This is a genomic window from Burkholderia sp. 9120 (assembly GCF_000745015.1).
GTDB lineage: Bacteria > Pseudomonadota > Gammaproteobacteria > Burkholderiales > Burkholderiaceae > Paraburkholderia.
Map to the genome: position 1 here is coordinate 3042099 of NZ_JQNA01000002.1, position 115343 is coordinate 3157441.

The 115343-nt window shown below is 63.3% G+C and carries 94 protein-coding genes, 2 tRNA genes and 3 rRNA genes (2 of these 99 cut by a window edge); 61 read left to right on the forward strand and 38 right to left on the reverse strand.

Translation table 11 applies throughout. The features are described 5' to 3' along the window. The 4 genes from FA94_RS21850 to FA94_RS21865 form a co-directional block, all read left to right on the forward strand. Positions 1-855, forward strand: the 3' portion of a protein-coding gene (locus FA94_RS21850; RefSeq protein ID WP_035555023.1) for a UbiH/UbiF family hydroxylase. Its footprint begins 318 nt before the window's first position; the window shows 855 of its 1173 coding nt (coding positions 319-1173); its start codon lies beyond the left edge, outside the window; its stop codon occupies positions 853-855. 121 nt (positions 856-976) lie between these two features. Continuing rightward, a complete protein-coding gene (locus FA94_RS21855) occupies positions 977-1702 on the forward strand; it encodes a DsbC family protein (protein WP_035562643.1) in 726 nt (241 codons plus the stop codon). A 105-nt stretch (positions 1703-1807) separates the two neighbouring features. After that, positions 1808-3598 (forward strand): M61 family metallopeptidase, encoded by a 1791-nt coding sequence (locus FA94_RS21860; RefSeq protein WP_035555026.1) that lies wholly within the window; start codon positions 1808-1810, stop codon positions 3596-3598. Positions 3599-3754: 156 nt separating this feature from the next. Continuing rightward, the gene (locus tag FA94_RS21865) at positions 3755-4351 is read left to right on the forward strand and encodes an FMN-dependent NADH-azoreductase (RefSeq protein WP_035555030.1); all 597 of its coding nucleotides are present in this window, start codon (positions 3755-3757) and stop codon (positions 4349-4351) included. Positions 4352-4533: 182 nt separating this feature from the next. On the opposite strand, the gene FA94_RS21870 is transcribed toward FA94_RS21865, so the two are convergent. The 8 genes from FA94_RS21870 to rpe form a co-directional block, all read right to left on the reverse strand. Further along, the gene (locus tag FA94_RS21870) at positions 4534-5370 is read right to left on the reverse strand and encodes a uracil-DNA glycosylase (RefSeq protein ID WP_035555033.1); all 837 of its coding nucleotides are present in this window, start codon (positions 5368-5370) and stop codon (positions 4534-4536) included. Positions 5371-5518: 148 nt separating this feature from the next. Continuing rightward, the gene (locus FA94_RS21875) at positions 5519-6145 is read right to left on the reverse strand and encodes a CYTH domain-containing protein (protein ID WP_035555036.1); all 627 of its coding nucleotides are present in this window, start codon (positions 6143-6145) and stop codon (positions 5519-5521) included. A 48-nt stretch (positions 6146-6193) separates the two neighbouring features. Continuing rightward, positions 6194-6979: an indole-3-glycerol phosphate synthase TrpC gene (gene trpC / locus FA94_RS21880; RefSeq protein ID WP_035555039.1), complete on the reverse strand. Its 786-nt coding sequence runs from the start codon at positions 6977-6979 to the stop codon at positions 6194-6196. Between the two features lie 18 nt (positions 6980-6997). Next, a complete protein-coding gene (gene trpD, locus FA94_RS21885) occupies positions 6998-8029 on the reverse strand; it encodes an anthranilate phosphoribosyltransferase (RefSeq protein ID WP_035562646.1) in 1032 nt (343 codons plus the stop codon). Positions 8030-8046: 17 nt separating this feature from the next. Continuing rightward, positions 8047-8637: an aminodeoxychorismate/anthranilate synthase component II gene (locus FA94_RS21890; protein ID WP_035555042.1), complete on the reverse strand. Its 591-nt coding sequence runs from the start codon at positions 8635-8637 to the stop codon at positions 8047-8049. Between the two features lie 13 nt (positions 8638-8650). After that, entirely contained in the window at positions 8651-10144 is a 1494-nt protein-coding gene (trpE, locus tag FA94_RS21895; protein WP_035555045.1) for an anthranilate synthase component I, read from the reverse strand. Between the two features lie 375 nt (positions 10145-10519). Further along, positions 10520-11248, reverse strand: a complete 729-nt coding sequence (locus FA94_RS21900) for a phosphoglycolate phosphatase (protein ID WP_035555047.1) — start codon at positions 11246-11248, stop codon at positions 10520-10522. A gap of 14 nt (positions 11249-11262) precedes the next feature. Next, positions 11263-11946: a ribulose-phosphate 3-epimerase gene (gene rpe, locus FA94_RS21905; RefSeq protein WP_035555050.1), complete on the reverse strand. Its 684-nt coding sequence runs from the start codon at positions 11944-11946 to the stop codon at positions 11263-11265. A 277-nt stretch (positions 11947-12223) separates the two neighbouring features. Here rpe and apaG point away from each other — a divergent pair, with 277 nt between their 5' ends. Then, positions 12224-12598, forward strand: coding sequence for a Co2+/Mg2+ efflux facilitator ApaG/CorD (gene apaG, locus FA94_RS21910; protein WP_035555052.1), 375 nt, complete (start codon positions 12224-12226; stop codon positions 12596-12598). Between the two features lie 78 nt (positions 12599-12676). On the opposite strand, the gene FA94_RS39220 is transcribed toward apaG, so the two are convergent. Next, entirely contained in the window at positions 12677-12838 is a 162-nt protein-coding gene (locus FA94_RS39220) for a hypothetical protein (protein WP_035555055.1), read from the reverse strand. 28 nt (positions 12839-12866) lie between these two features. On the opposite strand from FA94_RS39220, the gene mltA reads away from it, so the two are divergent. Beyond that, on the forward strand, positions 12867-13991 hold the full coding sequence (gene mltA, locus FA94_RS21920; protein ID WP_035555058.1) for a murein transglycosylase A: 1125 nt from the start codon (positions 12867-12869) through the stop codon (positions 13989-13991). Positions 13992-14155: 164 nt separating this feature from the next. Here the strand turns inward: mltA and paaK are convergent, their stop codons facing one another. The 5 genes from paaK to paaN all read right to left on the reverse strand — a co-directional run bounded on the left by paaK (position 14156) and on the right by paaN (position 20004). Continuing rightward, a complete protein-coding gene (gene paaK, locus FA94_RS21925; protein WP_035555061.1) occupies positions 14156-15460 on the reverse strand; it encodes a phenylacetate--CoA ligase PaaK in 1305 nt (434 codons plus the stop codon). Positions 15461-15669: 209 nt separating this feature from the next. Then, complete coding sequence (paaI, locus tag FA94_RS21930) at positions 15670-16131, reverse strand: hydroxyphenylacetyl-CoA thioesterase PaaI (RefSeq protein WP_035555064.1); 462 nt, start codon at positions 16129-16131, stop codon at positions 15670-15672. A 1-nt stretch (position 16132) separates the two neighbouring features. Then, positions 16133-16924, reverse strand: a complete 792-nt coding sequence (paaG, locus tag FA94_RS21935) for a 2-(1,2-epoxy-1,2-dihydrophenyl)acetyl-CoA isomerase PaaG (RefSeq protein ID WP_035555068.1) — start codon at positions 16922-16924, stop codon at positions 16133-16135. A 50-nt stretch (positions 16925-16974) separates the two neighbouring features. Next, the gene (pcaF, locus tag FA94_RS21940; protein ID WP_035555071.1) at positions 16975-18177 is read right to left on the reverse strand and encodes a 3-oxoadipyl-CoA thiolase; all 1203 of its coding nucleotides are present in this window, start codon (positions 18175-18177) and stop codon (positions 16975-16977) included. Positions 18178-18303: 126 nt separating this feature from the next. Further along, a complete protein-coding gene (gene paaN / locus FA94_RS21945; RefSeq protein WP_035555074.1) occupies positions 18304-20004 on the reverse strand; it encodes a phenylacetic acid degradation protein PaaN in 1701 nt (566 codons plus the stop codon). A gap of 132 nt (positions 20005-20136) precedes the next feature. On the opposite strand from paaN, the gene FA94_RS21950 reads away from it, so the two are divergent. From FA94_RS21950 to rrf, 6 genes are all read left to right on the forward strand, one after another. Beyond that, a complete protein-coding gene (locus tag FA94_RS21950; RefSeq protein WP_035555076.1) occupies positions 20137-20913 on the forward strand; it encodes an enoyl-CoA hydratase in 777 nt (258 codons plus the stop codon). A gap of 487 nt (positions 20914-21400) precedes the next feature. After that, positions 21401-22931 (forward strand): 16S ribosomal RNA (locus tag FA94_RS21955). A 65-nt stretch (positions 22932-22996) separates the two neighbouring features. Beyond that, positions 22997-23072: transfer RNA gene (locus tag FA94_RS21960), tRNA-Ile, on the forward strand. 58 nt (positions 23073-23130) lie between these two features. Next, positions 23131-23206: transfer RNA gene (locus FA94_RS21965), tRNA-Ala, on the forward strand. 323 nt (positions 23207-23529) lie between these two features. After that, positions 23530-26410: ribosomal RNA gene (locus FA94_RS21970) — 23S ribosomal RNA — on the forward strand. Between the two features lie 199 nt (positions 26411-26609). Further along, positions 26610-26723, forward strand: a 5S ribosomal RNA gene (gene rrf, locus FA94_RS21975). Together the 16S, 23S and 5S rRNA genes with 2 tRNA genes alongside form the textbook arrangement of a ribosomal RNA operon. 108 nt (positions 26724-26831) lie before the next feature. Here rrf and FA94_RS21980 read toward each other — a convergent pair. Beyond that, positions 26832-28763 carry an SPFH domain-containing protein gene (locus FA94_RS21980; RefSeq protein ID WP_231584997.1) on the reverse strand — a complete coding sequence of 644 codons (1932 nt, stop codon included), beginning with the start codon at positions 28761-28763 and terminating at the stop codon, positions 26832-26834. 1183 nt (positions 28764-29946) lie between these two features. Between FA94_RS21980 and FA94_RS21985 the strand changes: the two genes are divergently transcribed. The 12 genes from FA94_RS21985 (at position 29947) to ugpC (ending at position 43407) form a co-directional block, all read left to right on the forward strand. Then, positions 29947-32199, forward strand: coding sequence for a sigma-54-dependent transcriptional regulator (locus tag FA94_RS21985; RefSeq protein ID WP_231585128.1), 2253 nt, complete (start codon positions 29947-29949; stop codon positions 32197-32199). Then, positions 32189-33427, forward strand: coding sequence for an S-methyl thiohydantoin desulfurase domain-containing protein (locus tag FA94_RS21990; RefSeq protein ID WP_035555083.1), 1239 nt, complete (start codon positions 32189-32191; stop codon positions 33425-33427). The genes FA94_RS21985 and FA94_RS21990 overlap by 11 nt, the downstream gene beginning before the upstream one ends. Beyond that, positions 33424-34149 carry an aspartate/glutamate racemase family protein gene (locus tag FA94_RS21995; RefSeq protein ID WP_035555086.1) on the forward strand — a complete coding sequence of 242 codons (726 nt, stop codon included), beginning with the start codon at positions 33424-33426 and terminating at the stop codon, positions 34147-34149. Before FA94_RS21990 ends, FA94_RS21995 begins: the two co-directional genes overlap by 4 nt. A 321-nt stretch (positions 34150-34470) precedes the next feature. Further along, a complete protein-coding gene (locus FA94_RS22000) occupies positions 34471-34659 on the forward strand; it encodes a DUF1843 domain-containing protein (RefSeq protein WP_035555088.1) in 189 nt (62 codons plus the stop codon). Between the two features lie 58 nt (positions 34660-34717). After that, a complete protein-coding gene (locus FA94_RS22005) occupies positions 34718-35338 on the forward strand; it encodes a DUF1842 domain-containing protein (protein ID WP_035555093.1) in 621 nt (206 codons plus the stop codon). 48 nt (positions 35339-35386) lie between these two features. Continuing rightward, entirely contained in the window at positions 35387-35971 is a 585-nt protein-coding gene (locus FA94_RS22010) for a DUF1842 domain-containing protein (RefSeq protein ID WP_035555096.1), read from the forward strand. Between the two features lie 151 nt (positions 35972-36122). Further along, a complete protein-coding gene (locus FA94_RS22015; RefSeq protein WP_035555099.1) occupies positions 36123-37583 on the forward strand; it encodes a GDL motif peptide-associated radical SAM/SPASM maturase in 1461 nt (486 codons plus the stop codon). 277 nt (positions 37584-37860) lie between these two features. Further along, a complete protein-coding gene (locus tag FA94_RS22020; protein ID WP_035555103.1) occupies positions 37861-39099 on the forward strand; it encodes an ABC transporter substrate-binding protein in 1239 nt (412 codons plus the stop codon). A gap of 25 nt (positions 39100-39124) precedes the next feature. Beyond that, positions 39125-39997 carry a carbohydrate ABC transporter permease gene (locus tag FA94_RS22025; RefSeq protein ID WP_035555106.1) on the forward strand — a complete coding sequence of 291 codons (873 nt, stop codon included), beginning with the start codon at positions 39125-39127 and terminating at the stop codon, positions 39995-39997. Continuing rightward, on the forward strand, positions 39994-40851 hold the full coding sequence (locus FA94_RS22030) for a carbohydrate ABC transporter permease (RefSeq protein WP_035555109.1): 858 nt from the start codon (positions 39994-39996) through the stop codon (positions 40849-40851). Before FA94_RS22025 ends, FA94_RS22030 begins: the two co-directional genes overlap by 4 nt. A gap of 110 nt (positions 40852-40961) precedes the next feature. Then, positions 40962-42167, forward strand: coding sequence for a porin (locus tag FA94_RS22035; protein WP_035555113.1), 1206 nt, complete (start codon positions 40962-40964; stop codon positions 42165-42167). Between the two features lie 160 nt (positions 42168-42327). Continuing rightward, positions 42328-43407, forward strand: a complete 1080-nt coding sequence (gene ugpC, locus FA94_RS22040) for a sn-glycerol-3-phosphate ABC transporter ATP-binding protein UgpC (protein WP_035555116.1) — start codon at positions 42328-42330, stop codon at positions 43405-43407. A 7-nt stretch (positions 43408-43414) separates the two neighbouring features. On the opposite strand, the gene FA94_RS22045 is transcribed toward ugpC, so the two are convergent. Next, the gene (locus tag FA94_RS22045) at positions 43415-44443 is read right to left on the reverse strand and encodes a LacI family DNA-binding transcriptional regulator (protein ID WP_035555119.1); all 1029 of its coding nucleotides are present in this window, start codon (positions 44441-44443) and stop codon (positions 43415-43417) included. A gap of 65 nt (positions 44444-44508) precedes the next feature. Here FA94_RS22045 and FA94_RS22050 point away from each other — a divergent pair, with 65 nt between their 5' ends. Then, positions 44509-45453: a phosphatidylinositol-specific phospholipase C gene (locus FA94_RS22050; RefSeq protein WP_231584998.1), complete on the forward strand. Its 945-nt coding sequence runs from the start codon at positions 44509-44511 to the stop codon at positions 45451-45453. Here the strand turns inward: FA94_RS22050 and FA94_RS22055 are convergent. Beyond that, complete coding sequence (locus FA94_RS22055) at positions 45446-46216, reverse strand: AraC family transcriptional regulator (RefSeq protein WP_035562655.1); 771 nt, start codon at positions 46214-46216, stop codon at positions 45446-45448. The genes FA94_RS22050 and FA94_RS22055 overlap by 8 nt on opposite strands. An 89-nt stretch (positions 46217-46305) precedes the next feature. On the opposite strand from FA94_RS22055, the gene FA94_RS22060 reads away from it, so the two are divergent. From FA94_RS22060 to FA94_RS22070, 3 genes are all read left to right on the forward strand, one after another. Continuing rightward, positions 46306-47757, forward strand: coding sequence for an efflux transporter outer membrane subunit (locus FA94_RS22060; RefSeq protein WP_035555122.1), 1452 nt, complete (start codon positions 46306-46308; stop codon positions 47755-47757). Positions 47758-47873: 116 nt separating this feature from the next. Then, positions 47874-48950, forward strand: coding sequence for an HlyD family secretion protein (locus FA94_RS22065; RefSeq protein WP_231584999.1), 1077 nt, complete (start codon positions 47874-47876; stop codon positions 48948-48950). Then, positions 48947-50533, forward strand: a complete 1587-nt coding sequence (locus tag FA94_RS22070; protein ID WP_035555128.1) for a DHA2 family efflux MFS transporter permease subunit — start codon at positions 48947-48949, stop codon at positions 50531-50533. The genes FA94_RS22065 and FA94_RS22070 overlap by 4 nt, the downstream gene beginning before the upstream one ends. A gap of 49 nt (positions 50534-50582) precedes the next feature. Here the strand turns inward: FA94_RS22070 and FA94_RS22075 are convergent, their stop codons facing one another. Continuing rightward, a complete protein-coding gene (locus FA94_RS22075) occupies positions 50583-50981 on the reverse strand; it encodes a VOC family protein (RefSeq protein WP_035555131.1) in 399 nt (132 codons plus the stop codon). A gap of 29 nt (positions 50982-51010) precedes the next feature. Here FA94_RS22075 and FA94_RS22080 point away from each other — a divergent pair, with 29 nt between their 5' ends. After that, entirely contained in the window at positions 51011-51403 is a 393-nt protein-coding gene (locus FA94_RS22080) for a nuclear transport factor 2 family protein (RefSeq protein WP_035555134.1), read from the forward strand. A 20-nt stretch (positions 51404-51423) separates the two neighbouring features. On the opposite strand, the gene FA94_RS22085 is transcribed toward FA94_RS22080, so the two are convergent. The 3 genes from FA94_RS22085 to FA94_RS22095 all read right to left on the reverse strand — a co-directional run bounded on the left by FA94_RS22085 (position 51424) and on the right by FA94_RS22095 (position 55513). Continuing rightward, entirely contained in the window at positions 51424-53025 is a 1602-nt protein-coding gene (locus tag FA94_RS22085; RefSeq protein WP_231585000.1) for an ABC transporter ATP-binding protein, read from the reverse strand. Between the two features lie 169 nt (positions 53026-53194). Then, positions 53195-54169, reverse strand: a complete 975-nt coding sequence (locus FA94_RS22090) for a CPBP family intramembrane glutamic endopeptidase (RefSeq protein WP_051980655.1) — start codon at positions 54167-54169, stop codon at positions 53195-53197. A 684-nt stretch (positions 54170-54853) separates the two neighbouring features. After that, positions 54854-55513: a TetR/AcrR family transcriptional regulator gene (locus FA94_RS22095; protein WP_231585001.1), complete on the reverse strand. Its 660-nt coding sequence runs from the start codon at positions 55511-55513 to the stop codon at positions 54854-54856. 92 nt (positions 55514-55605) lie between these two features. On the opposite strand from FA94_RS22095, the gene FA94_RS22100 reads away from it, so the two are divergent. Beyond that, positions 55606-56640 (forward strand): MDR family NADP-dependent oxidoreductase, encoded by a 1035-nt coding sequence (locus FA94_RS22100; protein ID WP_035562662.1) that lies wholly within the window; start codon positions 55606-55608, stop codon positions 56638-56640. A gap of 34 nt (positions 56641-56674) precedes the next feature. Here the strand turns inward: FA94_RS22100 and FA94_RS22105 are convergent, their stop codons facing one another. The 4 genes from FA94_RS22105 to FA94_RS39785 form a co-directional block, all read right to left on the reverse strand. Next, a complete protein-coding gene (locus FA94_RS22105) occupies positions 56675-57847 on the reverse strand; it encodes a helix-turn-helix domain-containing protein (protein WP_035555142.1) in 1173 nt (390 codons plus the stop codon). A gap of 98 nt (positions 57848-57945) precedes the next feature. Next, the gene (locus FA94_RS22110) at positions 57946-59085 is read right to left on the reverse strand and encodes an NAD(P)-dependent alcohol dehydrogenase (RefSeq protein WP_035555146.1); all 1140 of its coding nucleotides are present in this window, start codon (positions 59083-59085) and stop codon (positions 57946-57948) included. A 20-nt stretch (positions 59086-59105) separates the two neighbouring features. Beyond that, a complete protein-coding gene (locus FA94_RS22115; RefSeq protein ID WP_035555150.1) occupies positions 59106-60578 on the reverse strand; it encodes a benzaldehyde dehydrogenase in 1473 nt (490 codons plus the stop codon). 80 nt (positions 60579-60658) lie between these two features. Beyond that, positions 60659-60784, reverse strand: a complete 126-nt coding sequence (locus FA94_RS39785) for a hypothetical protein (protein ID WP_279614197.1) — start codon at positions 60782-60784, stop codon at positions 60659-60661. Between the two features lie 138 nt (positions 60785-60922). Between FA94_RS39785 and FA94_RS22120 the strand changes: the two genes are divergently transcribed. Continuing rightward, the gene (locus FA94_RS22120) at positions 60923-62305 is read left to right on the forward strand and encodes an MFS transporter (protein WP_035555153.1); all 1383 of its coding nucleotides are present in this window, start codon (positions 60923-60925) and stop codon (positions 62303-62305) included. Positions 62306-62349: 44 nt separating this feature from the next. Here the strand turns inward: FA94_RS22120 and FA94_RS22125 are convergent, their stop codons facing one another. The 6 genes from FA94_RS22125 to FA94_RS22150 all read right to left on the reverse strand — a co-directional run bounded on the left by FA94_RS22125 (position 62350) and on the right by FA94_RS22150 (position 69700). After that, the gene (locus tag FA94_RS22125; RefSeq protein WP_035555155.1) at positions 62350-64614 is read right to left on the reverse strand and encodes a xanthine dehydrogenase family protein molybdopterin-binding subunit; all 2265 of its coding nucleotides are present in this window, start codon (positions 64612-64614) and stop codon (positions 62350-62352) included. Further along, positions 64611-65129: a (2Fe-2S)-binding protein gene (locus tag FA94_RS22130; protein ID WP_035555158.1), complete on the reverse strand. Its 519-nt coding sequence runs from the start codon at positions 65127-65129 to the stop codon at positions 64611-64613. Before FA94_RS22130 ends, FA94_RS22125 begins: the two co-directional genes overlap by 4 nt. Then, positions 65126-66403, reverse strand: a complete 1278-nt coding sequence (locus FA94_RS22135; protein WP_035555166.1) for a c-type cytochrome — start codon at positions 66401-66403, stop codon at positions 65126-65128. The genes FA94_RS22130 and FA94_RS22135 overlap by 4 nt, the downstream gene beginning before the upstream one ends. Positions 66404-66656: 253 nt before the next feature. Next, complete coding sequence (locus FA94_RS22140) at positions 66657-67871, reverse strand: MFS transporter (protein ID WP_035555169.1); 1215 nt, start codon at positions 67869-67871, stop codon at positions 66657-66659. A gap of 30 nt (positions 67872-67901) precedes the next feature. Then, complete coding sequence (locus FA94_RS22145; protein WP_035555172.1) at positions 67902-69050, reverse strand: FAD binding domain-containing protein; 1149 nt, start codon at positions 69048-69050, stop codon at positions 67902-67904. Beyond that, entirely contained in the window at positions 69047-69700 is a 654-nt protein-coding gene (locus tag FA94_RS22150; RefSeq protein ID WP_035555175.1) for a DsbA family oxidoreductase, read from the reverse strand. The genes FA94_RS22145 and FA94_RS22150 overlap by 4 nt, the downstream gene beginning before the upstream one ends. 140 nt (positions 69701-69840) lie before the next feature. Between FA94_RS22150 and FA94_RS22155 the strand changes: the two genes are divergently transcribed. The 11 genes from FA94_RS22155 to FA94_RS22205 all read left to right on the forward strand — a co-directional run bounded on the left by FA94_RS22155 (position 69841) and on the right by FA94_RS22205 (position 82397). Further along, on the forward strand, positions 69841-70761 hold the full coding sequence (locus tag FA94_RS22155) for a LysR family transcriptional regulator (RefSeq protein WP_035555177.1): 921 nt from the start codon (positions 69841-69843) through the stop codon (positions 70759-70761). Positions 70762-71008: 247 nt separating this feature from the next. Then, positions 71009-71701, forward strand: coding sequence for a hydrolase (locus tag FA94_RS22160; protein ID WP_035555180.1), 693 nt, complete (start codon positions 71009-71011; stop codon positions 71699-71701). 64 nt (positions 71702-71765) lie between these two features. Continuing rightward, complete coding sequence (locus tag FA94_RS22165) at positions 71766-73634, forward strand: amidohydrolase (RefSeq protein ID WP_035555183.1); 1869 nt, start codon at positions 71766-71768, stop codon at positions 73632-73634. Between the two features lie 39 nt (positions 73635-73673). Next, complete coding sequence (locus FA94_RS22170; RefSeq protein ID WP_035555186.1) at positions 73674-75143, forward strand: mechanosensitive ion channel family protein; 1470 nt, start codon at positions 73674-73676, stop codon at positions 75141-75143. A gap of 215 nt (positions 75144-75358) precedes the next feature. After that, positions 75359-76000 carry an HD domain-containing protein gene (locus FA94_RS22175; RefSeq protein WP_035555189.1) on the forward strand — a complete coding sequence of 214 codons (642 nt, stop codon included), beginning with the start codon at positions 75359-75361 and terminating at the stop codon, positions 75998-76000. 32 nt (positions 76001-76032) lie between these two features. After that, the gene (locus FA94_RS22180) at positions 76033-76305 is read left to right on the forward strand and encodes a DUF1427 family protein (protein ID WP_035555192.1); all 273 of its coding nucleotides are present in this window, start codon (positions 76033-76035) and stop codon (positions 76303-76305) included. Positions 76306-76345: 40 nt separating this feature from the next. Beyond that, positions 76346-77020, forward strand: a complete 675-nt coding sequence (locus FA94_RS22185) for a YoaK family protein (RefSeq protein ID WP_035555195.1) — start codon at positions 76346-76348, stop codon at positions 77018-77020. A gap of 106 nt (positions 77021-77126) precedes the next feature. Continuing rightward, the gene (locus FA94_RS22190) at positions 77127-78074 is read left to right on the forward strand and encodes a VOC family protein (RefSeq protein WP_035555199.1); all 948 of its coding nucleotides are present in this window, start codon (positions 77127-77129) and stop codon (positions 78072-78074) included. Positions 78075-78084: 10 nt separating this feature from the next. After that, the gene (locus tag FA94_RS22195) at positions 78085-79599 is read left to right on the forward strand and encodes an alginate export family protein (RefSeq protein WP_051981281.1); all 1515 of its coding nucleotides are present in this window, start codon (positions 78085-78087) and stop codon (positions 79597-79599) included. A 77-nt stretch (positions 79600-79676) separates the two neighbouring features. Then, positions 79677-81431 (forward strand): FAD-dependent oxidoreductase, encoded by a 1755-nt coding sequence (locus FA94_RS22200; protein WP_035555203.1) that lies wholly within the window; start codon positions 79677-79679, stop codon positions 81429-81431. A gap of 144 nt (positions 81432-81575) precedes the next feature. Next, positions 81576-82397: an alpha/beta fold hydrolase gene (locus FA94_RS22205; protein WP_035555206.1), complete on the forward strand. Its 822-nt coding sequence runs from the start codon at positions 81576-81578 to the stop codon at positions 82395-82397. On the opposite strand, the gene FA94_RS22210 is transcribed toward FA94_RS22205, so the two are convergent. The 3 genes from FA94_RS22210 to FA94_RS22220 form a co-directional block, all read right to left on the reverse strand. After that, the gene (locus FA94_RS22210; RefSeq protein ID WP_051980656.1) at positions 82384-85398 is read right to left on the reverse strand and encodes an ATP-binding protein; all 3015 of its coding nucleotides are present in this window, start codon (positions 85396-85398) and stop codon (positions 82384-82386) included. The two genes, FA94_RS22205 and FA94_RS22210, sit on opposite strands and share 14 nt — an antisense overlap. Positions 85399-85646: 248 nt before the next feature. Beyond that, positions 85647-86561 carry a helix-turn-helix domain-containing protein gene (locus FA94_RS22215; protein ID WP_051980657.1) on the reverse strand — a complete coding sequence of 305 codons (915 nt, stop codon included), beginning with the start codon at positions 86559-86561 and terminating at the stop codon, positions 85647-85649. Positions 86562-86812: 251 nt separating this feature from the next. Then, positions 86813-87949, reverse strand: a complete 1137-nt coding sequence (locus tag FA94_RS22220; protein WP_035555209.1) for an FAD binding domain-containing protein — start codon at positions 87947-87949, stop codon at positions 86813-86815. A gap of 242 nt (positions 87950-88191) precedes the next feature. Here FA94_RS22220 and FA94_RS22225 point away from each other — a divergent pair, with 242 nt between their 5' ends. From FA94_RS22225 to FA94_RS22235, 3 genes are all read left to right on the forward strand, one after another. Beyond that, complete coding sequence (locus FA94_RS22225) at positions 88192-89184, forward strand: MBL fold metallo-hydrolase (RefSeq protein WP_035555211.1); 993 nt, start codon at positions 88192-88194, stop codon at positions 89182-89184. Between the two features lie 44 nt (positions 89185-89228). Then, positions 89229-89759 carry a DUF3331 domain-containing protein gene (locus tag FA94_RS22230; protein ID WP_035562672.1) on the forward strand — a complete coding sequence of 177 codons (531 nt, stop codon included), beginning with the start codon at positions 89229-89231 and terminating at the stop codon, positions 89757-89759. A gap of 172 nt (positions 89760-89931) precedes the next feature. Continuing rightward, complete coding sequence (locus FA94_RS22235) at positions 89932-92958, forward strand: ATP-binding protein (RefSeq protein ID WP_081936032.1); 3027 nt, start codon at positions 89932-89934, stop codon at positions 92956-92958. 9 nt (positions 92959-92967) lie between these two features. Here the strand turns inward: FA94_RS22235 and FA94_RS22240 are convergent, their stop codons facing one another. Next, positions 92968-93888, reverse strand: coding sequence for a LysR family transcriptional regulator (locus tag FA94_RS22240; protein ID WP_035562680.1), 921 nt, complete (start codon positions 93886-93888; stop codon positions 92968-92970). Positions 93889-94152: 264 nt separating this feature from the next. Here FA94_RS22240 and FA94_RS22245 point away from each other — a divergent pair, with 264 nt between their 5' ends. From FA94_RS22245 to FA94_RS22260, 4 genes are read left to right on the forward strand one after another with little or no spacing between them, the layout of a single operon-like run. Then, positions 94153-96330 (forward strand): FUSC family protein, encoded by a 2178-nt coding sequence (locus FA94_RS22245; protein ID WP_035555215.1) that lies wholly within the window; start codon positions 94153-94155, stop codon positions 96328-96330. Continuing rightward, on the forward strand, positions 96327-97826 hold the full coding sequence (locus FA94_RS22250) for an efflux transporter outer membrane subunit (protein WP_081936034.1): 1500 nt from the start codon (positions 96327-96329) through the stop codon (positions 97824-97826). The genes FA94_RS22245 and FA94_RS22250 overlap by 4 nt, the downstream gene beginning before the upstream one ends. Beyond that, the gene (locus tag FA94_RS22255) at positions 97810-98010 is read left to right on the forward strand and encodes a DUF1656 domain-containing protein (RefSeq protein ID WP_035555218.1); all 201 of its coding nucleotides are present in this window, start codon (positions 97810-97812) and stop codon (positions 98008-98010) included. Before FA94_RS22250 ends, FA94_RS22255 begins: the two co-directional genes overlap by 17 nt. Positions 98011-98066: 56 nt before the next feature. Then, complete coding sequence (locus tag FA94_RS22260) at positions 98067-99032, forward strand: HlyD family secretion protein (RefSeq protein ID WP_035555221.1); 966 nt, start codon at positions 98067-98069, stop codon at positions 99030-99032. Positions 99033-99199: 167 nt separating this feature from the next. Here the strand turns inward: FA94_RS22260 and FA94_RS22265 are convergent, their stop codons facing one another. Next, a complete protein-coding gene (locus FA94_RS22265) occupies positions 99200-100024 on the reverse strand; it encodes an alpha/beta fold hydrolase (protein WP_035555223.1) in 825 nt (274 codons plus the stop codon). A 349-nt stretch (positions 100025-100373) separates the two neighbouring features. Between FA94_RS22265 and FA94_RS38755 the strand changes: the two genes are divergently transcribed. The 3 genes from FA94_RS38755 (at position 100374) to FA94_RS39790 (ending at position 101629) form a co-directional block, all read left to right on the forward strand. Then, on the forward strand, positions 100374-100811 hold the full coding sequence (locus FA94_RS38755) for an ABC transporter permease family protein (RefSeq protein ID WP_156126687.1): 438 nt from the start codon (positions 100374-100376) through the stop codon (positions 100809-100811). A 104-nt stretch (positions 100812-100915) separates the two neighbouring features. Then, entirely contained in the window at positions 100916-101500 is a 585-nt protein-coding gene (locus FA94_RS22275; protein ID WP_035555230.1) for a hypothetical protein, read from the forward strand. 6 nt (positions 101501-101506) lie between these two features. After that, complete coding sequence (locus FA94_RS39790) at positions 101507-101629, forward strand: hypothetical protein (protein WP_286166024.1); 123 nt, start codon at positions 101507-101509, stop codon at positions 101627-101629. Between the two features lie 92 nt (positions 101630-101721). On the opposite strand, the gene FA94_RS22280 is transcribed toward FA94_RS39790, so the two are convergent. Further along, a complete protein-coding gene (locus FA94_RS22280) occupies positions 101722-103623 on the reverse strand; it encodes a potassium transporter Kup (protein WP_035555233.1) in 1902 nt (633 codons plus the stop codon). Positions 103624-104082: 459 nt separating this feature from the next. On the opposite strand from FA94_RS22280, the gene FA94_RS22285 reads away from it, so the two are divergent. The 4 genes from FA94_RS22285 to FA94_RS22300 all read left to right on the forward strand — a co-directional run bounded on the left by FA94_RS22285 (position 104083) and on the right by FA94_RS22300 (position 106984). Continuing rightward, positions 104083-104466 (forward strand): hypothetical protein, encoded by a 384-nt coding sequence (locus FA94_RS22285; RefSeq protein WP_231585002.1) that lies wholly within the window; start codon positions 104083-104085, stop codon positions 104464-104466. Positions 104467-104580: 114 nt separating this feature from the next. Next, a complete protein-coding gene (locus FA94_RS22290) occupies positions 104581-105120 on the forward strand; it encodes a GNAT family N-acetyltransferase (RefSeq protein WP_231585003.1) in 540 nt (179 codons plus the stop codon). 69 nt (positions 105121-105189) lie between these two features. Next, a complete protein-coding gene (locus FA94_RS22295) occupies positions 105190-106074 on the forward strand; it encodes a helix-turn-helix transcriptional regulator (protein WP_035555239.1) in 885 nt (294 codons plus the stop codon). A gap of 169 nt (positions 106075-106243) precedes the next feature. After that, positions 106244-106984: a YbhB/YbcL family Raf kinase inhibitor-like protein gene (locus FA94_RS22300; protein WP_051980658.1), complete on the forward strand. Its 741-nt coding sequence runs from the start codon at positions 106244-106246 to the stop codon at positions 106982-106984. Positions 106985-107039: 55 nt separating this feature from the next. Here the strand turns inward: FA94_RS22300 and FA94_RS22305 are convergent, their stop codons facing one another. Then, positions 107040-107825, reverse strand: coding sequence for an AraC family transcriptional regulator (locus FA94_RS22305; protein WP_035555242.1), 786 nt, complete (start codon positions 107823-107825; stop codon positions 107040-107042). A gap of 216 nt (positions 107826-108041) precedes the next feature. Between FA94_RS22305 and FA94_RS22310 the strand changes: the two genes are divergently transcribed. The 5 genes in view from FA94_RS22310 to fhuB are tightly spaced (at most 53 nt apart) and all read left to right on the forward strand, a layout consistent with a single transcriptional unit that may run on beyond the window. After that, entirely contained in the window at positions 108042-110189 is a 2148-nt protein-coding gene (locus FA94_RS22310; RefSeq protein WP_063771792.1) for a TonB-dependent siderophore receptor, read from the forward strand. Between the two features lie 19 nt (positions 110190-110208). Next, positions 110209-111891, forward strand: a complete 1683-nt coding sequence (locus FA94_RS22315) for a cyclic peptide export ABC transporter (protein WP_051980659.1) — start codon at positions 110209-110211, stop codon at positions 111889-111891. A 53-nt stretch (positions 111892-111944) separates the two neighbouring features. Further along, entirely contained in the window at positions 111945-112760 is an 816-nt protein-coding gene (locus FA94_RS22320) for an ABC transporter ATP-binding protein (RefSeq protein WP_035562692.1), read from the forward strand. Continuing rightward, the gene (locus FA94_RS22325) at positions 112757-113728 is read left to right on the forward strand and encodes an ABC transporter substrate-binding protein (protein ID WP_063771793.1); all 972 of its coding nucleotides are present in this window, start codon (positions 112757-112759) and stop codon (positions 113726-113728) included. Before FA94_RS22320 ends, FA94_RS22325 begins: the two co-directional genes overlap by 4 nt. 40 nt (positions 113729-113768) lie before the next feature. Beyond that, positions 113769-115343: the 5' portion of a Fe(3+)-hydroxamate ABC transporter permease FhuB gene (gene fhuB, locus FA94_RS22330; RefSeq protein ID WP_081936358.1), read on the forward strand. Its footprint extends 465 nt past the window's final position; 1575 of the gene's 2040 nt are visible here — the first part of the coding sequence; the start codon lies at positions 113769-113771; its stop codon lies off the right edge, out of view.

A 115343-nucleotide genomic window follows, 5' to 3' on the forward strand; every position in this document is an offset into this window, starting at 1 on the left:
GCGTGGATCGTCGAGTCGTCGGTGATCGAACGCGCATTGGATGCGGCGCTGCGCTTCCAGCCTAATCTCACCTGGATCGACACGCGTGCGCAGGCGCTGGACTTTACTGTCGACGGCGCCAGCGTCGGCCTCGCCAACGGCAATGTGCTCGAAGCCGATCTGGTGGTCGGTGCGGACGGCGCGCATTCGTGGGTGCGCGCGCAGATCAACTCGAAGATGGACCGCCGCGACTACAGGCAGACCGGCGTCGTCGCGAACTTCAAGGCCGAAAAGCCGCACAGCGAAACCGCTTACCAATGGTTCAAGGACGGCGAGATCGTCGCGCTGCTGCCCATGCCGGACGGCCATGTGTCGCTGGTCTGGTCGGCGCGCACCGAACACGCTGAAAAGCTGGTCGCGCTCGATCCGGCGCAACTCGCTGCCGAAGTGGAACGCGTGACGGGCGGCCAGTTCGGCGCGCTCGAATGCGTGACGCCCGCGCAAGGTTTCCCGCTCGCGCTGCAAACGGTCGACCGGCTGGTCGCGCCGCGCGTCGCGCTGGTCGGCGACGCCGCGCACCTGATTCATCCGCTGGCGGGCCAGGGCATGAACCTCGGTTTGCGCGACGTCGCGGCGCTCGCCGATACCGTCGCCGGCAAGGAATCGTTCCGCGACCTCGGTGACATGGTGCTGTTGCGCCGCTACGAACGCGCTCGCCGCGAAGACATTCGCGCGCTGATGATCGCCACCGACGGCCTGCAAAAACTCTTTTCCGCGCCCGGCCCGTTCGCCAAGGTGCTGCGTAATACCGGCATGGCGTTCGTCGGCGCGCAACCGTTTATCAAGCGCTGGCTGGTGTCGGCCGCGCTGGGTTAAAGCATCCCACCCGGCACGCCGCGGCTGGCGAGACGGGTATCATGAACGGATGGGCGCCGTTCCGGTCAGACCGGAACCGTCGCAAAACGCGTACACCGCGCGAATGAACCAGGAATTCAGCATGAAAAAGACCTTCCGCGTGGCGGCCGCCGCGCTTGCCATCGCCGCGATCACGCTGGGCTGCTCCGCCCAGGCCGATCAGACCACCGACAAACTCAAAGCCACGCTGCAAACGCGTCTGGCCGACGTGACGATCAAGAGCGTGACGAAGTCGCCGATTGCCGGCATATACGAAATCAACCTTGGCACGCAGATCGTCTATAGCGACGCGAACGGCGACTACCTGTTGCTCGGCGACATGGTCGACGCGAAGACCCGCAAGAACCTGACGGAAGCGCGTCTGTCGGAAACCAACCGCATCGATTTCGCGAGCCTGCCGTTCGCGAACGCGGTGAAGGTCGTGAAGGGCAACGGCTCGCGCAAGATCGCCGTGTTCTCCGATCCGAACTGCCCGTACTGCAAGCAGCTCGAAACCACGCTCAAATCGATCGATAACGTGACCGTGTACACGTTCCTGTACCCGGTGCTGTCGCCGGATTCGACCGCCAAGTCGAAGTCCATCTGGTGCTCGACGGATCGCGCCAAGGCCTGGGAATCGTGGATGCAGGACCATCAGGCGCCCACCGCCGCCGGCACCTGCGACACCGCCGCGATCGACAAGAACCTCGCGCTCGGCCACGCCATGAACGTGGACGGTACGCCGACCGTGTTCCTCGCCGACGGCCGCCGTCTGCCCGGTGCCGTGCCGGCCGACCGGCTCGACAAGGAAATGTCCGCGGTGCATTGAGTCGCACACAGTTCGGACCATATATAGAGAAGCAAGGAGGCGCAGTGCGCCTCCTTTCACATTCAGCCCCAACATCCCCGCCTCACACTCTCCTAATCGCCGCCGATGAAGCCGATCCGCTACACCATCGTTCCCAAGCAACCCGCCGCCCACCTGTTCGAAGTCACCGTGACCGTCGCCGATCCCGATCCGGCCGGCCAGCGTTTCATGCTGCCGGTGTGGATTCCGGGCAGCTACATGGTGCGCGAGTTCGCGCGCAACATCGTCACGCTGCGCGCGGTCAACGACGCTGGCCGCAAGGTGCGTGTCGAGAAGACCGACAAGCACACGTGGCAGGCCGCGCCTGTCAAAGGCGCGTTGACGCTGCGCTACGAGGTGTATGCCTGGGATCTGTCGGTGCGCGCCGCGCATCTGGACGACACGACGGGTTTCTTCAACGGCACCAGCGTGTTTTTGTCGCCGCTCGGTCATGAAGAAGCGCAATGCGTGGTCGACATCCAGAAGCCGGACGGCGCCGCGCATCGCAACTGGCGCGTCGCCACGGCGTTGCCGGAGGCGCGTGGCACGAAGCGCTACGGCTTCGGCGAATATCGCGCGCAGAACTACGACGAGCTGATCGATCACCCGGTCACGCTGGGTGAATTCGCGCTGGCGACGTTCGACGCGCATGGCGTGCCGCACGACATCGTGATCGCCGGCCGCGTGATCGGGCTGGACATGGCGCGACTGTCCGCCGACCTGAAGCGCATCTGCGAAGCGCAGATCGCGTTGTTCGAGCCGAAGTCGAAGAAAGCGCCGATGGATCGCTACGTGTTCATGACCCAGGCCGTCACCGACGGTTACGGCGGCCTGGAGCATCGCGCTTCGACCGCGCTGATCTGCAATCGTGGCGATCTGCCGGTGCAAGGACGCGACGCGCTCAGCGAAGGCTACCGAACCTACCTCGGCTTGTGCAGCCACGAGTATTTCCACACCTGGAACGTGAAGCGCATCAAGCCGGCGGTGTTCGCGCCGTACGACCTGAACGTGGAAAACACCACGTCGTTGCTGTGGCTGTTCGAGGGCTTCACCTCGTACTACGACGACCTGATCCTCGTGCGCAGCGGGCTGATTTCGCCGGACGACTATTTCGGCCTGCTCGGCAAGGTGGTGGGCGGTGTGCTGCGCGGCAGCGGCCGCCTGAAGCAGACCGTCGCCGAAAGCTCGTTCGACGCGTGGGTCAAGTACTACCGTCAGGACGAGAACGCGCCGAACGCGATCGTCAGCTATTACACCAAGGGCTCGCTGGTCGCGCTCGCGTTCGATCTGACGATCCGCGCGCAGACCAACAACCGCAAATCGCTCGACGACGTGATGCGTCTGCTGTGGCAACGTTTCGGCCGCGACTTTTATCGCGGCAAGCCGGTCGGCGTGGAAGAAAGCGAGGTCGAAGCGCTGTTCGCGGAAGCGACCGGCGCGCAACTCGGCGAGCTGTTCGCCGAGGCCGTGCATGGCACGCGCGATTTGCCGCTCGAAACGCTGCTCGCGCCGTTCGGCGTCACGCTTGCGCCTGAATTCGACAAGAACGCCCGGCCGTCGCTCGGCGCGCGCTTGCGCGGCGGCGCGGATTGCACGCTGGCGGCGGTGCATGAAGGCAGCGCCGCGCAGAAAGCAGGGCTCTCGGCCGGCGACGTGCTGATCGCGCTCGACGGCCTGCGCGTGACCGGCTCGAATCTTGACGGCCTGCTGGCACGCTATCAGCCGGGCGCGAAAGTCGAGGTCCACGCGTTCCGCCGCGACGAACTGCGCACCACGCAAGTCAAGCTGGACGGGCCTGAGCCGGCACGCTACAAGCTCGCGGTCAGCGACAAAGGGACCGCCGCGCGCAAGGCCCGCGAGCGCTGGCTTGCAAGCTGATCGTAATCGTCGGCGTTATTAATCGACGGCCGAGGGCGGCGGATTGTTCTACCAGTGCAACAATCCGTCGCTGCCGGATGGCTTTTTCTCGGGGCGGTAAAAAAACACAATGGCTCCACTCGCGCAAAACTGCGCGCCCCTACTGGAGTCACCGACATGACCACGATCCTGCAAATCAACTCGGCAGCCCGTTCGCAAGGCGCGAACTCGACGCTTCTCGTCAACGAACTGACCGCCAAGCTGCAACAATCGAATCCGGGCGCGCAAGTCGTCGTCCGTAATCTGCAAGCTGAGCCGCTGCCGCACCTGGACGACGCCGTCCTCGGCGCGTTCTTCACGCCGGCTGACCAACGCACCGCCGAGCAGGCCGAAATCGCCGCACGCAGCGAAGCGCTGATCGCCGAACTGCAAGCCGCCGACATCGTCGTGATCGGTGCACCGATGTACAACTTCGGTATCTCGTCGCAGCTCAAGACGTACTTCGACTTCATCGCACGCGCCGGCATCACGTTCCAGTACACGGCGAACGGTCCGGAAGGTCTCGTGAAGGGCAAGAAGGTCCACGTCGTGTCGGCACGCGGCGGCAAGTATCTGGGCACGCCGAACGACAGCCAGACGCCGTATCTGAAGGCTTTCCTGGGTTTCCTCGGTATGACCGACGTGAACTTCATCTACGCCGAAGGCCTGAACATGGGCCCGGACGCAGCGACCGCCGCGCTGGTTTCGGCGCGCGAAGCGATTGCCGCTGCGTAAGAAGGTCGATGGAAGGATTGACGCGCTGGTTTGAACCGGCGCGCATCGCAGTGTAGTGCGCGATGTAACGATGCAATGAAAAACGCCACGGGTTTGAAACCCGTGGCGTTTTTGTTTTTTCCGGTTCGCGCGCCGATGCGCTTATGCACTGACTCGCCGATGCGCGCCTGGACGTATTGCCGTTACGCCAACATCTGCGCTTCGTCCGGCAAGCGCCAGTCGATCGTTGCACGGCCGTGCTGCGCGAGATACTCATTCGCCTTCGCAAAATGCCCGCAGCCGAGAAAGCCGCGATGCGCCGACAGCGGCGACGGATGCGGCGCTTCCAGCACATAGTGCGATTTGCCGCCGAGCAGCGCACGCTTCGCTTGCGCGTGCGCGCCCCACAGCATGAACACCAGGCCGTCATGACGCATGGCGAGTTCATGGATCAGCGTGTCCGTACACTTTTCCCAGCCGCGTTTCGCGTGGCTCGCCGCGGCGTCGCGTTCGACCGTCAGCACCGTGTTCAGCAGCAGCACGCCCTGTTTGGCCCACGTGTCGAGACAGCCATGACGCGGCGTGTCGTGACCAAGGCTCGCGGCAATTTCCTTGAAGATGTTGCGTAGCGACGGCGGCGTGCGCACGTTCGGCGCCACCGAAAATGCCAGCCCATGCGCTTGCGGCGTGCCGCGGTCTTCGCCGTGATACGGGTCCTGGCCGAGGATCACGACTTTCACTTCGTCGGGACTGGTCAGGCGCAGCGCACGGAATACGTCGGCGGGATACACGGTCTTGCCGGCCGCGCGTTCACCGTCGACGAAACGGCACAGCGGCGCGTAAGCGTCGCTTTCGATGAACGGCTTGAGATGTGTGCGCCATGCCGGGGGCAGGGCGGCGAATTGGGCTTCGAGGGCCGGCGGCGCGCCAGCCGATGAAGGCGAAACCGGGTTGGTCGGTGCGTCGGCGGGTGAGGGCGCGGCGTCGCCGAAAAGCGAAGCCTGCGACGAATCGGAGCGGGTACGGGAAGCGGAGGTCATGGCGGGGAAGTGTCGCAGCAAACGCGGTGTTGCTCAAGGTGCGGCGGTGAAGCGCGGACGGCGCGCGCCAGGTGCTGAGGTGTGCGCGACGTCGCGCGTTCATCAAGCCGTATGTCGGTGCGTGCCGCGTTGCAGCGCTTGCCGCCGTTCAGCCCGCCCGCAGCTGATACCCGCGCTGTGCTTTGCTGACGTTATCCGGCGCAAGCCCTGCGATCGCTTTGCCAAGTTCCGCCGCCAACGCATGCAAAGCGGCTTCGTCGCCGGATTTCAGTTCGAGTTCGACCTCGGAAATCGGCGCGCGGCGCGTTTCACCATTCACTTCGGTGATCACGTCGCCTTGATCGATCGCGGCTTCGACCGTCGCGCCGTTCAGCTCGACGTTCCACAGCGTGCGCGTGAAGTCCGTGCGGAACAGTTCGACCAGCTCCGGTGCGGCCTGACGCAATGCTTCAGCCGCGCTCGGCTCATCGCACTCGTGCAGTAACGCGTCGATCTCGAGCTTTTCGCCCGCCACCGGCATTTCCCACTCGTGCCGGCTGTGCAAACCGTCTTTCGCTTCGCCGACCGTCTTGAAGGTTTGCAGCCAGCCGTCCGGCGTGTGACGCAAACGCAGCGCGCTTTTCGACTTCGCCAACGTCAGCGCCGGCGTATCGAAGTAAATATTCGCCAGCCTGACATCGCGCCCTTCTGCGCCTGTCCGCGCGACAAACCACTGCGTCGCCGCCTGCACCTGGTCAGCCGGCAGCGCCAGCTTGATTTCGCGTTCCATGCTCATGATCTGCCTTACTCCGTGTGCCGCCGTGCCGCGTGTCGACTGTGGCGCTCAGAAAAACATCCGCGCCAGTTCGACGCCCGGCTCTTCCGCGCGCATGAACGCCTCGCCGACGAGGAACGTATGCACGTCCATCGCGCGTAGCCGTTCGACGTCGACGCGCGACAGAATGCCCGACTCCGTGACGACGATCCGGTCGTCCGGAACCGCTTCGAGCATGCCGATGGTCGTCTCGATCGACGTTTCGAATGTGCGCAGATTGCGGTTGTTGATACCGATCAGCGGCGTTTTCAGCGTGAGCGCTTCCATCAGCTCACGGCTGTCGTGTACTTCGACCAGCACGGCCAGATTCAGCGAATGCGCGAGCGCTTCGAGGTCTTGCATCTGCGGGGTTTCGAGCGCGGCGGCGATCAGCAGGATCGCGTCGGCGCCCATCGCGCGGGCTTCGACGATCTGATACGGATCGACGATGAAGTCTTTGCGCAACACCGGCAGTTTGCAGGCCGCGCGCGCTTCTTCCAGATACGCGACGCTGCCCTTGAAGAACTGCACGTCGGTCAGCACCGACAGGCACGCCGCGCCGTGCTGTTCATACGAACGCGCGATCTCGGCGGGCACGAAGTCTTCGCGCAGCACGCCTTTCGACGGGCTCGCCTTCTTCACTTCGGCGATCACCGCGGCGAGGCCCGCCGTGTGCTTCGCGCGCAACGCGCCGACGAAGTCGCGAATATCGCGCGACGCCGCTTCGAGGCGCAGTTCTTCAAGCGACGCGCTTTGCTGCGCCGCGCGGACTTCTTCGCGTTTGATCGCGATGATCTGGTCGAGAATGTCGCTCATCTGTGTCTCGCTACGTGATTAGTGCTTGAATTGCTGGGTGAAGCGGATCAGATCGTCGACCTTCGCACGAGCCTTGCCGCTCGCGATCGCTTCGCGCGCCAGTTGAATGCCGTCCGCGATCGACGCCGCCACGTTTGCCGCATACAGCGCCGTACCCGCGTTCAGCGTAACGATTTCGCGCGCGACGCCCGGTGTGTTGTCGAGCGCTTCGAGCAGCATCGCTTTCGATTCGGTCGCGTCGGCCACTTTCAGCGAGCGGTTCGACACCATCTGCAGGCCGAAGTCTTCCGGATGAATCTCGTACTCGTGGACCTGGCCGTCGCGCAACTCGCCGACCTGCGTCGCCGCGCCGAGCGAGACCTCGTCCATGCCGTCCATGCCGTACACCACCAGCACATGCTTCGCGCCGAGGCGTTGCATCACGCGCACCTGAATCCCGACCAGGTCGCCGTGAAACACGCCCATCAACTGATTCGGTGCGCCGGCCGGATTGGTCAGCGGCCCGAGAATGTTGAACAGCGTGCGCACGCCGAGTTCACGGCGCACCGGCGCGATGTTCTTCATGGCCGGATGATGGTTCGGCGCGAACATGAAGCCCATGCCGGTTTCCGCGATCGACGCCGCCACCTGTTCCGGCTGCAGATCGATATTCACGCCGAGCGCTTCGAGCACGTCCGCGCTGCCCGACTTGCTCGACACGCCGCGGCCGCCGTGCTTCGCGACTTTCGCGCCGGCCGCGGCCGTGACGAACATGGTGGCCGTGGAAATATTGAAGGTTTGCGAGCCGTCGCCGCCGGTCCCGACGATATCGACGAAGTTCGAGTTGTCCGGCACGTCGACGTGCCGGGCAAATTCACGCATCACCGTGGCGGCCGCGGTGATTTCGCCGATGGTCTCTTTTTTGACGCGCAAGCCGGTAATGATCGCTGCCGACATCACCGGCGACAGTTCGCCGCGCATGATGAGGCGCATCAGATGCAGCATTTCGTCGTGGAAAATCTCGCGGTGCTCGATGGTCCGTTGCAGCGCTTCCTGGGGCGTAATCGACATGATTTCGTCTCTCTTCATCAGGCGCGTTGAGTGGACGCGAGTTTCGACTGCTTCACGAAGTTCTCGAGCAGCGCGTGGCCGTGTTCGGACAGGATCGATTCCGGGTGGAATTGCACGCCTTCCACCGCCAGTTCCTTGTGACGCACGCCCATGATTTCACCGTCTTCGGTCCATGCCGACACTTCGAGACAATCGGGCAGCGATTCGCGTTCGATCGCGAGCGAGTGGTAGCGGGTCACCACGAAGTGCTTCGGCAGGTCGGCGAACACGCCTTTGCAATCGGTTTCGATCGTGCTGACCTTGCCGTGCATGATGGTCTGCGCGCGCACCACGCGGCCGCCGAACGCTTCGCCGATGGCCTGATGGCCGAGGCAGACGCCGAGAATCGGCGTTTTGCCGGCGAATTCGCGCAGCACGTCGAGCGTGATGCCGGCGTGTTGCGGATTGCTCGGGCCGGGCGACAGGCAGATGCGCTCGGGGTTGAGCTTCGCGATCTCGTCCAGCGTGATTTCGTCGTTGCGGTAGGTGCGTACGTCTTCGCCGAGTTCGCCGAAGTACTGCACCAGGTTGTAGGTGAACGAGTCGTAGTTGTCGATCATTAGCAGCATGGTGTGTCTCCGGTCAGAAGTCGCTATCGAGGCCGTCTTGAACCTGTTCGGCGGCGCGCAACACGGCGCGTGCCTTGTTCTCGGTCTCTTGCCATTCGGATTCGGGCACCGAATCGGCGACGACACCCGCTGCCGCTTGCACATACAGATTGCCGTTCGCGATCACGCCGGTGCGGATCGTGATGGCGAGATCCATTTCGCCGGTGAAGGACAGGTAGCCGACCGCTCCGCCGTACAAGCCGCGTTTGACGGGCTCCAGTTCGTCGATCAGTTCCATCGCGCGAACCTTCGGCGCGCCGGACAACGTGCCGGCCGGGAAGGTGGCGCGCAACACGTCGAAATTGGTGGTGCCGGGTTTCAGCTTGCCTTCGACCGAACTCACGATGTGCTGCACGTGCGAGTACTTTTCGATCACCATCTTGTCGGTCACGACCACCGAGCCGATCTGCGCGATGCGGCCCACGTCGTTACGCGCGAGGTCGATCAGCATGACGTGCTCGGCGACTTCCTTCGGGTCGTTCAACAGTTCGGTGGCGAGTTCCGCGTCGCGTTCCGGCGTATTGCCGCGCGGACGCGTGCCGGCGAGCGGCCGGATCGTGACGATCCGGTCTTCGCCGCGCTTTTCCTGGCGCACCAGAATTTCCGGCGATGCACCCACGACGTGGAAGTCGCCGAAGTTGTAGTAATACATATACGGCGACGGATTCAGCGAGCGCAGCGCGCGGTACAGCGAGAGCGGATTGTCGCGGAACGGCTTGGTCAGGCGTTGGCCGACCTGCACTTGCATCAGTTCGCCGGCCGCGATGTATTCCTTCGCCTTGCGCACGGCGGCGAGGTAATCGTCTTTGGCGAATTCGCGGTAAGTCTCGGTGCGCACGCTGGCCGACGTGACCGGCGGCTGCACGGTCGTGCGCAAACGCTGACGCAACTCACGCAGACGTTGCTTGGCCTTCGCATAAGCCTCAGGCTGCGTCGGATCGGCGTAGACCACCAGATAGAGCTTGCCGGCGAGGTTGTCGATCACCGCGACTTCTTCGGTCAGCAGCAGCTGGATATCGGGCAGATTCAGATCGTCAGGCGGCGCGGTGTGCGCGAGCTTCTTCTCGATGTAACGCACCGCGTCATAGCCGAAATAACCGGCCAGACCGCCCGCGAAACGCGGCAGCCCAGGGCGCTGCGCCACTTTGAAGCGGCCCTGGAATTGCTGGATGAATTCGAGCGGATCGCCTTCGTGCGTTTCGACGACCTTTCCGTCGCGCACGACTTCGGAGATGCCGTTGCGGGTACGCAGCAGCGTGCGCGCCGGCAAGCCGATGAACGAATAGCGGCCGAAGCGTTCACCACCCACCACCGATTCGAGCAGAAACGAATTGGCGCCGTTGCGCTCGCTCTGCGCGAGCTTCAGGTAGAGCGACAGCGGCGTTTCGAGGTCGGCGAGCGCTTCGGCGATCAGCGGAATGCGATTGAAACCCTCGTTGGCGAGGGACTGGAATTCGAGTTCGGTCATGTTCCGATCCTGTACGGTGATCCGGCGGCAGCATGCGTCGGACAAAGCGGGGCGTTGCGCGGCCGGTCAGGGCGTTCGTTCGACAGTTTCGACACGATGATGATACCGACCGGCGCGAGTTTCCCATCGACGCGTGCAAGCAGTGTCAGCGCACGACGGTACTTTGTGGGTACACGCAGGCCGATTCAACCGATGCAGCGAAACAGGACGATGGAAAAAACGCGTGAGCGCAGCGAAGCAAAAAACGGTTGCCGAAGACGAGCTTCAGCGTACCTCAGGCGAGGTTAGCGCGACCAGCGACGCCAGGGCCAGGCTCCCCGGTCGATGCTAATCAGACTCCGTTTTTTGTTCAGAAACATGAGAATGGTGGACTTTTCAGGTCGTTGAATGGTGCGCTGCGATCGCCTTGGCGGCGTCGAGCAGCGAGGCAACTATACCATCGGATTTTATTTCTTGTATAGCGCGACCATGGTTGTAGCCATAGGGCACGGTCAGCGTCGCCATGCCCGCTGCACGGCCGGCCAGCGCGTCGTTTTCCGAATCGCCGATCGCCACCGTGGCTTGCGGCTCGACGCCTAACTGCGCCGCAGCGGTCAGCATGGGCAGCGGGTCCGGTTTCTTTTTAGCGAGGCTGTCGCCGCCGAGCACAACGCTGAAATATTGCGCAAGCCCGTATTGCTGCAACAACTCGACCGCGAAGCGGTGCGGCTTGTTGGTCACGCAGGCGAGCTTGATGCCGGCCTCGCGCATGGCGCTCAGGCCGGCTTCCACGTCGGGATAGAGCCGCGTGTGCGTGCCGTTGATTTTTGCGTACTCTTCCTGATAGATCGCGAGCGCTTCGTCGAAACGGTCTTGCGCATGCTCCGCTTCGAAACGCGGCGCCAGCACGCTGCGGATCAGATGCTCCGAACCCTTGCCGACATAGCCGACCACTTCTTCACGCGAGGTTTCCGTCGCGTCGAGTTGCGCGAGCATGCCGTTCAGGCCGGCGGTGAAATCGTCGGCGGTATCGATCATCGTGCCGTCGAGGTCGATGATCGCGGCTTGCAGGCGCGGACCGGTGAAGGTCGGCGCGGGAAACGAGGCGTGAAGCGGAGCGGTCATAGGGCGTGCAGTTTTTAGTGCTGGATGTTGGCGAGCGCCGCGCGCATCTTTTCGATCACGACCTTGTGATCGGGCTGGCCGAAGATTGCCGAGCCGGCCACGAACGTGTCCGCGCCAGCCGCCGCGATTTCGGCGATGTTGTCGACCTTCACGCCGCCGTCCACTTCCAGATGAATCTCGCGGCCGGTGCGCTCCTTGTACGCGTTGATACGCGCGCGCGCTTCGCGCAGCTTGTTGAGCGCTTCAGGAATGAACGACTGACCGCCGAAGCCCGGATTCACCGACATGATCAGCACGAGGTCGACTTTGTCCATGACGTGATCGAGGTGGTTCAGCGACGTAGCCGGGTTGAACACCAGGCCGGCCTTGCAGCCGTGGTCGCGGATTAGCGACAGCGTGCGGTCGATATGGTCCGAGCCTTCAGGATGAAAGCTGATCAGATTCGCGCCGGCCTTGGCGAAATCCGGCACGATCCGGTCGACCGGACGCACCATCAGATGCACGTCGATCGGCACGTCCACGTGCGGGCGGATCGCCTCGCACACGAGCGGCCCGATGGTCAGGTTCGGCACGTAATGGTTGTCCATCACGTCGAAGTGAATCCAGTCGGCGCCGGCGGCGACGACGTTGCGCACTTCCTCACCCAGACGGGCGAAGTCGGCGGACAGAATGCTGGGGGCAATGCGGAATTGCGTCATGGCGGGGAAGGATGCAAGCGGGAAAGCATCATTTTACCGTTTTGTGCGCTCGGAAACCGGCTCGTGGACGGCGCGCGTCACTTTCGCGATGCGCGCCGCGAAGCTGACAAAACGTCTGAATGGCCCTTGGCCAGAGGGATTTGTCCGGTTGCGGGCCTGCCGCGCATCAAGCAGAATGCCAATCCATAAGCACCGCATCGCCAGTGCGCCCGCAAACCATTGGCATACGGGCTTTCCCGCGATTTTTCACAGCCCGTTTCACCAGATTGGAATCAGGATGAGCCAGTACGAATTCAGCGTCTCGGCGCAGGTGCAGTTTCTGCCCGAAGAGTCGGACCCGGAGCGCCGCCAGTATGCGTTCGCATACACGCTGACCATCCGCAACACGGGCCAGGTGCCGGCGCAATTGATTGCGCGGCATTGGGTGATTACTGACAGCGACAATAACGAGCAGGAAGTGAAGGGGCTCGGCGTGGTCGGCCACCAGCCGCTCCTCAAACCGGGCGAGCACTTCGAATATACGAGTTGGGCCGTGATCGGCACGCCGGTCGGCACCATGCGTGGCGAATATTTTTGCGTGGCGGAAGACGGCGAGCGCTTCGAAGCGCCGGTGCCGGAATTCATCCTGCGCATGCCGCGTACTTTGCATTGAACCGAGGCCGCTGACGGCGGTCTCTTAAACACTCCAACGCGCTTGGGCTTTTGCTCCGGGCTTACGCAGCAGGCAGGCTTACTGCGGATTCTGTTTTTTATGCTGTTCGGTCGAGTGGGCGCGCGTTATTTTCTTCTTACCGGACGACGTCCACACCACGATAAAAACCAGCAGGAAAAGCGCGAGGAGCGACTCCAGCGCGAAGATGAGCATTGGGTATTCGTCGAACAGATCAGACATGGCGGTTTCCATCAAGAACGAACATTGTATGCGGTTTGTCCGCACGGCCGGAGCATGGCTCGGCGCGCTTTCGGTTGCGGTGACGCTGGCGTCCTGCGGAGGCGGCGGCGCGGTCCGGCCTTCGGTGTCGCCGCCCACGGGCGCTGCGATCATATCCGGACAGATCGCCTCGACGCGGCTCACGGCGGTTGCGTGGCAACAGGTGCCGGGCTGGCAGGACGACTCGCTGATCGGCGCGACCGCCGCGCTGCGGCAAAACTGCGTGAGACTGGCGCGTCAGCCGAACTGGGCGCGCGCATGTGCCGCGGCCTCACAAATCGACGATCTCGATGTCACCGGCGCACGGGCTTTTTTCGAGGCCTATTTCACGCCGTTCCAGCTAGCGAATAACGACGGCACGCTCGACGGTCTCGTCACCGGTTACTACGAGCCTTTGCTGCGCGGTTCGCGCACGCGTCACGGCGTGTATCAAACCGCGCTGTATCGCTGGCCGTCCGGCTATCGCGCGGGCGCGCCGCTGCCGGTGCGTGCGCAGCTCGAACGCGCGGGTGTGCTCAACGGCAATGAACTGGCCTGGGTCGACGATCCGATCGAAGCGTTCTTCCTGCAGGTTCAAGGTTCCGGCCGGATCGTGATGGAAGACGGCAGCGTGATGCGACTCGGTTTCGGCGGCACGAATAATCAGCCGTACAAGTCGATTGGGCGCTGGCTGCTGGATCGCGGCGAACTCACGCCGGCACAGGCGACCATGCAAGGGATCAAGGCGTGGGCGCGCGCGAATCCGACCCGGGTCGATGCGCTGCTGGATACGAACCCGCGCTTCGTGTTCTTCCGCGAAATGCCTTCCGGCGAAAGCGTGCCGGGGGGTGGGGCGGATGGTCCGATCGGCGCGCTCGGTGTGCCGCTCACGCCGGAGCGTTCGATCGCGGTCGACCCGTCCTCGATTCCGCTCGGCACGCCGGTGTTTTTGCAGACCACGCGCCCATTGACGAACTCGCCGATGAATCGCCTCGTCTTCGCACAGGACACCGGTTCCGCGATCAAGGGCGGCGTACGCGCGGATTACTTCTGGGGGCTCGGCGATGACGCCGGTGACCTGGCCGGGAAGATGAAGCAGGGTGGCCGGATGTGGCTGTTGTTGCCGAATTCGTGAGGGTGGGGTTGGGGCTTTTGCGCTTGAGCTTGAAGGCTTAGGCCTGACGCTGGGCCTCGGCTGTCGCTGAGCTTCGGCTACCGGTGAAGCGGCGGATTTCGTTTCGAAACCCGCCGTCTTCAACCGCCGCCTTTAGTCAGCCGTTGGTCAGAAGCAACCCTTCCTCAAAGCCCCGACTTGCGTTTGTCCACCACGCGCCGTGCTTTACCCACCGAACGTTCAATCCCGTTCACAGCCAGCACATTCACCACGGCACTCACGCCGATCAATGCCTTGATGTCGTAAGTCAGCGCCTGCTTTGCCGTAGACAACGCAGCAATATCCGGCGCGGTCTCCGGACACGGTTCGACATTCAGCGTCAATACGTCGAGCGGCCCTTCCTTGGTCAGCACGATCTGATAATGCGGCGCGAGGGCGTGCTGCTTGAGCAGCAGTTCTTCGATCTGCGTCGGGAAAACGTTCACGCCGCGCACGATCATCATGTCGTCCGAACGACCCGTGATCTTCTCCATGCGACGCATGGTGCGAGCCGTGCCCGGCAAGAGCCGCGTCAGATCGCGTGTCCGGTAGCGGACGATCGGCAGCGCTTCCTTGGTTAGCGACGTGAACACCAGTTCGCCGAGTTCGCCGTCCGGCAGCACTTCGCCGGTTTCGGGATCGATGATCTCGGGATAGAAATAATCTTCCCAGATGGTCGGGCCGTCTTTCGTTTCCACGCATTCCGATGCCACGCCCGGTCCCATCACTTCGGACAGACCGTAAATGTCGACCGCGTCGATGCCCATGCGTTTTTCAATGGCCTGGCGCATGTCATTGGTCCACGGCTCCGCGCCGAAGATGCCGAGGCGCAGCGAGCAGGCGGCCGGGTCGATGCCCTGACGCTCGAGTTCGTCCGCGATCGAGAGCATGTAGCTCGGCGTCACCATGATGATGTCCGGCTTGAAATCCTGAATCAGCTGGACCTGTTTTTCGGTCTGACCGCCGCCGAACGGAATCACGGTGAGCCCCGCGCGTTCCGCGCCGTAGTGAGCGCCGAGGCCGCCGGTAAAGAGACCATAGCCGTAGCTCACGTGAACCTTGTCGCCACGCCGCGCGCCGGCCGCGCGGATGGAACGTGCGACGAGATTCGCCCACGTGTCGATGTCGCGTGCGGTATAGCCCACCACGGTCGGCTTGCCGGTCGTGCCGGACGACGCGTGAATCCGCGAAATCTGGTCCTGCGGCACGGCGAACATGCCGAAGGGGTAGCTGTCGCGCAGATCCTTCTTGGTGGTGAAGGGAAAGCGCGCCAGATCCGCGAGGGTTTTTACTTCGCTCGGATGCACACCGGCTTCGTCGAACTTGCGGCGATAGACCGGCGAATTTTCATAGGCGTGGTTCAACGACCATTTGAGCCGTTCAAGTTGAAGCGCGGCGAGTTCGTCGCGGCTGGCGGTCTCGATGGGATCGAGCGGAAGGGCGGTGGTCATCGAATGTCTCCTTGCTGCCTCAATGCTTGAGTCTGATGGTCGGTGCGCTTGCACGCAAAAACTGGGGCGGCCTGCTGTTTATACGTGTCGTGTCCGCTAGTTCGTCGACTAGTCGCCACGCTGTGCTTCGGAACTTGCCGCCGGATTGCTTTGGTTGCCACTCACGATCCCGCGAGTGGTGTGTCGCGACCTTTCCGTGCGTCCTTCTTTCAATCGCTCACGGGTATCAGGTTGCCTTTAATCTGCGCCGATTTGCCGCGAAACATCGCGACGGTTTCGTCAGCGCGATTCACGACCCGAATGTCGTAGATGCCGGTGCGTCCGCTCAGCGTCTGTTCAACGGCTTCCGCCGTCAGCACGTCGCCGCCATGCACCGGACGCAGAAACTCGATCGAGCAACCGGCTGCGACCGTGTTGATGTTGTATGTATTGCAGGCGAACGCGAACGTGGAATCGGCCAGCGTGAAAATCAGGCCGCCGTGACAAATCTGATGACCGTTCAGAAAGTCTTCGCGCACAGCCATACGCAAACGCGCGTAGCCGGGGCGGACTTCCAGTATTTCGAGGCCGAGCGCCTTGCTGCAGGCGTCGTTTTCGTACATGGCGGCTGCGGTTGCGCGGGCGAGTTCGTCTGGCGTCATCTGGCTGGGTTGGCTGGGTTGTGCGGACATCTCAACGGCCCTCGAAACGTGGTGCACGCTTTTCGACGAAAGCCTGAACGCCTTCCGCGTAATCGTGGGAAGCGCCGAGCTCACGCTGCAGATCACGTTCGAGGTCGAGTTGCTGATCCAGGCTTTGCGTTGCGCCTGCCCGCATGGCCTGTTTGATCGCCGCGATCGCGCGCGTGGGTTGCTGCGCGAGCTGGCTCGCGAGTTTGGCGGCGGTGCCGGCGAGTTCCGCGTCGTCGACCGCTTGCCAGATCAAGCCCCAGTTCTCGGCTTTTTCCGCGCCGAGTTTGTCGCCGGTAATGGCAAGCCCCATGGCGCGCGCCATGCCGATGCGTTGCGGCAGGAACCAGGTGCCGCCTGAATCGGGCACAAGGCCAATCTTCACGAACGCCTGGATGAAGCTCGCGGAGCGGGCGGCGAGCACGATGTCGCAGGCCAGCGCGAGGTTTGCGCCGGCGCCGGCGGCCGTGCCGTTCACTGCCGCGATCACCGGGATTCGCAGCGCTTGCAGACGGCGAATCAGCGGGTTGAAATACGTGTCGATCAGCTCGCCCAGATCGGTCATTGCGCCTGGCGTGAAGTCGAGATCGGCAAGATCCTGGCCGGCGCAGAAGCCACGGCCTGCACCAGTGAGCACGAGGGCGCGGGCAGTGGACGCTTCCACCTCGTCGAGCGCTGCGCTCAATTCCTGATGCATTGCGCGCGTGAAGCTGTTCAGCTTGTCCGGGCGGTTCAGCGTAATGGTCGCTACACGGCTCGATGCATCTATATCCAGGCGAATCGCTTCATACGACATTGGGTGTCTCCTCAAAGTCTCTTTGATCGATGGATGCTTCGGCGTTTGTGTCAGAGCCGCTCGATGACCAACGCGATGCCTTGGCCTACACCGATACACATCGTGCAAAGCGCAAAGCGGCCGTTGATCCGTTCTAACTGGTACAGCGCCGTCGTGATCAGACGCGCGCCCGATGCGCCAAGCGGATGGCCGAGCGCAATGGCGCCGCCGTTCGGATTGACGCGCGGGTCGTCGTCGCGCAAACCGAGCGTGCGCAGCACGGCCAGGCCTTGCGACGCGAAAGCTTCGTTCAACTCGATCACGTCGAATTGCTCGAGCGTCATACCGAGTTGCTTCAACAGTTTCTGGGTGGCCGGCGCCGGGCCGATACCCATGATGCGCGGCTCGACGCCCGCCGTTGCCATGCCTACCACGCGAGCGCGGCGACGCAGGCCGTACTGATCGGCGGCCTCTTGATTCGCAAGCAGCAGCGCGCAGGCTCCGTCGTTCACACCGGATGCATTGCCGGCCGTCACGCTGCCGTCAGGACGAACCACGCCTTTGAGCTTGCCCAGACTTTCGAGCGAGGTTGCGCGCGGATGCTCGTCGAGCATGACGCGCACCGGGTCGCCTTTCTTCTGCGCGATGTCGACGCCCACGATTTCCTGGGCCAGCGTGCCGTCTTCCTGCGCGCGAGCCGCCTTCTGCTGGCTCGCTAGCGCAAACATGTCCTGATCCGCGCGGCTGATACCGAATTCGACCGCGACGTTTTCCGCTGTTTCCGGCATCGAGTCGACGCCGTATTGACGTTTCATCAGCGGGTTGATGAAGCGCCAGCCAATGGTTGTGTCGTAAACGTCGGCTTGCCGTGCGAAGGCGCTAGCGGCCTTACCCATGACGAACGGCGCTCGCGTCATGCTTTCTACGCCGCCGGCAATCATCAAACGCGCTTCGCCTGCCTTGATTGCGCGTGCTGCGGTGCCGACCGCATCCATGCCCGAGCCGCACAAGCGGTTGATGGTCGCGCCGGGCGCATCCGTCGGCAAACCCGCCAGCAGCGCGGACATGCGCGCGACGTTGCGGTTGTCTTCGCCGGCCTGGTTGGCACAGCCATAGATCACGTCGTCGAGCGCGCGCCAGTCGACGCCCGGATTGCGCTCGATCAGCGCCTTGATCGGCACCGCGCCGAGGTCGTCGGCGCGAACGTCCTTGAGGGCGCCGCCGTAGCGGCCGATCGGGGTGCGAATCGCATCGCAAATGAAGGCGTCGTTCATATGAGCTCCTGCAGGGGCGGACCGGCGCGAAATGCCGATCCGATGTCTCATGTTAGTTGGGAGGCACGGCTCGGTCCATTCGGCCAAAAGGCATAGGACGAAAGCCGTGCTTTTGTCTTATGACGTTCAGCCAGCTACCGCCGGCGCCGCTTTCGGTTCAACATGAACGCGGCTTTGAATGATGCGGAAGCGGTTCGCGACGAAGGCTGCATCGGCCAGCGCTGCGTTGGCCGCCGGGTTGGCGCCCGTGCCATGGAAGTCGGAGAACGCCGCCGACTGATTGACGAATACGCCGCCGGTCAGATTGATCGACAGCGCTACGCCGCCGCGGACGGATGCTTCGTGCGCTTCGTCGAGCACGGCTTCGTCGGTGCTGTAGACCGACAGCGTCAGTGCACCGTGCTCGGCGGCGATCGAGCCGGCGAGATCGAGCGACTGGGCAGTCGAGTCCGTCGCGATCACGAACGAGATCGGGCCGAACCATTCCTTGGTGAACTGGGCGTAGTCGGTTGCGGCGTCCAGTTGCAGCATGAGCGGCGTGCGCACGCGGGCGCCGGCAAACGCCGGGTGTTCGAGCGACTGGCTTTCGACCAGTACACGGCCGAGCTTGGCTGCTTCGCCAATGCGCTGGGTCACGCCGTCGTTCTGGATCGCGCCGAGCAGTTCGACGGCGCGGGCCGGATCGGCAACCAGTTTTTGGACTGCGCCGGCAATGGCTTGCGCGACTTCGTCGAAACCGAGCGTGCCGTCGGCGGTGCGAATCCCGCCGCGCGGCACGTAGATGTTCTGCGGCGCCGTGCACATCTGGCCCGAGTAGAGCGCGAGCGAGAAGGCGATGTTGCGGGCAACGGCTTTGATGTCGTCCACCGAGTCGATCACGATCTGGTTGACGCCGGCTTTCTCGGTGTAGACCTGTGCCTGATGCGCATTGCGCTCGAGCCACGTGCCGTTTTGCGTGCTACCCGTGAAGTCGATCAGCTTGATCTCCGGACGCAGTGCGAGGTCCTGCACGAGTGCGCCGTCGTTCGGCTCGGTTGCGAGCAGCGTGACGACGTTCGGGTCGAAACCGGCTTCACGCAAAACGTCGCGGGCAATCCGCACGGTCACTGCCAGCGGCAGAATTGCGCCCGGATGCGGTTTGACGATGACTGTGTTGCCGGTGGCCAGATCGGCGAAGAGGCCCGGGTAGCCGTTCCACGTTGGGAACGTGCAGCAGCCGAGTACCAGGCCGGTACCGCGCGGCGCGACGGTATAGCGCTTGTGCATGGCGAGCGGCGGGTTCTTGCCTTGCGGTTTTTCCCAGTGGGCGTCGGCCGGAATGCGGCGCAACTGGTCCCATGCGTACACCACCGCTTCGAGCGCGCGGTCCTGTGCGTGGGGGCCGCCCGCCTGAAAGGCCATCATGAACGCCTGACCGGTCGTGTGCATCACGCTGTAGCCGATTTCGAAGCTGGCGCGATTCACTCGCGCGAGGATTTCCAGGCACACGCCGATCCACGCTTGCGGGCCCGCTGCGCGCCAGTCACGTTGCGCGACTGCCGCTGCTGCGATCAGCGCCTCAGGATCGGCCTTCGGGTAGCGGACGCCGAGCGGAAAACCGAACGGCGAGACTTCGGCGCCGACGGTGTCTCCCGTCGACGGCTGGTCGAGTTCGAAGGTCGCGTCGAGGTGTGTTTTGAATGCGGCTTCACCGTCCGCGTTCGCTGTTTCCCCGTACACTTTCGGACTGGGCATCTCGACGAAGGGGCTCCAGTAGCCGCGCGTTTCGACCGCGGTGAGCGCCTTTTGCAGCGTGTCTTCGTGCTTGGTGAATAGCGGATGTGTCATGGCAGAGGGGCGTGACTGTACGTTGGGAAAAGCCTGTCGAATAATTGACCGACCGGTTGGTTGGTCAATGTTAGCATTATTAAGATGGCGGCGCGAAGCGTTTTCGCGTGTGATTAATCATTAGGAGGCGGCATGGCTTACGAGAACATTCTGGTTGAGACACGAGGACGGGTCGGTTTGGTCACGCTGAATCGCCCGAAGGCGTTGAACGCCTTGAACGACGCGTTGATGGACGAACTGGGCGCCGCGCTGCGCGAGTTCGATGCCGACGACGCGATCGGCGCGATCGTGATTACGGGTAGCGAGAAGGCGTTCGCGGCAGGTGCAGACATCGGCATGATGGCCACCTATTCCTATATGGATGTCTACAAGGGTGACTACATCACCCGCAATTGGGAGACGGTTCGGTCGATCCGTAAGCCGATCATTGCCGCGGTGGCGGGCTTTGCGCTTGGCGGCGGCTGCGAATTGGCGATGATGTGCGACATCATCTTCGCCGCCGATAGCGCGAAGTTCGGTCAGCCGGAAATCAAACTCGGGGTGATGCCGGGCGCCGGTGGTACGCAGCGACTGCCTCGCGCCGTCTCCAAAGCAAAAGCAATGGACCTGTGTTTGACCGCGCGTTTCATGGATGCCGCCGAAGCCGAGCGTGCCGGACTGGTTTCGCGCGTGATTCCTGCGGCCTCGCTGATCGACGAGGCGATTGCGGCTGCTGCCACCATTTCCGAATTCCCGCTTCCCGCTGTAATGATGGTGAAGGAGTCCGTCAATCGCGCGTACGAAACGACGCTTGCCGAGGGGGTTCATTTCGAGCGCCGTCTGTTCCACTCGCTGTTCGCCACGGAAGACCAGAAAGAGGGGATGGCCGCGTTTGTGGAGAAGCGCAAGCCGGTTTTCAAGCATCGTTAATACTGTTGTCAAAATAACGCTTGCAAGGCCCTGCGTGGGTCGCTAGAATCTCGCTCTTTCGTGCTTCGGACACCGGGGCACGGGAGGCGGGAGAGCCAGCAATGGCAAGGGTTTCAGCGAAGTGAACGGGTTGAGAAAGTTATAAAAACCTGTTGACGACGTAGCGAAAGTTCTTCATAATCTCGTTTCTCTGCTGCAGATGCAGCGACGCAGAACGAAGCGGTGCCGGGTAGTTGTGATGTTGACAACACGCGGTGCTGGTTTGGTGGTGAATGCGTAATCGATCTTTAAAAATTAACAGCCGATAAGTGTGGGCGCTTGATGCGAGACGCGAGGCGGATCTTTCGGGATCTGCCGCAAAGCGAAAGTATCAAGTCTCACACAGTAATGAAAGGAAGGTTTGACTGTCGAAAGACGATCGAACAATTCGTCAGTACGTTGAGTGAGCGACCGGTTCTTAACGGAACCGAAAAACAGTAACAGGTTTGAACTGAAGAGTTTGATCCTGGCTCAGATTGAACGCTGGCGGCATGCCTTACACATGCAAGTCGAACGGCAGCACGGGGGTAACCCTGGTGGCGAGTGGCGAACGGGTGAGTAATACATCGGAACGTGTCCTGTAGTGGGGGATAGCCCGGCGAAAGCCGGATTAATACCGCATACGCTCTACGGAGGAAAGGGGGGGATCTTAGGACCTCTCGCTACAGGGGCGGCCGATGGCAGATTAGCTAGTTGGTGGGGTAAAGGCCTACCAAGGCGACGATCTGTAGCTGGTCTGAGAGGACGACCAGCCACACTGGGACTGAGACACGGCCCAGACTCCTACGGGAGGCAGCAGTGGGGAATTTTGGACAATGGGCGAAAGCCTGATCCAGCAATGCCGCGTGTGTGAAGAAGGCCTTCGGGTTGTAAAGCACTTTTGTCCGGAAAGAAAACTTCTGTCCTAATACGGCGGGAGGATGACGGTACCGGAAGAATAAGCACCGGCTAACTACGTGCCAGCAGCCGCGGTAATACGTAGGGTGCAAGCGTTAATCGGAATTACTGGGCGTAAAGCGTGCGCAGGCGGTTCGCTAAGACAGATGTGAAATCCCCGGGCTTAACCTGGGAACTGCATTTGTGACTGGCGGGCTAGAGTATGGCAGAGGGGGGTAGAATTCCACGTGTAGCAGTGAAATGCGTAGAGATGTGGAGGAATACCGATGGCGAAGGCAGCCCCCTGGGCCAATACTGACGCTCATGCACGAAAGCGTGGGGAGCAAACAGGATTAGATACCCTGGTAGTCCACGCCCTAAACGATGTCAACTAGTTGTTGGGTCTTCATTGACTTAGTAACGTAGCTAACGCGTGAAGTTGACCGCCTGGGGAGTACGGTCGCAAGATTAAAACTCAAAGGAATTGACGGGGACCCGCACAAGCGGTGGATGATGTGGATTAATTCGATGCAACGCGAAAAACCTTACCTACCCTTGACATGTATGGAAGTCTGCCGAGAGGTGGATGTGCCCGAAAGGGAGCCATAACACAGGTGCTGCATGGCTGTCGTCAGCTCGTGTCGTGAGATGTTGGGTTAAGTCCCGCAACGAGCGCAACCCTTGTCCCTAGTTGCTACGCAAGAGCACTCCAGGGAGACTGCCGGTGACAAACCGGAGGAAGGTGGGGATGACGTCAAGTCCTCATGGCCCTTATGGGTAGGGCTTCACACGTCATACAATGGTCGGAACAGAGGGTTGCCAAGCCGCGAGGTGGAGCCAATCCCAGAAAACCGATCGTAGTCCGGATCGCACTCTGCAACTCGAGTGCGTGAAGCTGGAATCGCTAGTAATCGCGGATCAGCATGCCGCGGTGAATACGTTCCCGGGTCTTGTACACACCGCCCGTCACACCATGGGAGTGGGTTTCACCAGAAGTAGGTAGCCTAACCGCAAGGAGGGCGCTTACCACGGTGGGATTCATGACTGGGGTGAAGTCGTAACAAGGTAGCCGTATCGGAAGGTGCGGCTGGATCACCTCCTTTCTAGAGCTGAACGTGTCGAACGTTGAGCGCTCACGCTTATCGGCTGTAAATTCAGACAGACTCAGGGGTCTGTAGCTCAGTCGGTTAGAGCACCGTCTTGATAAGGCGGGGTCGATGGTTCGAATCCATCCAGACCCACCACTGTTTCTGCGGTGGCTGTGCTAACCGGTTGAAGGCACCCTGAAGTTCATGTGTGACTGGGGGATTAGCTCAGCTGGGAGAGCACCTGCTTTGCAAGCAGGGGGTCGTCGGTTCGATCCCGTCATCCTCCACCAATCATCAATGCATAGCGTTCTGCGGCAGGTCGGGCAGAGGGTTGTGCATTGGCGATTGAGCCAGTCAGAGTGATACGTGGTTATAGCAACCGCGATATCGGCTGTCGTTCTTTAACAATCAGGAAGAAGTAGTAAAGAGATTCACGAAAGCATATCTAGAGATGGGTGTGTGAGTAGGTGAATCAGGGTTGTGATTGTATCAATGTATGAAAAGGTAATCGAAAGATTGCCTTGGAATACGGCGCAACACGAATACTCAACCTGTAACGATGTGACCCGCGCTGCGTTCCCAGTGAACGCGGTATGAGACACACCCGTTATAGGGTCAAGCGAACAAGTGCATGTGGTGGATGCCTTGGCGATCACAGGCGATGAAGGACGCGGTAGCCTGCGAAAAGCTACGGGGAGCTGGCAAACGAGCTTTGATCCGTAGATGTCCGAATGGGGAAACCCACTCCGAATGGAGTATCCATGACTGAATACATAGGTCATGCGAAGCGAACGCGGTGAACTGAAACATCTAAGTAACCGCAGGAAAAGAAATCAACCGAGATTCCCAGAGTAGTGGCGAGCGAAATGGGATCAGCCTGTACTCTTTATCTTCATTGTTAGTCGAAGGCTCTGGAAAGTGCCGCCATAGCAGGTGATAGCCCTGTAGACGAAAACAGCGAGGAAGAACTAGGTGTACGACAAGTAGGGCGGGACACGTGAAATCCTGTCTGAAGATGGGGGGACCATCCTCCAAGGCTAAATACTCGTGATCGACCGATAGTGAACCAGTACCGTGAGGGAAAGGCGAAAAGAACCCCGGGAGGGGAGTGAAATAGATCCTGAAACCGCATGCATACAAACAGTAGGAGCCTCCTTGAGGGGTGACTGCGTACCTTTTGTATAATGGGTCAGCGACTTACATTCAGTGGCAAGCTTAACCGATTAGGGCAGGCGTAGCGAAAGCGAGTCCGAACAGGGCGATTCAGTCGCTGGGTGTAGACCCGAAACCAGGTGATCTATCCATGGCCAGGATGAAGGTGCGGTAACACGTACTGGAGGTCCGAACCCACTAACGTTGAAAAGTTAGGGGATGAGCTGTGGATAGGGGTGAAAGGCTAAACAAACCTGGAAATAGCTGGTTCTCTCCGAAAACTATTTAGGTAGTGCCTCGTGTATCACCTTCGGGGGTAGAGCACTGTCATGGTTGTGGGGTCCATTGCGGATTACTACGCCATAGCAAACTCCGAATACCGAAGAGTGCAATCACGGGAGACAGACATCGGGTGCTAACGTCCGGTGTCAAGAGGGAAACAACCCAGACCGCCAGCTAAGGTCCCCAAATATTGCTAAGTGGGAAACGAAGTGGGAAGGCTAAAACAGTCAGGAGGTTGGCTTAGAAGCAGCCATCCTTTAAAGAAAGCGTAATAGCTCACTGATCGAGTCGTCCTGCGCGGAAGATGTAACGGGGCTAAGCAATATACCGAAGCTGCGGATGCACATTTATGTGCATGGTAGGAGAGCGTTCCGTAAGCCTGCGAAGGTGCATTGAAAAGTGCGCTGGAGGTATCGGAAGTGCGAATGCTGACATGAGTAGCGATAAAGGGGGTGAAAAGCCCCCTCGCCGTAAGCCCAAGGTTTCCTACGCAACGTTCATCGGCGTAGGGTGAGTCGGCCCCTAAGGCGAGGCAGAAATGCGTAGCTGATGGGAAGCAGGTTAATATTCCTGCACCATTGTTAAATGCGATGGGGGGACGGATCGCGGAAGGTTGTCCGGGTGTTGGAAGTCCCGGTCCTTGCATTGGAGAAGGCGCTTAGGCAAATCCGGGCGCGGAATTCAAGGGTGCGAGGCCATTCACCTAGGTGAAGAAGCAATCGGAAGTGGTTCCAAGAAAAGCCTCTAAGCTTCAGTTTAACAAGACCGTACCGCAAACCGACACAGGTGGGCGAGATGAGTATTCTAAGGCGCTTGAGAGAACTCGGGAGAAGGAACTCGGCAAATTGGTACCGTAACTTCGGGATAAGGTACGCCCCTGTAGCCTGATGCGCCTGCGCGCGTAGGGTGAAGGGGTTGCAATAAACTGGTGGCTGCGACTGTTTAATAAAAACACAGCACTCTGCAAACACGAAAGTGGACGTATAGGGTGTGACGCCTGCCCGGTGCCGGAAGATTAAATGATGGGGTGCAAGCTCTTGATTGAAGTCCCGGTAAACGGCGGCCGTAACTATAACGGTCCTAAGGTAGCGAAATTCCTTGTCGGGTAAGTTCCGACCTGCACGAATGGCGTAACGATGGCCACACTGTCTCCTCCCGAGACTCAGCGAAGTTGAAGTGTTTGTGATGATGCAATCTCCCCGCGGCTAGACGGAAAGACCCCATGAACCTTTACTGTAGCTTTGCATTGGACTTTGAACCGATCTGTGTAGGATAGGTGGGAGGCTATGAAGCGTGGACGCCAGTCTGCGTGGAGCCATCCTTGAAATACCACCCTGGTTTGTTTGAGGTTCTAACCTTGGTCCGTAATCCGGATCGGGGACAGTGCATGGTAGGCAGTTTGACTGGGGCGGTCTCCTCCCAAAGTGTAACGGAGGAGTACGAAGGTACGCTAGGTACGGTCGGAAATCGTGCTGATAGTGCAATGGCATAAGCGTGCTTAACTGCGAGACCGACAAGTCGAGCAGGTGCGAAAGCAGGTCATAGTGATCCGGTGGTTCTGTATGGAAGGGCCATCGCTCAACGGATAAAAGGTACTCTGGGGATAACAGGCTGATACCGCCCAAGAGTTCATATCGACGGCGGTGTTTGGCACCTCGATGTCGGCTCATCTCATCCTGGGGCTGTAGCCGGTCCCAAGGGTATGGCTGTTCGCCATTTAAAGAGGTACGTGAGCTGGGTTTAAAACGTCGTGAGACAGTTTGGTCCCTATCTGCCGTGGGCGCTGGATATTTGAAGGGGGCTGCTCCTAGTACGAGAGGACCGGAGTGGACGAACCTCTGGTGTACCGGTTGTCACGCCAGTGGCATCGCCGGGTAGCTATGTTCGGAAGAGATAACCGCTGAAAGCATCTAAGCGGGAAACTCGCCTTAAGATGAGATATCCCCGGGGCTTCGAGCCCCTTGAAGGGTCGTTCAAGACCAGGACGTTGATAGGTCAGGTGTGGAAGCGCAGTAATGCGTTAAGCTAACTGATACTAATTGCCCGTAAGGCTTGATCCTATAACAGGTGTGTCTCTCTCTCGACCCGCGTTAGCGCTTTAGCGCTTACACGGGTCCGATCCCCGAAGGGGAAGACACACGGTTGAGATCAGTGTTGTGCAATACAGGCACAACCCAAAGTAACACCGAGAGGCATCCTCTCAACTACTTCTTCCAGATTGGCTGTATTGCCCCAAAGGCAGTGCGGCAACAAGTCATGCCTGATGACCATAGCGAGTCGGTACCACCCCTTCCCATCCCGAACAGGACCGTGAAACGACTCCACGCCGATGATAGTGCGGATTGCCCGTGTGAAAGTAGGTAATCGTCAGGCTCCCTAGCAGAAAGCAGAAACCCCACCCAAAAAGGTGGGGTTTCTGTCGTTTACGGCAGGGAAGAAATCACAACCAAGTACTCAACGTCCACCGCCGTCATCGCCCAACTATTCGTTCTTGCTCGACAACGACTGCGCCAGTTCCCCGGCCTTCAGCGAACTCATCAGCGACATCAGCGTATTGATCGCATTGCCGCCGCTGTCCCCACCTAACTGGATCTGTGGAACGAGCGGCACACGCGACGTTTCGAACGCTTCGGCCAAACGCAGCATCACCGTTTGCATCAGTTGCTTGTCGGCGCCTTCACCCTGCAGCGCTTCCGACTTCGCCTTGATCGCCGAAGCTTCCGCTTCACCGACCGCCTTGATCGCCGATGCGCGACCTGAGCCCTCCATCTCCTGCCTGAACTTATCCGCTTGCGCGAGCGCTTCGATTTCCTGACGACGCTTTTCAGCGGCCTTCACCGCGGCCGAGCCCTGGTTCTCCTTGATCGATACGTCGACCAACGAACCCGTCAGTTCCTTCTGTTTCGCCGCACGCTGTTCCGCTTCATTCAGTTCGCGCTGCTTGTCTGCGGCGATCTGTTTCTGCGCGAACGTTTCGACCTGTTCGCGCGCGATCTGCCGGTCGCGCAACTGCGCCATGATGTTCTCGATCTGCGTGTCGCCGGCTTGCGGCTTCGGTGTGCCGATCAGCACTTCCTCGAACTCCAGCGAATACGCCTTGAAGCGCTCACGCATCTCACTCGACGCATTGCCCTGCAATTCGCTGCGCGACTGGATCAGTTCGATAAACGTCCGCGTTTGCGAGACGTTCTTGAAGTACGACGACACCATCGGATCGAGTGTCTGCTCAACCAGTTGCTCGATATTGCCGAAGCGCTGCACGACGAGCGGCGCCTTGCGATAGTCGATGTGCACAACCACCGACAACGGCAATTGCGGTTCGAACGCGTCCTTCGTGATCAGCGTGATCTCGCGCAGATTCGAGTCGAAATTAGAACCGCTCTCGCCCGCTTTCCAGAGCAACACGAAGTTGGTGGTCGGGACGAATTCGATCTTGCCGGCGTACGGGTTGAACGCGTACTTGCCGGGCATCAGCGGTTCGCTCCAGACGCCACGGCAACCGGTCTTGACCAGCTCGCCATGACTGTAGTCGCTGCCCGAGAGGTCGTCGCCGCGACGGCCCGTGTACGACACGACCACGCCCACGAAGCCGACCGGAACGATGGTCTTCGTCAGAAACTCAACCGTCGCGAAGAGCCGGTTGATGTAGTAAGTGCCTTCCACCAGCACACGTTCCTGACGACCGCGACGTCCACCCGCCGCGAGAAACTTTTCCGGCTCCTGAAACGCGTTGTGCAGATCACCGACGTCGGGTGCGAGCAATTCGTCCACGCGCAGACCCGGGCCATCCTGCACCGTCACCACGGCGATCTGATCGGAACCATGGGCGCCCGTGACCTCCTTGATCACGACCGGCGTGAAGGCGCTGCGCTCGTCGAGCACGTCGCGCATGCGGGCGTAGTAGGCGCGTTCTTCCGGCGCCATCGACAGTGAATAGGTCGTGTCCTCCGTCATGACGACGAACAGCGCCGGATTCAGAATGTGCGTGCCCTCACGCAGCACCTTGCGCTGCGGACCCTTCTGGCCGCCATGTTCGAGAAACGCGCGGACGTCGCGGAAATCGTCGACGGTGGCATTGTCGGCGAGCGTCTGGCCCGCCGGCAGATCGACCCCGTCACGCGCGAAGACGTAGCCGATCTTGCCTTGCGTGACCGACACCATCGGCCGGATATGAACGCGATACTGGAATGGCGTGAAGAAGTGAAAACCGCCGCGACGCACGTCAGGTTGAAAGCCCGCTTCGCCATGCAAGGCGAGCAGGCCGATCTGCACGGATCCTTGCGCACTCCAGATCTTTTCGATGACACCGATCGCGTCGTTCGGAATATAGCGAACGGCCCCCGACAGCCAGACGCCGACCACCGCGAGCAATCCGATGACGAGTAAAACGATCAACGGAACCAGTAAGCTCATGGATAAAAACGTGTGCATGTTATTGGACTCTTTTTAGCGTGGTACTTCGAATACCCGAGCGTCATCATTCGCGGTCCGTGCTTCTGATAGCACGAGCGCGACGCAAGGGTTCAGGCACTACAGTGTGAAAAAGACGTAGAGCGACGTCAGCCGTCGAGCGGCGTAGTGGGATTTCTATCCCGACGCCTGGAGAGAGCAGGATGGCCTGTAATGGCGAGCACGATACGCCACGGAGACTGCGGCGCGGACCATTGCATAGTCACGCAATTAACCGTGCGACTCAGCAACGCAAAATGCGTTGCTGCATGAGGCAGGACAAGGGAGAGGGGAGCCAAGGCGCGCAGCGCGCGGGACTCAATCCCATCACGCGTGGCGTCGTGCTCGACGAAGCTCAGGAACCAGACAAACGGTGCTGCCGTAGCGACTTGCAAGATTTCAGCGACCTTCCGCGGATTGCTAATCTGATGGAATTCTATGCCTCGCGATGCGCGAATGTCCAAGTAATTTTAGATGACACCCCGGCTTTTAGAGGAAGGCTTCATGAAGAATCCGCAACGCATAAATTCATAAGAAATACCCCCTGCGGAAAAAGACGAGACAGAGCGGCGCCGCCTGATCGACCTGAACCTGTCACATGGATCTGGTTTGCTTGGCAGGTGTTTTACCCAGAAATAATCACCCGCCACAACTACCACTGCGTGAAGCCGGACTAAGTGCAAATAACAATGGAGTCCCTGGCAAATTTCAGTGTAACTTTGCTAAGCTTAATGTTCCTGATGCCGATAACACAGTCAGCCACGCCGCTGGCACGGTGAAGTGCGCAACTGCGAAAGAGCGTTTTCGCAAAACCAATTAATAAGCATAAAAAATATATTACTGCCGTAACCATTCCGGTGCATGTGATTGGAATGACACGACGGTTATTGAAAGTCACCGAAGACAGAGTATCCGGATTGCATGAGTGAATGCACGGTAGGCCCCATGCGAAGCGCATAGGGCGACCGTGTCGGGCGTCGTATCGCCGGTTCGCTCTGCGGCTAAAGAAGTCCTACCGCTTGTCATCATGATGTGGAGGCCGTGCCCGGGGGCGCGTCATATGATGAAGTTCGATACTCAACCTTCGTCGAGTGAGTCGCGCACGTGCGCGCACGCTCAGGACGACGCCACGTTCATCGGCTCGTCGATGGCATTCCGCCAGTTGGTGCGGATGATCGACCGCGTGGCGCCCACTCATCATGCGTTATTGATCATGGGGCCCACGGGCTCGGGCAAGGAGTTGGTGGCACGGCGCATCCACGCGCTCGGCCTGAATCGCGACGAACCGTTCGTCGACGTCAATTGCGGTGCGATTCCCGAACACCTGGTCGAGGCCGAACTGTTCGGCCACGTGAAGGGCGCGTTCACCGGCGCGTCCGACCATCGCGAAGGTCTGCTTCGGCAGGTCGGGCAGGGCACGCTCTTTCTCGACGAGATCGGCGAGTTGCCGTTGACGCTGCAACCGAAACTGTTGCGAGCCCTGGAAACGCGCAGCTTCCGACCGGTCGGTTCATCGGTCAACGTGCGCTTCGAAGGGCGCGTGGTGGCCGCGACGCATCGCGATCTGCGCCACGCGGTTCACGAAGGACGCTTCCGCGAAGACCTGTTCTATCGCCTCGCGGTGTTCGTGCTCAACGTGCCGGGTCTCGACCAGCGTGCCGACGACATCCCATTGCTCGTCGCTCATTTCGCCGCGCAGCAAACGCGTGTGATCGAATTCACGCCGACGGCGATCCGTTGTCTCTGCCAGCAGGCGTGGCCCGGTCATATCCGCCAGTTGCGCAATCTGATCAGCCAGTTGAGCGTGCTCGCGGAGCGCACGCGGATCGACGCCGACATGTTGACGCCGTTTCTGCTCACGGGCGCGGTCGACACGAACTCGCGCGTCGCCCTGGCGGATCAGCTTATGCAACTCGACGGTTGCGACAAACTGGCGGCAGCGGAAAACCTGCTGATCGATCGCGCGCTCGAACGCACGTCGAACAACAAGAGCGCCGCCGCGGTGCTGTTGGGCGTGAGTCGCAAGACGATCGAGCGCAGGCAGAAGGCGCGTGAAGAACGGCACCACGCGGCGCGCGATTGTCTGGCGCAGGCCGACACCCTGGTCAACGCATCGCAATTCCAGGAGGCCATTCCGCTATTGCGCCGCTGTCTCGATCTGTTGCTGAAGAGCAATGGTCCGGACGACACGCGTCATCTGCAGTTCGAAGCCTATCGCATGCTCGGGGTGAGCCTGCGCAGCGTGTACGGCTGGCTGCATGCCGAAGCGACCGCGTGTTATCTGGCCGCGCTGACCGCGGGTCAAGGCGTGTGCGACGAGGACGAACTGGCGTCGGTGCGCTTCGGCGTGTGGACGACCCAACTGACGACGCTGCAACTGACCGAGGCCCGCGCGACCGCGCAGAACCTGCTGCAACAGGCGCAAGGCATGGGCCGGCAGGCAACGCTCGACGAAGCGCACATCGCCATGGTCAACACGCTGTTCTGGCTGGGCGACAGCGAAGAGGCGCTGGCCTGTCTCACGCGCGGCGAATTGACCGGCATCGGCCGCAAGGATCGGCGCATCGGCGTTCAGGGCCTCGATCTGGCGGGCCTCGCCTTAACGTTCGAAGGCCTCGCCGGCTTCCAGATCGGCGCGGTCGACAACGCGCGCCGGTCGATGGAAATGCTGATCGCCCGCACCTCGGACGGCAACGATCATGCGCTCGGTCACGTGCTCGATCTGCAGGGCGCGGCGTGGCTCGCGTTCCTCTTCAACGAAATCGACCGGCTCGGCGAGCTGGCCAGTGAACTGGACGCGGTGTCCAAAGTGGCGGGTTTCACGTTCTATCGCGGCGTGGGCAAAGTGTTCCGCGCGTGTTACCTCAGCGCGCGCGGTTCGCTCGACGAGGCTCAGGCCACGCTGCTGGACGGCTATGACAATCACATGGCGAACAACGGCGGTGCGTTGTTCTATTCGTTCAAGACCTGGCAGCACGGCGAACTGCTGTTGCGCGCGGGACGTCCGCAGGCGTGCGAGATGCTGCTCGCCGGCGCGCTCGATGAAGTGATCGAACGGCAGGAGCGCGTTTATCTCGGCGAACTGCTGATCGTCAGGGCGCGCGCGCAATGGGCCCTGGGCGACATGACGGAAGCCGAGCAGGGCCTGCGCAGCGCGATCTCCACCGCGCGCGCGCTGGGTTCCGTGCCGGCGCGCATCGCCGCCTCGACCTATCTGGCCGACCTGCTCAACCAGACCGGACGCCGTACCGACGCCGTCGACGTGCTCGAGCGCGCGCTGCGCGCCGAGTCTTCCGCCCGCCCGGCGCCCGGCGCGATGCGCGCGCTTCGCCTGCTGGCCGAATTACGCAATACCGATTCCCTCCAACCGCAAAAAAAAGGAATGGCACATGGCCTATGAACTCGGTCCACAGGATTTGGAACCCTTGCTGCTCGGGGGCGCTTTCTTCGGCAGCGGCGGCGGCGGTACGGTCGAGTCGGCGCGTCATCTGGCCGCGCATTTTCGCAAGGGCGACTACTACCCGCGCGAGACCGTCAACGTCGTGACGGTCGAAGAAGCGTCGGGCCCCGACGCGTTGGGAGACGCCGTTATGGTCGCCTATCTCGGCGCGCCGGAAGCGATCAACTCGGCAACCTATCCGACGGGCCCCGTGCTGGCCGTGCAGAGCGTGCAGGAGCGGCTGGCGGCACAAGGTCGCAAGCTGGCCTACATCGCGCCGCCGGAGAGCGGCGCGCTGGGTTTTAGCGTGGCGTGTCTGGTGGCCGCGAAGCTGGGCCTTTCGGTGATCGACGCCGACGGCGCCGGCCGCGCCGTGCCCTCGCTGCCCATGCTCACGTATGCCGCTCGCGAAATCGATCCGCGGCCGGCCTATCTCGTGAGCCAGGGCGGACTGAACGTCGAACTGAACGTGACGCCGCGCCACACCCATACGAGAGGCGGCACGTCGCATCAGCGCGATGTGTCGGCCATCGTCGAACAGATGATCCGGCCGATCGTCGGCGATCCGGAATTCAACCAGTTCGGCGGCCTCGCAATGTGGGTGATGACGCCGGCCGAACTCGGCGGTGCGATGCCGATTCGCGGCACGCTGACCCGTGCGTTGACGCTGGGCCGTGCGCTCGGCGCAGGCCGGGTCCGCAACGTGCCGCAGATGATCGCGTGGCTCGCCGAGCATGGCGGCGTCTCGGCGCGTGCGATCTCCGAGCCCGGCGAACTGGTGTCGGCCAAGGTGGACACGAGTGGCGGATTCGACGTGGGCAAGATCGGCATCAAGGCGGGGCAACATACCTATACCGTGGTCTATCAGAACGAATCGCTGATCGCGTGGGACAGCCGCCGTCCGCAGCCTATCGTGCTGGCGCCGGACAGCGTCGCGTATTTTGTCGAAGGCGACGGTCAGTCGATTTTCACCAACGGCGATCTGGTGATGGAGGATGGTTCGCTCAACCCGGTGGTCGGCAAGCGCAAGGTGACGCTGATCGGCTGGGAAGCCGAAGCGCCGCTGACCGTGCCCGGTGGCCTGATACTCGAGAGTTTCCTTGAGCTGCTTGAGCCGCTCGGCTATCTCGGCCCTTACGTGCCGGTGGGCAAGCTTCAATCGGCTCCGCTTCGGGGAGAATTGTCTTGAGCGCGCCGCTTCGTATTTGCGTCCTCGTGCCGGTTGCGACGAACCAGTTCAACGACCGCATCATGAAGGCCGTTGCGCCCGTCGTGCCGCCCGACGTTCAGGTCGAGGTGCGCAACATCACCAGCGGCCACCCGTGTATCGAGAATCGCACCAACTGGCTCGAAAACGGCATGCCGGTCGTGACACTCGCACGCCAGATCGCGAAGGAAGGTTTCGACGGCATCTGGCTGACTGACTTCGATATGGCGGGTGTCGAAGCGGCCAGAGAGGTGATCGACATTCCGATCATCGGCGGATTTCCGACCTCGGCGTTCGCGGCGTTGATGCTCAGCCAGCGCTTTTCGATCATCACGATTCTGCAAAGCACGCTTGCCATGCAGCGGGGTCATCCGCAGAGCTATGGGCTGCAGGATAACTTTGCGTCGATTCGCGCGATCAATTGCCCGGTGGACCAACTCGATAACACCGACGTGGTGGTCGCCAAGACCTTCGAGCAGGCCATGAAGGCGATCAACGACGACGGCGCGCAATCCATCCTGCTCGGCTGCACCGGTTTCGTCGATGTGGCGAGCCGCGTGGGCGCGCTGCTCGAGGAAGCGCTGGGAGCTTACGTGCCGGTGATCGATCCCAATCACGCCGGTTTCAGCTTGCTCGTTTCGCTGGTGCGGATGCGGGTCCGCCCGAGCCGGCTGACTTATAGCAAGTACGTCATTCCGTCCTGACGCTTTTCTGAAATTTTCCTGAAGCGTAGCGTGTCCAGAGCATCCGGCTCGGGGAACCCCCCTGACCCGGATGCTTTGTCGTTGACGGCGCTCGCCGAATACGAGTGGACGAAATCGTCCACTACGTCGCCCACAAAAAGGACGCCTCCGTCCGCTGCCCACGCTCCGGAATCGATCAACTCCTGTCACGCGGCGTGTCGCTGCGTTGGCATATGGCTTGCATAGTGTCTGCCGCGTCCGAGGCAAGCCGGGTTCGCCGGCGCGAACATAAAAAACGTCGCGCTCTCTGCTATGGCGTCATTTCGTTAAGTGAGGAAGAACATGAGTCAAGAAGCTCAGCATCCCATCACACCGTACGGTGTGGCGATTCACCAGGCCGTGTCGGAAGGCGATCTGGCGAAGATGAAGGCCTTGCTGACCCAGGCCGAAGCGATCTTGCAACAGCAAGGCAATCTCGCCGCCGCGGTCGACGTGCTCAAGCTGGAGATCGCGAAGCTCGAGCGCAAGTGATCCGTCGTTGTCGTTCATCGCCGTTCACCGTCGTTCAATCAATCACCAGGAAAACAGCATGGCTACCCTTCCCCGTATTGGCCTATTCCCGGCCCGCTATGTCGTCGGTACCGGATTGCCGGGCGCGCCGACGCTCACGCTCGGACTTCTGGTCGATACGCCCCGGCGTACCGTCGTCGGCGGCGCATCGATCACGCAGGCGGTGAATCCGCCGCTCGATTTTCATGCCGACACGTGGGGCACCTTCACGTATATGGCGCTGATGCCGCCGTCCGAGACGCGCATCCTGGTGGTTCTGCAGGGCAACACCGGCGGCCCGGAATCGAACTCGATCACGACCTTCCGCCTGCATCTGGTGCTGAACAGCGATTGGCAAAACGGCGTCGCCAACTACAGCTATCTGAACGACGGCCGCTGGCTTGAAGTCTCCAACGTGCCGGCGCGGCTCGATCCGGAATTCGTGCCGCTGGAACCCGGTCCGGTGATGCCGAGCAATCCGCATGGCGGTCCGACGCCGCTGTACGGCGTGAGCATTCAGCATGCGCTGGCAAGCGGCGATCTCGCCCATATGAAGACGCTGGCGACTTTCGCGCAACAGCAACTCGACAGCCGCGAAAGTATTCAGACCGGCCTGAGCGACCTCAAGGCGGAAATCGCCCGGCTCGAAGCCGCTCGCTAACGCTGGCTCGTCACGCTTCGCTACCCCTTGTTCACAGGAGTTATCGCCATGACTGTCGGTCTTTTCCCGGTTAATCTGCGCATCGCGACGCCCGCGATCGGCGCGCCCGTTCTCACGCTGTCCCTGCTCGTCAATACGCCGGCCAAACGGGTGAGCGGTGTGGCCCGCATCTATCAGTCGACCTATCCGCCGCTGGAATTCCATGCGGACGTCTGGGGCAATTACAGCCAGCTTCAACTGGCGCCCGGCACCGATCCGGTCATCGTCCTGACGTTGTCGGGCAGTCCGTCGGGACCGACCAGCGGTCTCGCGGAGACCTTCCAGTTTCACGGCGTACTGAAGAGCAACTGGCAGTCGGGACAGGCCGGCTACAAGTACTTCGACAACCAGCGCTGGCACGACGTCGAACACGCGATCGTCACGCTCACCGGCGCACTGCAGCCGCACGAGCCGAACCAGCCGGTCGCGCCGCTCTATGGCGTGGGTTTGCAGCAGGCGAAGGCATCCGGCGATCTGAGCCAGATGAAGTCGCTGGCGCGCCAGGCTGAACAGCAGCTTGCCGACGCCGGCAACATTCAGAGCGAGCTGACCAAACTGAATGCCGAGATCGCCCGGCTGGAAGGGCGCGCCTGATCGACGGCAACAGGCGTAGGCGCTTTGGGGCGCCTGCCTTCCCGGCGACGTAGCGACGTAGCGACGCAAGTGCGCAACGCCGTGCGTCGCCGGGAAGGGGCGGTTAAGCAGCGGTGCAGTCGCGGGAACCCACATACGAAAGGGAAGCAACATGCACGAGACCAGTCAGCAGCCGGCCCGCTATTTGCGCGACGATGACTTTCAGCGCTTCGTTCCCGTTCATGTGGTGTGGGAAATTACGTTGGCCTGCGATCTGAAGTGTTTGCATTGCGGCTCCCGCGCGGGTCGTCGTCGCCCCAACGAATTGAATACCGAAGAGTGTCTTGATGTCATCGAATCGCTGGCCCGACTCGGCACGCGCGAAGTGTCGCTGATCGGCGGCGAAGCTTATCTGCGCAAAGACTGGATCCAGCTAATCAAGGCGATCCGCTCACACGACATGTACTGCGCCATTCAGACCGGTGGCCGCAATCTGAATCCGGCGCGGCTCGCGCAAGCCGTCGAAGCGGGGCTCAACGGCGTGGGCGTGTCGCTCGACGGCATGCAGCCGCTGCACGACAAGGTGCGCAATGTGCCCGGGTCGTTCGGCAAGGCCGTCGACACGCTCAGGCGCGCGCGGGCCGCCGGTCTCGCCACCAGCGTCAACACGCAGATCGGTGCGGCGACCATGCCGGATCTGCCGGCGCTGATGGACACCATCATCGAACTCGGCGCAACACACTGGCAGATTCAACTGACGGTGGCGATGGGCAACGCCGCCGACAACGACGAACTACTGCTGCAGCCGTACCAGTTACAGGAACTGATGCCGCTGCTGGCGGACCTCTACAAACGCGGCTTGAGCCACGGCCTGTTGATGAACGTGGGCAACAACATCGGCTACTACGGTCCCTACGAACACTTGTGGCGCGGTTTCGGCGACGAGCGCGTGCATTGGACCGGCTGTAGCGCGGGACAACAGGTGATCGCGCTGGAGGCGGACGGCACGGTCAAAGGATGCCCGTCGCTGGCGACAGTCGGCTTCGCCGGCGGCAACGTGCGCGATCTTTCGCTGGAAGAAATCTGGCGAACGAGCGAGGCGATTCATTTCGGCCGGCTGCGCTCGGTCGACGATCTGTGGGGCTTCTGCCGCACCTGCTATTACGCGGATGTGTGCCGCGGCGGCTGCACGTGGACGTCGCATTCATTGCTCGGCAAGCCCGGCAACAATCCGTATTGCCACTATCGCGTGATCGAACTGCAGAAGCAGGGGCTGCGCGAACGGATCGTCAAAGTCGAGGAGGCGGGCGCTGCGTCGTTCGCGGTGGGGCGTTTCGATCTGGTGACCGAGAAGATCTCGGACGGCACGCCGGTGGCGAGCATCGTCCGCTCGGGGCAAACCATCGAACTCACGTGGAAGAACAAAGGCAAACGCGCGCCCGAAGTGGGCCGTGTGCCGGCGAAACTGGCGCTATGCCGTAACTGCAATGGCTACGTTCACGCGAACGAGCAAACCTGTCCGCATTGCAGCGCGGATATCGAAGCCTCGGCGCGAACCTATGAAGAGCAGGCGCAATACCGCCGCGCCTTGATCAGCAACCTCGAACACCTGCTGGGTCACCCGGCCGGTTAATCGTCGTTCTGCGGCTTCGCCTGATTCTGCAACGCGAGCCGCTTTCAGTCCCTCAAGCTCCCCGATTTCACGCCTGGCGCCCGTTCGCGCGCCAGGCGAACCCGCGCCCGCGTTTCCTCACCTTCAGCAGCCGGCCGGCACCTTTCCATTCCCTTGCCACAAATCTTTAACGATCCACAGCCAGAATGGCGGCCGTGCATTGAGAGAGATTTGTACCTGGCGTTGCACACGGTTGCAATCAACCCGCCTGACTTCCGTCCCATCACCGAGAGATCGCATGAAACTGTTCAGCAGCCTGCGCGCCGTGTCCGTTGCCGTCGCCTTATCCCTTGCAGCGGCGAGCGCCGGCGCAGCCGATCTCGTGATCGCCGGCCGCGACGACATCTACGGACGCGGCCTGGCGGACGCCGTCGCCGGCTTCACGAAACTGCATCCCGGCGCGGACATCGAACTGCTGAAGCTGCCCAATGCGAACCTCTACCAGAAGCTGAAACTGTCGATGCGCGAAGGCACCGGCGCATTCGATCTGGTGATGATGGACGACACCTGGTCGCCCGAATTCATCTCGAACGGCTGGCTCAAGCCGCTGCCGGCGAACCTCGCCGATGCGGACATGGTCGCCTCGACCGTCGCGCTCGGCCGCGCGCCTTCGGGCGGTTTGTACGCGCTGCCGGTGGTGGGCAACGTCGAAATGTTCGCTTATCGGAAGGACCTGCTGGCGAAATACAAGCTGCAGCCGCCGCGCAACTGGGACGACGTGCTGAAGATCGCGCAAACCACCGGCGCTGCGGATAAGGACGTGTCCGGCGTGGTGTTTCGCGGCGCGAAGGGCAACCCGGTCGTGACCGGTTTCCTGCCGATTCTGTGGGCGTACGGCGGCGACGTGATCGATCAGGGCGGCAAGGTGACGATCGATTCCCCGCAAGCGCTGGCGGCCCTGAAAATGTTCGTCGCGCTGAAGAACAACGCGCCGAAGGACGTCGCGGTTTACGGCGCGGCCGAAGTGCGCGACGCGTTGCAAAAGGGCGCGGCGGCGCAGGCGCTCGAAGTCTGGCCGGCATGGATTCCCGCGCTCGACGATCCGAAGCAGTCGCGTGTGGTCGGTGAAGTCGCGCTGCAGGCGCCGCCCGGCCAGGTGAAAGGACCGTCGCCGATGCTCGGCATCTGGCAGATGGCGATTCCGAAAGACGCGCCGCACGCCACGCTCGCACAAGAGTTCCTGGTCTATCTGACCCAGCGCGATACGCAAACGCGTCTGGCCGCGATGGGCATTCCGCCGACCCGTAAGAGCGTGTTCGAAGATCCGGCGCTGGTGAAGCAATTCCGTTGGTATCCCGATCAGCTCAAGGCGCTCGAAGCCGGCCGCGCCCGTCCGCGTGTGAAGGACTGGCAGCAGATCGAGAGCATTCTCGGCGACGCGTTGCAACTGGTGCTGACCGGCCAGCTCGCGCCGGACGCCGCCTTGCATCAGGCCGCGCAGAAGATCACGCCGGCGCTGGCCGCCGCGGCCCAATAACCCCGTCGTCCTGTCGATCCCGTCCATGAACGCCGTGCGCCGCTATCTGCCACTGGTCCTGCTGGTGGGTCCCGCTTTGCTGGTGCTCGGCGTGCTTGCGCTGTATCCGGTCCTGCGCGTGCTGGTCGACTCTTTCTTCAATGTCGACTATGCGTCGGGCCATCGCCTCTTTACCGGGCTCGAAAACTATCGCGCGGTGCTCGGCGACAGCGAGTTTGCCGCGAGCTTCGCCAATACGCTGCAGTTCACGGTCGCGGCTTCGGTGATCGAAGTCGTGCTCGGCGGCGGGTTGGCGCTGCTGTTCTCGCGCGCGTTTGCCGGCCGCCGTTTCATCATTCCGCTCGCGATTCTGCCGATGATGCTGTCCACGCTGGTGTGCTCGGCCATCTGGCGCAACTGGCTGAACTACAGCGGGTTTCTGAACGCGCTGCTGGCGGTGTTCGATCTGCCCGGCGTTCAATGGCTGTCCGATCCGCATCTCGCGATCTGGTCGCTGATTCTGGTGGATGTCTGGCAATGGACGCCGATGGCCTTTCTGATCATTCTCGCCGGCTTGCAGTCCATCGCGCCGGAACTGTATGAAGCGGCTCGCACCGACGGCGCGAGCGAGTGGCAATGTCTGCGCCACATCACGCTGCCGCTGATCGTTCCGCAAATCGTGCTCGCCATGCTGCTGCGTTCGATCGACACCTTCAAGCTGTTCGACAAGGTCTACGCGCTGACGGGCGGCGGTCCCGGCAATGCGACGCAAACGCTGTCCACCTATATCTACGACACGGGTTTCCGCTTCTTCAACGTCGGGCCGGCGAGTGCTGCTTCGGTGCTGATGCTGCTGATCTCGGCGGTACTGGTGTCGGCCAATGTGTGGCTGTCGATCCGCAAGGCGGGCGCGCGATGAATACCGGTACGTCGTCTTCCACGTTGCTTCCGGCGGGCCTCGGCCGCCAAGCCGCGCTTTGGCTGTTGCGAATCATCGCGCTGATCCTGTTGCTGCTGCCTTGCATCTGGATGGTCGGCGCGGCGTTCACGCCGACGCTCGAACGCCTCGATCATCCGCTGTTGCTGTGGCCGCATGTGCCGACCTTGCAGCACTTCGAATCGGTATGGGCGAGCGGGATCGGCCGGCAGTTGCTGAACTCGGTGCTCGTCAGTGGCGGGACGACCGTGTTGTCGCTCGCGCTCGCTTTTCCGGCCGCTTATGCACTCGTGCGCATGCGCTTTCCGGCGCGTCTCGATCTGGTGTTCCTGATGCTGGTGCTGGCGGTCAAGCTGATGCCGCCGATCACCGTGGCGGTGCCGTTGTTCACGCTCGCGAAGCACCTGCATCTGCTCGATTCCGAAGTCGGCTTGATGCTCGCCTACCAGGTGTACACGCTGCCGCTGTCGATCTGGATGCTGCTTTCGTTCGTGCGCGAAGTGCCGATCGACTATGAAGAGGCCGCCTGCCTGGACGGCGCGGGTCTTGTCCAGCGCCTCGTTTATATCGTGCTGCCGTTGTGCGCGCCGGGGCTCGTCGCGACCGCGATCTTCGTGCTGATCGCCGCGTGGAACGAGTTTCTGCTGGCGCTGCTGTTTCTCACCACGCCGAGCCGATTTACGTTGCCGCTCGCGGTGGCGGGCTACGTCACCGAAAACGGCATCGACTGGGGCGATCTGATGAGCGTCGGCATGATCGCTTCGCTGCCGACCCTGGCCGTCGCGGGATACGTGCAGCGCTATCTGCGGCGCGGCTTTTCCGGTGGGCTGAAGTAGAGCGAATAAAGCAGGCGGCACGCGCTGGTCGATGGCGCCTGCGTCGGGTGACTTTGTCAATGTGTCGGGTGCTTTGCGCTCGTCTACCTACCATCTGGAGATCCACGAAAATGAACAAGCATTTGGCGGTCGCGCTGGCGGCTGCGGGCCTCGTCGCGACCACGGCGGCTCACGCGCAAAGCAGCGTCACGCTCTACGGGGTGATGGATAACGGCCTCGTTTATCAGAACAGCAGCACGTCGCGCGGTTCGACTACAGGCGGCCACTCGGCGATCACGGCGTCGAACGGCGCATGGGCCGGCAGCCGGTTCGGCCTGAAGGGCAGCGAGGATCTCGGCGGCGGGTCGAAGGCGATTTTCCAGCTCGAAGCCGGCGTGAATAGCCAGAACGGTCAATCGCAATTCACGGGCGGCATGTTCACGCGCCAGGAATGGATCGGCTTGACGAACCCGGCCTACGGTACGTTGACGGCGGGCCGTCAATACACGGCGTACTACACGCTGCTTTCGCCGTATAGCCCGACCACGTATCTGACCGGCTTCTTCGGCGCACACCCGGGCGATCTCGATTCGCTCGACACGACGATTCGCGCGAACAACTCGCTGGTCTATACGTCGCCGAAGTTCTACGGCTTTACGGTGAGCGGTTCGTATGCGCTCGGCGGTGTGGCGGGCAGCACCAATCGCGGCTCGACCTGGAGCGCGGCGATCCAGTACCTGAATGGACCGTTCGGCATGGCAGCGGGTTTCCAGCGCGTCAACAACTCGACGGTCGGCGGCGGCGCGTGGGGCACGGATTCGACGACGAACTCCGGCGGCCAGCCCGGCATCTCGGCCATCAACAACGGCTATGTGACCGCGCAAGCGCAGCAGCGCGTGGCGGTGACGGCCGGCTACAAGTTCTCGCCGGCGTGGGACGTGTCGGTGTCGTACTCGAACGTGCAGTACATCCCGGGCGTGGGCTCGGCGTTCCTGAACACGGCGACCTTCAATACGGCGGGCGCGGTCCTGCACTGGAAGCCGACCGTGAGCTGGGATTTCGCGGGCGGTTATAGCTATACGCGCGCGACGCAATCGAACGGGATCAGCAGCGTGGCGCAATACCATCAGATTTCGCTGACGCAGTACTACAGCCTGTCGTCCCGCACCGGCCTGTATCTGGGCGAAGCGTATCAACACTCGAGCGGCAAGACGATCGGCTCGAACGGCGTGAAGATCATCGACGCCACGGCAACGATCGGCGACGGCTTCAACGGTTCGCCGTCGTCGACGAGCACGCAGTTCACGGCGGGCGTCGGCATTCTGCATCGCTTCTGATCATTCGTGCCGCCGCGATGGTGGGCGGCGTTCATGGCTCGGCGGTTCAGGTCTCTCTTGTGCTGCGACTCAGGGCGACGCAAGAGAGGCCACCCTGTGTGGCGGATTTCGCTTCGCGGCGTGATGCGGGATGCGACGGTAATACGACAAGGAATACACGGTGGCTACACTCACACTCCGTGCGGTCTGCAAGACGCGGCACGGTCGGCAGCAGGTGTTGCGCGATATCGATCTGGACCTGGCGGACGGCGAATTCGTCGTGCTGGTCGGGCCGTCCGGTTGCGGCAAGTCGACGCTGTTGAGAATGACGGCGGGACTCGACAGCATCACCTCGGGCGACATCAGGATCGGCTCGCGTGTCGTCAATCAGATCGCGCCGCAGGAGCGCAATGTCGCGATGGTGTTTCAAAGCTACGCGCTCTATCCGCACATGACGGTCGCGCAGAACATCGCGTTCGGTCTGCGCATGCGCGGCATGTCGGCCGATAAGGTGCAGGAACGCGTCGCGTCGACCGCGCGGATGCTCTCGCTGGAAGCGTTGCTCGAACGCAAGCCGCACGCGTTGTCGGGCGGTCAGCGTCAGCGTGTCGCCATGGGCCGCGCGATCGTGCGCGAACCGGCGCTCTTTCTGTTCGACGAACCGCTGTCCAACCTCGACGCGAAATTGCGCAGTCAGATGCGGGCGGAGATTCGCAATCTGCACGCGCGGCTGGGTACGACCTCGCTGTATGTCACGCACGACCAGGTCGAGGCGATGACGCTCGCGCAACGCATCGTCGTGCTGAATCAAGGCGGCATCGAGCAGATTGGTACGCCGGAACAAATCTACGAGCGTCCGCAAAGTACGTTTGTCGCGAGTTTTATGGGGGCGCCCGCGATGAATCTGCTGCGTGGGCGTTTGACTGCCGACCGCCAGCACTTCGACGTCGACGACGGTCCGCGCATTCCGATTGCGGGCGCGGGCGATGCCGGTGTGCAAGTCGACTCGAATCGCGAGACCGTGCTCGGCATTCGTCCCGAACATGTGACGGTAACGGCCGATCAGCCGATACGTCTACCCGTCGACGCCTGCGAGATGTTGGGCGCCGACAATCTGGCGTTCGGCCGTCTCGGCAAGCAGAGCCTGGTGGTGCGCCTGCCGTATCACCAGCGCCCGGCGTCCGGCGAGCAACTCGGCGTCGCCTTACCGGCCGCGCAACTCCATTTTTTCGACGGACAGAGCGGACGGCGCGTGAATTGAATTGAGTTCAGCCGCAGCTTTTGCGCACTACGCTCGTGACCGGCACCACGTAAGTGCGCGAGGCGCCGGAAAACGACTCCATACGATCGATCAGCATTTCGACCACGGCATTCGCCAGTCCGGAGGTGTCCTGGTGAATGGTGGTGAGCCGATAGTTTTCGTAGCCGGCGGCGGGGATATCGTCGAAACCGACCACTCGCAGTTCTTCGGGCACACGGATCGAGAAGTGCTGACGCGCGGCATCGAGAAAGCCCAGCGCCAGCAGATCCGACGAACAGAACACGCCGTCGGGCCGCGGGTTTTGTGTGAGGACGGCTTGCGCTGCCGCCACGCCGCATTCATAGGTATCGGCTTCCGTGGCATGAACCAGAACCGGATCGACGAGGCGCGGTTCGTCTTTGACGATGCGCTGGACCGCGCGAACAAAGCCGGTGCGGCGCGATTTGCCGTTGTAGCTGGTCTTTGTCGGGCCGACGAATGCGAGCCGCTTTGCCCCCGCGTCGATCAGCATGCGCGCGGCCAGCGCGGCGCCGGCCGCGTTGTCGCTCACCACGACGTCCGCGCCGGGCAGATCCGACGCGCGGTTGATCATCGCCACCGGAATCTCGCGTTCGAGGTACTGGCGAGCGAGGCCGAGCGGCGGCGACGCCGAAGTCATGATGATGCCGGCGATCCGGTAGCTCAGCAGCATTTCCAGCGAATGCTTGATTTGCACCGGGTCTTCCGCGTTCATCACGAGCGGCGTGAGTTGCTGGCGCCCGAGCGCGGCGATGATCTGCGAAAGCAGCTTGGCGCGGAACGGGTTTTCGAAACCCGCCGTGACGACGCCGACCATGCTGCTGCGCTGCATGATCATTTCGCGCGCGATCTGGTTGACCTGATAGCCGAGCGCGCCGGCGGCCTCCATCACGCGCTGCCGTGTTTCGGGTGCGATGCTCGCGGTCGGCGAGAAGGCGCGCGAGACGGCGGAGCGCGACACACCGGCGCGGCGCGCGACGTCGGCGGCGGTAACCCAAAGCGTTTGTTTCTTAGGCATGTGTGAATGAATGAAGGGACGCGAAGCTAGCTTAACGCAGCTTGCCCGATCAAGAGGACAAGAAGATGACCGTCGAACACGATATGAGCGGGCAGGGCGATTATTCCGGCGCGGCGCCGGAATGGGCATCGGCATCGGCATTAGCGCCGGCCTGCTGGATGTCGAGCCTTGGCGACGATCTCCTGCTGAGTCGGTTGGCGTTGCCGGGCAGTCACGATAGTTGCGCGTACACCGTTGAGGATTCGCTCGCGAAAACGCAGGGCGCGACGCTGGCGGCGCAATTGGCGCACGGCGTGCGCGTGCTGGACATCCGCTGCCGGCATGAAGGGGACGTTTTCCACATCAATCACGCGCGCATTCCGCTCGGCCTGATGTTCGACGATGTGATCGCCGCGTGCGCTGAGTTTCTATCGCAGTATCCCGGCGAATGCATCGTGATGTCGGTGAAGGACGAGTGCGGCACGCAGGATTGCACGCGCAGTTTCACGCAGACGTTCGAGTCGTATGTCGAGCACTATGCGCAGCAGAGTTGGTATTTGGGCGACACGACTCCGCGTCTGGGCGACGTGCGCGGTTCGATCGTGCTGTGGCGGCGATTCGAGAGCGATCGCGCGCTGGGCATCGATCTGTCGAACTGGCCTGATAACGCCACATTCGAACTCGATGCACCTGGCGCGGCGTTCGTCATTCAGGACGAGTTTCGCGTGCCGGTCGAGGCGTCGATCGATTACAAATACCGCGCGATCGAAGCGCTACTTTCGATCACGCAGCACGGTGCGCTCAAGCGCTGGATCGTCAATTTTTGCAGCGGCACCGGCATGGGTGCGAACCCGCGCCGGGTGGCCTGCGGTGACGACCGGCGGCGCGGTATCAATGACATGGTGGCCGAACGCCTTGCAAACTGCGCGGAAGCGCGCGGCACGCTGATGATCGATTTCTGCGAGTACACGGAATGGGCGCTGGTTCGTGCGTGGGTGGCGCGCAACGCGAGCCTGTACGGCCTCACTTGAAGTACTCGCTAGGCGCCACCCCCAGCACCTTGCGGAACATGGCGGTAAAAGCGCTGGGGCTGTCGTAGCCGTGTTCGAGCGCGACGTCGAGCACCGACGCGCCGCCCGCGAGTTGCGGAAGACTCAGCAAGACTCGCGTGTGCCGACACCACACCCCATGCGTCATACCGGTTTCGCGTTGGAACGCGCGGGCGAACGTGCGCGGATTCATCCCGGCGCGCTCGGCCCATCCCTGCAAGGTCGCTTCCAGCGACGGTTGCGCGATCAACTCGGCACACAGTTCGCGGATCGCCGGATGACAGGGCATCGGCACATGCAGTAGCAGAGGTTCGGCCACGCAGATTTCATCGAGGATCAACGCCAGCACACGCCGTTCGCGCTCACCGTGCCCCGCGGCCGGCCCCAGCCTGGCGGCGGTCACGATCAGCTCGCGCAGCAGCGCGCTCACCAGGATCACATGGCAACTGTCCGGCAGCGTGTCGCGGGCCTCCGCGGCTACGTAGACCGTGCGGATCTGCACGTCGCTGGCGATCTGGATTTCATGGCGTACGCCGCCCGGCACCCAGACCGCGCGGCCGGTCGGCACGACCCAGTTGCCGGCCGCCACCCGCACGATCATCACACCCGAGATCGCGTAGATTAGCTGCGCGCTGCTGTGCGCATGCGGCGCAAACGCGGTGCGGGCGGGCTGGTCGGTGGCGAGGACGGTGACGGGCGAGACTTCGAGCGCCTTCTGGCTCGCCAGAAAACCGAAGCTGTCCATTTCGCAACGATGCATGGCAATTCTTCGAGAGATGACTGGGTCGCAGGACTCTACCATCTGCTCTTCGATTCCACTGCCGAGCATCTGTCATGGTTCTTTCGGGCGTTCATCGCACCGCGCATCTTTTCTTTCGTCTTGGCGCGACGGCGCTCGCGCTGCTGGCGTCGGGCTGCTCTCTCGAGGCGCCGTATCGCGCACCGCCATTGCCGACAGCGGCCGGGGCGCCGTTCACGGCGGCACGAGGCGCGCCGGTCGTGCAGCAGTCGTTGCCGGACAACTGGTGGCATCTCTATCAGGACCCCGTACTCGACGGCCTGATTCAGCAGGCGCTCGAACAGAATCGCGATCTCGCGGTGGCGGCCGCGCGGCTCGCAGGCTCACAGGCGGTCCTGGACGAAGCGGGTGCGGCCAGGCTGCCCGATACGCAACTCGCGCTGGGCGGCAACTACGGCAAGCAGAGCGCCGATCAGACCGTCGCGGCGGCGCGGCGCGACTCGGCCGACACGCGCTGGGCCTACACGCCTTCGCTCGCGGTGTCGTACGAAGTCGATCTGTGGGGGCGCGTGCGCCATCTCGTCGACGCCGCGCGCGCCGATGCCGATGCGATGCAAGCGGCCTCTGACGCCGTGCGCGTCGCGGTCGTTGCATCCACAACGGATGCCTACCTGCACGTGTGCTCCTACGGCGAACAGATCGACGTCGCCAATCGCTCGCTCGGCATCGCGGAGCGTGTGGTGGCGTTGACCACCCGGCAACGCGATCGCGGCCTCGTGTCCGATCTCGAGGTCACGCGCGCCCGCGGTTTTCTCGACGAGACACGCGCCACCCTTCCGGCACTCGAAGGCAAGCGCCGCGCGGCGCTGTTCGAACTTGCCGTATTGCTGGGCCAGTCCCCCGGCGGGTTTCCGCCGGCCGCCGACTCCTGCCGCGTCACGCCGGTGCTCACTGCGCCGTTTCCAGTCGGCGACGGCGCCGCCTTGCTGCGTCGCCGTCCCGATCTGCGCGAGGCGGAGCGCAAGCTGGCCGCCGCCGATGCGCAGGTCGGCGTCGCCCGTGCCGAGTTGTATCCGTCGATCGTGCTGGGCGGCTCGGTGAATCTGCTGTCCACCACCGGTAGTCTGACGTCGCTCGGCGATCGGTACGCGCTGGCATGGGGCGTCGGTCCGCTGATCAGTTGGCGCTTTCCGAACATGGCGATGAGCCGCGCGCGGCTCGCGCAGGCGAAAGCCGGCAATGCCGAGGCGCTTGCCGCATTCGAGCGCAACGTGCTTACCGCGTTGAAGGAATCCGAACAGGCGCTCACGTTCTACGGCGCGCAATGGACGCGTCAACATGCGTTGCAGGACGCTCGCGCGAATGACGCTCGTGCGTTCCATCTCGCCGAGCTGAATTACCAGGCCGGCGCGCTGGATTTTCTCGACGTGCTCGATGCCGAGCGCACGCTGGTTGCCGCCGATGCGGCGCTGGCGGCATCGGCGGAAAACCTCGCATCCGATCAGGTGGCGGTGTTCAAGGCACTCGGCGGAGGCTGGCAACGCTAGCACGCTGGCGTGTCGCGCCGTCGCGCGATGGGTTCGTTATTTTTAATCAAGGTTCCGATATGACTACTACGGTCGTTCCCGGCAAGACGTCCCCGTTTAGCCGAAGAAATCTCCTGGTGGCGGGTAGCGCCATCGTGGTGGTCGCCATGCTGGTGGCGGGCATACGCTGGTGGACCGTCGGCCGCTTTATGGAAAGCACCGACGACGCTTACGTCCGCGCCGACGTGATGACGGTCAGCTCCCGCGTGCCGGGCTACGTCACGAGTGTCGAGGTCGACGACAATCAGCCGGTGCATAAAGGCGATGTGCTCGCGCATCTCGACAACGCCGATTACGCGGCGAAACGGGATCGCGCTCAGGCGACGGTCGATGCCGCGCTCGCCACGCTGCACGCGGAACAGGCGAAGGTCGCCACGCTCGACGCGCAGATTGCGCAGCAAGGCAGTCTGACGGCCGCGGCGCAAGCGGACGTTGCCGCCGCGCAGGCCGGCACGATCCGCCGCAAGGCCGATGCTGAGCGCTACCGGCAACTGGTGGCCGAACAGGCTTCGAGCGCGCAGCGCTGGGAGCAGGCGCATGCCGACGCGCTCACTGCCGACGCCACGCTCGCCAGGGCCGACGCCTCCGTGCACGCGCAGCGCGGCGAGCAAACCGTGCTGCTCAAGCGCCGCGCGCAAACGCTTGCCGACATCGAGCAGGCGCAAGCCCAACTCGACGTGGCGCGCGCGGCGTTGTCGCTCGCGCAACTCGATCTCGACCATACGACGATTCGCGCGGCGGGCGACGGCACGGTCGGCCAGCGCGCCGTGCGAGTGGGCCAGTATGTCGAGACCGGACAGCCGTTGCTCGCCGTGGTGCCGCTGCAGGACGTCTATGTGATCGCCAACTTCAAGGAGACCGAGGTCGCCGCGATGCAAGCGGGTCAGCCGGTCGAGATCGATGTCGACACTTACGCCGGGCATACGCTGCATGGAAGCGTGGCGAGCATTGCGCCGGGCTCCGGCGCGCAGTTCGCGCTTCTGCCGCCGGATAACGCGACCGGCAACTTCACCAAGGTCGTTCAGCGGATTCCGGTGAAGATCCGCGTGGACGCCGGGCAGCGCGATGCGCTCGACCTGCGGCCGGGCATGTCGGTAGTCGCGCGCGTTCACACCGGCGTGGCCGCCGCGCCGTCCGCCGAGAGTCGCTCATGAGTACGACGGCGAAGGTTTCCCGCGCGCATGACCCGGTGTCGCTGCGCGCCTGGGTGGCCGTGCTCGGCGGTGTGTTCGGCTGCTTCATGGCGGGCATGAATGTCCACGTCACCAATGCGTCGCTGCCCGATATTCGAGGCTCGCTCGGTGCGAGTTTCGAAGAGGGTTCGTGGATCACCACCGCGTACCTGGTCGCGGAGATCATCGTGATTCCGCTGACCGGCTGGCTCGTGCGCGTGTTTTCGATCCGTCGCGTGATGCTGGTCGGGACCAGCGGATTCCTGGTCTTCTCACTGGTGTGCTCGGTCGCGCCGACCATCGACGCGATGATCGCCGCGCGTGCCTTTCAAGGAGCGTTCGGCGGCGTGCTGATTCCGTTGTCGTTTCAACTGATCGTCACGGAGTTGCCGGCGTCGCGACATCCGCTCGGCATGGCGCTGTTCGCCGTCGCCAATAATGTCGCGCAGGCGGCGGGGCCGTCTTTGGGCGGCTGGCTGACCGACATGTATTCGTGGCGCTGGATTTTCTATCTGCAGATTCCGCCCGCGCTCGTGCTGCTGGGCGCGATCGGCTGGGCGATCAAGCCCGAGCCCGTGCACCTCGACCGCTTGCGCAAGGCCGATTGGCTCGGCATCGCGAGCATGGCGATTGGCCTCAGCGCATTGCAGATCGTGCTGGAGGAGGGCGGCCGAAAAGACTGGTTCGGTTCCAGCTTCATCACGGAGATGTTCGTGGTTGCTCTCGTGGGACTGAGCGTGTTCGTGATTGCACAGTTGCGTCGCGACGAACCGTTCATCAACCTGAAATTACTCGGCCGCTATAACTTCGGCATAGCCAGTCTGATGCAGTTCCTGTTCGGCGGCGTGGTGTTCGCGGTGGTGTTTCTGGTGCCGAACTACTTCGCCGAATTGCAGGGCTATAGCGCGCGCGATATCGGCGTGATGATGGTGCCGTATGGGCTGGTGCAGTTCGTGATGTCGTTTCTGACACCGCCGCTGATGCGCCGTACGAGTGCGCGGACCGCCATCATCGCCGGCTTCACGCTGGTCGCGATCGGCTGCCTGATGAACATTCATCTCGACGTGAATGCGTCGGCGAATGTGGTCGTGCCGTCGCTGATCGTGCGTGGCATCGGACAGTCGCTGGTGGTTGTCGCGCTGGGTGTGATGGCCGTGGACGGGATCGAAAAATCGCAGCTTGGATCGGCCTCCGGGCTCTTCAGCATGGTGCGCAATCTGGGCGGCGCGATCGGCATTGCGATCGCCAGCCAGATCGTGGTCGAACGGGAAAAAATGCATGCGTCGCGGATCGGGGAAGCGATCACGCCGTTTAACGGCGCGTACCGCGAGCGGATGATCGACATGGTCAGAACGCTGACGCGCGGTTACGTCGGCCGCGCGGATGCGCTGGCGTCGACCGGCCTGGACGGGACGCGCGAGGTGGCGCTCGGCGTGATCGATAAAGTGATCGGACGTGAAGCGCTTCTGATGGCTTACAGCGATACGTTCCTGCTGGCCGGGATCGCGATGCTCGGATGCACGCTCGCGGCGTTTGCTTTGCGAGGGCGCAAGAAGAGCGGCTAGCCGAACGGATGAATAGCGAGGTCTTTGTCGACGCCCCGCGCTACGCGTCCTAGGCGTCGACCGGATCGTGATGACAGACACACAGCTTGTTGCCGTCGGGGTCCCGAAAGTACGCGCCGTAGTAGTTGGGGTGATAGTGCGGTCTCAGTGCCGGTGTGCCTTCGCACGAGCCGCCATGCGCCAGCGCGCGGGCATGGGCGAGATCGACCGCGCGCCGGTCCGGCGCCAGCAAAGCGATCATCTGACCGTTTCCGCAGCTTGCCGGATGGCCGTCGAAGGGCCTGCCGATCAGGAAGAGTGGGCGTGGCGTGTCTGGCTTCATCCAGCCGGCCCACGGTGTGTCCCGGTCGCAGAACTTCATCTTGAGCTGCAATGCTTCCATGACGGACGCATAGAACTGGACGGCACGATCGAAATCGGTGACACCGATAAAAACGTGTGAAATCATTGCCACTTTCTCCGAGGATCAGATCAGATATGCCCCAGTCTACCGAGAACGCTGTGCATGTGGTTCAGGAGTTTTGGCGTCTCATGGCCACCAACGATTTCCATTCCGCCACCGCGGTTCTGGCGGACGACTTTGTGCTCGAATGGCCGCAATCGAAGGAGCGCATTCGCGGTGCCTTCAATTTCGCGCAGTTCAATGCGGAGTACCCCGCGCTAGGGCGCTGGGTTTTCACGATCAATCGCATTGTCGGCAATGAGACGGACGCGGTATCGGATGTGTCCATTACCGATAGCGTCCTGCAGGCCAGAGCTATTTCGTTCTTCACGGTCGAGCATGGCAAAATTGCCCGCGTGGTCGAGTACTGGCCGGAGAATTACGAGCCGCCGTTCGATCGCACGAAGTGGGTTGAGCGGATTGAGTGAGTGGGGCGGCTTTCGTGCTTCTAACCACGAGTCTGCAGATCGACGACGTGATCGGTCGAATGGATCGTGCTCTTGCGATGCGTGATAGCCAGCACGGTGACTTCGCCGGCCAGCGTGCGGATATGGTCCATGATGCCGGTCTCCGTGGGTTCATCGAGCGCGGAACTGGCTTCGTCGAGAAACAGCAGTTTCGGTTTGCCATAGAGTGCGCGGGCAATGGCAACCCGTTGACGCTCACCGCCCGACAGCTTGAGGCCGCGCTCGCCGATTACCGTGGCGAATCCATCGGGCAGATCTTCGATCCGCGTGAGAATCGCGGCTCTCGCTGCGGCTTCGCGCAGGCGTGTTTCGTCGACCTCCCGGCCGAGCACGATATTCGCCGTTAGCGTGTCGTTGAGCAACATGATCTCCTGCGGAACGACGCCGACCATGCTGTACCAATCCTTGCGGGCGATCTCGCGCAGATCGAAGCCGTCGATCAGGATCTCTCCTGCGGAAGGCTCCATCGCTTTCAACGCCAGTTTGAATACCGTGGATTTACCCGACCCGGATTCACCGGTGAGGAACGTCACCGCGCCTCTTGCCGCGGTAAAAGACACATCGGAGACGCCGCGCCCATCTTCATACGCGAAGCCGACACGCTGGAATTCGATCCGCCCGTTGCTTGCGGGTAATTCGGTGAGGGGCGAAGTGGGTTCGATCTCTTCGGCGGCCGCCCACATGCGGGCAAAGGGTTGTATCCGTGAATACGATTGGATCAGATTTTCGATCGCGATTCCGACCATTTCGAACGGATGGTTGAGTTGGAGCAATAGCACATTGAACAACACGATATCGCCGACGCTCACCAGCCCAGCCTTGTAGCGCGGCAGAAAAAGAGTAAAGGCGATCACGAACTGGAGCGCGAGCGCCACGCCATACACACCGGCATAGGCGATCCGCTTAACGCAAAAGCTCCGCCAGTTCTCCAGAACTTCCGTGGCGCCATGATTGAAGCGCTTGCTCATCCACCCGGAACTGCCGAAATAGCGCAGCGTTTCCATCGACGTGATTGCATTGCCGACCAGGCTCGCATTGGCTTGCGCAACACTGATCGCGCGATTCAGGTGCGGCCGTGTCCAAACGTTGGTGAAATAGGTGAGAGAGGTGAACACCGCGCCATAGAGGAGCACGACCGCGGCGATTTTTGCATTGAGCGCGGTGCCCACAACGGCCAGTGTCAAAAGGAGCTGGATGGCGCCCGGCAGAATAATGCTCAATACCAGGTTCACCGTCATGCTGAGGGCTTGCGAACCTTGCGCCTGGGCGGTGTGAACTTCCACCGGATTGTGTTCGATAAAAAAACGCGGCGACTTTTTCGACAGACGCTCGAAGAAACTGGTGGACGAGATGAAATTCAGATTCTCGGCGGCCATCAGCGCAAGATATCTCGCCGTGTTTCCCAACGTGAGCGAAGCGCCGACGAGAATGGCGTAAAGCAGGAATCCCGCGAAAATCGTCTCGATCAGGTGATGACTGGAAAGCCGGTCGACAAGGCGGGAAAAGACAAACGGCGCAAAGACCGAGACCAGCGAGGAACCCGCTACCACGGCCGCGACGAGCGCTATGGTGCCGCGGGACATATGCCAGAACTTGCTGAGAATACTGCTGACAGGAGACGCTACGATATGCCAATTGGTTTGTTTAACCATCTGCACGCCTCTCTTTGCGATAGGTAATCCGCAATTATCGGAGATTTTGCGGTGCGGTGTCGAACGACCGTGGCCGAAGCGTGGGCAGGGTGTTTAGTTTTCACGCACGACGTCCGCCGTCTTTCGGTAAGGTCCGAACGATCACGAACGCAAGTACGGCCATCAACGGCAGCATCAGTACGCTGCCTTCCGGACCTGCCGCGCCGCCACTCAGCCAGGCGGGTCCGGTGGGGTGGCTCGTCAACCAATGTCCGCTCGCCATCGCGCCGCTATCCGCGACACCGAACACAAACGATTGACTCCAGTCCCACGCGGCGTGAAAGCCGATGATCCACCACAGCGAGCCCGTGCGCCAAACCGCGAGACAGAACACGAGTCCGGCAACTGCGACGGATGCAATGCCGAATACCGTCTCGCCCGGATTGCCCATATGCGCGAGCGCGAAAATGGCGGCGGTGACGAGGGTGGCGACGACTGGCCCCACGCCGCGAAGCAAACGGAAGAACACATAGCCCCGGAAACACAGTTCCTCGTTAAACGCGACGAGCAGGAACAACGCGGCCCAAACCGCGGCCGATTGGATCAGCGGTCCCAATTGCATGCCTGACTGTTCAATCGTCACCGCGTGAAAATAGCGGAGCGCGGCCATCACGAGCGACATGGCCAGAACACCAAAGAAGAGTCCTTGCGCGAGATGCGCAACGCGATGCCGTGCGCGCAGGCCGTAGTCGAGCCACGAACGTTTGTCGATCAGGCTCATGATTTTGGTGGCGACGATTCCTGCAAGGATCATGACGATTTCACCGATGAGCATTCTCGTCGGGATCATCTCCGTGGTTCGGGGCGGAAGGTGATGCAACAGATGCGCGATAAACGCCGCGCCGCCAATCAAACCGCTGACGATCATGACGAACAGTAACGCGGCCCAGCCTGAGCGAAGGCCGTCTTTGCCGACCCAGATCCGTTTGAATTTGCCACCGAAAAAGCGACGCAGCCGGCTGGTCCGTTGTGGGACAGGATTGCCGCTGTGATCAGGGCCAATCGATGCCGTGCTGTCGTGCTTCGAATCGCTCATGCGTTGCCTCGTTATTTTTGTTGGACTTCGAGAGAGAACCTTGGAACGTCTTTGGGACGAGCGAAGCCAACGGTGCAAACTGTCGAAGTGTGTCAATCAGCGGCTCCGATTCTCGACGAACCATTAGGCAGCGTCAACTGACTGTTTATCGTGGAGCTGTGTCTACGCGATGGGCATAAATCAATGGATTGCCGTTGTTAGCTTGGTCGTTTCTGACGACCAAGCAGCACGATCGCTAGAAAGGTCAGGGGCAACATGTAAGGGGAGAGTTTGAGGACCGTCGATTCGAGAGGCGTGATGTATCTGATCTTTCCCGATACCGCTATCGGCGTGATATGCCATGTACTGGGATCAGGCGCGAACGGAGCCAGTTGACTGGTCACGCAACTGACGAGGACGTTGATGGCGAGAACAACACATACCGCGATGCCTGCCGCGCGATTGACAGTGTCGGGTCGGAGCCTGCGCATGGTCGTCTCCTCGTGTGTCGCAACGCGGATTGATGCGAGTGCGGGCTATCCGCGATTCTGAAACGAATAGCGAATAACTGTACAAAGCGTTAGTTCGATCCGCGACCAAATTGCGTGTGGAACGCTGACGCGAATTACATCAATTCAAACGGCGAGTTGTCAATGAGCGCTCAGTTCACGTTGGACGACTGCAGTGGGTGCGATTCCCACCCATTCACCGCGTACTCGCTTTCGCCCGCTCACGCCGACGTCGCCGAAGCAGATACGCGTCCACCATCTCCACCAGTTCCTGCTTAAGCACGGGCAAACCAATCGTCCCCCGATGCGCGGCATCATGAATCACGCCCGCTACCGCAGCGGAGACGACCTGCGCCGCCGCGTCAGCAGATTCGCGATTCCGCGCGTCACCCTCATCCGGCTGCGCGATCAATGCCGCGTAGCAACTCAAATACTCCGCCTCGAAGCGGTCATGAACCGACTTCGGCCCACGAGCGCGCGGCGCTTCCTCAAGCAGCACACGATGCAGCGCCGGGTTAATGCTGTGAACCCCGATCATGCCGTCGACCAACTGCTCCACACGCCGCGCCAGCGGCAACGTCTTATCGCCGATTCCGCGCAGCACCGCGAGAATCTCGTCGAAGTGACGCGCCGTGATCGCTTCGGACAAAATCAGCTTGTTCGGAAAGTACTGGTATAGCGAGCCGATGCTCACGCCGGCGGCCTCGGCAACCTCATTAGTCGTGAAGCCGGCCCAGCCGCGGCGGCCCAAAACCTGAGCCCCGGCAATCAGAATCGCTTCGACCGTGGCACGGGAACGCGCCTGGCGCGGCGCTTTGCGCATGGTCGAAGGACGCGTGGGAATGCGAGTAGCCAAGTGTCTGCTCCCGGGAGAATATGAGCGCTATGCTCACATTGTTCGACACGTTTGGCAATGACGTGCGCGCATCGCCTCACGAGGACTTTCAAATGACCCAGACCCTCCCCGCCACCAGCCGAGAAGTTCGTTTGAAGTCGCAGCCTGAAGGCTTGCCCCACGCCGACAACTTCGAGATCGTTTCGACACCGCTGCCGAAGTCATCCGATCATGAGGTGCTGGTTCGCAACCGCTATTTCCTGCTGTCCGCGTCGCTGCGCATGATGATCAGCAAAGGCGCGCAAGACGTGAAAGGCGTGCCGTTCCCCGCCCTGCACGAAGGCGACACGCTGGCCGCTGAAGCGCTTGGCGAAATCGTTTCGGCCCCTGCGGGCAGCGGTTTTTCTGCAGGCGACCTGGTGCTGCATTTTCAGGGTTGGCGCGAATACGCGGCGGTTCCTGCGGCAGATTGCAAGCGGGTTGTCGGAGGATTGCCGGACCCGATCGCGTATCTTGGGCATGGCTGGACCGCCTATGCCGCACTCACTCGCGGCGTGGAGATTCACCCCGGCGACACGGTGTTTATTTCCAGCGCGGCCGGCGCGAACGGATCGATGGCTGGGCAGATCGCGCGTTTGCTGGGCGCGGGGCGAGTGATCGGCAGCACCAGTTCCCGAGAGAAGGCGGCGCGGTTGGTGTCCGAGTTGGGCTATGACGCGGCGGTGTGGCGAGGCGCTACACCCATTGCCGAACAACTGGCCGCGGCGGCGCCGGAAGGTATCGATGTGTTTCTCGACAACGTCGGCGGCGAACAACTGCAGGCGGCGATTGCGAGCGCGCGTGAAGGCGCGCGCGTGGTGATCGTCGGGACGCTGTCGGGGCAACTGGCGAGCCATGGCGCGGGCAGAACCGCGCCGGTCGAGCTGGATTCAGTGCAGCTCCTGGTCAAGCGCATCACGCTGCGCGGCTACAGTGCCGACGACGATCCCGACGCCTACGCGGAGTGGATTCAACAATTCGCACGGTGGCTGGACGCAGGCAGCATCCGCTTTCCGCACGAGGTCATCGACGGGCTCGATCACGCGCCGCTCGCGCTGGAGCGGGTGATTCGAGGGGATTACTTCGGAACGGTGGTGATCAAACCGTAAGCGGAAAACGGGAAACAGAAGCCACCACACAAGATCAACCGCCCATCATCCCCGTGTCCCGAAGCTTCCGCAGTTTCGCGTACAGCGTAGTCCGCGACAAACCAAGTTGCCGCGCTGCCGCCGCGATATTGCCGGCGTGCTCATCGATCGCGCTCTGGATCGCGTTGAGCGCCTGTTCCTGCAGACTGCCTTGCTTGCCGCTCATGGCCAAAGCCGGCGCCGCCTGATCGAAGCGCGCGGTACTGGCAGGCGTCGCACGCCGCGCGGTGCTGCGATTGAGCGGCGCGCGCGCGTATTCCACCCAGATATGACTGCCGTCCGCGCGCGCCACGCGTTGCACGCCGCGGCCTCGTTGCAGTAGGCGGTTGAGTTGCGCGGGCGTCGCGTCGTCGAAAATTTGCCGCAGCTCCAGCGCGGGCAGCGGCGCGCCCGTGGGCAACGCGAGCATGCGTCGCGCCATCCGGCTGGCGGCGCGCAACTGGCCGTTTTCTTCGACCGCGAGCAGGCCGGCGAGCGGTGTGCCGAGCCAGCGCGGATCATGTTGCACGCGCAACAGATGACAGCCTCGCAGTGTGGCGAACAGACGCTGTTCGGCCGCCAGCGCGGCGAGCCTGAACTGCTCCTGAACCTGCGACACGTTCCGTTTCCCGGTGCCGGTGATATCCAGCGCGCCGATCACTTCGCCGTGAAAACCGAACAGCGGCACGGCGAGACAGAAGACCCGTTCGAACTCATCGAGGTAATGTTCGCCGCCCGCCACGATGGTTTCCGTGCCGTCGTGAATCACGCAACCCGGCGCGGTGGTGCCGATGTTGGGTTCGACGACGCGCCGGCCCGGCGTGATCGGCAGCAACAGGTCGTCGTCGCAAGCGGGACTCTGTCGTGCGTGAACGATGGTGCCTTCGGTATTGACGCAGAAGATCGTCCAGTCGGCGCCGCCGAACGCATCCCACAACTGTTCGATTTCGTCGACGACGCAACTATAAAGACGCCGGTCGGCTTTCGAGTCGCGCATGGTGCGCGACTTATCCAGCAGCTCGTATTGCGGCGTGCTGGAGGGCAGCAAGCCGGTGCCGCGCGAGCGCTCCCAGGAGCGCGCGACCGGCGCGGAGAGCAGCGCCGCCGGCAACTGCTCACCGCCGACAAACCGGGCGCGCGCCGCATGCAGGCGTTGTTGCCGTGAATCCGCTGAAGCGATCTTGGCCATACGGGTCTCCAGTCAGCGCAGCGTCGTTGACCGCTGCTGCGCCATGCCCGCACAGAATACCTCAGCGCTTGCGCGCAGCATCGCCAACCCGGCACCCGTCAATGCGCGAACCGCAGGATCGGTTTAAGCGTGATGCCGCTGCTGCTATCTTCGGCCGCCTGGTTGATCTGGTCGAGCGGGTAGAACCGGACCAGCTTGTCGAACGGAAATCGCCCTTGCTGATACAACTGCACGAGTTGCGGAATGAAGGTTTGCGGCACGCTGTCGCCTTCCACGATGCCGCGAATCGTGCGCCCATTCAGCAACAGACTGTTGATATCGAACTGCGCCAGGGTGCCGAGCGGCGGCGCGCCGACCACACCCATCGCGCCGAGCCGGCCGAGCGTTTCGATGCCTTGCGACAGCACCTCCGCGCGGCCGGTCGATTCGAGCGCGAAATCCACGCCGCCGCCGGTGATCTCGCGAATCGCTTCGATCATGTCGACTTCACGGCTATTCACCGTATGCGTCGCGCCCAACTCTTTGGCCAGCGTTAGCCGCGACGGCACGACGTCGACGGCGATGATCGTAGTGGCGCCCGCGACCCGCGCGGCCATCACCGCGCTAAGGCCGACCGCGCCCGCGCCGAGGCTCGCGAAGCTGCTGCCCGGGCGCACTTTCAGCGAGTTGATGACGGCCCCCGCGCCGGTCTGGATGCCGCAGCCGAGCGGCCCGAGCAACGCCAGCGGCGCGTCGCGCGGCACCTTGATGGCATTGTTCTCGCGCGCAATCGCAAAGCTCGCGAACGACGACTGCGCGAAGAAATGATCGTGCAGCGGCCGTCCTTCGTCGTCTTCGATCGCGTTGCGGCCTTCGAGATCGCCGCCGCCGAAGTTCAATCCGAAGAAGTGCTGGCAGTACGCGCCGTGGCCACCGCTGCAAGACGCGCAGTAACCGCACGCGCCATAAGTCAGCACCACATGATCGCCAACCTTGAGGTCCTTGACGGCAGGACCGGTTTCCTCGACGACGCCCGCGCCTTCGTGTCCCAGCACCGCCGGCAAGGGCACCGGGTAATACTGGTCGCGCACGATCAGATCGGTGTGGCACAGGCCGGTCGCCACGACGCGGACCAGCACCTCGTCCTCTTTCGGCGCGCGAATTCGTGCCTGCCGGATCGCGAAGGGCTCGCCCTTCGCGGTCGCGACGGCGGCGGTGATGGTGCGAAATCCGGCGGACGTTGTCGTTGATGTTGTCATGGCTGTCTCCTTGGCGTGCTTCAGATGGGATAGAGGGGCGCTTCGCCCTTGACCGTGAGCCACTGCCACTGGGTGAACTCTTCCCAGTTCGCCGGGCCGCCGATGCTGGTGCCGTTGCCCGATGCGCCCACGCCGCCGAACGGATTGATCACCTCGTCGTTGACGGTCTGGTCGTTGATATGCAGCAGGCCGGTGCGCAGGCGTTCGCCCATGCGCAGCGCGCGGCCGACGTTCGCTGTGATGATCGCCATCGAGAGCCCGTATTCCGTACGGTTGGCGAGCGCGATCGCATCCTCGTCGCTGTCGAACGGCACGACCACCGCGACCGGTCCGAAGATCTCTTCGTTGAACGCGGGGTTGTCCGGCGTGACGTCGCTCAACACGGTCGGCTCGAAGAACAGCTCGCGGCTGTGGCCGCCGGTCTCGAGAATCGCACCGGCCTGCTGCGCGTCGGCAACCACGCGCACCACGTGGTCGCGTTGCGCGGCGTTGATCAGCGGACCTAACGCAACGTCGGCGCTGGCCGGATCGCCGACCGTCAGGCTGGCCGCTTTCGCGACCAGCTTCTCGACGAAGGCCGCGTAGATTTTGCGCTGCACGAGCACACGGCCGGTCGCCATGCAGATTTGCCCCTGATGCAGGTACGCGCCCCAGGCGGTATTGGCGACGGCCAGTTCGAGATCGGCGTCGTCGAGCACGATCAACGAGTTCTTGCCGCCCAACTCGAGCGAGACTTTCTTCAGATACCGGCCGGCCGCTTCGCCGACCTTGCGGCCCGCCGCCGTCGAACCCGTGAACTGGATCATCGCCACGTGTGGATCGCTGGTCAGCGCCGCGCCCGCAGCGCCGTCGCCGGGCAAGACGTGCAACACGCCCTTCGGCAAACCGGCAAGTTCAAAAATACGCGCGATCGCAAAACCGCCGCACACCGCCGTGCGCGGGTCCGGCTTCAGCACCACGGCATTGCCCAGCGCGAGGGCGGGCGCAACGGCGCGCATGGCCAGATACAGCGGGAAGTTGAACGGCGAGATCACGCCGATCACCCCGAGCGGACGGCGGCGCGCCAACGATAGACGTCCCGGCACCGAGGGCAGTACTTCGCCGGCGGAACGCGACGGCAGACTGCTCGCTTCGTGCAACGCCTTGACCGTGACGGCGGTTTCGAAGCCCGCTTTCGCGCGCGTTGAACCGCTTTCCCGGACCACCCATTCGACGATCTCGTCGAAGTACGTCTCCGCCATACGCGCCGCGCGGCGCAGCACCGCAGCACGTTCGTCGTAGGGCAGCGCGGCCCAGGCGGGCTGCGCGCGCGACGCGCTCGCCGCCGATTCGCCGATCAGCGCAGCGTCGGCCATGCCGATACGGCCGAGGCGCTGGCCGGTAGCCGGCTCCGTCACGTCCGCTTCGGCGCTGCCGGCGTGCCAGTTGCCGGTGAACAGGCGGGCTTGCCAGAGGTCGCTGTCGAGTAACCGCGAGGGAAGAGTGACGCTCATGCTATCTCCTGAAACAGTGCAAGTTCGCTAGGGACCCACGCTGGACCCACGCAGGGTCCGCCGGTCGCTGAAGATAGGCGCTACGCCGTGGCGGCCGCTATCGGTGTTTGTTCCAGCGGCGCAAAGCACTGCGGCGACAGGGCGGTCGGCGCGAAAGTGTCCAGTTTCCGAACAGTACGCGCGCGGCGCTCGAAATGGATGAGCATGCTTCGATTCGTGTCGAAGCATCGGCGAGCAGGTGGCCTCTACACTCGTCTCAACTTCTTTCGACCTGGACGCGCCATGATTGCCAACCCTGATTCCGCCATTGAAACCGCCGCCGCCAACGCGGCCGTCCGCTGATCGTGGCCGCGCTCGCGCCGACTCGCCGCGCCGCGTCCCGTGTGCTTGCCGCCACCTGTATCAGCTACACGGTGGTGCTGCTGGACGCGTCGATCGTCAATGTGGCGCTGGGGGAAATCAGCCATACGCTGCGCAGCAACATAGCGGGACTCCAGTGGGTCGTCAACGCGTACACGCTGACCTTCGCGAGTCTGCTGATGACCGGCGGCACGCTCGGCGACCGGCTCGGCGCGCGCAACGTCTACCTCACCGGGCTCTCTGTCTTTGTGCTCGGTTCGGTGTTGTGCGGATTCGCGCCCGACCTCACGACGCTGACGTTGGCGCGCGCGTTGCAAGGCGTCGGCAGCGCGATGCTGGTGCCGTGCTCGCTCGCGCTGATCAACGACGCGTATCCGCTTCCCGCGCGTCGCGCGGCGGCCGTGAGCCTGTGGATGGGTTGCGGCGGTGTGGCGATGGCATCCGGTCCGTTGATCGGCGGGCTGCTGATTCATCTGTTCGGCTGGCGCAGCATCTTCTTCGTCAACGTGCCGATCGGGCTTGCCGGCATCTGGCTCGCGCAAGCGGTCGAGCGCACGGCGTCGCCCGGCACGCGGCATGTCGATCTGCCGGGACAACTGGCGGGCATCGTCGCGCTGGGCACGGTGATCGGTGTGCTGATCGAAGGGCATCGGCTCGGCTGGCAGTCCGCGCCGATCGTCGCGGGTATCGCGATTAGTGGCGTCGCGTGGGTCGCGTTCTTCGTGATCGAGACGAGGACCCAGCATCCCATGTTGCCGATGCCGTTTTTCCGCAATGCGTTGTTCTCGGCGTCGACCTTTGTGTCGATGGTGTCGGCGTTCGTTTTCTACGGCATGTTGTTCACGTTCAGCCTGTTCTACCAGCAGGCGCGCGGTTATTCCGCGCTCGACACCGGCCTCGCCTTCCTGCCGATGACCGGCATGGTCGCGCTGGGCGGTCTGCTGTCGAGCCGGGTCGTGAAACGGCTGGGCACGAGAGAGTCGATGTGTATCGCCTTCGTGCTGTACGCGTTGGGCGCCCTCGGCATGAGCCTCACGAACGCCGCTTCGCCGTACTGGGTCGCTGTCGTGCCGATGCTCGCCATCGGCATGGCGTCCGGCTTTATCTCACCGGCGGCGACCTCGCCCGCGCTCGGCACCGTCGATAAAAACCGCGCGGGGATTGCCGCCGCCGTGTTGAATTCGGCGCGTCAAAGCGGCTCCGCGCTGGGCGTGGCGATCTTCGGCACGTTCATTTCCACCGCCCACGTGTTTCAGCAGGCGATGAACCTGATTCTGGGCATCGTCGCGACGCTATCGACGATCGCCGCCTGCGTGTGGTGGGTGGCGTCGCGCCCGGTTGAAGCGGAGCCCTGTCGCCTGTCGTGAGTGAGCGACCGCGCGCAGCACCCACGACAACCACAACGGCATGCCTACACATCGATCCGCTTGCGCAAGCTCTCGCCGGCTAGAGGCAAATCACGCAAACGCTGCCCGGTCGCATCGAATAACGCATTGCCGAGCGCGCCCGCGGTCGGGCCCATCGACGCTTCGGCGACGCCCAGAAACGGCATGCCGGGCCGGTTGATCAGATGCACGTTCACGCCGCGCGGCACCGCCGAAAACCGCAGGATCGGATAACTGCTCCAGTCGAAGCTGCGGATTCGCGAGGTATCGAACTTCAGCTCCTCATACAGCGTCCAGCTGGCCGATTGAAGCACGCCGCCTTCGATCTGGTTGCGAATGCCGTCCGGGTTGACGCCTTGCCCGCAGTCCACCGCGACTTCCGCGTGTTCGAGAATCACCTGACCCGTTTCCGGCACAACGGAAATCTCCACGGCCATCGCGACATACGCCATCAGGTTCTTGTACTTGCCGAACGCGAAGCCGATACCGTGATTACGCTTGCGCGCCGCGCGCGGCCAGCCGAATTTTTCGGCGGCGAGTTTGATCACGTCTTGCGCGCGCGGGTCCTGCATATGCTTGAGCCGGAACGCGACCGGATCGGCGCCCGCGGCGGCGGCCAGTTCGTCCATGAAGGTTTCGATCGTGAAGACGTTCATGTGCGCGCCGAGCGAGCGCATCGCTGAGGTTTGCAGCGGCATGGTCGGCGAAAAATTGTTCATGACGTGCACGTTCGGCAACGTGTACAACGGAATCGCGTTGCGGTCGCCGCCGCCTTCGGGCTGCACCATCGGCACCGAAGGCGCCGACACGAACGGCTTCGCCAGCATGCGTGCCGGCAGAAGCCGGCCCGCGTTGACGATCCGCTCATTGTGCGAACTGCTCCACAGCGCGTAGTTCCAGTCGACGATGCTGCCGCCCGCGTCGAGCGACGCGCTCACTTCGGTGACCATCGCGGGCGTGAAGTGGTCCCACGTGTGCTCCTGTTCGCGCATCCACTGCACCCGCACCGGCTGGCCGGGCAACTCGCGCGCAATCAGTGCGGCGTGCGCGGCGACGTCGTCCGCGCCGTTGTGGCCGTAGCATCCCGAGCCTTCCATGTGGATGCAACGAACCTGCTCCTTGGGCAGCGAGAGCATTTCAGTGAGGCCGTCGCGCAGCGGGTAGACGCCTTGCGAATGCGTCCACACCGTCATCACGCCGTCCTTGAACAGCGCGACCGAACAGGACGGCCCGATCGAACCGTGCAGCATGTAGCGCTTGGTGTATTTCGCGCTGAGCGTTTTGATGGGCGTGCCCGCCGTACTGTGCGTGTTCGCGATCTCGATGTGCTGCGTGGAGATCGTCTTCAGATCGCGATGCACGGTGGCCGGATCGGGCAGCGCGCGGCCGCCGCTCCACTGGCTGCCGGCCGCCAGCGCGCGTTGCGCCTGCACCGCCTGCCATTCGCCTTTGGCGACCACGGCGAGCATGCTGCCGTCGCGGATCACCTTGATCACGCCCGGCATCTTCAGGATCTCGGGCGTGTTGGTCTGCATCAGTTGGGCGTCGTACACGGGCGGCATCACCACGCGCGCGTGCAGCATGCCGGGCATCGTGATGTCCTGCACGTAGCTCACGCCGCCAGTCACCTTGCCGGGAATGTCGAGCCTCGGCAGCGAGGTGCCGATCACGTTGAAGGTGGCGGGATCTTTCAGCGGCGACGACGGTGTCGCCAGACGATGCAGATCGACGAAGCCGACCGCCTGGCCGTAGGTCATGCTGCGGCCGTCGGGCGTTTTGATCACCGCGTTGCGCACGTTCAGCACCGTACTGCTCACGCCGAGCTTCGCCGCTGCCGCGTCGACCAGCAGACCGCGCACCTGGGCGGCGGCGTTCAGCAACGCGCTGCCGCTGTCGGCCATCGTGTGGCTGCCGGCGGTGAGTCCTTCGTCCGGCGAGGCGCCGGTGTCGGCGGTCAGGAAGGTGATCAGTGCGGGCGCCATGTCGAGCTCTTCGGCCGCGACTTGCAGCAGCGCGGTACGCACGCCGGTGCCGAGTTCCACCTTGCCGGTGTAGACGGTCACCTTGCCGGCCGGATCGATCTTGATCCACGCGTCGAGATACGGATTGGTCTTCAGGCTGCCCGCCAGCGTCTGGGTCGCTTTGCCGATATGCACGGCCGCGCCTTCGTCGGCGATCACTTCCTGCGCCATCGCCCTGACGCCGGGGAACAGGCTGAAGCTCACCACCAGCGCGCCGGACATCAGGAAGCGGCGGCGTCCTTCGTTGACGTCGTCGTGATCGAGGCTCATTGCGCGCCTCCATGAGCCACCGCGCCGTACGTTGCGGCAGACGCGGCCGCCGTATCCGGCACCGGCAAATGCGCGACTTCGCGGATCGCCGCGAGAATCCGCGTGTGCGTGCCGCAACGGCAGAGGTTGGTTTCCATATGGTCGAGCAATTCGCGTTCGGTGGGGCGCGGATTGCGATCGAGCAGCGCCTGCGCGCGCATGATCATGCCGGCGATACAGTAGCCGCACTGCGCCGCCTGGTGATCGATAAACGCCTTCTGCAACGGGCCGGGGTGCTCGGCTGTGCCAAGACTTTCAATCGTGCGCACGGCGCGCGTGCCGATCGCCGACACGGGAATCAGGCACGAGAACGTCGCCTTGTCGCCGACGATCACGGTACAGGCGCCGCACTGGCCGAGTCCGCAGCCGAACTTCGCGCCATGCAGATGCAGGTCGTTGCGCAGCGCGTACAGCAGCGGCGTGGAGGGATCGATATCGAGCGTGTGCTGCACGCCATTGACGGTAAGGTTGATCATCGCGCGTGGTTCTCCTTTCTGACTTTGGCGACCGTCGCCTCGACGTCCTGCCACGGGCCGCGCTGCGAATACGCGGCGCGCACGTAGGACGCCAGATCGGCGATCTGCTGGTCGCTATAGACCTCGCTGAAGGCGGGCATGTAGTTCATGCTGTCCTCGCCCTGCCAGCCGTTGCCGCTGAGGATCATCTGCGCGGTGTTGCGTGGCGTCGTCGCGTTGATCGCGGTGCTGAAGGCGAGGGTGGGGCGTTCGCCGATCGACTGCATCGGCGCGGCGGGGCCGTGGCACTGCGCGCACGAGGCGGCGAACAGCAACGCGCCGCGTTGCGCGCCGGGCGACGTCGCGCCCTGGTACGCCACGTTGACGAGTGCGGGCTGCGGCTTCTGGATCGACAGGAGGTAAGTGGCGATCGCTTGCACGTCTTCTTCCGGCACGGTCGCCAGATCGCGCGTGACCGGCAGCATCGGACCGGCCGCCGCGCCATGTTCGCTAGCGCGGCCGGTGCGCAGATAGGTCACGAGTTGTTGCTGGGTCCACGGCCTGGGCGCTGCGCCGAGCGCATTGAGCGCGGGCGCTTCCCAACCGTCGACCACGCCGCCGTCAAATGCATGGCCCAGCTTTTCGCCGCCGATCGCATTGAGCGGCGAATGACACGACGCGCAGTGCCCCAAGCCATCCACCAGCAGCTTGCCGCGATTCCACTGGGCGTCTTTCGACACATCCGCTTGCTGCTCGCCGGGACGCAGGAACAACACGTTCCAGAAGGCGAGCGGCGGGCGGAAATTCAGCGGGAAGATCAGGTCGTTGGCGGGCGCGTTTGCGTGGACCGGCTCACGCGTCATCAGATACGCGTAGGCCGCGGAGACGTCGCGATCGGACATGCGGGTGAAATGGATATACGGAAACGCGGGATACAGCAGATGACCGTCGCGCGCCACGCCATGACGGACCGCTCGCGTGAACGCTTCGAGCGACCAGTTGCCGATGCCCGTCTCGGGATCGGGCGTGATGTTGGTCGCGTAGATCGTGCCGAACGGCGTGGCCAGCGGCAGACCGCCGGCGAATGGCTTGCCGCCCTTCGCGGTATGGCAGACGATGCAATCGCCGAGCGCCACGACACGCGCGCCCGCGAGGCGCGTCTGCGAGTCGAACGACGTCGCGGCCGGCGGCGCGATCGGATCGATGGCGGGGTTCCACGCCAGCAGCAGGAAACCGGTCAGCGCGGCGAGGATGACCACGCCGCCTGCCGTCAGCAGTTTTGACTTGCGGGTCATTCACGCACCTCTCACTGAAGTCTTGATTTAAAGAAAACGCATGCGCGGGGTGGTGCATGCGAGTGGGGGACGAGCGCCGTCACCGTGTGATTCCAACGAACGGCACGGGTTTTTTATTGCAACGATGGTTTGTCGTGCCGGCGTTTTGACTCGATGGCGCTAGCGTATCGCCAACGTCATGAGAACTCCTGAAGCCGGACTAAAAACTTGTTAATCCGGACGGCGCGATGCCGTCCGGACGAAACTGCAAGCGTTAGGCAATCCGCGCGGCGTGCGGCCGGCCGATCGCGAGGTAGTGCGCCAGCGCAATCAGCGGGAAGGCGGTGGCGACCGTCGCGACCAGGGTCCAGCCGCCATGCTCATACAGCGGGCTGGCCAGCGCCGAACCTAACGCGCCGCCCACGAAGATGCTGGTCATGTACAGCGCGTTCAGCCGGTTGCGGCTCGCCGCGTGCAGCGCATAGATCTCGCGTTGGCCGAGCACCATGTTCATCTGCACGGCGAAGTCGAGCACGATGCCGGTCGCGACCAGGCCGAACACGCCCCACGCCGGATGAATCAACGCCGGCGTATAAGCGAGCGCGCCCACCACCAACGCGATCAGCGTGGCGCGCATCGTATGGCCGCCGTCGGCGAGACGTCCCGCCACCGGCGCCGAGGTCGCGCCGATCGCGCCGACCAGCGCGAAGATCGCGATCGCGGTCTGCGAGAGCCCGAACTGCCGCGTCAACTCGATCGGAATCGCGGTCCAGAAGAGGCTGAACGAAGCGAACATCAGCGCCTGATACAACGAGCGATGACGCAGCACCGGCATCGTGCGGACCAGATGACCGAGCGAGCCGATCAGCTCGAAGTAAGTCGCCTTGTGATCCGGCTGGCGGCGCGGAATGGTCAGCGCGAGCACGCTCGTGACGATCGCCATCAACACGGCGGCGCCGCCGAACACCACGCGCCAGCCGAAGTGGCCCGCCACCACGCTGGAGATCGGCCGCGACAGCAGAATGCCGAGCAGCAGGCCGCTCATGATCGTGCCGACCACCTTGCCGCGCGATTCGTCTGGCGCGAGGTGCGCGGCGAGCGGAATCAGGATCTGCACGGCGACCGAGCTGAAGCCGATCAGCAGCGAAATCGCGAGAAACCCGCCCGCGTGATGCATGAAGGTCGCGGCGGCGAGGCTCGCAATCGAAACGAGCGCGGTGGCGATCATCAGCTTGCGGTTCTCCAGCAGGTCGCCCAACGGCACGAGAAAGAACAGGCCGAGCGCATAGCCGATCTGCGTCAGCGAAACGATCAGGCTGGCGGTGCCGGTGGACATGTGAATGTCCGGCGCGATCAGTTCGGTGATCGGCTGCGCGTAGTACAGATTCGCGACGATCGCGCCGCAGCAGAACGCGAACAGCGCGATCAGTCCGCGGGTCAGTTTGACGTGGCCGGTACCGGCTGCCGTCGTGGATGCCTGGGTCGACATTGCAACTCCTTAAAAAGAAAAAACGTGAGCTCAGCGAGCGATGTTCATCACCCGGTCGCCGAGCGAAATACCGAGATCGGTCATCAGGCGGCCGCGTTGCAACTGCTGGTCTTCCCAGCGCTTGAGCGCGGCGTCGATCGTTACGCCGCTCTGCCATGTCGACGACAACGCCCGCGCCAGTGCATGCGCATTCGCGGCGGCCTTCGCGGTGCTGCCCGCCGTATGCGGACGCGGCACCGAGGCGGCGTCGCCGAGCAGCACCGCGCGGCCAAACACCATGCGCGGCGAGCGCAGATCGACGATCGGCTGCATGAACGGATCGTCCGTGCTGTCGATCAGCGCGCGAAACGTCGGCGCCAGCAAGGCCGCGGCGTCGTCGCGTAACACGGCGACGTCGGCGCGCTTGGTCGAGCCCGGTGGCAGCGAAAACGCCCGCGGATGGCCGTGCCGGTCGACCAGCAAACGATCGAGCTGCGCGCGGCTGTACTTGCGATACCACACCCAGTTCCAGCGACGTTCGCCGACCGCGGTCGAATCGTGCTCGCCCGGAATCAGATAGGCGAGCGCCGAGTGTGCTTCGCCCTGCTGGAACGTGAAGCGCTCGCGCAGCATGTTCGCGGCCTGCAACGGCAGGTTCGGTTCCTCGACGAGCCCGCGCCATGCGACATAGCCCGCATAGGCCGGCACGATCTCGGGCAACAGCCGCCGCCTGAGCGTCGAACGGATACCGTCGGCGCCGATCAGCAGATCGGCCTGTTCGCTGCGACCGCTTTCGAACTGCGCGACGATCTGCTCGCCGTTCATGCTGAAATCGGTGAAGGTTTCGCCCGCGTGCTGCGATTCGGCGGGCAAGGCCTCTTTCATGGCGCGATACAACAGGCTCCACGACGTTTGCATTTGCGGCATATACAACTGCTCGACGCGGCGGTCGTCGCGATCCAGATAAATGCGCTCGCCCGACGCCACGCCCGGCGGGTCCGGCAGCGCGACGCCGGCAAACTGCAGCGCGTCCAGCACGTCCGGCTGAAGCACGATGCCGCCGCCGCGACTGTCGAGCTGGTGGGTCGAGGTTTCGAACACGTCGACCCGCCAGCCCGCCGCGCGCAGCGTGGTGGCCGTGAACAGGCCGCCCAGCGAGCCGCCGATCACGACGGCACGCGGTTGCTCGAGGGCTTTCATGCTGCGTCCCTCCGCGCTGCCGCACGCAGGGCCTGCGTGAACACCACGGGCGGCTGCGCGCCGCTGATCGCGTGGTCGTCGATCACGATCGTGGGCACCGCCTGCACGCCGCGCCGGTCGGCCCGTTCACGCGCCGCATCGACCTCCAGATCGCCCGCGGTGCTCGCCAGGTAAGCGCGCACTTCGTCCGCGTCGAACGTGTGTTCGGCGGCGATCGCGACCAGCGTGTCGAGCGAGCCGATGTCGCGGCCTTCGGCGAAGTACGCGGCATAGATGGCCTGATACAGCGCGGCCGTGGTGCGCGGTTCATTGCGGCACTGCGCGAACTGCATCAGCCGGTGCGCGAGACGCGTGTTCGGCGTGCGCAGCACGCGCTCGTAGTCGAATGCCGCGCCGGCGCTCAGGCCGGCGGCTGTCACCTGCGCGTCCATGGCTTGCGAGCGTGCCCAACTGCCGAACTTGAGGGTTCGATAGGCGCGCCGCTCCATGCCTTCCACGGGCATCGACGGGTTCAGCTCGAACGGCACGTAGCGAATCGACACGGCCTCGCCGACACCGGCGTCCGCCAGCGCCGCGGACAGATTCCGTTGGCCGATCCAGCACCACGGGCAAATAAAGTCGTAATGAACTTCCACCTGAATGGCTTGCATGTTGCACCCCTCACTAGGTAACGGATGCAGCTTATATGTTGCGTTTATGGTGCGGAATGGGGATAAAATGCAAACCCGTGTTGCGTTTTTTGCAACCAAACAGCGATCTATCGACACCCAAACCGACACAGACACCGACCATGGACAAATTCCTTGCCGTGAAAACGCTGCTGGAAGTCGCCGATGCCGGCGGCTTTTCGAAGGCCGCGCGGCGTCTTGGCGTGGCGACTTCGTCGGTCACGCGCCTGATGGACTCGCTGGAAGCCTCGCTCGGCTCCGCGCTGCTGACCCGCACGCCTCGCAAGGTCAGTCTCACGGACGCCGGCATCGCCTACGTCGAGCAGGTCGGCAAGGTGCTCGACGATCTCGCCGAGGCGGACGAGAGCGTGTTCGACAGCGGCGCGTCGCCGGTCGGCTCGCTGCGCATCTCGGTGCCGTCCACCTTTAGCCGCTTAAGACTCGCGCCGCACCTCGCGGCGTTTCTCGCCGACCATCCGCGCGTCTTTCTCGATGTCGTGGTGGCCGACAACTTTCTCGATCTCGCGCTCGAACGGATCGACGTGGCAATCCGGATCGGCCGGCTGGATCGCGACCCCAACCTGATCGCCAGAAAGCTGGCCGACAATCCGCGCTACGTCGTCGCGAGCCATGGCTACCTCGAACAGCACGGCACGCCGCGCACGCCGCAGGAACTGGCCGACCACGAATGTCTGCGGGTCGCGTACGGCGGCGGCTATCGCACGCGACAGATGTGGACCTTCCACCGCGACGGCGAAGAAGAACGCGTCGAGGTGCGTGGGCGTCTGCTGTCGAACGGTCTCGACATCCTGCTCGAAGCGGTGATGGCGGGCCGTGGCATTGCGTTGCTGCCCGAGTGGCACGTCAGCGCCGAGATTCGCGCCGGTCGTCTGATGCGACTGTTCGAAGATTTCGACGCCAGTCCGCATCAGGGCGATGCGGTGGTCTATGCCGCGTATCTGCCGAATCGCCGTCACTCCAGCAAAGTGCGCACGCTCGTGCAGTTTCTCGAAGCACGGCTGCAAGGCGCGCTCGAAGGTTGAACAGCGGCGACTGAAGTGTAGAAAGAGCGCCGGCTTAATGTCCTGCAAAAAAGTGAATAGTTCTGAGCGCGGCACGCGCAACGCATTGCCGGTGGGTTCTGAAGCTTGATATTTTTTAAGAATGATTAAGGGGTTCAACAAGGACGTTGACAAACGCCGTGGCTAGACTGGCTTCAGTTTTTCACGCACTTCAGGCAAGTGCGGCATGTCTCCCATGTCAACTCACCCTTTTAGGACTTACATAGTCATGGCTAATCCGAAACTCGAAGTGCTGACCCCGGCAAACTCCCAGCTCATTTTCATCGACCAGCAGCCGCAAATGGCTTTCGGCGTTCAGTCGATGGATCGTCAGGCGCTTAAGAACAATGTCGTCGGCCTCGCAAAGGCGGCGAAGGTGTTCAACATTCCCACCACGATTACCTCGGTGGAATCGGAAAGCTTCTCGGGCTACACGTACCCGGAATTGCTGGACGTGTTCCCGGATCACAAGGTGCTCGAACGCACGTCGATGAATTCGTGGGACGACCAGAAGGTGCGTGACGCACTGGCCGCGAACGGTCGCAAGAAAGTGGTGGTGGCCGGCCTGTGGACCGAGGTGTGCAACAACACGTTCTCGCTGTGCGCCATGGACGAAGGCGACTACGAAATCTACATGGTTGCCGACGCGTCGGGCGGCACGTCGAAAGAAGCCCACGACTACGCGATGCAACGCATGATCCAGGCCGGCGTCGTGCCGGTGACGTGGCAACAGGTGCTGCTCGAATGGCAACGCGACTGGGCGCACAAGGAAACGTACGACGCGGTCATGAAGCTCGTCAAGGAGCATTCGGGTGCGTACGGCATGGGCGTCGACTACGCGTACACGATGGTTCACAAGGCAGCTCAGCGCACGGCGCAGCAGCACGAAATCCTCGCCCCAGTGCCGGCGAAGACGAAGTAAGCACGCCCGCTTGCCCTGAATAGCTCCGCGCATTCAACGCGGAGCGCTCCCCATGAGGATCGCCATGACTTCCAGTACTTCCGCGCCGACGCCGGCCGACGTCGTTTTCTTCAACGGCAAGATCGCCACGCAGGACGACAAGCGCTCGTTCGCCGATTCGATCGCCGTCGCCGATGGCCGCGTGGTCGCCGCAGGTTCCCGCGACGCCGTGATGCGGCATGTCAACGACAAGACGCGGCATGTCGACCTCCAGGGGCGCACCGTCATTCCCGGTTTGAACGACTCGCATCTGCACATTATTCGCGGCGGCCTGAACTTCAACCTTGAACTGCGCTGGGACGGCGTGCCGTCGCTCGCGGACGCGCTCGACATGCTGCGCAAGCAGGTGGCCCGCACGCCGGCGCCGCAATGGGTGCGAGTGGTGGGTGGCTGGAACGAATTCCAGTTCGCTGAACGGCGCGGCCCGACGCTCGAAGAAATCAATGCCATCGCGCCGGACACGCCGGTGTTCATCCTGCATCTGTACGACAGCGCGTTGCTGAACGCTGCCGCGCTGCGCGCGGTCGGCTACACGAAAGACACGCCGAATCCGCCGGGCGGCGAGATCCAGCGCGACAAGCGCGGCAATCCGACCGGCATGCTGATCGCACGGCCGAACGCCGGGCTCCTGTACGCGACGCTCGCGAAGGGTCCGAAGCTGCCGCCGGAAGATCAGCGCAATTCCACGCGCCATTTCATGCGCGAACTGAACCGTCTCGGCGTGACCAGCGCGATCGACGCGGGCGGCGGCTTCCAGGCCTACCCGGACGATTACGCCGTGATCATGGACCTGGCGAAGCACAATGAACTGACTGTGCGGATCGCCTACAACCTGTTCACGCAGAACGCCAAAAAGGAAATCGAAGATTTCGCGAAGTGGGTGAAAGTGACCAAGCCCGGCGACGGCGACGACTTTCTGCGCGTGAACGGCGCCGGCGAAATGCTGGTGTTCTCGGCCGCGGACTTCGAAGACTTTCTCGAACCGCGCCCCGATCTGCCGGACACGCTCGAAGTGGAACTCGAAGCCGTGGTGCGCCTGCTGGTGGCGAACCGCTGGCCGTTCCGCCTGCACGCCACGTATAACGAGTCGATCGAGCGTTTCCTGAACGTGTTCGAACGCGTCAACGCCGACATTCCGTTCAACGGACTGCGCTGGTTCTTCGACCATTGCGAAACGATCACGCAACAGAATATCGAGCGCGTCCGCGCGCTGGGCGGCGGCATTGCGATCCAGCACCGCATGGCGTTCCAGGGCGAGTACTTCATCCAGCAATACGGTGAAGAGGCCGTCAAGCGCACGCCGCCGATCCGCCACATGCTCGACGCCGGCCTGCCGGTTGGCGCGGGTACGGACGCGACGCGCGTCGCCAGTTTCAACCCGTTCGTCTCGCTGTACTGGATGGTGTCCGGCAAGACGGTAGGCGGCACGCAGATGTATTCGGCCGAGAACCGGCTCGACCGCATGGAAGCCCTGCGCCGCTACACGGTGGGCAGCGCCTGGTTCTCGAACGAAGACGACAAGAAGGGCGCGTTGGTGCCGGGTCAGTTCGCCGACTTCGCGGTGCTGAGCGAAGACTACTTCAGCGTCGACGAGAGCCGCATCAAGTTCCTCGAATCGGTCATGACGGTGGTGGGCGGCAAGGTCGTCTACGCCGACGACGAATTCGCGCCGCTCGCGCCGCCCGCGCTGCCGGTCAGCCCCTCGTGGTCGCCGGTCGCGGAGTTCGGTGGCTATAGCCGCTACAAACCCACGGCGGTGGCCTGCGTGGACGGCTGCGTGAATCTGTGCGGCGTGCATGCTCACGCACACGGCTGGGCGTGGCGCAAGAACGTGCCGGTCAGCGATTCGAACGGCTTCTGGGGCGCGCTGGGATGTAGCTGCTTCGCTTTCTGAGCGTCACTGGTTCAACCCACCCCGCGAGCGAGGATCTGTATGCCGACTCTGACTGACGGCGTGTTGTTCGGCCTCGGCATTCTGGTGCTCGATTTTCTCGCGTGGCGGTTCATGATCCGCACGAGCGATCAGGCGCGCCTGGCATTCCGGGCGCTCCTGTTCGCCCTGTCTACTTACGTGCTGTTCAGTTCGGGCATGAATCCGCTGCGTGCGGCGCCGTGGCCCGATCAACCGCTGCGTCATCTGCTCGCGCAAGTGCTGGAAGTGGTCTGGTGGCTGCAGGGCGCGCGGCTGCTGACCATCGTGCTGGATCGCACCGTGCTGCCCGAAACCTGGCACAAGGAGCGACTGTTTCAGGACGTGTTCGGCGCGCTGCTGTTTCTGGCCGCCGCAGTCGGCGCGATCGCGTTCGTGCTGCAACTGCCGGTGCGCGGGCTGCTTGCCACCTCCGGGGCGTTAGCCGTCGTGCTCGGGCTGGCGATTCAGAGCACGCTGAACGACGTTTTTTCCGGTGTCGTGCTGAACGCCACCGAGCCGTTTCGGATTGGCGACTGGGTCACGATCGGCGAGGTGGAAGGCAAGGTGATCGAGAGCAACTGGCGCGCCACCAGCCTGCTGAACGGGCAGGGCAATATCGTCGTGATTCCGAACAGCGTGGCGGCGCGCACCAACATCGTCAACGCGAATCAGCCGTCGCATACGCATGGCATCAGCGTCGTGCTGCCGATCAAACCGTCGATCCGGCCGGCGCTCGTGCTGGCGGCGCTGTCGAACGCCGCGCAGAGCGCCGAGGGCGTGCTGGACGATCCCAAACCGGTTGTCAGCGTGCGGCGCGCAACCAACGACGCGATCGAGTACGAGATCGTCTGCTACGTCGCCGAACTCGACAGAAAAATCGAGGTGCGCAACGACCTGTTCGATCTCGCGCACCGGCATCTGGCGTCGCGCGGCGTGCTGTTGCAGCCGCTGTCGGTGCCCGAGCCGGCGCCTGCCGGCATGACCGAGAAGCAGCGCCTGCTGCGCAACGTGCTGATCTTCCGCACGCTCGAAGACAACGAACTGACCGAACTCGCCGCGAAGCTCACCCGGCACGAGTTCGATGTCGGCGAAACCATTTACACGGCCGCGGACGAGAGCGGCCACGAACTGCACATTCTCGCGCAAGGGGTCGCCAAGGCGGTCGTCTCGAAAGACGGCGGCGAGGTCGAGTTGCGGCGCCTCGCGCCCGGCGATTCGATCGGCCAGTCGGGCATTCTGGCGGGCGTCAGGACGGCGGTGATCGTGCGCGCCACAACGCGCGCCACCGTGTTCCGGCTCGATAAGACCGCGTTGACGCCGGTGCTCGAGCGGCGCCCCGACGTGGCGAAGGAAATGTGCCGTCTGCTGTCCGAACACCACGCTACGGAAGAATTGCTGCTGGCGTCCCCGCACGACGTGGAGGACAACCCCGGCGGCCTGCTGCAATGGATTCGCGACGGTGTACGTCGCTTCCACGAGCTGACGCTGTGACGGCCACGCCCGGCGTGCGCGGCTTCGATCGGTTCGGCATAACCGTCGCGTCGATTAAGTCTTTTTAAGAAAGCGCCAAAGTCTTTATGGGGTTAACTCGTTACGCTGCAATGGAGTGGACCTGACCTCGTTTCGTCCCGCCTGGCCTGGCGGCGAGGCCGCCCCGTCAGCGCCGGAGCGCGCCACGGCGGGGACGTCCCATACGGAGACTTGAGATGAAGAAAACCATTGCCGGCGTCGAGATTCCCGATGGCGTAGTGGCTCAGGCAGCAAGCGATTTGATGTGCGGCATGGAGTCCGAGTTGATGTTCCATCACGCGCAGCGCGCGTTTCTGTTCGGCGCATTGGCGGGATACCGCGACAACCTGACGTTCGACGCCGAACTGCTGTACGTCGGCGCGCTGTTTCACAACGCCGGGCTGAACCTGAAGTATCGAAGCTCGCCGCATCGCTTCGAGGTGGACGGCGCGAACGCCGCGCGTGAGTTTCTGCAGCAGCATGCCGTGCCCGACAGCGACATCAAGGAAGTCTGGACGGCGATTGCGTTGCATACCACGCCGGGCATTCCGCAGTACATGTCGCCGTTGGTGGCGATGATTAGCGCGGGTGTGCAGATGGACGTGCGCGGCGAGCATTACGACGAATTCACCGCGCAGCAGCGCGACGAAATCGTGCAGGCGTATCCGCGCGAATCCGGCTTCAAGAAGAAGCTGATCGAAGCGTACGCGCGCGGCATGGAGCATCGTCCCGCGACGACGTACGGGACGGTGAATGCCGACGTGCTGGACCGGTGGGATCCGAACTATCGCCGGCTGAATTTTTGTGGACTGGTGCTGGGTTCGGACTGGTCGAATTGAAATTGAAGTGGATTCTGGAAAGGAAACAAAGCATGGGCTACCTCATTTCACTGGGCGTCGGTTTCGGCGTGGGATTGCTGTACTGGCTACTGAAAGTGCAATCGCCGGCGCCGCCGCTGATCGCGCTCGCTGGGCTGCTCGGCATGGTGCTGGGCGAACACGCGATACCGGTCGTCAAGGCGCAGTTCTTCGCGCAGGAACAAACGCAGAGCCAGACCCAGCCGCAAGCGGTGCAGGTCGCGCAGGCGAACGGCGGCGCGGTGCCAAAGACGGTCACGCCGGGCGCGCCGAAGGACGGCGGCTGATGGCGCGCGTGGACTGCTTGCACAGCACGGAGCGGCGCGGGTGAACCAGCACGAAGACACGATCCTCGCGCTGATCGCGGGCTACGTCGACACGCTCGGTTTCATCGCGCTGTTCGGCCTGTTCACCGCGCATGTGACCGGCAACTTCGTGCTGATCGGCGCGGAAGTGGCCGGTGTGGGCCAGGGGGTGCTGCTGAAGCTGCTGGCGTTTCCGTCGTTCATCGTCGGCATTGCCATGAGCAGCGTGATTTTCAAGTTTCTGGAGCGCCACCACGCGGCGCAGGCGGCAAGCGCGTTGTACCTGCTGCAGGCCGCGCTGCTGACGTCGTTCCTCGTGACCGGCATGCTGGCGACGCCGATCACGGATGCGAGCGCCGCCATGGTGCTGATCTGCGGCGTGCTGGGCACGATGGGCATGGGTGTGCAGAACGCGCGCGGCCGGCTGCTGCAGGTGACCGGCCTGCCGAATACGGTGATGACCGGCAATGTCACGCAGGTGGTGCTGGATGTGGTCGAACTGATTCATCGCGGCACGCAAGGCGATCACGGGCAGAAGGTGAGCGGACGGCTCAAGTCGACGCTCGCCGCCATGGGCGGTTTCGCCGTCGGGGCGATGGCCGGCGCGCTGGCTTTCGTGCGGGTGTCGTTCATCGCCGTTGCCTTGCCCGTGGCCGTGCTGCTGTTTCTGGCCTGGAAGCGGCGGGCCGCGACATGATTCGCGCCACGGCGCCGGACGCGCCGCTCTCCGCCGATCAACCCATCCGGCCTCGTGGTGCCGAGGCCGTTCATTCAATTGTTGCTAACACAATCGGGTAATCCAAATGTTCAAATCGCTGCATCCGTTTCGTCCTCTCGCGCTGCTGTCCGCCGCGCTGCTAATCGGCTTCGCGCCCGTTTCGTCCGCTTTCGCCGATGCCGGTCCGGCGGAAGTGCCGGGCGCCAGAACGGCGCTGGTGAAGCACCCCGACGTGTCGGTCGGGGCGCAGTACGATACGACCCACGTGTATGTTGCCGAGGCCGACCTCGACGCGTTCGTCAACAGCTTCGTCACGACGTTCGGCGGCAAGGCGTCGCCGCGCGCCGTGTTCACGGTCACGCCGACGCCGAGCAAAACCGCGTCGCAATACGTGCAGACGCCGGTCGGCATGCTGTCGGTGTTTGGCTTCGAAACGCCGGTGCCGTATCCGTTCGGCAATGAGCGCACCGGCTACCTCGTCACCGACATCGATCAGGCCGTGAAGGCCGCGCGTGCGGCCGGCGCGGACGTGCTGGTCGATTCGTTCGACGACCCGATCGGCAAGGACGCGATCATTCAATGGCCGGGCGGTCTGACGATGCAGCTCTACTGGCACACCAAGGCGCCGAACTATGCGCCGCTACAGAGCGTGCCGGATAACCGCGTGTACGTGTCGCGTTACGAAGCGAACAACTTCGTGCGCCGCTGGCTGCACTTCTCGCACGGCAAGGTGGTGTCGGACAATCCGCGCGCGGATGCCGGCGTGATCGGCCGTCCGGGCGAGACGGTGCGCGAGATTCATATCAGTTCGGGTTTCGGCCGCATGGTCGTGTTCGTGACGGACGGCAAGCTGCCGTTCCCGTTCGGACGTGAGACCACCGGCTACGCGGTCGCCGACGTCGCGCAAACGCTCGAACGTGCGCAAGCGGCCGGTGCGAAGGTGCTGGTTCCGGCGTACACCGTCGGCTCGCACAAGACCGCGATGCTCGAATTCCCGGGTGGCTACATTGCCGAAGTGCACGATGGTCAGTGAAGCGGTCTTCATGAATCGGTCGGCGTTGGGCAACGCTGGGAGCCGGGGGCGGCGCGACAGCGCGTTGCGCGCGGTTCGTGCGTTGCTGCTGAGCACGGGGCTGGCGGCGGCGCTGCCGGCCGCCGCCGCGGTGAATACCGCGCTGGGCAGCGCGGACGATACCGCGGCGGGCAGCGACACCGTGGCGGCGGCCGCCACGCCGGCCGCGTCGTGCGCGCGGCCGGCGATCATGTTCAACCGCTGGCAGGAAAACTGGTCGGTGCTGGCGAATCCGTGCGTGCCGAAAAAGCCGTTCGATTCGCTCAAGTACATCCCGTTGTTCGGCAATCCCGACGCCTATATTTCGCTCGGCATGGTGTGGCGCGAGCGGGTCGAGATGAACGATGCGCCACTCTTCGGTCTCGGCAGCGGGCACGACGATACCTATCTGCTGCAGCGACTCGAAGTGCACGCCGACGTGCACCTCGGCCCGCATGTGCAGATCTTCACGCAGATCGAAAGCGCGCAGCCCTACGGCAAGGACAACGTCACGCCGGTCGACAAGAATCCGCTCGATTTGCGTCAGGCGTTCGTTGCGATTACCGAACCGCTCGGACCGGGCACGTTCAAGTTCCGCGTCGGTCGCCAGGAAATGGCGTTCGACTTGCAGCGGTTCATTTCCGTGCGCGACGGCCCGAACGTGCGTCAGGCGTTCGACGCCCTCTGGGCCGACTATGAAACCGGCCCGTGGCGCTGGATCGCCTACGCGTCGCAGCCGGTGCAGTATCGCGACAACTCGGATTTCGACGACGTGTCCAACCGCGACCTCACGTTCAGCGGCGTGCGGGTCGAGCGCAAAGGCGTCGGACCCGGCGACGTGTCCGCGTATTACTCGCGCTACAACCGCAACAACGCGCGTTTTCTCGATGCCACCGGCAACGAGCATCGCGACGTGTTCGACGCGCGTTATGCCGGCACGCTCGGGCATATCGACTGGGACGTCGAAGGCATGTATCAGTCGGGGCACGTGGGCAACAAAACGATCGGCGCGTGGGCGGTCGGATCGCTGGCCGGTTACACGCTGGCCTCCGCGCCGTGGACACCGCGTCTCGGCGTGCAGGTGGATGCCGCCTCGGGCGACAACCATCCGGGCGACGGCCGTATCGGCACGTTCAATCCGCTGTTTCCGAACGGCTATTACTTCGCGCTGGCCGGCTACACCGGTTACGCCAACCTGATTCACGTGAAGCCGACGCTGACGCTCAAGCCGAACAGCAAGCTGACGCTGCTCGCGGGCGTGGGTCTGCAATGGCGCGAGACGACCGCCGACGCCGTCTATCAGCAAGGCTCGGCGGTCGTGCCGGGCACGGCGGGCCACGGTACGAGCTGGACCGGTTTCTACACGCAGTTGCGCGCCGACTATGCGGTCGCCGCCAATCTCACCGCGGCCGTGGAAGCGGTGCATTTCCAGGTGGGACCGTCGCTGCGCGATCTGGGCGCGCGCAATGCCGACTATATCGGCGCCGAATTCAAGTTCGGCTGGTAGAGCGTAGAGCTGCAAAACGGTAAAGCGGCAGGGTTTGCATTCCGTCGTCACGATGACGCGCTAGAAGAGGTCATGTCATGAGCACCCAGGATTTTTCCGCCGCTGCCGACGCAGCAGCAGTCGCCGCGTCGTCGGAACTCGAGTTTCCGTTTTCCTCGCTGGAATACCGGCAGCATCAGATGTTCCCGCGCCTGTCGGCGGCGGAGATTCAGAGCCTGCGGCGCTTCGCCCGGCCGATGTCGTTCAAGGCGGGCGAGTTCATCTTCGAAACCGGACGCGTGGCGCTCGGCCTGTTCGTGCTGTTGCATGGGCGCGTGCGGATCGAGTCGCGCGATAGTTTCGGCCGTGCGACGCTCGTCACCGAACACGACGACGGCCATTTCATGGCGGAGATGGCGCAGCTGTCCGGCAAGCCGGCGTTGATCGACGGCATTGCGTTGACGGAGGTCGAGACGCTCGTGATCGAGCCGGAGCGGCTGCGTGCGCTGATCGTCGCCGACGCGCAACTCGGCGAGCACATCATGCGTGCGCTGATCCTGCGGCGGCTCGGACTGATCGAGCAGGGGCTGGGGCCGATCATCGTCGGCAATGGCGACGATGCGCGGCTCGTCAGACTGCAAGGCTTTCTGCGCCGCAATGCGTATCCGGCGATGGTGATCGACGCTCGCAGCGATCCCGAAGCGATCACGCTGCTGGGCGGCATGACGACGGGCCCCGGCGATTTTCCGCTGGTGTTCTGCCCGAACGGCTCGGTGCTGCGCGCGCCGGACGAGGCGCAGCTCGCGTCATGCCTCGGGCTGGTGCCGACCTTCGAGCCTTCGCATGTGTACGACGTCGCGATTGTCGGCGCGGGGCCGGCGGGACTCGCCGCGTCGGTCTATGCGGCGACCGAGGGTTTGTCGGTCGCGGTGTTCGATCAACGCGCGCCGGGCGGCCAGGCGGGCGCCAGTTCGCGGATCGAAAACTACCTCGGCTTTCCGACCGGCATCTCCGGTCAGGCGCTCGCCGCGCGCGCGTTCCAGCAGGCGCTGAAGTTCGGCGCGCATCTGGCGATTCCCGGCAAGGTCTTGTGCGTGGAGCGGCAGGACGGTTTGTTCGTGCTGTCGCTGTTCGACGGGCAGCGCATCAGCGCTCGCACGGTCGTGGTGGCGAGCGGCGCGGCGTACCGCAAACCGTCGGTGCCGGGCTTCGAGAACTTCGAAGGACGCGGCACCTATTACTGGGCGTCGACGATCGAAGCGAAGCTGGTGAAGGGGCAGGACATCGTGCTGATGGGCGGCGGCAATTCGGCCGGCCAGGCGGTGGTGTTTCTGGCCAACTTCGCGCGCAGCATTCGCGTGCTGATTCGCGGCGAGGACCTGTGTTCGAGCATGTCGCGGTATCTGATCGACCGGATCGGATCGCTGCCCAATGTGACGCTGTGCACGCGTTGCGTGCTGCAAGGACTCGACGGCGATGAAGCCGGTCTCACGCAGTTGCGGATTCGTCGCGAGGACGAGCAGAGCGACGCAACGATCGACGAGACGCTCGAAACGCGCCATCTGTTTCTGTTTATCGGCGCGGACCCGAAGACCGATTGGCTCGGCGCGAGCGGTGTCGAACTCGATAATCGCGGCTTCGTCGTCACCGGCTTCGCTCGCAGCGAACAGCATGGGATCTCGCCGGAAGCGAACGCGCGCTATCCACTCGAAACCAGCGTGCCGGGCATGTTCGCGGTCGGCGACGTGCGCTCGGAGTCGGCCAAACGCGTGGCCGCCGCGGTGGGCGACGGCGCGGCGGTGGTGAGTCAGATTCACGCGTATCTGAGCCGGACGGCGGCCGTCGCCGCATAGCGTTTCGGTTCGCGCGCCGGACTTTTCTGTACGCCTTATTGCGGATTCCCAAAACGAGTCATGCGCGAGCGCCGGCCCAGGCACTGACCTACGCGCCGGCGCATACGCGCGGACCGCTCGATCACATCACACGGAGCACGAATCATGTCTTACTTCACCACTGCGGACGGCACGTCGATCTATTACAAGGATTGGGGCACGGGCCAGCCGATTGTGTTTTCCCACGCCTGGCCGCTCAACGCGGACGCCTGGGACGCGCAGATGATGTTCTTCGCCGAGCGTGGCTACCGCGTGATCGCGCATGACCGTCGCGGTCACGGGCGTTCGTCGCAACCGTGGCAGGGCCACGACATGAACACTTACGCGGACGATCTCGCCGGGCTTCTTGACTCGCTCGATCTGACGGACGCGATGCTGGTCGGTCATTCGGCCGGTGGCGGCGAAGTGGTGCGTTACATCGCGCGCCATGGCACGAAGCGGGTGGCGAAGGCGGTGTTGCTCGCCGGGGTGCCGCCGCTCATGTTGCAAACACCGGCGAATCCCGACGGCCTGCCGATGGCGGTATTCGACGGCATGCGCGCGGGCGTGCGCGCCGACCGTGCGCAATTTCTGAAGGACGTCGCGGCGCCGCTGTTCGGTGCGAACCGGCCGGACGCCAAGGTGTCGCAAGGCACGCTCGACGCCTTCTGGCGCGACGGCATGCAGACCTCGATCAAGGCGGTGTACGACTGCATCAAGGCATTTTCGGAAACCGACTTCACCGACGACCTTCGGCGCGTCACCGTGCCGGCGCTGGTGCTGCAAGGCGACGATGATCAGATGGTGCCGCTCGGCATCTCGGGCGTGCCGACGGCGAAGCTCATGCCGCAGGCGCGGCTGAAGATTTACGCAGGCGCCTCGCACGGCTTGTGCACGACGCACGCGGACCGCGTGAACGCGGATCTGCTCGAATTCATTCAGTCGTAGCGGAGTAGGCCGGCGGCGGTGTGTTCTCCGCCGGTCGACGCCGTGAGACGGCTTTTTCGCCGCTCTTGCCGGCGCCTTTGCGGACGGTTTTTACCGCGCTCGTCGAGGTGGTGTTCGCATCGTTCCTGGTCTTCGCGTCGCTCTTCCCGCTGCGTTTGCGCAGCTTGCCGAGCAAGGCCTGCGCCGCCTTCGCATCGGACGTACCGGCGGCGCGTTGCAACTCGGCTACGAGCGGCGCCAGCAAACCGACGGCTTCGTCTGCACGGCCTTGTGCGTCGAGCAAACGCGCCATGGCCGTCGACGCCCGCAACTCCCACATCTTCGCGCCCTGCTCGCGGGCAAGCTGCCGTGCTTCCGAAAAGCACGCGGACGCGGACGCGATTTTCACCTCATAGGCGTCGCTCGCTTTCGCGTGCTGCGCCGCTTCGGCTTGAGCCGCGAGACCGAATGCCCGCCAGACTTCCGGCAGGAAAAACAGTTCGCCGTTGCTGCGGCAAAAGTCGCGCGCGTCGTTGAGTCGTGCTGCAGCTTCCGTGATGCGTCCGTGTTCGATCAGTGCTTCGGCGTACGCCACGATAAACGGCGTGATCAGGCGCCGGAAGCCGCGCGACATCAACGCGTCGAGCCGCGTGTCGAGCACCGCTAGCGCCTGTTCGGCGCGTCCTTCGAGAATGTCGCGGCAGGCGGCCAGGCAGTCGCAATAGTCCAGCCAGTTCGTGAAGCCGTGCAGCGCGGCCTGCGATCGCATGATGTCGATAAAGCGCGAGCCGCGCGCCAGATCGCCGGACATCAGCGCGAATGGAATGACCGTGGCGCCCAGCACGTGCGTGAGCGACGGTTCGAGCGTGTCAGGACGGATCGTGTCGACGACGGTATCGATCAATGCCGTGGCCGCGTCGGGGTCGCCCTGCAGCCACGCGATCCGGCCGAGCGTGCCGTTGCAGTACACCGCGGGATCGACCGCGAAACAGCCGCCGCTCTGCGCGTCGCGCCGCATCTGCACGATGCGTTGACCGACGTTCTCCAGTCCGGCCTTGGCCAGTGCGTGCTGACCATGACAATGCTGCGAAATGGCGCCGACCTGGTCGGCGAGAATCTTCTGCCATGGCGTGCCGTGCTGCGCAGCGAGTTGCTGGAACTGCTTCGCCACGTTGATCGATTCATTGATGTTGCCCAGCGACAGCATGGTGTTCCACAAGCCCCATAGCGCGTGAGCCTGGACGGTCTGGTCGCCGCTCGCGGCGGCGCGCGCGAGCACGTCGCGCCAGAGTTGCGCCGCTTTGGACACCGGTCCGCACACATACGGCAACGCCGAAGCCAGTGCCGCGCGCACGCGCATGTCGCTGGCGGTATCGACGGCGCCGGCGGGCAGTGCGTCGAGCGCGTCCACCGCCTGCGTGGCGCGGGTGCAGCATTCTTCGATCATGCCCGCATCGAGCAATGCGCTCACCAGGTTCGACGCCAGTTCGACGCCGACGCGCGCATCGCCGTCGGGCGAAAAGGCCCAGTCACAGGCCACGCGTGCGTCTTCCAGCGTTTGCTGGCGCTCCTGCGGATTGGTGGCGTGGTTGCGCTGGCTCTCGTCCGTTTGTGCCTGGAAGCAACTGGAGAGATAGCGGGCATTGCGCGACGTGATGGTCTGCAACTCGCCCTCGGCGACCAGCTTCTCCAAGGCATACGCACGGGTCGATTCGGACAGGCGGTACTTCGCGACCGGTCCGTCGAACTCGACGTTCACGAGCGATTTCGCCACGAGCTCCGTGATCGCGCTGATCGCGTTCGCGACCGAATGCTCCGAGTCGCAGGTGACCGCGCACATCGCTTCGAATGTGAAGCTGCCGCCGAAGATCGCCAGACGGCGGAACAGGGTCCGCGTGTCGGTGTCGAGTATCGCGAAGCTCCAGTCGAAGGTTGCGCGCAAGGTTTGATGACGCGGCAGCGCGGTGCGGTAGCCGCCTGCCAGAATCGCCATGCGATCGTCCAGCCGGCGGTACACGCCTTCCACGCCCAGCGCGACGACGCGCGCGGCTGCGAGTTCGATCGCGAGCGGAATGCCGTCCAGCCGGCGGCAGATCTCGCCGACCAGGCGCAATTCCTCCGGGTCGGCGCCAATGGCGCTTTGCAGCGAGTTGGCGCGCTGCAGGAACAGCTTCACCGCCGAACAGCGCAGAATGTCGGCCGCGCCTGCCTGCGGTAACGGCACGTCGAGCGGATCGACCCGGAAGACCGCCTCGGGCAGAATGCGCAGCGGTTCGCGGCTCGTGACCAGTACGCGCAGCTGGTCGTTGCCGGCCACGATCGCATCGACGATCGTCGCGATGGCGCCGATCACATGCTCCGCGTTGTCGAGCACCAGCAGCCTGAGTTGCTGGCCGAACGCCTCGGCCAACTGCGCCACGGTGGGCGGCTCGGGCAGGTCGAGCCCGCAGGTGTCGGCGATCGCGCGGAGCGCCTCGATCTGAGTGCTCAGTGTGGCCAGTTCGACAAAGCTCACCGGTTCGTTGAAGTCACCCGCGGTGTGGCGAGCGGCTTCGATCGCGAGACTCGTCTTGCCGATGCCGCCCGCGCCGACGAGTGTCAGCACATGCGTTTGCGACAGCATCGCGCGAATCTGCCGGACTGCGTTGTCACGTCCCTGCAATCCAGCCTTGGACGGCGGCAGGCTGCGCGCGTTGCTCGCCGGTGCGGCGAACTGGGCGGCGCTCGCGTTCTTGCGCCGCTGCAGAAGCTGGTAGCCGCGGCCAGGCACCGTGAGAATCAGATCGCGGTCCGGGCCGAGGATTTTGCGCAGCGCCGACAGGTGGACCTGAACGTTGTTTTCTTCGACGACCGTGTTCGGCCAGACGCTGTCCATCAGCTCGTCTTTCGTGACGAGGCGTCCGCCGGCGGACGCGACGACCGCGAGAATATCGAAGGCGCGTGACCCGACATGCACGACCTCGCCGTTCTTCCGCAAAGTGCGCATGTCCAGATCGATCTGGAAGCTGCCTATTTCGATCATGATGTTCTTCAGGTTCAGGAATAGGGGGCGTGCATGGAAAACACGACTGTGCGCCGGCGGGACTGGACGGGCTGGGCGGCTGAGTTTGGCAGGCTCGACGTTACCCTGACCCAACCCTTGCGTCTTGCATGTAAGTACGATGCTTTGTAAGAAAGTCGTTGCCGCGCTCGGGCGGGCTATCGTCTGATTAAAGCAGGGCTGTTTGAAGCCGGTCGATCGAAGCGCGCCGAGGGCCGGCGCGCTTTACTTTACTTGCGGGTCTCGCGGCGCCACGTGCCGGGCGGCGCGCCGACCAGTTGCGAGAAGGTGCGGGTGAAGTGGCTTTGATCGGCGAAGCCGCAAGCAATCGCGATCTCCGACAACGGCGCGTCGGAATGCTTCAGCAGATCGCGCGCGCGATCGATGCGCCGCTCCACCAGCCACTGATGCGGCGTGCGGTCCGTGGTCTCGCGAAACGCGCGGATGAAGTAACTGCGCGACAGATTGCACGCGCTGGCGATTTCTTCGAGCGAGATGCTGCCTTGCGTCTTCGCGAGCAACATGTCTTTCGCGCGGGTTTCCTGCAGGCTAGAGAGGCGCCGGCTTTTCTTGTCCGACTCGCTCGCGACCTTGCCATAGCGGTCGATCAGATGCGTGCCGAGCGCGACACCCAGTTGCTCGACAAACAGCGGACTGGCCTCGCTACGGCTGTCCAAAGTCAGCGCGAGCACTTGCGCCAGGTGACCGAAGATCGGGTCCTTCTTGCCCAGCAGCGACGAGAAGCCGGTGATCGCCGAACCGCCGCGCTCATAGCAGGTGTTCGTGACGAATGCGTGTGACAGCTCGACGAGCACGAAGTCGAACGCGCCGTGCAGATCGGCCCGGTAGTCGTCTTCGAAATTGCGAACGTAGACCGAGTTCTCTTCGAAGTCGTGCAGGGTCGACCGGTTGTTGGACACGATCCGCCGACGGTGCCCGGCCGCCAGCGAAACGCCGATCAGGAAGCCTCGGTCCGACGGTGGCGTAGCGACTTCGCTGGTGTTCTGCTCGCGCCGGCATTTACGATAAAACGTGAACTCGCCGGTGTGCAGTTCGAGGTCTTTATGCAGTTGATTGGAAACACATCCGAGTGAGTCTTTTTGCCGGGATGCCGTGGTGGTGAAAATGTCTGCGTCGTTGAGCATGATCCGTCACCTCTGTTTGTCGCGCGGCAGATTGTCAGTCCGCTGCGTCTGGCCAAAATCATGGAGGGTGAAAGTCGGCGTGGTGGCGCGATTATCTCGGAAAAAGACAAATGTTAAATATTTATTTTCGTTGAGCTTCCAGTGTGTAATTCAATAAGCCTTTAGTCGGCTTTCTATGGGCGTGCAATGGGCTGTGTAATGTCGCTGGTGTTCGCCATGAGCGGATATCCGCGCCGACGCGCTTTGCCGCGTTATGACGGCGACCCAAGACCGAACGACTCAGCCAGTCGTGGTCCTTTGAGACGCAGCGGTTCGACCGCCGCGCGCCGCGCCGTGGCCCAGTCGGCGAGCGCTCGGACCACGTCCGGTGTCGCCGTGGATGCACCGAGTGCTTGTGCGAGGCTGACGGCGTCGTCGGCGGCTTTCGAGGTGCCCGAACCCGTATGCGGCCGCAGCGTGCAGGCGGCGTCGCCGACCAGCGCGACACGCCCTTGAGCGAACGACGGACTCAGCACGTCGGCGATGGCTTGCAGGAACGGCGCACCGGTGGCCGCCACCAGTTGCGACAGCGCAGGCGGCAAATGCCCAGCGGCCGTGTGTTGCAGATGCGCGAGCGAGTGCGCCGACAGTTCGCCGGGCGCGATCGACGCATGGTGATGCCGGCCTTCGCGGTCCGTCAGAAACGAAGCGAGCGTGGCCGCGTCGGTTTCGTTTCTATACCAGAGCCAGTTGAAGCGGCGCTTGCCCGCTTCGAGCGAGCCGTCGAGCGCGGGAATCAGAAATGTCATGAACAGCGCGCCGTCCGCGCGTAACAGCGTCATGTTCTCGATCAGCTCCGCGATATCGGCGTGTTGGAACGCGCTTTCGTCCACCACGCCGCGCCACGCGATATAGCCCGCGTAAGACGACGCGCTGGCTGGGAACAGCATGGCGCGAAGCCGCGAGCCGGTGCCGTCGGCGGCGATCAGGAGATCCGCGCGCAGCGGCTCGGCGTGCTCGTCGAACTGGATCGTCACGCCCTCCGCGTCTTGCGCGAGGCGGGCGACCGTGTGCCCGTAATGCATCGCGCCGGACGGCAGCATGCTGCACAACGACCGGTAGACGGCGTCCCACGACGAGAACGGCAGCAACTCGGGCTCGTCGCGAATCACGCCGCCCTCGGCGTCGAGCCAGCGGCGCCGGTGCGCGGGCACCGACAGCATGCCGCGCACCGGATAGCCGTGCTGTTCGAGAAAGTGGAACATCTGCCGCAACACCACCACGCCGCCGCCGCGACCGCGCAGCGGCGCCGCTGAGCGTTCATAGACGTGGACGTCGTGACCCTTGCAGGTCAGCGTCAACGCGCAGGCGAGGCCCGCGATCGAACCACCGGCGATAGCAATTTTCATAGGCGTTGCGCTGTGGATCGAAGTGATGCTTCGGTCGAAGCGGAAGGGGTTTTCATTGGCCTTGCGTTAATGCGGACTTTAGCGCGTCGGGCAGGGTTTCATTCTGGCATTAATGGACTGAACCCGGGCCTGAAACCGCCCTGAAAACCCCGCTGGCTCAGGACAATTAATAAAAATTAGCAACGGTTACGGACGCGTCGTCGTATGCTTTTTTCACCGTTGAGACAACCCACAGGAACGTAATGAAGAAGCAGATCCGGCACGCGTGGTCCATGCAGGCAAAAGCCTGGTGCCTCGTGATATTGAGCATGATCGTGAGCGCCTGGCCGCTTGCCGCGTCGGCCGCCGCGCCGCAGGTCCGAACCCAGGGGCCGGGCTTTTACCGGATCATGGTCGGGCAATTCGAAGTGACCGCGCTGCTCGACGGCACGCATCCGTTTCCGATCGACACGGTCGTCGAAGGCGTTCCGAAAGCTGAAATCGCCCGCGACCTCGAACGCGATTTTCTGCATGCGCCGGTACAAGGTTCGATCAACGCGTTTCTGATCAACACGGGCTCCAAACTGATTCTGATCGATACCGGCGCAGGCGTGCTGTACGGCGATTGCTGCGGGCATATGCTGGCCAATCTGCGCGCTGCCGGCTATCAACCCGCGCAGGTGGACGAAGTGTTGCTCACGCATCTGCATAAAGACCACGTGGGCGGCATCATCGCCAACGGCGCGATGGTGTTTCCGAATGCGGTGGTGCGGGTCAGCCAGGCCGAAGCGGACTATTGGCTGAATCCGGCTAACAAGCTGACCGCGCCGAGTTTCCTCAGCACCTTCTTCGACGCGGCGGTCGCGTCCGTCGCGCCTTATGTCGCGGCGGGGCGGTTCAAGACCTTCAGCGGCAATACGGACCTCGAAGCGGGTATTCACGCCATCGCGTTGCCCGGCCATACGCCGGGTCATACGGCGTATCTTGTCGACAGCGAGGCGAAGGATCTGCTGGTGTGGGGCGATGTGATTCATGTGGCATCGATCCAGTTGCAGAACCCCGCGGCCACCGTCGAGTACGACACCGACGCGGCGTCGGCACAGCGCTCGCGCCGCTACGCGCTGAACCTCGCGGCCGACCGGCACTATCTGGTGGGCGCCGCGCACATCGCGTTTCCGGGCTTGGGGCATATCAGAAGGAACGGCACGACGTATGACTGGGTACCAGTCAACTACGAAGCCGCACCTGCGCCATGATCGCGGCGTCGGGTTCGTCTTTCATCACTTCGAGAGAACGGCAAATGAAAACGGAAACGGTTTCGGCCTCGGTCAGACAGCACACGCTGCAAGCGAACGGCGCCCGTCAGGCAGCTTGCCAGGCTTCGTACGAGCAGAGCGGCGCAGCCTTCGATGACGCCGGTGTGTCGGTATGGAATCACGTGATCCACGCGTTGCGCCGCGTCGACCGGAACGAGGGCGAGGGCGAAGGCGCGGGTGAAGCCTTCCTGCTGCGGCCTGCTTCGCGGCGCGCGGCTTATGCGCTGTCGCCGCACGTTCAGGTGGAAGTGGTGGAGCGCTTGTCCGAGTCGTCGATCGCGGTGCTGTGGCAGGACGCCACGCGCTGCCGCTACGCCGACCAGGTGTGGATCAGTTGCCGCGCCCGGCTCAAGGGGCGCTGCGCGTTGAGCGGCGCGGTGATCCGGCGCGACGACATGATCTACAAGCCGAGAGTGCGCGCGTCGATTCCGGCCAATGCGGCGGCGATGATTCTCGCCTCGGTGGTCGAGCAACTGCCGGCCATGAAGGTGGCGATGACGGGCAGCATGCGCTAGCTAGCGCGTAAGCGGCGCGTCATGCAGTGCGTGCTTAGTACAAATTTTTTGAATCATACGTTCAGTTTTTTTCGCGCATCCATTGCCATCGATGTTCTAGACTTCGGGGACGCAACGCTGAGCGGGCATTCCTCAGTTTTTCCTCCATTCGTTGCGTCAGGGAACTCAGGTAATGATTCGCATAGGTTCGCTTCTGGTCGATCTCGAGCGCCGGGAAGTGCTTGCCGACGGTAAGCCCGTCCGGCTGGGCAGCCGCGCATTCGATATGCTGGCCGTGCTGATCGCCGCGAACGGTGAACTGGTGTCGAAGAACGAGATGCTGAAGGCCGTCTGGCCGAATGCGATCGTCGAAGAAAACAATCTGCAAGTGCATATGTCGGCGCTGCGCAAGATGCTCGGCGACAGTCGCGGACTGATTCGCACGGTGTCCGGCCGAGGCTACCGCTTGCTGCAGAGCCGCGCGCCGAATGCGCCCGACGACGCGGACCACGAAGAACACGTGGCCGAGCGCGCCACCTCTCATCCCGCCACTCCCCATAACCTGCCTGGCAGTTACTCGCCGTTGATCGGCCGCGGCAAAGCGCTCGAAGACGTCGCGCTGGCCTTGTCGTCGGCTCGCCATGTGACGCTGGTCGGATCGGGCGGCATCGGCAAGACCCGCCTCGCGGTCGAGATCGCGCGTGGCCTGCTGACGCGTTTTCCCGATGGCGTCTATCTGGTCTCGCTGGCTTCCGCCACCGACGCGAGCGGCGTGCTGGCCGCATTCGCGGCGAGCGTCGGCGTCACGCCGTCGATGGGTCCGCTGACGCTCGCCACCCTCACCAGGGAAATCGGCGAGCGGCGCATGCTGTTCGTGCTCGACAACTGCGAGCACGTGCTCGGGCCCGCCGCGGAACTGGCCGAGACGCTCCTGAATGTGAGTCCCACGGTGCGCGTGCTGGCCACGAGCCGGGAGCCGCTGCGTGTTGCCGACGAGCATCTGTACTGGGTCGCTTCGCTCGACGTGCCGGCGCGGGACGATCCCAGCCAGGAGGTGCTGCAATGCAGTGCGGTCGAGCTGTTCGTGTCGCGTGCCCGCGCGATCGACACGCGTTTTTTCTCCGATGAGAGAAGCATTCACCTGACCGGCGAGGTGTGCCGCCGTCTCGACGGCATTCCGCTCGCGATCGAACTGGCGGCGGCGCGCGCGGCGATACTCGGCATCGAGACGCTCGCCGGCCATCTCGACGATCGCTTCAACATGCTGACCGGCGGCAATCGCACGGCGCTGCCGCGCCATCAGACCTTGAAGGCCACGCTCGACTGGAGCCACGCGCTGCTCGACGACGCCGAGCGCGCGACGCTGCGGCGGCTCGGCATCTTCGTCAACAGCTTCACGATGGAAGCGGCGATCGCGGTAGCCGGCGACGACACAATGCGCGAACTCGACGTGATCGCCGCCGTCTCCGGGCTGGTCGAAAAATCGCTGGTGGTGACGCGCATGGAAGGCGGCCGCGCCAGCTATCGGCTGCTGGAGACCATGCGCGCCTACGCGATCCAGAAGCTCGAAGACAACGGCGAGCGGCGCAGCGTCACGCTGCAGCACGCGCGTTACTTCCTGAGTCTGTTGGAGCGCGAGGCGCAGGGTCGCGCGGACCCGGCGAACGCGTTTTCCGACGCCTGGTATCAGCGCATGCGCGCGCTGCTGGACGACGTGCGCGCGGCGCTCGGCTGGGCGCTGTCGCCCAAGGGCGACGAAGCGCTCGGCGAGACGCTGGCCGTGAAGACGGTCTTTCTGCTGTATGAACTTTCGCTGGTCGACGAATGCTGCAGGTGGGCGCGGCGGGCGCTCGACGCCGTCGCGGCAACGCACTACGGCTCGCGCTCGACTCACCATCTGCGGGTTCGGATGGAACTGCAGGCGGCGCTCGGCGCGGCGCTGGTCTACGTCAATGGACCGGATCGCGAAACGCGCGGCCTGTGGTCCGAGATTCTGGCGTCGGCCATTGCGCTCGGCGACGCGGCGTTCGAAGCGCGGGCCTTGTGGGGCATGTGGAATGGGAGCCAGTCGTCCGGCGCGGCGCGCAATGCACTGGCGTTCGCGAAGCGCTTCGCGTCGCGCGCGGCCGAAACCGGCGACGCGGGCAACGCGGTGCTCGCGTACCGGTTGCTGGGCATCGCGTCGCACTATGCGGGCGATCAGCAGCAGGCGCGCGCGTCGATCGAACAACTGCTGCTGCGCTGCGACAGCTTGCGCTATGGTCTGCCGCTCGGGCGTTCGATCGATCAAGGTATCGTCGGCCGCGCGACGCTGGCGCGCGTGCTGTGGTTGCAAGGGTGGCGCGATCAGGCGATGCGGCACGCCGAGGCGTGCGTTGTCGACGCGTGCAATCAGCAACAGGCGATCGTCAAATGCTATGTGCTGATCGAGGCGCTGGTGCCGCTCGCGCTGTTATCGGGCAAGCGGGAGCGGGCCACTCAGGCGCTCGCGCTGCTGCACGAAGTCGCGACGCATGCGGGCTTGAGCGTGGCGCAAGCCTGTTGCCGTTGTTTCGGCGAATACCTGCGCTCGCTGGACGACGTCAGCCCGGAGCGTCTGCATGCGTTCCGTGTCGCGCTGGACCATCTCGAGTCGCTCGAATTTGGCGCGCCGCGCGCGATGCTGATCGGTCAGTACAGTCTCGCGCTCGGCCGCGCGGGTCAACGGGACGAAGGCGTGGCCACGGTGACGCGCGCGCTGATGCGTTGTGACGAAACCGGCGACCACTGGTATGCCGGCGAACTCAGGCGCATTCATGGCGAATTGCTGCTGATGGCGCCGGCGGGTGCGCCGCCGTCGGAGATCGTGGCGCGCGATGCGGAAGACTGTTTGATCGCGGCGCTGGAAGATTCGCTCGCGCAAGGCTGCCGCTCGTTGCAACTGCGTGCCGCGACCAGCCTGGGCGCGCTGTGGCACACGCAAGGCCGCAGCGTCGAGGCGGCGCAGTTGCTCAGTTCCGCATGCGCGAAGCTGACCGAAGGGCTCGACTGGGACGACTTCAAGGCCGCGACCAACGTGCTGCTGATCGCCTCGGCGGCGGCCGGCGAGCAGGGCGGCGCTTCAGCCGCTATCGCCTCAACAGCCTTAAAAGTCTCACAACCCGCCACCGTCAGAATTCCCCGCCCCCGCGCGGATTCATTCGACGAAGACGCTCGAAGCAACGTGGTAGAGCGCGACTAGGTCGGCTCTTCAGCCGTGCATCATTCTTTGTTGCGCGGCGTCGTCGATCAGGTTCGGCCGGTCCAGTTGCTCGACCCACCAACGCAGCGCCTTACCCGTTTCGTCGCCGCGCCACGCGAGATAGAAATGCGTGGTGTGCCGCATGCCGATCACTTCCTTCTGCACCAGTTCACCGCGGCTCAGCGGCTCGGCGGCGAGGCATTCCGGAATTGTGCCGGCCGCGAGACCGCGGATCTGCGCGGCGAGTTTCGCTTCGAGCGTCGGGACCGTCATGACCTCCTGGTGCTCGGCAATCGCGATGGTGCGCGGCGCCAGTTTGCGCGACGTGTCGCCGATCGCCACTACGCGATATTTCGCCACGAGATCTTGCGTCAGCGGGCCGGGCATCGACGCGAGCGGATGATCCGGTGCGACCACGAAGACATGCTTTAACGAGCCGATCGGTTTGGCCATCAGATTGGGAATCGGCGGCGGGTCGCCCGCCGCGCCCACCACCAGGTCCGCGCGACGCGTCAGCAGCGCGTCCCACGAGCCGCCCAGCACTTCTTTCGACAGATGCAGGCGGGTATCCAGCTTCAGCTTGTAGAAATCGCTGACGTGGTCCCACAGCAGATCGAACGGAATGATTTCGTCGATCGCGACATGCAGGTCGGTTTCCCAGCCGTGCTGGATGCGTTTGGCCTTGCATTCGAGGTCTTCCGCCGCCTGTAAAAGACGGCGTCCTTCCTCGACCACCACGCGCCCCGCGTGCGTGAGCGTGGCGCGCCTGCCGCTGCGGTCGAACAGCTTGACGCCGAGATCAAGCTCCAGCTTCTGGACCAGATACGTCAGCGACGACGGCACCTTGTGCAGCGTTTCGGCCGCACTGGCGAAGGTGCCGGTCCGGTCGATGGCGTCGAGCACCTGTAGCACTTCGAAAGAGAGATTCATGGCGAACGGCGGGAAGGCTTGAAGTACGCCAGCATACTGGATTCCGCGCGTTTTTCTAATGCTTTCCAACGCCTTCCAGCGACCCGCGTGGCTTTTTTCTTCGCGCGCCGCGAGCCGATCCATTAAGGTGTTTTTAGTCCGGTTCAGGACATTTTTGACGGGATAGCCTAGCCTTGGCAGATTACGGCAGCCGAACGGCGCCGGGCTATTTCGCGGCCACCCTGGCCACCCACCCATGCTCACCCAGCGCTTGACGACTGCCCTATGACGCCGCCCGCGGATGCCGACGGCGCGGCCGCGCCGCGCCTGCGTGACGAGTGGAAGGCGTACTGGAGCGACGACGCCCCGCGCCTGCTTCACATCGTTAAAGTCGCCATGGCGGCGACCCTGGCGATGGGCTTGTGCATGCGCCTGGAACTGCGCACGCCGGGCACGGCGATGGTGTCGTGCGTGATCGTGATGATGCATCAGCAAAGCGGCATGGTGATCGCGCGTGGTTTTTATCGCGGACTGGGCATGGTGTGCGGCAGTCTGGCGGGCCTTGTGCTGATCGCGTTGTTCCCGCAGCAGCCGCTGCTGTTCTTTCTCGCGTTGGCGGCGTGGATCGGCGCGTGCGTGTTCGGCGCGTCGTACTACCGCAATTTTCAGTCGTATGGTTTCGTGCTGGCCGGCTACGGCACGGCGATCACCGCGATGCCGGCGTGGTCGAATCCGTATGGCGTGTTCGACAACGTCGTCTTCACCGTGAGCGAAGTGGTGATCGGCGTGGTCTGCGCGAGCGTGATCAGCGCGGCGGTGTTTCCGCAGCGCGTCACGCCGGCGCTCTACGCATCGAGCCAGCGCAACTTCACGCATCTGTTGAATGCGTTGCATGCGGTGCTCGAACGCACGGCCGCCGTTGCCGGGTTCGACCTGTTTCTCGACCTGATCCGCGAGCGGGCCGGCGTGGAAACGCTGCGCAGCGGCGCGGTGTTCGAAGATCCGTCGATCCGTCTGCACAACCACCTGTTTCTCGATCTCGACCGGAGCTTTCTTGACACCGTGGCGTGGATTCATGCGCTGCATCAGTTGAAGGCGCGGGTCGCCGCCGAAGCCGGTCCGCGCGTGCTGGCGGTCGTCGACGAACTGCTCGGCGACCTGCTCGCCATCGTGCCGGATCTGCGCCAGACGGAACCGGTCGCGCTCGACCAGGTGCAGACCATGCTGGCTCGTCTCGACGCGTTCGAACAGGCGCTGCCCGCGCAACTGGAGCGTCTGCTTCGATCGCTCGACGGCCAGGCGCCGCAGCAGCGCCAGTTCGCGGCGACCACCGGCGCGGCGCTGTTCTTTTCAATCGCTGATCTGCGCTTGCTGTGCCGCGCTTATGTCGACGCGCGGGTCGAGGACCGGCAGCCGTGGAGCCTGTCGGTGTTTCAGGCGCTCAGCCGGATCGGCCGGACTCGCGCGACAGCCAACCGCACGGCGGCGCTGGTAGCCGGCGCGCGCGCGGCGATCGCGGTGCTGGCGGTCGGGGCAGCGTGGCTCGCGTCGGGCTGGGTGAACGGCTCCAGCGCGATCGTTGCGGTGGCGATTACCAGTGCGCTATTTGCGCTCGTGCCGAACCCGGCCGTGGTGAGCTGGCAGATTTTCGGCGGTTGCCTGTCCGGCTGGCTGGCGGGCTTCGGCTTCAACTTTTTTTTGTTGCCGCGCTTCGATAACTTTCCGTTGCTCGCGGCGACGATAGCGATCTTCGTGATGGTGGGCAGCTACGTGAATTCGTTCGCGAAGACGGCGGTGCTCGGGCTCGGCTTCAGCATCTATTTTTGCTTCATTGTCAGCATTTCGAATCCGACTGTTTATAACCCGAGCGCTTACCTCGATACCGGCTTTGCGCTGCTGGTCGGTATCGCCGCCGCGGCGGTCGCGTTCTCGACCATCGTGCCGCGCGCGGGCGACTGGATTTCAGCGCAGTACCTGAAGCAGATTCGTGCGCTGGTGGCGGAGAGTGCACGTGACGACGAACTCGACGATCTGCTTTACAGCTTCGAATTGAGTCTGCGCGATTTCATCATCCAGATCGCGGCGGCGCCGGTCGATCCGCGCGTGGATCGCAATCGTCTGATCGGCTGGGCGTTCGCCGCGCTGGAGATTGGCCGCGCGATGATCCAGATGCGGCTCGATACCGAACGGCTCGGCGGCGCGCTGCCGACCGGCTGGCCCGCCGCGCAGGACGCGTGGCTCGCGGCGCTCGCCGAGCTGTTCTGCAGTGCCGCGCCGCAGGCCGCTCAAGCCGCCTTGGCCGCGACGCGGCGCGCGCTGGACGTGTTGCCGATCACGCACAGCAACACGGTGGATGCCGCGATGCTCACGCATTGCCGGATGCGCGCGTTGCTGCACTTCACGGAACTGACCTTGCAGGACGATACTGTGTGGCTGTGGCAAACCCCGGGAGCGCCGGCATGAGCGCGCGTTGTCTGTTCACCTTGACGAGATCGCGAGCGATAGCGGCGGCGCTCGCGTGTATGTCGCTGCTGGGCGCGTGCACCGACAGCGGCGGCATCCATACGCGCGAGTCGATGATCGACCCGGCATCGCTCGATGCGGGGGCCGCGTTGCGCGCAACCCAGCGGGACGCGAAGTGGCCCACCGACCGCTGGTGGCAACCGTGGGGCGACCCGCAACTCGACACGCTGGTGCAGGACGCCACGGCCGGTAATCCCGGCTTGCGCGCGGTCGAGGCGCGGATCGACGCGGCGCACTTCCAGCTACAGATTGCCGGTGCGGCCGAGTTGCCGCAACTCGATGCCGGCGGCAGTTTCGAGCGCCGCCGCTATGCGCGCTACAACACGCCGGCGCCGCCGGGCGGCACGACGGTGTGGAGCAACAGCATCCAGGCGGATCTCTCTTACGACCTCGATTTGTGGGGCAAAACCCGCGCGCTTCGCGAAGGCGCGCTCGACAACCTGCATGCGACCGCCGCCGACGCGCGCTTCGCCGAAATCGAATTGCAAACCGCCGTGGTGCGCAGCTACGTGCAGTTGTCGTTGCAGTACGCGCTGCTGGACGTCTACCGCGCGGTGCAGGACGAGCAGCAGCACACGCTCGACATCGCAACGCGCCGCTGGCACGCGGGCGTGGGCAGTCAGCTCGAAGTCAGCCAGGCCGCCACGCAGTTCGCGACGAGCACGACGCGCGTGCAGCAAGCGCAGCAGCAGCTTGCGTTGACCCGCATCGTCCTCGCCGGGCTGGCCGGCAAAGGACCGGGTTACGGCGACACGCTGCGCCGTCCGGGCCTCGCCTTGAGCGTGCCGGTCGCGTTGCCGGCGTCGCTACCGGCGGACCTGCTCGGCCATCGGCCGGACGTGGTGGCGGGGCGTTGGCGCGTGCTCGAAGCGGACAAGGGCATCGACGCCGCGCACGCCAACTTCTATCCGGACATTGATTTGCTGGCGACGGCGTCGCTCGGTTCGGCGGCGACCTTCGGCGGCTTCTTCAACTTTCTGAATAGCGACGGCATGGGTCACGGCGTAGGCGCCGCGATCTCGCTGCCGATCTTCGACGGCGGACGCCGGCGCGGCCAATACGGTGTAGCAGTCGCCTCGCGCGATGCCGCGGTCGACGCGTACAACCAGAGCGTGGTGAACGCGATGCAGGGCGTGGCGATTCAGGTGGTGTCGCTGCGTTCGCTCGACCAGCAGCAGGCGTCGGTGGAAAGCACGCTGGCGTCGGCGCGCCGCTCGTTCCGGCTGGCCGACACCGGCTATCGCAGCGGCATCACCGAATTTCTGAACGTGCTGGCCGCGCAGAACGAACAGTTGCAGCAGGAGGAAAGCCTCGCGCAGATTCAGGCGAAACGCCTCGACGCGTGGGCGCTTCTGATGAAAGAGCTGGGCGGCGGTTTCGCGTCCGCACCGGCCGACGACGTGTCGCAAGGAGCCAGCGATGCCGGGCGAAATTGATCTGTTCTCGCTGCTGGTGCCGGGGCTGCTGCCGATTCTCGTCGGCTGCGCGCTGCTGTTTTTTGTGCTCGATCTGGTGCTGGCGAGGCTCGGCTTCTATCGCTATACGTGGCACCCCGGGCTATTCCGCATCGCGTTGTTCGCCGCGCTGTTCAGCGGCATCGCGCTGTTGCTGCGTCAATAAGCTCGCAACTGAAACGCTTCCATGAATTCACCGACCGTCAACGTCCGGCCAAGAAGATGAAAACGCAATCCCTGCTGCGCGCAGCTTTCACGCTTACCCTTCTCGTCGTGGCGATTCTGCTGGTGCGCCTGCTGTGGCTCGACTACATGTTCTCGCCGTGGACGCGCGACGGCCGGGTTCGCGCCCAGGTCGTGCAGGTTGCCACCGACGTCTCCGGCCTCGTCAGCGAAGTGCGGGTGAAGGACAACCAGTTCGTGCGCAAAGGCGACATTCTGTTCGTGCTCGATCCGGCGCGTTTCCACTACGCGGTGGCGCAAGCCGATGCCGATCTGCTGCGCGCTCAGGCGCAGGTGGAGCAGGCCCGCGCGCAGATGGCGGGCAGCGAATCCGGCTTCGCGATGAAGCGCGCGCAGGCGGCGCGTCGCGCCAATCTGGCGGGCGATGTGATTTCCGATGAAAGCCGCGTCGACGCAGCGTCGCTCGCGAAGCAATCAGCCGCCGCGTATGCCGCCGACGTCGCCGCTTACAGCGCGGCCCAGGCGCAGGTCAAGACCGCACAGGTCGCGCAGCAGACGGCGGTGCTCAATCTCGCGCGCAGCGAAGTGCACGCGCCGACCGATGGTTACATCACCAATCTGAATCTCTATCCAGGCGATTTCGCCACGGCCGGCAGCGCGCGAATGGCGCTGATCGACTCGCATTCGTTCTGGGTCTATGGCTACTTCGAAGAAACCAAGCTGCCGCATGTGCATGTGGGCGATCAGGCGGTGGTGCGGCTGATGTCGGGCGGCGAAGAGATTCTTGGGCACGTCGATAGCCTTGCAAGCGGGATTGCCGATCGCGACAATCCGACCAGCAACGGCGATCTGCTCGCCGACGTCAATCCGATCTTCACGTGGGTGCGCCTTGCGCAACGCGTGCCGGTGCGGGTGCATCTCGACCACATTCCCGCCGGGATGAAGCTCGCGATGGGCATGACCTGCACGGTCACGCTGCGGCCGAAAGACGGTCACTCGTCGTGAACGTTTGAGCGTCTTAACGCCTGGCGATTGACGCGCTTGACGTTTGACGAATCACGACCGTAGAAACTATTCAGCACCGCCGGCTGTTATGCAGCCGTACGGTGCTGATGATGGGTTCGCTTCGGGTGCTGTCCGGCTGATCGAGCCGGACAGCACCCGACCTGACCTTAGCCTTGTTGCAGGAACGCCAGCAGATCGGCGTTGACCTTATCGGCTTCCGTCGTGCACATGCCGTGCGGCGCGCCCGGATAAACCTTCAGCGTGGCGTTCTTGACGATCTTTGCCGACATGCGGCCAGCCTGGTCGATCGGCACGATCTGGTCGTCGTCGCCATGCAGCACCAGCGTCGGCACGTCGATCTTCTTCAGATCGGCCGTGTAGTCGACTTCCGAGAATTCCTTGACGCAGTCGTACTGGCCTTTGATCGAGCCGAGCATGCCTTCGCGCCAGAACTCGTCGATCGTGCCTTGTTCGATCTTGGCGTTCGGACGGTTGAAGCCGAAGAACGGCACTGCGAGGTCTTTATAGAACTGCGAGCGGTTGCTCGCGACGCTCGCACGAATGCCGTCGAATACCGACATCGGCAGACCGTTCGGGTTGCTTTCGGTCTTGACCATGATCGGCGGCACCGCGCCGATCAGCACCATCTTCGAGACGCGCGAGGTGCCGTGACGGCCGACGTAGTGAGCGATTTCGCCGCCGCCCGTCGAGTGGCCCACCAGCATCGCGCCCTTCAGGTCGAGTGCGTTGATCACCGCGGCCAGATCGTCCGCGTACGTGTCCATGTCGTTACCGTGCGACGGCTGGTCCGAGCGGCCATGACCGCGGCGGTCGTGTGCAATCACGCGATAGCCCTTGTTGACCAGGAACAGCATCTGCGGGTCCCATGCATCGGCGTCGAGCGGCCAGCCGTGCGAGAACACCACCGGCGTACCGGTGCCCCAGTCCTTGTAAAAGATTCGCGTGCCGTCTTTAGTCGTAACGTAATTCATGGTGTGACGCTCTCCTTGATGTGAATGGGACGAGTTGCCCGTGTGCGTGCTGCTGCTGGCGGATGCCGCTGCCATGGCGGCGCCCGGTGCTGCCATGGCGGCGACGGCTGCACCCGCTGCGCCAGCGCCTGCCATGAGTAGTTGACGGCGCTGCGCCGACGGCGTTTCGGATGAATGGGCCAAAGTGATTCTCCAGTCTTGTGTTGTTTCTTGTGTCGTTGATGGATGTGCCTTTCTGACGCGTGCGTCATGGGACATCACAGGTTGAATCCTACGGCGCGACCGGCTGTGCTGAACTTCAGAATGCTTAATTGTTCTTAACGGGATTCGAGGTCGAACCGTAGGGAAGTTGAAGGCCAACGAGGCCGGCGGCGGGCGCGATCCGGCCACGGCGGCGGCGCCTTTTTCACACCAGGTACAATCCACGCAAACTATCGTGTTGAGTTGCATCGGGTCGTTCGCGTGTGAGGCATGCATTGCTCGCACCGTCCATACGCACACCATCGCAACGATCCATTCATTTCTCAGGGTCACAATGAGTCGATTTTTTGCCGTGGCAGCGGCCGTGTGGGGCATCGGGGGATGCGTCGCGCTGATCGTCGGTCTGCTGTTTCTAGGCGCGGCCAATTCCTTCGGCGCGGCGCTGACGCCTTACGTCGGCGGCGGGTTGATGGCGCTCGTCGGGGTGCTCGGGCTGATTGCCGGATTGATCGCGGCGGTCTGGCCTTCGTCGAAGAAGAAGGCGGCACGTGGCGAGGACAAACCATGGCTGCGCGACGATCGCTGAAGCGGCGCTAAAGTTTGTGCCGCGCGCTGCCGTTATGCATTGAGGGGCAGTCCGTCGGGCTTGCCCAATCTCGACGAATCGACCTGTTTAAAGGAGGTGTGCTGATGCAGATCACCAGCGCGACCAGCCTCAATGCGTGGCAAACCAACGGCGGCGGAACGGCCGCGACGACTACGGCGAATTCAGCGGCTTCGGGTTCTGCCGCGGCGGGTTCGGCCTCTACGTCCGCTACCTCGTCGGGCTCATCGGGCTCATCCGGTTCTTCCGGCTCGCAGTCCGGTAGCGCTACATCGACCTCGGCGGCTTCGGGTTCGTCGAGTAGCAGCGGCAGCAGTTCGACCACTCACGCCAAAGGTAAGGGCGGCAAAGGTGGCGGCGGAGGTGGCGGTGGCGGTGCGTCCAGCAGCTCGAGCGCCACTGAATTCGAAATGCAGGAGCTCACGCAACTGATCCAGCGGCTGCAGGCGCAACTCGCGGCGGTCGAGTCGCAAATGTCGCAAGCGCAGGGCTCGCAAACACGGACATCGCACAGTTCGCCATCGCAAGCCAGCCAGTCGATCGGGGCGATTCAGTCCGGCGGCAGTGCTTCAGCCGACGCATCCGCGCAAACCACGCAGGCCAAACATTCGCGCCAATCCAGCAGCTCGACGCAATCGACTGACGACGACGTTCAGGTCAGCGCCCAGTAAGTTCGTGTGAGCAGTTTGTCGAGCCAGGTGTCGACGATCAATTCCGCGATCGAAATGGCCACCTCGGAGCTTGCCCAACTGATGCTCGCCTCCGGCAAGACAACCGGCATGGTCGACACGGAAGCCTGAGTCGTTCGCTCACGACGCACGCCGCACGCCGTCACCGCTCACTGTCTTTTGGACTCAACCAGTCGGCACGGGACGGCGCCCGTGCCGTCGCGTCAGATATTGATCTGACCGCCCATTTCCACCACGCGATTCGCGGGCAGGCTGTAGTACTCGGCCGCCTGCGCCGCGTTCCTCGCGAGGAACGCGAACAGCTTCTCGCGCCACAACGACATCGCCTTGCTTTCGCCGGTCGCCAGCACCGTATCGCGTGCGAGGAAGAACGACGTGTCGGAAGGCTCGTAGTGCCATTCCGGAATCTGTTTCTGCACGAACTCCAGAACGCGCGGCACGTTGGGAATCTCGGTGAAGCCATGACGCACGACCACCGAGTAGCAGCCATGCCCCAGATCTTCGACCACGGCTTTCTGTTCGTCCGGCACGTGAGGCACGTTGTCGGTCGTACCGGCCATGAAGATGTTGAACTGATGCATAACGCCGTTGTGCTTCAGATTGTGCAGAAACGCGCTGGGCGCCATGCCGGCCACGCCGCCGGGAAACACCGCGGTGCCGTTGGTGCGCGGCGGCGAATGAGCGCCGTCGCACAGCGAATGAATCAGGGTCGCGAGCGGAAGGTTGTCGCTTCTCATCCGCTCCATCAGGGTTTCGCGCCCTTTGTGCCACGTGGTCATCACGGTGAACAGCACGCCGCCCGCCAGTAACGGGAACCAGCCGCCTTCCATGACCTTGCTGACGTTGCTCGACACGAACACGGCGTCGACCAGCGCGAGCGGCACGATGACCACGGCCGTTTTCAGCGGGCTCCATTTCCACAGGTCGTGGGTAATGAAATACATCAGCAGGGTCGTCAGCAGCATGGTCGACGCCACCGCGATCCCGTACGCCGCCGCGAGGTTATCCGACGATTTGAAGAACACGACGAGGAACACCACCGCCGCGTAAAGCGAGATGTTGATGAACGGCACGTACACCTGGCCCATCTCGTGCGACGACGTATGGACCACCGGAATGCGCGGCAGGAAGCCGAGTTGCACGGCCTGCTTGGTCATCGAGAACGCGCCGGAAATCACCGCTTGAGACGCGATGATGGTGGCCGCCGTGGCCAGGATCACCAGCGGAACCAGTGCCCAGCCCGGCGCCGACTGGAAGAACGGTTGGGCGATGGTCGACGGTTTATCGAGCACCAGCGCAGCCTGGCCGAAGTAATTCAGCACCAGGCTCGGCAGCACGAGAAACAGCCACGCGAGATTGATCGGCCGCTTGCCGAAGTGCCCCATGTCCGCGTAAAGCGCCTCGCCGCCGGTCAACGCGAGAAACACGGAACCCAGCACGATGAACGCGGTGCCGGGCGCATGCGTCACGAACGCGAACGCATAGGTCGGCGACACGGCTCGCAGAATATCGATGTGCGGGATGATATGCGACAAGCCGAGCGCCGCCAGCGTGACGAACCAGACGATCATGATCGGCCCGAACACTTTGCCGACCGCGCCGGTGCCGCGCTTCTGAATCTTGAAGAGGCCGGTGAGAATCACGAGCGAGATCGGCACGATCCACTCGGTGAGATGCGGATCCACCAGCGTCACGCCTTCCACCGCGGAGATCACGGAGATGGCCGGCGTGATCATCGAATCGCCGTAGAACATCGCCGCGCCGAACACGCCGAGGGTCAACAGCACTTGCCGCAGTCGCTCGGGCGCTACGCGCGAAGCGAGCGCGGTGAGCGCGAGGATGCCGCCTTCGCCGTCGTTATCGGCACGCATCACGAAAGTGACATATTTAAGCGTCACGACGATGATGATGGCCCAGAGAATCAGCGACACGATGCCGAAGACGTTCAATTGCGTGATGCCGCCGGCCGCCTTCAGACATTCGCGAAGCGTGTATAGCGGACTGGTACCGATGTCGCCGAACACAACGCCGATAGCGCCCAGTACGAGGCTTGGCGCGGCCGCCTTGGCGGTGGCGTTGGGTGAGGAAGTCGCGGAGGAGGACATAGGTCTGTCGTAAGCGGAGTAAAGGCGGCGGAAACGTCAGCGTGGCGGGACGGGCGGCGATGGATGCCGGTCGTGCGACTCGCTAGCTGAGGCAAAGGATAGGCCGGGCCGGGCGTGGTCTGTGTGCGCGACCCTACCTCAGCCGCCAGATTCCCCAGATCGCGATGAGTAGGGCGAGTCCGAACCCACCGCCCAGCAGGATGTAAGTACTCATGTGAATCCTCGATGTCTTCGGCGAAGCATGATTGACGCGTCGCGTTGCGACACGTGCCAGCCCGAATCCTACCGTGGCTTCCTTTCAGAAAACATCGCGATGCCTTTACCCAGCACGCTTGCACGTCGCGTTCGACGCCGCGAGTCGCGGGTTTGTCTGATATCGGCGCTGGCGCTGGCCTATAACGAATTGCAGAGTCCGCATGAGGGATTCGCGTTTGCATGACGTTAACGCCGAGGTGCATCGTGGCCAAACTAGCGGTTTTTATCGGACGCCTTCAATGGGTTGCGTTCGCGTTGATGATGAGTCTGGGCAGTCAGGCCATGTCGCAGGAGAAGGCCGCGATGACGTCGTCGTCCGATCAGGTCAAGGTCATGGCGGAAAACGAGAAGGTGGTGGCCTCGGAGGAACGCATCAAGCCGGGCGCTGAAACCGATAGCCGCGCGCGCCCTTATCGCGTGGTGCGTGCGATGAAAGGCGGTTCGATCCAGCGGATCTATCCTGACGGAAGAAAAGAAATGGCCATGTGGAAGACCGGCGAGGTGCGTGTCTTCGAGGCGAGCGGTCCTTACAAACTCAAGAATGTCGGCAAGGAGGATGTCGTCTTCTACATCGTCGGGTTGAAGTGATCGGGAGGACGAGCCGGAGTAGATCATTTCGCAAACGTGTTAAAACACCGGATCGCTTTCGTTATCGAATCCGGGAGTCGTTCGATGCGGCCGGCTGTTGGCCCGCGCTGAGCGATGTCCTGTTTCCCGTTTGATGAAATTAAAATTACAACCATGATCCGTCTTCTCACCGCCGCCGACGCCGGCCTTTTCAGATCGTTGCGTCTTCTTGCCGTAGACAACTCGCCAACTTCAATCTGGCCGACTCGCGAGGAAGAGTCGGCGCGCTCGACTGAACAAACCATCGCGCGTATTCAATCGACCGAACTGCAGGCGGTTTTCGGCGCGTTCGCTGATAGTGAGTTGATCGGGATTACCGGTGTGCGTCGCGAGCCTCTGGTTCAGGTGCGTCATAAGGCGACAATCTGGGGCGTGTTCGTTCACCCTTCGCGGCGGGGGCAAGGTATTGCTCAGTCGCTGTTGTCGGCCGCGACAGTGCATGCGTCGAACGAGTGGGACTGCGTTCAGTTGATGTTGTGCGTCAATGCGGAAAATGTAGCCGCGAGAAAATTGTATGTATCGCAAGGGTTTGAGCGCTTCGGCGTAGAGCCGCGCGCCATGCAGATAGATGGCCGGTTTTACGATGAAGAGCACATGGTTAAACGGCTGCGGTGACGCGAGTCTTTCGCGCATTCCTCGCCCGCTTCTTTTCTACTCCCCGTTATTGCAAGGCTTCGACTAAGTATGACGGAGACTCGTGATTTATTGCTTGCGCTCAAGCGGCTCGCGAAAGTGGATACTCGTCCGCCGTCGTTGCTGCGCGTCGCGGCTCGGCCTTCCATGTTCGCGTTCGTCGCACGAGAAAAAGAGCGAATTGCCGATGTATTCCTGCCGCGTCCGTCGTTGATCGTGGTGCTCGAGGGGTCGAAGGAACTTGTGACGATGGGCCGGCAACTACGCTTCGCCGCCGGTCGCGCAATCGTGCTGCCGGGCGGATGGCGTGGCGATGTCGTCAATCTGCCCGATCAGGTCACCGGCTTTTACCGGGCGCTCTTTCTGGATTTCTCGGAAGCGCTCGTTCTCGGCGCGCATCGCGCTCATCCGGAATGGCAGGCGCAAACGGGCGCACAGAACATCGAGGCGCAACTCGATCCGCTGTTGATCGGCGCGATCCTGCATTCCGCCGAAGGCATTGCAACGCAATCGCTTCCTCCCGTGCTGGTCGATCATCGGATCATGGAGATTCTGTTGATCCTCGGCACGCGCGGTGTTTTGCCGTTACGCCCGCACGCGTCGGCGCAGTCCACCGCCGACGCCGTACGCGCGCTCGTGCGCTGGCGGCCCGATCATCCGTGGACGGCCGATCTGTTGTCGGCGGAATTGGGCATGAGCAACGCCACGCTCAGGCGCAAGCTCGCGGGCGAGGGCCAATCGTTGCGTGCGTTGCTCGCCGAAGAACGGATGGCTGCGGCGTCTTCCCTGCTGAAGGAGGCGGGCGTTTCAGTCCGCGATGCGGCGCTGGCGTCGGGGTATCAGTCGTCGCGACGCTTCATCGAGCGATTTCGTGAGATTGAGGGCGCCGATCCGCGTGCGCTCCGCGATTCGCAGCCGATCGACGACGGCAAATAATCGCGAGTCACCGCGTGTGAGTCGTCGTGACGACGAGACGGCTTTCGCTTCTCAATTGCGGGTATCGAAACAACTGATCGGATCTGGCCGAACTTTGAGCGTTTGCGTGCGCGCTGGGGCGCACCGTGCTTGCTAATTTGTCGTGACGGGCAAACTAGTGAGAACGGAAATGAAAACGACAACCAGACTTTGCGCGGCAGCGGTCGCCGCGACATCCCCATTCGTATTTGCTTTTGCGTTCGGCGCGGCCGGCGCGGCCAGCGCTCAGGCTGGCGCGGAGATGTTGCGGGTTGTGATCGGTGTGTCGAAAGCGCCGGCATCCGCGGCGGTACACGAGCTTGCGCTCGCGAACGCGTCCTGCGTGTCGACCACGGCCGGCAGAAGCGCACCCGGCGCGAACCGGAGTCTCCCGGTGACCTGGTCGCGAGGACCGGCCGGCACGCGATCCTACGCGTTGACCCTGATCGATCCCGATGTACCGCTCAACTTGTCGACGCTGAACCAGCCCGGCACGAGCATCGCATTCGACGCGCCTCGCCAGGAGTTCGTCCACTGGGTGCTCGCCGATATTCCCGGGGATCGGACCACCTTGCCGGAAGCACTGGACGGCGACGGCCACCTTCAGGGCGGTTTGCCGCTTGAACGCACGGTGTACGGTGTCAGAGGTCAGAACGGCTTCGCGGCCTTCATGAAGGACGGTCCGTATGGCGGCTACATGGGCCCCTGTCCGCCATGGAACGATGAGCGTGTGCATCGCTATCGGGTGACGGTTTACGCACTCGATGTCGACACGCTCGGATTGTCGGGGGCGTTCAGCCGCGCAGATCTTTTGCGCGCGATGAAGACGCATGTTCTGGCCACGGGAAGCGCGAGCGTCGATTACTTCGTGAATCGCGGGGCGCGGCGCTGAAAGACCACAGGCTGTCGAGAATGCGCCGGCCTGCGCGTGCTCCGCACTTTCCCTCTCAACTCCGCTTCAGAAGCCGCTGTGGCGTTTCGCCCATTTCCCGCCGGAACATCGCGATAAAACTGCTGCTGCTCTGATAGCCCAGATCGTCGGCGACTTTCGCCACGGAGTCGCCGACCACCAGACGCGACATCGCCTCGACCAGACGCAACTGCTGACGCCATTGTCCGAAGGTGAGCCCCGTCTCCAGCCGGAAAAGACGCGCCAGCGTCCGCGCGCTCGCGCCGACGGTCTCGCTCCATTCGTCGAGCGTGTCGTCGTTGTCGGGCGAGGCCAGCAACTGGCTGCAGATCGCCCTGAGCCGTCGATCGCTGGGCAGTGGCAGTCCGCCTTGCGTCGTCGAATCGGCGCGGCACAGCAGCTCGAGCAGCAACGGCGCAATGTGCGCGCCGAGGCTATCGGCTGCATATTCTTGCGGCTCCTCCGCCAACTTGGTCGTCAACTCGTGCATTAGCGGCGTGACCAGCAGAACGCGGCACGCCGGCCATAACCACGGCGCGGCGTCGGGCTCCAGATACACGCTGTAAGTGTCGACGCTGCCGATTGCATGAATCTCGTGGTCGACGCCGGGCGGCAACCAGATCGCCCGCATGGGCGGCAGCATCCAGCTGCCCATCGGCGTCAGCACGCGCACGGCGCCGTTCATCGCGTAGCACAACTGCGCCTGCTCGTGCGCGTGCCAGATTTCGCGTTGCCCATTCGTATAGGACGAACCGCGCGCCATTACAGGTCGCGGTTGACGACGGTATTCGACGCCGAATTGCGCTCGCCAGATTGGATCCATCTAAAAGCTCTCGTTTAAGTCTGCCAAAAAGTGTCTGTTTTGCGATGTTTGATGGCAAGACAGCGCGACAATACCGGCGCTATCCTTCCACGACTTCTGCGGTTTCGCAAGCCAATGCGATAAAGAATAGTAACGATTCGCATTCGTACTCGTATTTGATGCGACATAATGACAATTGAAGGGATGGTGGAAATGAGCGGTCGGGGATCGAAACGAATGAGAAAGACGCGTTGGGCAATGGCCACGATGTGGCTGACGGCTGCCGCCGCGGCTCATGCACAGAGCGCAGGGGAGATCACCCAAACGGGCGGCGCGAACGCAGCCGGTGGCGCGGACAAAAACACGCTGCCGGCAGTCGTGGTGACGGCAGGCTCGGGAGACGACAAGGAAACGTTCGGCTATGTCGCGAAGCGCAGCGTTGCCGGTTCGAAGACGGATACGCCGCTGATTCGAACGCCGCAGTCGGTTTCCGTCGTGACGCGCGAGCAGATGGACGCGCAAGCGGCGCAAACGCTGGACGCCGCGATCCGCTACGTGCCGGGTGTCACCTCCCAGGACAACGAAACGCGCTTCGATCAGATCACGGTTCGCGGCTTCAGCCTCGACAGCGATACGTATCTCGACGGCCTGCGCCTGATGCGCACTACCTGGTACGCGTCGCCGCGAATCGATCCGTATTTCCTCGATCGTATCGACGTGGTGCGCGGACCGGTTTCGGTCCTGTACGGCCAGGGCAGTCCCGGCGGCGCGGTGCTGATGACCAGCAAACTGCCGACCGCCTACCCGTTCCACGAGTTGCAATTGCAGATTGGCAGCGACAACCGCTATCAGGGCATGTTCGACATGAGCGGCCCGGTCGATAAAGACGGCACGATTCTGTACCGCGTAACAGGACTCGCGCGCGACGCCGATTCGCAGACCGATCACATCAAGGAGCAGCGGCTCGCGATTGCGCCGTCGGTGACGTTCCGCCCCGACAGGAACACGAGCCTCACGCTGCTGGGCAGCTATCAGTACGATCCGCAAGGCGGCCTGTTCAATCCGGTGCCCGCGGCCGGCACGATCCTGCCGAATATCAACGGACACATTTCGTCGCATGACTATCTCGGCGATCCGAACACCGACCGCCTCAAGCGCCAGCAGTTTTCGATCGGCTATCTGTTCGAACATGCGTTTAGCGATACCTGGAAGATCCGCCAGAATGTCCGCTATCTGCATCAGGACATTCAGTACTACCAGAACTCGCTATTCGGCTCGCTCGCCGACGATCAGCGTACCGCCGGCCTCTTCACCAATAACAACGACGAACACCTGACGAACTTCAGCGTCGATACGCAGGCCGAGGCGAAGTTCGACACGGGAGCAATCAATCACACCGTGCTGTTCGGTTTCGACGTGCAGCGCGTGATGGATCGCATCAGCCGTGGTTATTCGCTGGGTACGATCGATATTTTCGCGCCCGACTACAGCAACGTCGCCTTCGTGCCGGACAGCACGAAGCAATACATCGCGCAAACGCAGTACGGCCTCTACGCGCAGGATCAATTGCGTTACAAGCGCTGGACCTTGACGCTCGGTGCTCGTCAGGACTGGGCCCGCAATTCGAATACCACCGACGGCGTCGGCACGCTCAGCCAGCAGCACGCCTTCACGTGGCGCGCGGGGCTGAACTACGAATTCGAATCGGGCATTGCGCCCTATGCGAGTTTTGCGAAATCGTTTCAGCCGGTTGCCGGCGCGAACTTCGACGGTTCGCCGTTCCAGCCGACCCGCGGCAAGCAGTATGAAGTGGGCGTGAAGTATCAGCCCAAGGGCTACAACGCGTTGTTCACCGTGGCCGCATTCGACCTGCGTCAGCAGAACGTCCAAACGTCGGACGACGCGCATCCCGGCTTTACGAATCAGACGGGCGAAATCCGCTCGCGCGGTTTCGAAGCCGAAGCGCGCATCGGTCTCACCGAAGGGCTGAACCTGATCGCGTCGTATGCGTTCCTGAATCAGCGCGTGACCGCGGCCGGCGCCGACGATCCGTCGTTGAACAAGCGGCCGCCGTCGGGCAATCCCACCAACATGGCGTCGATCTGGCTGGACTACACGCTGCATGCCGGCAATCTGCGCGGCCTCGGCTTCGGCGGCGGCGCGCGCTATATCGGCACGACATACGGCGACGCGGGCAACACCTTCCAGGTGCCGAGTCACTTCCTCGTCGACGCGGTGGTGCACTATGACGTCCGCAACTGGCGCTTCGCGGTCAACGCCAACAATCTGTTCAACCGTCAGTACATTGCCTATTGCACGAACAGCGTGCAGTGCTACTACGGCTCGGACCGCTCGGTGATTGGGACGGCGAGGTATCAATGGTAATCGGCGTACACGGTTAGATATGCACCTTCTCTGGTCAATGGTAAAGGGCTCGCGCGGGCGCTTGCTCGTCGCGATCGTCATGAGTCTCGTCAGCGGTTTCGGCAACGCGGGGCTGGTCGCGCTGATCAATCAGGCGCTCGCGTCGCCACGCGAGCAACTGGTCGAACTCGGCGTGCGTTTCTTCGCGATCGGCGTCGTCGTGCTCATTACGCGCACGGTGTCGCAGACCCTCTTCATGAGTCTCGGCCAGAACGCCAAGGCGAGTCTGCGAATGAGAACCATCGAGCGGATTTCGACGGCGCCCTATGCGAGCATCGAACGTCAGGGATCGGCACGCGCGTTGGGCGTGCTGACCCAGGATCTCGACACGATCGTCGTGCTGTTCGTCAGCTTGCCCGGACTCATGATGAACGGTGCGGTGATTGCCGGTTGCCTCGTGTATCTGGGCTTCCTGTCGTGGCAGGTGCTCGCTTTTGCGTCGCTCACCGTGCTGATCGGCGCGGTGGGTTTTCGTGTGGCCCATACGCGCGGCCTGTTCCATCTGCGTAATTCGCGGCGCCGGGAAGATGCGCTGGTGCATCACTTCCGCGCGCTATTCGACGGTGCGAAAGAACTGAAGCTGCATCGGGCGCGCATGCGCGCTTTCGTCGACGACACGCTCGCCGGCAACATCGAGGCGGTGCGCGTACAGCGCACGCGCGGCTACGTGCTGTATGCCGCCGCGGCGAGCTGGGGCAGCTTCATTTTCTTCGCGTTCATTGGCTGCGTGCTGTTCGTTCTGACGCGCTATCTGCCCGTGACGCCGCATGTCATGTCCGGCTACGCGATGATCTTTCTGTACATGATCATGCCGATCGAAAGCCTGCTTTCGTCGATTCCGAACCTCGGCACGGCGCGCGTGGCGCTCGAACGCATCGAGCAAGTGAATGCAGAGCTGCCCGTCGAGCGAACGGACCTGGTCGCGCACGCGGCGTCGTTCGACAGCATCGTGCTGGAAGGCGTCACGCACCGCTATTTCAGGGAAAAGGAAAACGACGTCTTTACGCTGGGCCCGATCGATCTGAGCTTTCGTCCGGGCGAACTCGTTTATCTGATCGGCGGCAACGGCAGCGGCAAGACCACGCTTGCCAAGATGATCGTCGGCCTCTACACACCGGAAAGCGGACGTATCCTGCTGAACGGCGAAGCGGTCGGCGAAGCGCAGCGCGATGCTTACCGACAGCACTTTTCGGTGGTTTTCAGCGACTTCTTTCTGTTCGACACGCTGTTCGGCATCAAGCTGGACAACGTGGATGCGCTTGCGCACGCGCTACTCGACGAACTGCAACTGTCGCACAAGGTCCGCATCGAGAACGGCGTGTTTTCGACGCTCGACCTGTCGCAAGGTCAGCGCAAGCGGCTCGCGCTTCTTGTCGCGTATCTGGAAGACCGGCCGTTTTATCTGTTCGACGAATGGGCCGCGGATCAGGACCCGCTCTTTAAAGATGTGTTCTACCGGCGGCTGTTGCCCGAGTTGAAGGCGAAAGGCAAAGCGGTCGTTGTCATCACGCACGACGACCGTTACTTCCCGCTCGCGGATCGCTATATCAAGCTGGATTTCGGCCAGGTGGTCGAACAGGGCGGCGGCGCCGCGCCGTCCGGCGACCCCTTTCATGCCGGCACGGCCGGCACGTTCGCGGCGGGTGCTTCGGCGCGTGCCTGATGGGCATTTCCTTTTTTTCAAGCCGCAGCGTGCTGCGGAACGGTTCAGAGTTCATGGCCAATACGAGTTCGTCTTTCACGGAATCCGCGCCGGCGTCGTCGCTGTTCGAACTGGACAAGGTCCGATTCGATGTGGGTGCAACGACGCTGCTGGATGGTATCGATCTGTCGATTTCCCGCGAGTGCGTGACCGGCCTGATCGGTCACAACGGGTCGGGCAAGACCACCTTGATGCGTTTGCTGGCGCGCCATCACGCGCAAGGTGCGGGCGCGATCCGCTTCGACGGCAAGCCGCTGGCCGCGTGGAAGCCGCGCGAATTCGCGCGTCGGGTGGCGCATCTGCCGCAATACACGCCCTCTACGGACGGCTTGCTCGCGCGTGAACTCGTCGCGCTGGGCCGCTATCCGTGGCACGGCAGTCTCGGTGTATTCGGCGACGAGGATCGCGAGCGGGTCGCCGAGGCGATGCAAATGACGGACGTGACCCACTACGCGGACCGGCAGGTGGATAGTCTGTCCGGCGGCGAGCGTCAGCGCGTGTGGCTGGCCATGCTGATCGCGCAGGACAGCCGCTGCCTGCTGCTCGACGAACCGACGTCCGCGCTCGATGTGGCGCACCAGGTCGAGGTGCTGGACCTCGTGCGCACGCTGTGCGCCGAGCGTGGCATTGCAGCCGTGATCGTGCTGCATGACATCAATATGGCCGCGCGCTTTTGCGATCGGATCGTCGCGCTGCGCAACGGCAAGATCCTGATGCAGGGCTCGCCTCGCGACATCATGACCGGCCCGAACCTCGAAGCGATCTACGGCGTGCCGATGACGGTGCTGCGAGATCCCGCCAGCGGCCGCGCCGTCGGTATTCCGCAATGAAGACGGGGAGCGTTGTGCCGGATCGCTCGAAGAAACGCCGTCTCTGTCTGCGCGCGCTGGCCGCGACCGCGCTCGGCGCGACGGTTGCCGCGCACGGCGCCACGCCGCAAGCCGCCGCCCGCGTGCCACGGCGGCTCGTCGTGCTGAACTGGGATCTGACGGAGATGGTGCTGTCGCTCGGCGTCGCGCCGATCGGCGTACCGGCGCCCTCGTGGTACACGAGTAGCGTGGTGGCGCCGCCGTTGCCGGCCGGTGTCGTCGACGTCGGTTTGCTGTTTCAGCCGAACTACGATTTGCTGTACGAGTTGCGGCCGGACCTGATGGTGATCACCCCCGCGCATGCGAGCGTGAAGGGTTCGTTCGAGCGCATTGCGCCGACCTTGACGCTCGGCGCGTACATGACGGATCCGCAACCGTATCAGGCGATGCGTGCCGAACTGTCCATACTCGCCAGACGCCTGGGTCTCGAAGCGCGGGCCCAGTCGCTGATGGACGAAACCGACCGGGTGCTCGCGCGCTCGCGTGCGGCGCTCGACGCCGCCTTGCCGACCGGCGGCTATGCGCAGGTCTATGTCGCCCAGGCGATCGACGATCGTCATCTGCGGATTTTCGGCGGCGCCAGCATGTTCGGCGACGTCCTGCGGAGGCTGGGCATTCGCAATGCCGCCACCGCGTCGGCGGACGGCGCGCGTGACGCACTGGTGGCGGGAGGCGCTGCCTCCAGCATCGTCGAACTCGAACGGCTGATCGTCGCGCCGGACGCTCATCTCCTGTGGGTCGGGGCAGGCGAGGACGGCACGGCCGCCGGTCTGCAACGCAATCCGGTGTGGCGGCAACTGCCTTTCGCGCAGCCCGGCAGATCGGCGATCCTGCCGGTCATCTCGCCGAGCGGCGCGTTGATTTCCGTTCAGCGGTTCACTCGCGCCGTCGTGGACGCCCTGCCAACGCGGAACAGCCATGTCGTATAACCCAATGCCCAATTTCAACCGGCGACGCAACGCGGCCGCCATGCCCGAAGCAGGCGAAGGCCCGCGGTTAGCGACCTCGGAGCCGAAAAACCGACTTCCCATGCTGATCTCGCTGCTGGTGCTGGCGGCATTGGCGCTGACCGCGTGGGTCTTGCAGAAGCAACTCGCGGGATCGAGTCTTTGGTCCGCGCTGGTCACGCCGGAGCCGGGCAATCTGCATCAACTGATCGTGCATGACAGCGCATTGCCGCGTATCGCCATCACGCTGATTTGCGGGGCGGCGCTTGCACTCGCGGGCGCGATTGCGCAACAGGTGCTGCGCAATCCGCTCGCGGAACCGATGACGCTGGGGATTTTCCCCGGCGCGTATCTGGCGCTGACGATCGCGACGATCTGGGCGCCGGCCGCCGCGGCGAGTCAGCGCGAGTTGATCGCGCTGGTGGGCGGCGCACTGGCGATGTTGCTGGTCTTCGGCCTCGCATGGCGGCAACGGCTTGCGTCGCTATCGGTGATCCTGTCCGGGATGATCGTGAGTCTGTATTGCGGCTCGCTAACGCTCGGGCTGGCGATTTCGCATTTCCAGTTGCTCACCGGACTCATGATCTGGGGCGGCGGCGCGCTGGATCAGCACGGCTGGCAGGCAAGCGGCGCCTTGTTCGAGCGACTCGCGCTCGCCTCTGTCGCGATCTTTCTGTTGCGCCGTCCGCTAAGTCTCTTCGAAGCCGGCGAAAGCACCGCGCGCGGATTGGGCGTTTCGCTGCCGCGCACCCGCTTCGCCGCGTTGGGTCTCGCGGTGGCGCTGACCGCATGTGTGGTCAGCGCGGTCGGCGTGATCGGTTTTATTGGCCTCGCCGCGCCGACGCTGGCTCGCCTTGCGGGCGCCCGGCGTTTCCAGCAGCGTCTCATCTGGGCGCCGCTGCTTGGCGCAACGCTACTGTGGCTCACCGACGAAGTCGTGCAGATGGTGGCGATCAGCGGCGTATTCGGCTCGCAACTCATTCCGACGGGCGCCGTCACGTCGCTGTTCGGCGCGCCGATGTTGCTGTGGCTTTTGCGGCAACTCAAGTCGCGCCCGGATCTGCGCACGGATGGTCCGGGTGGGTCGACCGCCTTCCGGCGCAAGCGTCCCGCGCAGTTGGTCGCGGTCGTGGCGTCGCTCGCCGTGCTGGTCGCGGTGCTGTCGCTGATGTTCGGACGCGGCCTGAACGGCTGGCACGTGACGAGCGCCGCTCAGCTCGGCGCGCTGGCGTTCTGGCATGTGCCGCACACCGCGGCGGCGTTGGCGGCGGGCATCATGCTGGGCCTCGCCGGCGTGCTGGTTCAGCGCATGACCGGCAATCCCGTGGCCAGTCCCGACCTGATCGGCGTCAGTTCGGGCGGCGCGCTCGGCATTGTGGCCGCCGTGTTCCTGTTCGCCGCGCCTGGGCCGCTCGAGTTGTTCGGCGCCTGTCTCGTGGGCTCGATCGTCACGTTGATGCTGTTGCTGTGGTTCGGACATCGCGTGAAATATGCGCCGGAGCGGCTGTTGCTGATCGGCGTGGCGATTGGCGCGTTGTTTCAGGCCGTCAGCGGCACGGTCACGGCGAGCGGCGATCCGCGCGCGGTGTTGCTGCTG

What these genes read in the sequence shown, in the direction of transcription:
- trpC (WP_035555039.1), bottom strand. Translation starts at nt 6,979, where the DNA reads ATGAGCGACATTCTCGACCAGATCATCGCGATCAAACGCGAAGAAGTC.
- paaG (WP_035555068.1), bottom strand. Translation starts at nt 16,924, where the DNA reads ATGTCGTATGAAGCGATTCGCCTGGATATAGATGCATCGAGCCGTGTA.
- paaI (WP_035555064.1), bottom strand. Translation starts at nt 16,131, where the DNA reads ATGTCCGCACAACCCAGCCAACCCAGCCAGATGACGCCAGACGAACTC.
- FA94_RS21990 (WP_035555083.1), top strand. Translation starts at nt 32,189, where the DNA reads ATGGCCTATGAACTCGGTCCACAGGATTTGGAACCCTTGCTGCTCGGG.
- rpe (WP_035555050.1), bottom strand. Translation starts at nt 11,946, where the DNA reads ATGACGCAATTCCGCATTGCCCCCAGCATTCTGTCCGCCGACTTCGCC.
- FA94_RS22310 (WP_063771792.1), top strand. Translation starts at nt 108,042, where the DNA reads ATGAGAAAGACGCGTTGGGCAATGGCCACGATGTGGCTGACGGCTGCC.
- FA94_RS22180 (WP_035555192.1), top strand. Translation starts at nt 76,033, where the DNA reads ATGGGCTACCTCATTTCACTGGGCGTCGGTTTCGGCGTGGGATTGCTG.
- FA94_RS21875 (WP_035555036.1), bottom strand. Translation starts at nt 6,145, where the DNA reads ATGAGCATGGAACGCGAAATCAAGCTGGCGCTGCCGGCTGACCAGGTG.
- FA94_RS22305 (WP_035555242.1), bottom strand. Translation starts at nt 107,825, where the DNA reads ATGGATCCAATCTGGCGAGCGCAATTCGGCGTCGAATACCGTCGTCAA.
- FA94_RS22125 (WP_035555155.1), bottom strand. Translation starts at nt 64,614, where the DNA reads ATGAGCCTCGATCACGACGACGTCAACGAAGGACGCCGCCGCTTCCTG.
- FA94_RS22300 (WP_051980658.1), top strand. Translation starts at nt 106,244, where the DNA reads ATGAAAACGACAACCAGACTTTGCGCGGCAGCGGTCGCCGCGACATCC.
- FA94_RS22160 (WP_035555180.1), top strand. Translation starts at nt 71,009, where the DNA reads ATGGCTAATCCGAAACTCGAAGTGCTGACCCCGGCAAACTCCCAGCTC.
- FA94_RS22320 (WP_035562692.1), top strand. Translation starts at nt 111,945, where the DNA reads ATGGCCAATACGAGTTCGTCTTTCACGGAATCCGCGCCGGCGTCGTCG.
- FA94_RS22080 (WP_035555134.1), top strand. Translation starts at nt 51,011, where the DNA reads ATGCCCCAGTCTACCGAGAACGCTGTGCATGTGGTTCAGGAGTTTTGG.
- FA94_RS21985 (WP_231585128.1), top strand. Translation starts at nt 29,947, where the DNA reads ATGGCATTCCGCCAGTTGGTGCGGATGATCGACCGCGTGGCGCCCACT.
- FA94_RS21870 (WP_035555033.1), bottom strand. Translation starts at nt 5,370, where the DNA reads ATGACCTCCGCTTCCCGTACCCGCTCCGATTCGTCGCAGGCTTCGCTT.
- FA94_RS22165 (WP_035555183.1), top strand. Translation starts at nt 71,766, where the DNA reads ATGACTTCCAGTACTTCCGCGCCGACGCCGGCCGACGTCGTTTTCTTC.
- FA94_RS22140 (WP_035555169.1), bottom strand. Translation starts at nt 67,871, where the DNA reads ATGTCGACCCAGGCATCCACGACGGCAGCCGGTACCGGCCACGTCAAA.
- FA94_RS21860 (WP_035555026.1), top strand. Translation starts at nt 1,808, where the DNA reads ATGAAGCCGATCCGCTACACCATCGTTCCCAAGCAACCCGCCGCCCAC.
- FA94_RS22070 (WP_035555128.1), top strand. Translation starts at nt 48,947, where the DNA reads ATGAGTACGACGGCGAAGGTTTCCCGCGCGCATGACCCGGTGTCGCTG.
- FA94_RS22250 (WP_081936034.1), top strand. Translation starts at nt 96,327, where the DNA reads ATGAGCGCGCGTTGTCTGTTCACCTTGACGAGATCGCGAGCGATAGCG.
- FA94_RS22020 (WP_035555103.1), top strand. Translation starts at nt 37,861, where the DNA reads ATGAAACTGTTCAGCAGCCTGCGCGCCGTGTCCGTTGCCGTCGCCTTA.
- FA94_RS22190 (WP_035555199.1), top strand. Translation starts at nt 77,127, where the DNA reads ATGTTCAAATCGCTGCATCCGTTTCGTCCTCTCGCGCTGCTGTCCGCC.
- FA94_RS22025 (WP_035555106.1), top strand. Translation starts at nt 39,125, where the DNA reads ATGAACGCCGTGCGCCGCTATCTGCCACTGGTCCTGCTGGTGGGTCCC.
- FA94_RS22200 (WP_035555203.1), top strand. Translation starts at nt 79,677, where the DNA reads ATGAGCACCCAGGATTTTTCCGCCGCTGCCGACGCAGCAGCAGTCGCC.
- FA94_RS22220 (WP_035555209.1), bottom strand. Translation starts at nt 87,949, where the DNA reads ATGAAAATTGCTATCGCCGGTGGTTCGATCGCGGGCCTCGCCTGCGCG.
- FA94_RS22035 (WP_035555113.1), top strand. Translation starts at nt 40,962, where the DNA reads ATGAACAAGCATTTGGCGGTCGCGCTGGCGGCTGCGGGCCTCGTCGCG.
- FA94_RS22105 (WP_035555142.1), bottom strand. Translation starts at nt 57,847, where the DNA reads ATGGCCAAGATCGCTTCAGCGGATTCACGGCAACAACGCCTGCATGCG.
- FA94_RS22060 (WP_035555122.1), top strand. Translation starts at nt 46,306, where the DNA reads ATGGTTCTTTCGGGCGTTCATCGCACCGCGCATCTTTTCTTTCGTCTT.
- FA94_RS22245 (WP_035555215.1), top strand. Translation starts at nt 94,153, where the DNA reads ATGACGCCGCCCGCGGATGCCGACGGCGCGGCCGCGCCGCGCCTGCGT.
- FA94_RS22090 (WP_051980655.1), bottom strand. Translation starts at nt 54,169, where the DNA reads ATGAGCGATTCGAAGCACGACAGCACGGCATCGATTGGCCCTGATCAC.
- FA94_RS22315 (WP_051980659.1), top strand. Translation starts at nt 110,209, where the DNA reads ATGCACCTTCTCTGGTCAATGGTAAAGGGCTCGCGCGGGCGCTTGCTC.
- FA94_RS22170 (WP_035555186.1), top strand. Translation starts at nt 73,674, where the DNA reads ATGCCGACTCTGACTGACGGCGTGTTGTTCGGCCTCGGCATTCTGGTG.
- paaK (WP_035555061.1), bottom strand. Translation starts at nt 15,460, where the DNA reads ATGACCACCGCCCTTCCGCTCGATCCCATCGAGACCGCCAGCCGCGAC.
- FA94_RS22155 (WP_035555177.1), top strand. Translation starts at nt 69,841, where the DNA reads ATGGACAAATTCCTTGCCGTGAAAACGCTGCTGGAAGTCGCCGATGCC.
- FA94_RS22280 (WP_035555233.1), bottom strand. Translation starts at nt 103,623, where the DNA reads ATGTCCTCCTCCGCGACTTCCTCACCCAACGCCACCGCCAAGGCGGCC.
- FA94_RS22055 (WP_035562655.1), bottom strand. Translation starts at nt 46,216, where the DNA reads ATGGACAGCTTCGGTTTTCTGGCGAGCCAGAAGGCGCTCGAAGTCTCG.
- FA94_RS22265 (WP_035555223.1), bottom strand. Translation starts at nt 100,024, where the DNA reads ATGAATTACGTTACGACTAAAGACGGCACGCGAATCTTTTACAAGGAC.
- FA94_RS22240 (WP_035562680.1), bottom strand. Translation starts at nt 93,888, where the DNA reads ATGAATCTCTCTTTCGAAGTGCTACAGGTGCTCGACGCCATCGACCGG.
- FA94_RS22085 (WP_231585000.1), bottom strand. Translation starts at nt 53,025, where the DNA reads ATGTCCCGCGGCACCATAGCGCTCGTCGCGGCCGTGGTAGCGGGTTCC.
- apaG (WP_035555052.1), top strand. Translation starts at nt 12,224, where the DNA reads ATGAGCCAGTACGAATTCAGCGTCTCGGCGCAGGTGCAGTTTCTGCCC.
- FA94_RS22290 (WP_231585003.1), top strand. Translation starts at nt 104,581, where the DNA reads ATGTCCTGTTTCCCGTTTGATGAAATTAAAATTACAACCATGATCCGT.
- FA94_RS22115 (WP_035555150.1), bottom strand. Translation starts at nt 60,578, where the DNA reads ATGAGCGTCACTCTTCCCTCGCGGTTACTCGACAGCGACCTCTGGCAA.
- FA94_RS22235 (WP_081936032.1), top strand. Translation starts at nt 89,932, where the DNA reads ATGATTCGCATAGGTTCGCTTCTGGTCGATCTCGAGCGCCGGGAAGTG.
- FA94_RS22175 (WP_035555189.1), top strand. Translation starts at nt 75,359, where the DNA reads ATGAAGAAAACCATTGCCGGCGTCGAGATTCCCGATGGCGTAGTGGCT.
- FA94_RS22050 (WP_231584998.1), top strand. Translation starts at nt 44,509, where the DNA reads ATGACCGTCGAACACGATATGAGCGGGCAGGGCGATTATTCCGGCGCG.
- FA94_RS22195 (WP_051981281.1), top strand. Translation starts at nt 78,085, where the DNA reads ATGAATCGGTCGGCGTTGGGCAACGCTGGGAGCCGGGGGCGGCGCGAC.
- FA94_RS22150 (WP_035555175.1), bottom strand. Translation starts at nt 69,700, where the DNA reads ATGCAAGCCATTCAGGTGGAAGTTCATTACGACTTTATTTGCCCGTGG.
- FA94_RS22100 (WP_035562662.1), top strand. Translation starts at nt 55,606, where the DNA reads ATGACCCAGACCCTCCCCGCCACCAGCCGAGAAGTTCGTTTGAAGTCG.
- FA94_RS22325 (WP_063771793.1), top strand. Translation starts at nt 112,757, where the DNA reads ATGAAGACGGGGAGCGTTGTGCCGGATCGCTCGAAGAAACGCCGTCTC.
- FA94_RS21890 (WP_035555042.1), bottom strand. Translation starts at nt 8,637, where the DNA reads ATGCTGCTAATGATCGACAACTACGACTCGTTCACCTACAACCTGGTG.
- FA94_RS22130 (WP_035555158.1), bottom strand. Translation starts at nt 65,129, where the DNA reads ATGATCAACCTTACCGTCAATGGCGTGCAGCACACGCTCGATATCGAT.
- FA94_RS22275 (WP_035555230.1), top strand. Translation starts at nt 100,916, where the DNA reads ATGCAGATCACCAGCGCGACCAGCCTCAATGCGTGGCAAACCAACGGC.
- FA94_RS21865 (WP_035555030.1), top strand. Translation starts at nt 3,755, where the DNA reads ATGACCACGATCCTGCAAATCAACTCGGCAGCCCGTTCGCAAGGCGCG.
- FA94_RS22030 (WP_035555109.1), top strand. Translation starts at nt 39,994, where the DNA reads ATGAATACCGGTACGTCGTCTTCCACGTTGCTTCCGGCGGGCCTCGGC.
- FA94_RS22295 (WP_035555239.1), top strand. Translation starts at nt 105,190, where the DNA reads ATGACGGAGACTCGTGATTTATTGCTTGCGCTCAAGCGGCTCGCGAAA.
- FA94_RS22005 (WP_035555093.1), top strand. Translation starts at nt 34,718, where the DNA reads ATGGCTACCCTTCCCCGTATTGGCCTATTCCCGGCCCGCTATGTCGTC.
- FA94_RS22045 (WP_035555119.1), bottom strand. Translation starts at nt 44,443, where the DNA reads ATGCCTAAGAAACAAACGCTTTGGGTTACCGCCGCCGACGTCGCGCGC.
- FA94_RS39220 (WP_035555055.1), bottom strand. Translation starts at nt 12,838, where the DNA reads ATGTCTGATCTGTTCGACGAATACCCAATGCTCATCTTCGCGCTGGAG.
- FA94_RS22000 (WP_035555088.1), top strand. Translation starts at nt 34,471, where the DNA reads ATGAGTCAAGAAGCTCAGCATCCCATCACACCGTACGGTGTGGCGATT.
- paaN (WP_035555074.1), bottom strand. Translation starts at nt 20,004, where the DNA reads ATGACACATCCGCTATTCACCAAGCACGAAGACACGCTGCAAAAGGCG.
- FA94_RS22015 (WP_035555099.1), top strand. Translation starts at nt 36,123, where the DNA reads ATGCACGAGACCAGTCAGCAGCCGGCCCGCTATTTGCGCGACGATGAC.
- FA94_RS22135 (WP_035555166.1), bottom strand. Translation starts at nt 66,403, where the DNA reads ATGACCCGCAAGTCAAAACTGCTGACGGCAGGCGGCGTGGTCATCCTC.
- FA94_RS22225 (WP_035555211.1), top strand. Translation starts at nt 88,192, where the DNA reads ATGAAGAAGCAGATCCGGCACGCGTGGTCCATGCAGGCAAAAGCCTGG.
- trpD (WP_035562646.1), bottom strand. Translation starts at nt 8,029, where the DNA reads ATGTCGATTACGCCCCAGGAAGCGCTGCAACGGACCATCGAGCACCGC.
- mltA (WP_035555058.1), top strand. Translation starts at nt 12,867, where the DNA reads ATGCGGTTTGTCCGCACGGCCGGAGCATGGCTCGGCGCGCTTTCGGTT.
- FA94_RS22210 (WP_051980656.1), bottom strand. Translation starts at nt 85,398, where the DNA reads ATGATCGAAATAGGCAGCTTCCAGATCGATCTGGACATGCGCACTTTG.
- FA94_RS22110 (WP_035555146.1), bottom strand. Translation starts at nt 59,085, where the DNA reads ATGACAACATCAACGACAACGTCCGCCGGATTTCGCACCATCACCGCC.
- FA94_RS21855 (WP_035562643.1), top strand. Translation starts at nt 977, where the DNA reads ATGAAAAAGACCTTCCGCGTGGCGGCCGCCGCGCTTGCCATCGCCGCG.
- FA94_RS22205 (WP_035555206.1), top strand. Translation starts at nt 81,576, where the DNA reads ATGTCTTACTTCACCACTGCGGACGGCACGTCGATCTATTACAAGGAT.
- FA94_RS21900 (WP_035555047.1), bottom strand. Translation starts at nt 11,248, where the DNA reads ATGACCGCTCCGCTTCACGCCTCGTTTCCCGCGCCGACCTTCACCGGT.
- FA94_RS21950 (WP_035555076.1), top strand. Translation starts at nt 20,137, where the DNA reads ATGGCTTACGAGAACATTCTGGTTGAGACACGAGGACGGGTCGGTTTG.
- FA94_RS22260 (WP_035555221.1), top strand. Translation starts at nt 98,067, where the DNA reads ATGAAAACGCAATCCCTGCTGCGCGCAGCTTTCACGCTTACCCTTCTC.
- FA94_RS22145 (WP_035555172.1), bottom strand. Translation starts at nt 69,050, where the DNA reads ATGAAAGCCCTCGAGCAACCGCGTGCCGTCGTGATCGGCGGCTCGCTG.
- FA94_RS22215 (WP_051980657.1), bottom strand. Translation starts at nt 86,561, where the DNA reads ATGCTCAACGACGCAGACATTTTCACCACCACGGCATCCCGGCAAAAA.
- FA94_RS22230 (WP_035562672.1), top strand. Translation starts at nt 89,229, where the DNA reads ATGAAAACGGAAACGGTTTCGGCCTCGGTCAGACAGCACACGCTGCAA.
- pcaF (WP_035555071.1), bottom strand. Translation starts at nt 18,177, where the DNA reads ATGAACGACGCCTTCATTTGCGATGCGATTCGCACCCCGATCGGCCGC.
- FA94_RS22255 (WP_035555218.1), top strand. Translation starts at nt 97,810, where the DNA reads ATGCCGGGCGAAATTGATCTGTTCTCGCTGCTGGTGCCGGGGCTGCTG.
- FA94_RS22010 (WP_035555096.1), top strand. Translation starts at nt 35,387, where the DNA reads ATGACTGTCGGTCTTTTCCCGGTTAATCTGCGCATCGCGACGCCCGCG.
- FA94_RS22075 (WP_035555131.1), bottom strand. Translation starts at nt 50,981, where the DNA reads ATGATTTCACACGTTTTTATCGGTGTCACCGATTTCGATCGTGCCGTC.
- FA94_RS39785 (WP_279614197.1), bottom strand. Translation starts at nt 60,784, where the DNA reads ATGCTCATCCATTTCGAGCGCCGCGCGCGTACTGTTCGGAAACTGGAC.
- FA94_RS21980 (WP_231584997.1), bottom strand. Translation starts at nt 28,763, where the DNA reads ATGAGCTTACTGGTTCCGTTGATCGTTTTACTCGTCATCGGATTGCTC.
- trpE (WP_035555045.1), bottom strand. Translation starts at nt 10,144, where the DNA reads ATGACCGAACTCGAATTCCAGTCCCTCGCCAACGAGGGTTTCAATCGC.